The sequence below is a fragment of the Bordetella genomosp. 5 genome (assembly GCF_002261315.1).
In the GTDB taxonomy this organism is placed as follows: Bacteria; Pseudomonadota; Gammaproteobacteria; order Burkholderiales; family Burkholderiaceae_B; genus Bordetella.
This window is the reverse complement of record NZ_NEVP01000015.1, coordinates 1-115,343: the sequence shown is the minus strand read 5'-3', so window position 1 is coordinate 115,343 and position 115,343 is coordinate 1. Positions and strand designations below refer to the sequence as shown.

Genomic DNA, 115,343 nt, shown 5'->3' with positions numbered 1-115,343 from the left:
AACGAGCGTCGGCAGTTTCTGTCGGCGATGCTGGAAAATCCTTCGGCCATCGGCGCCATCGCGCCGTCGAGCGCGGCATTGGCCCGCGCGATCACCGATACGGTGCGCCCCGGCGCGGGCCTGGTGCTCGAGCTGGGTTGCGGCACGGGAGTGTTCACCCGCGAGATCGTGCGGCGCGGCGTGTGGCCGCGCGAGCTGGTGCTGGTCGAGCGTGATGCCGGCATGTGCGGCGCGTTGCGCGAACAATTTCCGCGGGCCACGGTGCTCGATACGCCGGCGCAGCAGCTGGCCGCCGAGCTGGCCGCGCTCGAGCCCATCGCCACGACCATCTGCGGTTTGCCGCTACTGAATTTCAGCGACGCGGATACCTTCCGCATCCTGACCACGGCGTTCGATGCGATGACCGAAGACGGTTCGCTGCATCTCTTCACGTATGGCTGGCGCTGCCCGGTTTCTCCGGTCGTGCTCGACGCCTGCGGGCTGCAGGCGCGGCGGCGTCATTTCGTGCCGCTCAATCTGCCGCCGGCCTCGGTGTATGTGCTCGAAAGAAAGTCGAGCGGGAGCGGCGGCGACGCCCGCTGAGGGCCGAACGCGGGGCGCCGCGTCGGGTTGAGCCCGGACGCCGGCCACCCGCGCGTGGGCACGGCCTCGCGCTGCGTTCAGCGCCGCTCGCGCCGGCGCACAGGTTCGCCCAGCGGTTTGACGACGGCAGCGCGGAACTGGCCTTCGTCGTCGTGCATCGCCACCAGGCTGCGCGCGCGTTGCCAGAGCGACATCTCACGCACCGGCACGCGTGCCACGGCGGCCACGTCCTGCACGCCCACCGGCCGAGCCTTCGCGGGCGTGTCGGCCTCGTCGTTTTCCTTGTTGCCGCGATGGCGCACCAGCCGCGCGGTGATCAGCATGACGGCCGCGAGCATGCAGACGCCGATGGCGCAGATCAGCAGGAAACGGCGGTCTTCGGGAGACTCGGCCGTGGTCATGAAGAAATCCCAATACACGAAGAACATGAAGCCGGCCCAGACGGCCACGAGCAGCAGCGGCCGCAGAATCGTGAGCCAGAGCCAGCGGCCCGCGCCCGCAGGCCCGGACACCCGCAGCCAGGTCGACAGCGAACGATCGGTGTTGTCGATGATGGGCTCTTTAGGCATCTCTCTCTCCTCTGTCCGGGCTGACCCAGACGGCGCGTTTGCCGCGGCTGCGCATCAGCACCGCGGGCACGGAGGTCACGGTCGTGACCATGTTGATGAACCAGAATCCAACCGGATACCAGAACGTCCAGAAGTAGTAGCGCAGCAGGCCGCGGTCGTACTTGCGATCGACCAGCATGCTGGTGAGGATCTGCAGCATGCAGGCGATCGCCAGCAGCAGGCCGTGCCACTGCGGCAGCAAGCCCACGCGCCACGCGCCGGGCAGGCCGAGCGCGGTGCCGATGAGGCCGCCTAGCAGGACCAGCGCCATCAGGTAGGCCCACAGCACGCTCAGACAGTACTCGGCGTAGATCGGCCACATGCGGCGCATGTGCCAGCGCGCGACCTGCGGCGTGTACTTGAACAGCGTCTGCACGCCGCCCATGGCCCAGCGCAGGCGCTGGCGCCACAGGCCGCGCAGCGTTTCGGGCGTGAGGATCCAGCTCAGCGCCTGCGGCTCGAAACCGATGCGCCAGCCCGCCAGCTGCAGTTTCCAGCTGATGTCGATGTCTTCGGTGAGCATCTCCACGCTCCAGAAGTTCACGTCGACCAGGGCTTGGCGGCGAAACATCACGATGACGCCCGACACGGTGAAGAGGCGGCCGTAGAGTTGCTGCGTGCGTTTGATGAGGCCGATGATCGACGAGAACTCGCCCACCTGCATGCGGCCCAGCAGCGTGGTGCGGCTGCGGATGCGCGGATTGCCGGTGATGGCGGCAACCTTGCCGTCGCGCAGGAAGTGCCGCAGCAGCCAGGGGATCGCATTGCTGTCGAGCAGCGAGTCACCGTCGATGCCGAGCACGTACTCGCCCTGCGCGAGCAGCGAGGCGGTGGTGAGCGCCACGGCCTTGCCCTGGTTATGGTTCTGATGCACGACGCGCAGGCGCGGATGCCGCAGGGCCAGCGCGCTCAGCCGGTCGCCCGTGCCGTCGGTGCTGCCGTCGTTGACCGCGATCACTTCGTAATCGGGGTAGTTCAGCGCCATCAGCGCTTCGATCACCTCATCGATGTTGTCCTCTTCGTTGAAGCATGGCACGAGGATGCTGACCATCGGGGTCGAGGGCAGCAGCGACAGCGGATCGATGTCGCCCTGTTCTTTGCGCTCGAACTGGTAGTAGTGCGCGATGCCACCCGTGATCCACAGCCACGCCATGCAGAACGGGTAGTAGAAGACGTAGGCGAGCACGAGGCTGGCGGCGAGGTTCCAGGTCATCATCATCGCGCACCCCGGCTCATGGACGGCGGCGTTGCGACGGCGGCGGGATCGGCGGCGCCGGTGGCGTTCACCGGGTCGCGGAAGAACTCGCGGCCCAGCGTCTGCTGGATCGACAGGTGCGGCTTCACGGCGTCGAGCGCCGGCTGGTCGTTGAGGAAGTCATCCGGGTAGTAGCCGAGATTGCGCACGCCGGCCTGGCGCAGCAGCGCCAGGTGGCGGTTCATCACGTTGTCCGGGATCGGCTTGCCGGTGCGCCAGTCGCGCGCCTGCAGTTCGAACAGCGTGCGCGGCGCGGCGCCGGGCACCGCGGCCACCATGCGCGCGAGCTTGCGCAGCCAGGCGTCGGGGTCGGGCGCGTTCTCCATATAGGGCATGGCTTCGAGCGCGGTGTAGTCGTAAGCCTGGACGAACTGTTCGAAGTTCTGGGCGAAGTAGGCTTCGCTTTCGGGCTCGAGCAGCGGCAGGGTGTACATGTTGCGCGCGGTGCTGAGCACCGGCTGCCACTGGCGCAGGATGCCGGTGAGTTCGTGCGTGAAGTGGATAAGCGCCTGCGTCTTCAGCTTCGTCCAGCGCTGTTTCAGCGGCGCGGACGCGCGAATGGCGGCCACGTCGGCCGGCAGGCCCCAGCTCGCGTAGGTCTGCAGCGCCGCCGGGCTGGCGTCTTCGAAGTCGTTGAACATCGCGTCGTCGTGATACAGCACGCCCGCGAACGAGGCATGCCGCCCCAGGTCTTCGTAGATATCGAAGATGGCCTGGCGAGCCTGCGGATCGAAGATCGACAGCCGCGAGTACGTGTCGGCCGCGCCGGCAGGCGCGCCCGGCATCTGCTGCACGCGGCGTTGCGCGGCGGGGTCGAAGGCCGGCAGTTGGAACGACGATACCGGCATCCACGCATAGACCCGCACGCGGGCGCGGGTGCTCAACTGCCACGACACGCGATTGAACAGGTCCGCGCGCATGGGCATGCGGCGGCTGGGAAAGTACAGGGCGTCCGCCACCCCATCGCCATCGGGATCCGCAAAGGCCTGCAGGAACACGCTGCTGGGCTGGATGCGGCGCACACGGTCGAGCAGGCGCGACAGATTGCGCTCCTGCTGCACCGGATCGGGGTCGTACACGTAGTCCAGATCCACATGCATGATGCGATTGACTTCGACGTGGCGCGCGTCGGCCGGCGCGGGCGAGCGCAACTCGCGCAGCAGCTCCGGCCCTTCATCCTCATACGTCATCAGTCCGCGCCGGATGCGGTCCAGCGACACGCTCGGCGTATTGGGTCCGTCGTCCAGCGTCATCGCGATCGGCAGGCCGACGTCGCGCGCGGCGCTGATCGCGGCTTCGTTGTACGAGCCGTATGGCCACACGATCGCGCGCACCTTGGCGCCGGTGTGCCGCTCGATCTCTTCCTTGTTGCGCTTGAGGTCGGCGGAGATCCGCGCGCGATACGCCGCCTCCGATTCGTACGTGCCGCTCGCGGCGTCGTAGCGGTGGGCGGTGGCCGCGGGCAGCAGGTTGCCCTGCGGATTGGCGGGAATGCCGCGATGCATGGCGTCGGTATGGCCGGCCAGCTCGACCAGGCCCGACTGCGCCATCTCGCGCGCTTGCGCCCACGTTAGAAAGCGCGCGTTGGGCAACGGCAGCGCGGCGTGCTCGCCGTAGGTGAGCGATCCGGCGGGCGCGTTCATCCAGCCGCTCACGAGCGCCATCACGGCGGGATAGTTGAAGCGCCGCAGCATCGGATAGACCACGGTGTAGGCGCTTTCGTAGCCATCGTCGAAGGTCAGGAGCACGGGCTTGGGCGGCAACGGTGCGCCGCCCTCGCGCGCCGCGATGATCTGCGACAGGCTGACCGGCTGGTAGCCGGCGCTGCGCAGCCAGGTGAAAGCCGCCAACAGCGTGCTCTCGTCGACCGCGGTGGCGTCGGGCGCGGTCTCGAAGCTGGCGCGTACGTTCTGCCGCACGTCGTGGAAGGTGAGGACGCGGAAGGTCTGGCCGTCGTCTGGATCGGGCGGAAACAGGGGCTGCGCCCACGCGTCGCCCTGCGGCCAGATCGCGGCCGCCGACATCAGGCACGCACACAACAGCAGCCCCAGCGGGCGCATCAATTTCATCATTGGACGCTCCGCTCAGAGAAAGGGGATGGCGAGATTGAGATAGCCGATGGTGCGCCGCTCGCGCTGCCCGTCGTAGGGATGCCAGGCGGTGCCGACGCCGTAGGTCACCGACCAGCCTGGCCGGAAGATCCATTCGTGCTCGTAGCGCAGGCCGTACATGGCTTCAGAGCCGAATCCCGACTGACGGTATGTGCCCGCATTGGCATAGACGCGTTGCACCAGGGTGCGGTGATCGCGCTTCCAGGTCAGCAGTTGATAGCGCGCCTCCAGCTCCACCGAGCCGTCGGAGTCCGGGCTGTAGTAGGGAACATCGCTGCGGCGATTGCGCGAGACATCCGTACGCAGCGTGGTCTGGAATTGCTGCGACGGACCGCTGTACCAGCGCTCGGTCCAGGCCAGCGAGCCGGCGTGGTTCTGGTTGCCGTCGGTATAGTCCATGCGCTGATAGCGCAGGTCGAAGCGGCGCGACTCGTCGACGATGTACGCGGCGGAGGCCTGCATCTGATTGGCCGCGATCCCTGCGTCGTAGGCGCGCCAGGGCACGTCGAGCGCGTTCGTGTCATACGCCAGCCCGAGCTCGACGTGGTCGCCCCAGCGATAGGTGCCTGCGGCGGCGAAACCGCCGCTGCGCGGGCCGCCGGTGTCGCGATGGGCTTCGCCCTCGAGGGTGAAGCCGTCGCGCTCCCAACGCAGGCCCAGACCGGTGCGGCCGCGATGGGCGCGGCCGTTCTCGGTGTTGCCGTAGGCCCAGGCCTGGCGCGTGAAAAGCCGCCATTGATCGTCCATGAGCCCCGATTGCAGCCGGGCGTCGATGACGAAGTCTTCATCCGACAGGGCGCTGTTGTTGTTGCCCTTGCCGTAGGTGGCATCGACCGTCAGCGTGGGCGCGCGTTGCGCCTTCGCCTCGCGCGCGGTGTTCTGCACCGGGCCGGACTCGGGGTAGTCGGCCTGCAGTTGTTCCACCGTTTCGCGCGCGGCACGGTGCTGTCCGGTGGCGGACAGGCCCTGTGCCACGCTCTCGCGCAGCGGCACGGAGTCCGGGTGATCGACGGCGCTCGTGCGCGCGAGCCTCAGCGCCGTGTGGGGATGCTCGCGCGCGGCTTCGGTGCGCGCCAGGCCGTCGGCGAACGCCGCGTTGAACGGGGCTTCGCGCGTGAGGGCCTGGTAGGTCTCTTCGGCGCGCGCGGGCTGGTCGGTGTAAAGGAAGTACCGGCCGCGCAGATCGCGCACCTCGGTGTAATCGGGATTAGGCGTGTCGGGCAGGGGCGCTAGCCGCACCGTCGGCGGCGTGCCGGCTTCCATTCGGCTCAGCAAGGCTTCCGCCTGACGAAAGCGCGCGGTGTCGATGTAGGCGTAGAAGAGGCCGATGTGGGTGTCGCTGGGCATCGGCAGACGCTCGCCGGCCTCGGCGACGGCGCGCTCGTAGAGCGGCACCGCCAGGTCGGATCGGCGCAGGCGCGCATAGGAATCCGCCGCCGGAGCCAAGCCGTAGTAGGGAACCAGCACGCCTTCGGCCACCAGCGTTTCGTAAAGATCGACGCAGGCCTGGGCCTCGCCGCGCGCGCTCAGCGCCACCAGGCGGTCGAATCGTGCGCGGTTGCGTACCGCCCGCAAGGCCGGGTCGTCGGGCGTGCCGATCTCATCCAGCAGTGTTGCCGAGCGCGCCAGCGCCGCATCGAGGGCGTCGAAGCGCCGCGCGCCGCCGACGATGTCACGCTGTTCGATGCCCCACACGATGTCCTGGCCGACGGCCTGTTGCCGAAGTCCGAAGATATCCACGGGCGTGAAGAGGGCGGGCTGGCCTGCCTGCCCGGCACCGGCGTTGGCGCGTCGCGCCTCGTCCAGTGCCGCGGCGGCCGCGCCCTGGCGTGCGATCAGATAGATGTCGGCGCGCCGCGCGCTGCGCGAGCCCGGCTCCAGTTCGAGCGCACGGGCATAGGCCTGCGACGCCTCGTGAAAGCGTTGGGCCTGCTCTTCGGCGGCGCCGACCAGTTCGGCGGCTGCGGCGCGCACGTCCGCGGGCGCCGTGCTGTCGGCCATCAGCTGGCGCGCCAGGGTGCGGGCGACGTCGGGCGTGCCTTGGTCGAACGCGTATTGCGCCGAGCGCAGGCGCGTGAGCGGCGCGGCGGCGTCGTGCCGACGCAGCGCGATCAGCAGCGCGCGTTCGTCATCGAGCGCCGCTTCGCGGCGCGCCGCCAGGAACAGAGGATCGAGGGCGTAGGCCGGCAGCGTGTGAAAGCCCGCGGCGCGCGCGGCGTTCAGCGCATCGCGATCATGACCCGCGCGGCTCTGCAGCGTGACGTAGTCGGCCAGCACGCGCGCGCGATCCGCGGCGGGCGGCGCATCGGCATCATTGCGATCCAGCCATTGCCGCAGGATGCGGGCGACGTCGTCCGGATGCTGCGTGGCGGTCTGGCGCACCAGAAAGTCGTGCAGCGAGCTCGAGTAGGCCTGCTGCGCGGCCGCGGGGGTCGCGCAGCCGAGGACAGCGAGAGCGATGAGACTGTTGAGGGAGAGGGAGGAGAGGCGACAGCTTATTAATTTGAGTTCCAGCATCTGCTACAGCACCGATCCATGCCAATCGCGGGCGCGCCTCCCTGTCGTCCGCCGTGTGGACCGGTCAGTCTCTGCCCGCGACGAATTCGCCGCACGACGTCATGCGTTATTGGTTATTGGCTCTTGATTTCCAGAAAAAGGTATCAGCGGGCAGGAAGGCATATCGCCAGCGAAGCCGACAAGGTGTGTAGGCCTGTTACGCCGGACGGGAGGCGCCGGCAGAGGTGTAACCGGGAAATAAGAGACGGATGTCTCACCCGGGCAGCGCTTCTAGCGACTCAGAAGTCGCTGATGCAAGGACTTGTTTCTTACATTTGGGCGGGCGGCACGTAAGGCGCGCAACGCACTCGCACTTGCCAGCGTCCGTCTGGCGGGCAGTCAGAGGGCGTGCGCGCCGTGCAGTTGCACCAGCGCGTCTTCCTTCAACGCGGCCAGGATGGCGTCGCCTCGGCTGCGCGGATGCGGCAGTCCGACGGCCAGGCGGGCGCAGACGCGACCGGGTTTGGCGCCCAGTACGAGGACCTCGTCGCCCAGATACAGGGCTTCGTCGATGTCGTGCGTGACGAGCAGGATCGAGATGCCGTAACGCGCGATCAGGCTGAGCACGAGCTCTTGCAGCTTCATGCGTGTGAACGCGTCGACGGCGCTGAAGGGCTCGTCGAGCAGCAGGATCTGCGGGCGCGAGTAGAGGCCGCGCGCGATCGCCGCGCGTTGCGCCATGCCGCCCGAGAGCTGCTTGGGCAAGGCCTTCTCGAAGCCCTTGAGGCCGACGGCGTCGATCAGGTCCTGCACCCAGGCGCGGTCGGGGCGCGCGCCGCTGTCCAGGAAACTGATGTTGTCCTCGAGCGTGAGCCACGGCATGAGGCGCGGCTCTTGAAACACATAAGAGATCGGCGCCTTGCGCTGGCGATCGATAGCGGGGCCCGGGCGCACGTGACCGCGATAGTCTTCATCGAGGCCCGCCGCGATGCGCAGCAGGGTGCTCTTGCCACAGCCGCTCGGGCCGAGCAGTGCCACCACCTGTTGCTCGACGAGTTCGAACTCGACCTGATCCAGCACCTTGTTGGCGCCGAACCATTTTTCGGCGACGTGGACGTTCAGCAGCGTGGACATGACGGTTCCGGATTATGGGATTCAGCCGGCGCGGCCGGCGTAGGCATCGCGCCAGCCAAGGCTCTTGACCTCGAAGAAGCGCAGGACCGAGTCGGTCAGCTTGCCCATCACGGCCAGCAGGATGATGGCGACGAGCACCAGGTCGGGCCGCGAGGTCTCGCGGCCGTCGGTCAGCAGATAGCCGATGCCTTTGGTCGCGGCCAGCAGCTCGGCCGCCACGACGCACAGCCAGGCCATCGAAAGCGCCTGCCGCAGGCCGGTGAAGAGATTCGGCAGCGCGGCGGGCACGAAGATGTAGCGCACCAGACGCAAGCTCGAGAAGCCGTACAGCGCGCCCACTTCGACCAGCTTGCGATCGACGTTGCGGATGCCGGCGACAAGATTGAGATAGACGGGGAAGAAGGCGCCGATGGCGATCAGCGTGATCTTGGAGGCCTCGTCGATACCCAGCCAGATCAGCAGCAGCGGCACCCACGCCAGGCCCGGCACGGCGCGCAGCGCCTGGAAACTGGGCTCGAGATAGGCTTCGGCGCGGCGGCTCAGACCCACCCAGGTGCCGATCAGCAGCGCCAGCGCGGCGCCGATGGCGAAGCCGCTGAACACGCGAAACGAGCTGATGCCGATGTGTTGCCACAGCGGGCCGTCGGCCAGGTCCACGATGGTGTCGAACACCTGGCTGGGCGCGGGCATCAGGTAATCGGGCATGGTGCCCGATCGCACCAGCGCTTCGAGACCCGCGAGGATCAAGGCCGGCAGGACCCAGCCGCGCAGCCATGCGGGCACGCGCCAGCCGGTGCGGGCGGCCGCGGAGCTGTCCGGCGCATGCGCCTGTGCGGGGGGCCGCTCCAGCGGATCGGGCAGGGTGGTGCTGGCGTCGGCCCCGGCGCGGCTCATGTCACTTCTCCTTGGACACCGCCGTGGCCGGCGCCGCGTCGATCAGGGTGGCGAGCGCCTGCTTGGCGTCGGCGTTCTTGCGCAGGATGCCGGACTCCTGCAACAGCGGCACCACCGGTTCGATCGAGGTGATCGTGTAGTCGCCGGGGATCCAGCGGGTGAAGTCGATGCGGCCGAGCTGCTTGGCCGCGACTTCCTTCGGCAACTTGGTCTCTTCCGCGACGAGGTCCACGATCTCCTGCGGGTGCGCGATGATCCATTGGCGTGCACGTTCGTACGTGCGCACCACCGTCTTGACGGCGTCGGGGTGTTCTTTCAGGAAGGCTTCGTTGGTGTTGAGCACCGCGCCGAGCGCGAACTGCGGATTCGAATACACGGTGCGCGAGCCGCCGACCTTGGCCGCGGCCAGGTGTGGATCGATCCCGACCCAGGCGTCGACGCGGCCCTGTTCCAAGGCGGTCTTGCCCTCGGGATGCTGCAGATGCACGATCTCCACGTCATTGAGCGTGAGCTTGTTCTCGCCCAGCGCGCGCAGCAGATAAAAGTACGGGTCCGTGCCCTTGGTCACGGCGACCTTCTTGCCCTTCAGGTCGGTGATCGACTTGATGGGCGAGTTGGGCAACACCTCCACCGTGCTGGGCTCCGCCCACGAGTAATTGAAGATCACTTTCACGGGCTGGCCGTTGGCGCGCGCCACGAACGACGACACGCTGGAGGTGAGCGCGAAATTCGACGCGCCGCTGTTGAGAAACTCGAGCGAGTTGTTGCTGCCTCGCGTGAATACCCATTTCACCTCGGTGCCGCCGGACTTGAAGGCCTCCTCGAGCCAACCCTTCTTCTTGATCAGGAGGCTGGGCGGCGAATAGTAGGCGTAGTCCAGCTTGATTTCTTTGAGCGGGGCCTGGGCGTGGGCCGGGGCGGCGAAGGCGGCGCCGGCCGCGAACAGGGAAAGGGCAAACTGACGAAAGCGCATGCGACACCTGACTGACGGGTAGGGCCGGTCCACGATGGCCGGAGGATGAATGTGGCAGTCTAGGGGGCGTGCGGAGCGAGCCCAAATACGATATTCAAGCTAGCTTATTTGCTGTCTGAAAGCGGGGCGCCTCGGAGCCGGGCTCGGCGCGGGGCATCCCGGCGCGGGGCATCCCGGGGCGGGGCGTCCCGCGCGGCGCCTCAGCGGACCTTGCGCACGTAGGCGCCGGGCCGGGCTTCGAAGCGCGGCACCACTTGCTCCTTCAGCGCCTTGCCCTGGGCATCCCAGACGAGCAGGCTGGTGGGGAAGTTTTCGGTGCGCGTGATCGCGTCGATCCGTGCGATCAATGCCTTGTCCGCGCCGGCCACGTCCGGGTTCCAGGCGAACACGCCCGGGTCGCCGTACCAGACCACGGGCGCTTGCGCGTCGAGACGGCCGTCCGGGCAGATGACGTGGGCGTTCTTGAGCAGCACGCGCAGCGCGCCGACCGGCGTGGCGGTGGCGAGGGGCGTCATGACTTCCTTGCGAAAGCCTGGGCAGACCACGCTGCTGTTCTCTACGGTGAGCTCGACCACTTCGCGGTCGGACAGCGCGTAGGCGGGCGCCGCGGCGGCGCAGGCGAGCAGGGCGGCGGTGAAAGCGGAAACACGAGACATGGGGGCGGGATCTCCGGATTGAGGCGCGTCGAGCTTAGCAATCGGAGGCCGCACAAACACGGCGAAATGTTTCGGGTGTGCAGGGTTGGTAAATGCGGGGCCTTTCCCGCAGGCGAGGTTGCGCGCGCAACCGGCGCGTGGGCCGGTGGCGCACGAGGGGCCTTGCATTACTCCATCTTCGCGCCCGACTGCTTGACGATCTCGGCGTAGCGATCGACCTCGGCCTGGATGAACGATCCGAATTGCGCGGGCGTTTGCGGCTGACCCAGCTGAACGCCGACGGCTTCGAGCTTCTGACGCAATGCGGGCGTCTGCAGCGCCGTGTTGATTTCCTGGTTCAGGCGTTGCACGACCTCGGGCGGGGCACCGGCCGGCAGCACCACGCCGTACCAGGCCGACGCGATCATGCCTTTCACGCCCAGCTCTTCGAAGGTCGGAACGTCGGGGAGCGCGGCCAGTCGTTGCGACGAGGCGACCGCGAGCGCCCGCAGCGCGCCGGCCTGCACCTGCGAGAGCGAACCCGTGTCCAACATCATGTTGGTTTGCCCGGCCAGCAGGTCCGATACCGCCGGGCCGCTGCCCTTGTACGGAATATGCAGGATGTCGACCTGGGTGAGATGCTTGAACATCGAGCCGGCCAGATGCTGCGACGAGCCCACGCCGCCCGACGCATAGGTGAGCTTGCCGGGCTCGGCGCGCGCCGTCCGCAGCAGCTCGTCCAGGTTTTTGTACGGCGCGTTCTTCGGCACCTCGAGGATGTTCGGGATGGCGCCGACGAAAGCCACCGGCGTGAAATCCTTGATCGGATCGAAGGGAAGCTTTGCATACAGATGGGGATTGGCGGCGTTGGTCGAACTGGTCGCCATCAGGAGCGCGTAGCCATCGGCCGCCTCACGCACGAACGAGGCCGTGCCGATGTTGCCGCCCGCGCCTGCCTTATTGTCGACGATGACGGTCTGTCCCATCTGCAGCGTGAGCTGCTGCGCGAGCATGCGTGCCAGCGCGTCGGTGGCGCCGCCCGGCGGCCAGGGCACGGTGAGCTTGATCGGGCGGTCGGGGTAGGCCGCGTGGGCCGGGATCGTTGCGCTGGCAACGGCCAGCAGCAGAGCACCGCAGACGCGGCGTGCGTATCCCATGGGCATGGGGTCTCCTTCGGTCGATGTTTTTGTTTTGCCTGCCGCGTCGGGGTCGCGGCAGGCGTCGACCCTACTCTACGAAGACTCGCGCGGCGCCGATAGCGAGAAATTCTCCACGAGCTTGATTCTCGGAAGGAATCATCGGGCCTGCGTCGTGTTGGAGAAGTCGCAGCAGCTCTGCGCCAGCGCGGCCACGCTCTCGCAGAACGCGACATCGGCCTCGCGCCGGAACATTGCGCAGTACAGCGATTGAGGCGGCGCGATGCTCGTGCGCGCCACCACCAACTGGCGTGCGCTGACCATGCCGGCGAAGTAATCACGCGGCAGGCAGCTCACGCCGAAGCCGGCGGCCGTGAGGCCCGCCATGGCGATGAGGCTGTTGATCGTGAACAGGTTGCTGGCGGGCCGGTGCGGATGCAGCCAGCCGTCGTAGATCATGTTCAGCCCTGATTCACGGCTCTGGCGCAGCAGCGGCAATGCCGCGATGTCGCCGGGGGTGTAGATCCGGCTGGGATCGATCATGTCGGGGCTGCCCATCCAGCCGAACTCGAGCCGCTGCAGCGGCACCACCTGCAATTGGGGTTCGGCGAACTCGCCGTGCAGAAAGGCCATGTCAAGCTGGCCGGCCTGCAGGCGCTTTTGCAGATCGGCGCCGAGGTCGATGTGCGGTTCGAGCGTGATGCGCGGATAGTGCGCGCGCAGCAGCCGGATCAGGGCCGGCAGCCACGTCATGGCCGTGATCTCCGTGATGCCGAAGCGGAACGTGCCGGTCAGTGTGTGCTGGCCCTTCAGCCTCACGAGCAGCCGATCGCGATGACCCAGCATCTCTTCGGCCATCGCATAGATTTCGTGCCCGCGCGCCGTGAGTTCGGCGCGATGGCCCGAGCGGTCGAACAGCGCGATGTCGAAGTCGGCCTCGAGCTCCTGGATGCGCTTCGTGATGGCCGATTGCGTCGTGTGCAGCTTCTGCGCGGCCGCCGAGAAAGTGCCCAGACGCACCGTCCAGTAGAGCGCTTCGATCTGTTTGAACGTCAGCATCCCCGCGCCTTCTTGATTCCCAATATTCTCATAAGTACTAACCCCTATATTCCGAAAATCGATATAGCGTCCGGAAATTTAATCCCTTTTTCCCCGGCCGGAAAGCTCGCAACATGTGCACCTGGCCGAGGGCTGCGTGCTCTCGTTTTGCGAATTCACTGTCCCTCGACACTCCCCGATCCATGGCCTCACCGCTGAACGGCTCCCGCATCCTGCCCCCTTCCCCCGTCGCCTCCGCCAGCGTCCTGGCGGCGCTCGCCGACATCGTCACGCCGCACTTGAGCGACAACCTCGCGCGCCGCGAAGGCATCGCGGGCCTGCATCGCTACAACCGCCAGGGCAAGCTGGTCGGCACCGCACTGACGGTCAAGACCCGGCCGGGCGACAACCTGCTGATCTACAAGGCCATGACCCAGCTGCAGCCGGGCCACGTGCTGGTGATCGATGCCGGCGGCGACCTGTCCAATGCCGTGCTCGGCGAGATCATGAAGCGCTACCTGCAGCAGCACGGCTGCGCGGGTGTGGTGGTCGACGGCGCCATCCGCGATGTGGGCGCGTTCGAGAGCGACAGCTTTCCGTGCTATGCCCGCGGCCACATTCATCGCGGCCCCTACAAGGACGGCCCCGGCGAGGTCAATGTGCCGGTGTCGATCGGCGGCCAGGTCATCAACCCGGGCGATCTGATCGTCGGCGACGAAGACGGGCTGGTCAGCTTTCCGGTGGAGCAAGCCGAGGCGTTGATCGAGGCGGCCCACGCGCATGCCGCCAAAGAGGCGCGCATCATGGCCGAAATCGCCACCGGCGTGCGCGAGCAGAGCTGGATGCAGGCGGCGTTCGCCGCGCGGGGGCTGGCATGAGCGCCACGCTGGCTCTTGCGGCACGGGCCCGCGCCATCAAGCCTTCGCCCAGCATGGCGGCCAAGACGCGCGTCGATCAGTTGCGCGCGCAAGGACGCGACATCGTCGACTTCACGGTGGGCGAGCCCGACATGCCGACACCCGCGCACATCGTGCAGGCCGGCGTGACGGCCCTGCGTGGCGATGGCATGCGGTACACCGCGTCCACCGGCACACGCGCGCTGTTGCAGGCCGTGCAGGCCAAGTTTTCTCGCGAGAATGGTCTCGACTACGGTCTGGATCAGCTCATCGTGGGCGTCGGCGCCAAGCAGTTGATCTATACGGCGCTGGCCGCGACGGTGGAGCAGGGCGACGAAGTCATCGTGCCCGCGCCTTACTGGGTGTCGTATCCCGACATGGTGCTGGTGAACGACGGCACGCCCGTGATCGTCACCTGCGGCGAAGAAACCGGCTTCAAGCTCACGCCCGCCGCGCTCGAGCGTGCGATCACGCCGCGGACCAAGTGGCTCTTGCTGAACACGCCTGGCAATCCGACCGGCGCGATGTACGACACGGACGAACTGCGCGCGCTCGCGGCGGTGCTGGAGCGCCACCCGCACGTATGGCTGCTGACCGACGAGATCTATGAGCATCTGGCCTACGGCGGCGCGCGCCATGTTTCGCCGGCCGCCGCGGTGCCGGCCCTGGCCGAGCGCACGCTGACCATCAACGGCGTGTCCAAGGCCTACGCCATGACGGGCTGGCGATTGGGCTATGCCGGCGGTCCGAAAGCGCTGATCAAGGCCATGGCCACGCTGATCTCGCAGAGCACCAGCTGCGTCAGCGCGGTGAGCCAGGCCGCCGCCGCGCACGCCCTGCAGGCCGATCAAACCTGCGTGAGCGAGTTTGCCGCGATTTTCGCCCAGCGCCGCGACCGTATCGTGGCCCTGCTCGACGCGATTCCGGGCATCCGTTGTCCGGCGCCGCAGGGCGCGTTCTATGTCTATCCGAGCGTGGCCGGCCTGATCGGCAAGCGCACCCCGGCCGGCGCGGTGTTGCAGAGCGATCTGGACGTGGTCATGTACCTGCTCGACGAAGCCGGCGTGGCCGTGCTCGACGGCGGCGCATATGGCCTGTCGCCTTATCTGCGACTGAGCTTCGCCACCGATCTCGACAGTATCGAAGAAGGTTGCCGCCGCATCGCGCAGGCCTGCGCCAACCTCGCCTGACAGCCGGGCCCGGCCCAACCGGGCGCGACTTGCACAACGCATTCAAGCAGCACCCGCAGCACTCACCGCAACACGTACAAAAACCACTGCAAGGGGAATACACATGAAGAAAATCGTCTGCATTCTGACGCTGGCGGGCGCTGCCCTGGGCGCGACCGCACACGCCGATACGCTGGCCGACATCAAGTCGCGCGGCAAGTTCATCTGCGGCACCATGGGCACGGCCGAGCCGTTCAGCTTCCAGGACCCCAAGACCCGCGCCATCGTCGGCTACGAGGTCGATGTGTGCCAGGCCATCGCCGACAGCCTGGGCGTGCCGCTCGAGCTCAAGCTGATCGCCGTGGAGGCGCGTATCCCCGAGCTGATCGCGGGCCGCGTCGACGTGGTGGCCGCCAATCTGGGCTGGAGCCCGCAGCGTGCGGAGCAGATCGACTACTCGCACCAGCATTTCGTGAGCCTGCAGAAGATCCTTGCGCGTGAGTCCGAAACCGCGCTGAAGTCGCCCGCGGACCTGGCCGGCAAGCGCGTGAGCGCGGTGCGGGGTTCGTCGTCGGAGCAGGGCGCGCGCAAACATATTCCCAATGTCGATCCGGTGCCGTTCAAGGATCCGAGCGGTGCCTTCCTGGCGCTGCAGCAGGGCAAGGTCAGCGGCTTCGTGGGATCGGAGCTGATGCTGGTCAAGCTGCGTCAGCAGGCCGCCAGCGGCGCCGTGCCGGTCAAGATTCTGGAGCCGGCGCTGTTCGTCGAGCCGTGGGGCGTGGGCGTGCGCAAGGGCGATACCGCCATGCTGAACCAGGTGAACAAGGTGCTCGACGGCATGGAGAGCTCGGGTCAGGCGCTCAAGGTGTTCGACAAGTGGTTCGGCCCGAGCACGCCGTACGGCATGAAGCGCGACTTCCGCATCGAGCCCATCAAGGGTTGAGGACGCGCGCCGGCGCGGTGTCACCATGCAATATGTCTTCAATTTCGGCGCCATCTTCCAGGGCGAGTACACGGACTGGCTGATCCGGGGGCTGGGCACGACCCTGGCCCTAGCGTTGTGCGCCTGGATCCTGGCCTTCGTGGTGGGCAGCCTGTTGGCCGTGGTCCGGCTGACCGGCTCGCCCATTGCTCACGGCGTGGTCTCGCTCTACGTGGCGTTCCACCGCAATGTGCCGATGTTGGTGCACATCATGTTCTGGTACTTCGGCGTGCCGGCGCTGCTGCCGCAGGGCATCACCGACTGGCTCAACAGCCACGGCAGCGAGTTCATCATGTCGTGCATCGCCATCGGCATGGTGATGTCGGCATACATCTGCGAAGACCTGCGCAGCGCGGTGCGGGGCATCCCGCCCGGACAGGTCGAAGCCGCGCGGGCACTGGGTCTGTCGTTTCTGCAGACCATGCGCAAGGTGGTGTTGCCGCAGGCGTTTCGCATCGCGATCCCGCCGCTGCTGAACCAGACGCTGTTGCTGGTGAAGAACACCAGCCTCGCGATGGCGGTGGGCGTGATCGAACTCACGGCGGTCGGCCGCGAGATCGACAACACGACATTCCGCACCTTCGAGGCCTACGCCGTCGTGACGGTGATCTACCTGCTGCTGTCGGGTCTGATCATGGCGGGAGGCGTCCTGCTGCAGCGCCGCTATCGTCCGCTGGGAGTGCGCTGACATGCTCGAGATTCTCCAGGACAACTGGCTGCTGCTGCTGGTCGGGCAGTATCCCCACGGGCCGATGGGCGGCCTCGTGGCGACGCTGGGCCTCGCTGCGATCAGCCTCGCGCTCGCGCTGCCCTGCGGTGTGCTGCTCGCGCTCGGCCGCGTCAGCCCGCTGCGCATTTTCTATATCCCGTCGACGGCGCTGGTGTACTTCGTGCGCGGCCTGCCGCTCCTGATGTTCATCTTCTGGGCGTATTTCTTCGTGCCGCTCGTGATCGGCCGGCCGGTCGCGGGCACCACCACGATGGTGGTCGCGCTGGTCTGCTACGAGAGCGCGTACCTGGCCGAGATCATCCGCGCCGGCATCCAGGCGCTGCCGCCGGGCCAGGAAGAAGCCGGCCGCGCGCTGGGGCTGTCGCGCATGCAGACCATGCGCCGCATCATCCTGCCGCAGGCGCTCTACAACATGCTGCCCAGCATGCTCAGCCAGTTCATCTCGACGGTCAAGGAAACCTCGCTCGCTTATGTGATCAGCGTGCAAGAGCTCACTTACGCCGCCAATCAGATCAACACTCTGCTGCTCACGCGGCCGTTCGAGGTGTTCGGTCTGCTGGCCCTCACGTACTTCTTCCTCAATCTCGGCCTGACGGGGCTGGTGCGGCTGGCCGAACGGCGCATCGGCCGGCGCCGCAGCGCCAGACCGGCTCCGCCCGTGGTGCAACCGCAATGATCAAGCTTTCCAATGTGAACAAATGGTATGGCGACTACCACGCGCTCGCCGACGTGAGCGCGCACGTGCGCCGGGGCGAGGTCGTGGTGGTCTGCGGCCCGTCCGGCTCGGGCAAGTCGACGCTGATCCGCACGCTCAATCGCCTGGAGCCGATCCAGAAGGGCACCATCGAGCTCGACGGCCGCGATATCTACGACCGCGGTCGCGGGGTCGACGAGCTGCGCAGCCATATCGGCTTCGTGTTCCAGCAGTTCAACCTCTTCCCGCACCTGGACGTGATGGGCAACCTCACGCTGGCGCCGCAGATGCTGGGCCGCGCCACGCGCGCCGAGGCGCAGCAGACGGCGATGCGCCTGCTCGACCGCGTGGGCCTGGCGCACAAGGCGGATGCCTATCCGGCGCAGCTCTCGGGTGGCCAGCAGCAGCGCGTGGCCATCGCGCGGGCGCTGGCGATGAATCCGCCCGTGATGTTGTTCGATGAGCCGACCAGCGCGCTCGATCCCGAGATGGTGGGCGAAGTGCTGCAGGTGATGAAGTCGCTCGCCGCGGAGGGCATGACCATGGTGTGCGTGACCCATGAAATGGGCTTTGCGCGCGAGGTGGCGGACACCGTGTGGTTCATGGATGCCGGTCGGATCGTCGAGACCGCAGCGCCGGAAGAATTCTTCTTGCGCCCGCAGACGGAACGCGCGCGGCGCTTCCTGACCGACATCCGGCACTGAGGCGCCGGCGGGGCCCCTCAGCAGGCAAGTACGATCCCAGATTGCATTTTAAGTGTTCAAAATGCAATACTCGCCGGATGGAGACCTCTGCCTACCCGCCCGCCGTCCTGGACCTGGACGGCGAGCCGCATCTCATCGTCGATCTGCCGGCCCTGTGCGGGGCCAGGCTGGCCCGCCTGCCGGTCGTGTTGCGGCTGCTGCTCGAAAACGTCGTGCGCAACACCGCGGGGGTCGAGCGCGACGTGGCGGTGCGCGGGCTTTTCGACTGGCTCGACACCGGCGACAGCGAAGCCGAAATCGCATTCCAGCCGGCCCGCGTGCTGATGCACGACACCACCAGCACGCCCGCGCTGGTCGATATCGCCGCCATGCGTGACGCGCTGGCTGAGGCAGGCGCCGATCCGGCGCTGCTCAACCCGGTGCTGCCGGTGGATGTGTCGGTCGATCATTCGCTGGCGGTGGAGGCCTACGCGCGCCCGGATGCCGCAGACGAAAACATGGCGATCGAGATCCGGCGCAACCAGGAGCGCTATCGCTTTCTGCGCTGGGCGTCGCGCGCGCTCACCGGGGTGCGGATTCATCCGCCGGGCACCGGCATCATGCACACCCTCAATCTGGAGCAGCTTGCGACCGTCGTGACCACCGCGACGGACGCGCAGGGCCGGCGCTGGGCGATGCCCGACATGATGATCGGGACCGACAGCCATACGCCGATGATCAACGGCATCGGCGTCCTTGGCTGGGGTGTGGGCGGACTCGAGGCGCAGACCGTGATGTTCGGCATGCCGACGATGCTGCGGATCCCGAATGTGGTCGGCGTGGCGCTGGCGGGGCGGCTGGCACCGGGTGTCATGGCGACGGACCTCGCGCTCGTGGTCACGCAGCGGCTGCGGGCCATCGGTGTCGCGGGCGAGTTCGTGGAGTTTTTTGGCGAGGGCGTGGCCACGCTGTCGGCCGGAGAGCGCGCAGTGGTGGCCAATATGGCGCCCGAGTATGGCGCCACGACCGGCTACTTTCCGATCGATGCGCGCACGCTCGATTATCTGCGCCAGACCGGGCGGGACGCGGCGGCGGTCGAGCGCGTGCAGGCCTATGCGCGGCGCACTGGCCTCTGGTTCGATCCGTCCGCGCGGCCGCGTTATACGCGGGTCGTCGAGATCGACCTCGCGGCGATCGGCACGCACGCCGCCGGCCCCCGCCGGCCGCAGGATCTGCTCGACATCGCCCGCATTCCGGCCACGCTGGCGGGGCTCGATACGTCGCCCCGCACGCCGGCTCGACTGCCTCGCCATCCGGTCGCGATCGCGCCATCACGAGTTGCACCAACACCTCCGACCCGGCCTTGCTGATCGCGGCGGCGCTGGTGGCGCGCAAGGCGCGCGCGCTCGGGCTGCGCGTGCCGGCGTGGGTGAAGACCTCGCTCGGACCGGGATCGCCCGTGGCCGCGGCCTATCTGGCCCGCGCGGGCCTGCTGGACGATCTGGGCGCGGTGGGCTTCGACATCGTGGGATATGGCTGTACGACCTGCATCGGCAACTCGGGCGCCTTGCCCGACGAGATCGTCGACGCCGCGCGCGCGGGCGAGGTGCGGCCCGTCGCGGTGCTGTCGGGCAACCGCAATTTTCCCGGCCGCATTCATCCCGATCTCGAACTGGGTTTTCTGATGTCGCCGCCGCTGGTGATCGCGTATGCGCTGGCGGGCGATGCGGCGCGCAATCTGCGCGACGAGCCGGTGGCCCACACGGCGGATGGCCGCGCCGTTTTGCTGGCGGACCTGTGGCCCACGCACGAAGAGATCTCGCGGGTGTTGGCGCAGGCACTGGATCCGCATGACTTCAAACAATGCTTCACGCTCGCCCAGGCCAACCCGCGCTGGCATGCGCTGACGACGAGTGACAGCCCACGTTTCCCGTGGGATTCCGCCTCCACCACGCTGCGCCGGCCACCCTTCGCCGCGCCGGACCACGGGTCGCAGCTGGGCCGCTACGAGGCCTATCCGCTGCTGGTGCTGGGTGATGACATCACCACGGACCACATCTCACCGGCGAGCGCGATCCCGCCAGACAGCCTGGTGGCCGACTTCCTGGTGGCACGCGGCGAGCAGCGCGACGACCTGAACGTGTTCGCATCGCGCCGGGGCAACTGGGAAGTGATGCTGCGAGGCGCGTTTCACAGCAAAACGCTCGTGAATCGGCTGGCGCCCGGCGCACCGGTGGCGCACACCGTGCATGCGCCGTCGGGCGAGGTGCTGCCGCTGTGGGAGGTGGCGCGACGGCATCGGGAGGCGGGCGAGCCGGTGGTGCTGGTGGCGGGCGAACGCTACGGCACCGGCTCGTCGCGCGATTGGGCGGCCAAGGGCCAGCGGCTGCTCGGTATCCGCGCCGTGCTGGCGTCGAGCTTCGAGCGCATTCATCGCTCCAATCTGATCGGTATGGGCGTATTGCCGCTGCGGCTGCCCGCGTCGTTCGGCCCGGACGCGCTGGATCTGCGGCCGGGTGACCGGATCCGGGTCGAGGCGCACGAGATCGCGCCGCGCGTGCGCGTGCCGGTGACCGTAATGCGTGCGAATGGCGAGGAACTGCGGTTCGAGGCCACGGCCGCCGTCGAAACCCAGCTCGAGGCGATGCTGCTGGGGTCGGGGGGCGTGATCCCCGCCATTTTGCGCCAGACGCTGGCACGCGCGGCGGGCGGGTAGGATTATGATTTCGCGAGGTCCGGCACACCGCCGCCGTTACGGGAGACCCCTCGCATGACCGCCCTGGATACCTTCGCCATTACCCGCAAGTGGCCCGCCAGCCACCCTGACCGCATTCAGCTCTACTCGCTGCCCACGCCCAATGGCGTCAAGGCATCGATCATGCTCGAAGAAACCGGCCTGCCGTACGAGGTGCACAAGGTCAGCTTCGACACGCAGGATCAGTTCTCCCCCGAGTTCCTGTCGCTCAGCCCCAACAACAAGATCCCGGCGATCCTCGACCCCAACGGGCCCGGCGGCAAACCCTTCGGTCTGTTCGAGTCGGGCGCCATCCTGGTGTATCTGGCGAGCAAGACCGGCGCCTTCATGCCGAAAGACGATGCCGGCCGCTTCGAGACGCTGCAATGGGTGATGTTCCAGATGGGCGGCATCGGCCCCATGTTCGGCCAGCTCGGCTTCTTTCATAAGTTCGCCGGCAAAGACTACGAAGACAAGCGCCCGCGCGACCGCTACGTGGCCGAGAGCAAGCGGCTGCTCGGCGTGCTCGACAAGCACCTCCACGACCGCGAATGGATGATGGGCGATCAGTACACCATCGCCGACATCGCGATCTTCCCGTGGGTGCGCAATCTGGTCGGTTTCTACGGCGCCGGTGAACTCGTCGCGTTCGATGAGTTCAGCCACGTGCAACGCGTGCTCGACGCCTTCGTCGCCCGTCCCGCCGTGGCGCGCGGCCTCACGATTCCGGGCTGACGCGGCCACGCAGGCGCGCGGGCCGCGCGATATCCCCGGCCGGCGTCGGCCGGGCCATCGTTTCTCAACCCGGACCGCGCCGCTTCGCTCGCGCCCTGAGCCCGGGCGCCGCGCTCAGGGCTGCTTCACGACCTTGCCATTGGCGAAGATGGTGTAGTTTTCACCGTCGCTTTTCTGCGAGGTGAGCTTGCCCTTCTGGAAGCTCGAGGTGTAAGTGAACTCGGGCTTGACCACGGGTTTGCCGGCGCCATCCACGAGGCCCCAGCGTTGGGGCTCCTGCATGAACCAGAACAGGCCTTCGCCCGCGGGGATCACGTCTTTGTCGAGCGCGAAAAGCAGCTTGCCCTGCGGATCGTAGACCTCGTTGCGGCCGTCGTTCTGCGCGATGAGATAGTTTTTGTCGAGGATGAGCACGCGCTCGTAACGGGCCGGGACGATCACCTTGCCCTGGCCGTCGAAGACGACCGTCTTGCCGTCCTTCTGCGCCGTGATGAAAGCCTCGCCCTGCTCGAAGCCGATCTGCGGGTATTCGATCGGCACGATGAGCGCGCCGGTCTTGTCGACGACGCCCAGGCCCACGTCTTCCCGGTTGACCACCGCGAAGCGTCCGCCGTCGAAGCTCGTGACGCGATACATGCCGGGTTCCGACGTCGCCCAGATGTCGCGCGATTTATCGTAGAAGCCTGGCAGAAAAATCTGCTCCGGGCGCTTCTGGCGCACCGCCGCCTGCTGCTTCATGAACTGCTGGAAGGCCTGCGCCGAGGCCTTGCCGGCGCGTTCGCCCTTGGCGTGGCCCGACAGGGACAGCGGCTCGACGGGCTCTTCGGGGCACTCGGGGGTGAGCGTCTTGTCGCCGCCGTTGGCGGCGAACGCCACGGCATAGCCGGCGCAGAAAGGATCGCTGTAGGTGGTGAGGCTGCCATCGGCCTCGGTGACGCCCACGGCGTCCACGGCGCCATCGTCCGTCTGCGCGTGGGCGCCGCCGGGCAGGCCCAGCCCCGCCGTCAGCGTCATGCCCACGCCGAGGGCGAGCGCCACGCCCGCGCGGCGCGCCGGGTGGCGCGAGGCATGGGCGGATGCCGGTTTCGCGCCATACGGCGCGATGAGACGGAGGAGGGAAGACAGGCGCACGGCGGGGTGGGGCATGACGGCTCGCTGGCGGAAAGGGGCTTTCATTCTGCCAAATTCGGCGGCGCCGCGCGCGCCACCCCGTGGGTCGGCCGCCGGAATCTTGCTAGGATGTGCGCCATGTCACAGCTCTGGTTGCGCTATCGCGTCTGGTTCAAACTCCTGCCCGTGCTGGTATCGGGCCTGGTGTTCCTGTTGCTGCAATCGGCGGAGGGTGCCGTCGGCGCCTTCGCGGTGCTGATCGGGCTGTCGGTCTTGGCCGACCGCATCGATCGCGCCTGTGGCGTCGTGCCCGATGGCGCACCGCATGGCGGCGCGCGTCTGCGGTCCGCGGCGCAATGGGCGCCCGTGGGGCCCCAGCCGCGGGGCGACACGGCGCTGAGCGAGCACGAGATCGGCATGGGTGGGCCCGTCGCCATCAGCTGGATGCTCAGCGATGGAGCGGTGGTGGACGGCACGGCCGCGGGCTATGCGGCGCCCGATGCCGCGGGGCTGAGGGTCGGTCTGGTGCTGGTCGAGCACGCCGCCGAGCGCGTGGCCATCTACAGCCCCGCGCAAAAGCGGATGGCGGTGCTCGAGGCGGACGCCGGTCCGGCCGACGTGCTGTACCGGCGTCTGCACGGCGATGCGGCCCAGACCCGTGCCTGCTTCGAGGCCGCCGGCCACGTCATCGCGTTCCAGCCTTTCCGCGGCCTGTGGCTGCCCGAAAACCACGCGGCGACGCGCCATCCGCCGTCGTCCATGCTGAGGCTCGAAACGCCGCGCGGCCATCGTCTCGCCGCGCATTTGCTGCTGCCCAATGATCTGCGCCTGACCCCGCATCCGCTGCGGCTGGCGGGCGCGCCGCCTTACGCGCTCACGCTGAATGGCGCCGAGAGCCAGCGTCATGTGCTTGCGCTCGACGAGGTGTTCGAAAGCCCCGGCGGCCAATGCGTGGTGGTGCGGGGCTATCGATTGAACGAGGCCATGGTGCCGGACGAAGGGCTCTGGCATGCGTGGCATGCGGGCCGCTGGTTTTCGCTGCGCGCCCACGTCGAGGCGGCCATCCGCCCGGCCGTGGGCGGCAGCATCACGCCGTATTTCACGCGGCCGCTGAGCGTCACCGATGACGGCCACATCCTGTTCGAGGCCCACCAGAGCACCTGGACCGCCGACGGCGAAACGCGCGAGCCCGTGCGATCGGGGCGCGTCGCGCTACCGGTCGATTGGCAGAATCCGCCGCTGATGCTGGCGGTCGCCAACGGTGTCCTGACCGTGGCGCTGCCGCGCCGCTGACACGCGCGTCCGGCGACAGGCATGAAAAAGGGGCCTCGCGGCCCCTTTCGTTCGAGCAAGCCACCGCGGCGATCAGAAATCGATCTGGGCCGACAGCAGGAACGTGCGCGGCGCGGCGACGGTCGCATACGAGCTGCTGCTCGACAGCCAGTAGCTCTTGTTAAAGAGGTTTTCGACGTTGGCGCGGAACACCACGGCGCGGCCGGCGATGTCGGTCGCGTAGCGCGCGCCGATGTCGTAGCGCGTCCAGGATGGCACCTTGGCGGTGTTCTCGGCGTTGTAGTACGTGGACGCGGTGTGGATGGCGCGGGCGTTCAGGCTCAGGCCCTGGACCCACGGCGTGTCCCAGTCCACGCCGAGACTGAAGGTGTAGTCCGGCACGCTGTTGGCCTTGTTGCCGTCGTTCAGGCCGCCGTTGGTGCGCTTGAGCTTGGCGTCGTAAAACGTGGTGCCCGCCATCACACGCAGGCCGCGCGTGACTTCGCCGATGGCCGAGAGCTCGACGCCACGATTGCGCTGCTCGCCATCGAGGCTGTAGGTGTTGGTGGCGAGGTTGGTGATGCCGCTCGGGCGATCGATCTGGAACACCGAGGCCGTGGTGATGATGCTGCCCCAGTCGACTTTGACGCCGGCTTCGTACTGCTTGGACTTGGACGGCGCGAAGGCCTGACCGGCGTTCGCCGTGCCGGCGGGCGCGGTGCCGCCATTGGACAGGCCGGCGGTGAAGTTGCCGTAGACGGACACGTTTTCCAGCGGCTTCACCACGAAGCCGGCCAGCGGCGAGATCGCGCTCTCGTCATACGACGAAGTGCGCTCGCCCGTGGCGATGCTGAAGTTGTCGGTGCGCACACGCTGCTGGCGCAGGCCGCCGGTGATGAGCACGCGATCGTTGGCGAACGACAGCGTGTCGACCAGCGTGAAGCTGGTGAGCTCGTTCTTCGAGGTCTTGGAGGGCGACTCGCGGTCGCCGCTCATGGGCGGCAGCGGCGCCGGGTCGTAGATGTTCGACGGGGCGCTCGTGAGCGAGGTGGCGTAGGCATAGCCGATCTGCTGCTCCAGGCGCGTGGCGCTCAGGCTGAGCTGATGCTTGACGCCGAACGTGTCGAAGCGGGCGCGCAGGCCGACGTCGGCGGTGCGCGAGTGCGAATAGGCATCGTAGTAAGCGTTCTGCACGCGAAAGTCGCCGTTCCGGTCGACTTGCGAGCCCCACACGGTGCCAGGGAAATCCTGGTCCGACGTGCCGTAGCGGTAGCCGCCCGCGATGTGGGCCGTGAGCTGATCGGTGATGTCGTATTCGAGGCGCGACATGACCGCCGTGTCGCGCAGCTGCAGATTGGTGCCCGGATAGAAGTTTTCGCGGGCCGAGGGCGCCGAGGGCAGGCTGGTCAGGTTCGGCAGAAAGGCCACCTGCGGACGGAACTCGTCGATGTGTTCGCGTTGATCGTAGGCGTCGAGCGACCAGCGCAGCCGCGAGCCGCGGTAGTCGAGGGCGAGGGCGCCCAGGCCCAGCTGCTGGTCGCTGCCGCGTATGCCGGTCTCGCCATTGCGGTAGGCGCCGTTCACGCGCACGCCCCATTCCTTGTTCTCGCCGAAGCGGCGGCCCATGTCGAGCTGGCCGCCGAACTGCGCCTTGCTTTCGTAGGTGGCGGTCACGCGGGTGAGCGGATCGTCGCCGGCGCGTTTGGTCACGACGTTGATGCTGCCGCCGATGCTGCCGTTGGGGCCGATGCCGTTCATCAGCGTACCGGGGCCCTTGAGCAACTCGACCCGTTCCATGATGGCGGCCGGCATACGGCTGCCCGACGCCATGCCGTACAGGCCGTTTACGCCGACGTCGCCGGCGTTCACGTTGTAGCCCCGGATCTGGAATTCTTCGCCGAAGCCCCCGCTGCCGGTCAGCATGCGCACCGACGAGTCGTTGACGACCACGTCGCCGAGCGAACGGGCCTGCTGGTTGTCGAGCGTCTGGGCGGTGAAGTTGACGGTGCTGAACGGCGTGTCCATCACGTCGCTCGTGCCCAGCACGCCGAGGCTGCCGCCGCGCGCGATCTGGCCGCCGGCATAGGCGGGCTGCAGGCCGTCCGCCACGCTGGCGGCCACGGTCACGGTGGGCAGCGTCGCGGCGTCTCCCGTCTGTATCCGATTGAGGACGTAGCTGCCGTTGGCCTGGCGGGTGGCGGCGATGCCGGTGCTGCCCAACAGGGCGTCGAGGCCGCCGCGCACGGTGTAGCTGCCCTTCAGGCCGGGGCTGCGCAAGCCGCTCGTGACCTCGGGGGTGAACGACAGCATGATGCCGGATTCGCGGCCGAAGCGGCCCAGCACGTCTTCGAGGGTGCCGCCCGGGATGTCGTAGGCGCGGGAAGGTGCCGCCTGCGCATGGGCCGCCAGCGGCACGGCCAGGCCGGCGGTGCCGGCGAGGGCGCCGAGCAGCAGCTGACCGGTGGCGCAGGCCAGCACGGTGCGCTGGAAGAGGCGGGGGGCGGCTCGCCGGGTGGCCGGGGTTTGCGTCATGTCAGTGCCTTCGGAAAGACGAAAAGGGAGGTGTCATCTGACATGACCCGCGAGATTCAAAAAGGGATCAGGGCCGGGCCGATTATTTTGTAACGGCGGCGCGGCGGCACCTCAGGCCGGCAGCAGGTGGCGTTCGTCGCGCCAGAAGCGTGCCCGCGTCTCGGTGCGGATGTGGAGCGTGGCGCTGACGGTGTCGAGCACCATGCCGACGTCGGCCACCGGGAACGAGCCCGACACGCGCAGGGCGGCCACGGCCGGGTCGCAGACGAGGGTCTGGTCGGTGTAGCGCGCCAGCTCCGCCACGAAGGCATCGAGGCGCATGCCGCGCGCCACGATGAAGCCATCTTTCCAGGCGACGCTGGTCTCGTCGGTGGGGCCGTCGTCGTTGATGGCGCGCGCGTTGTAGCAGGCCCGGTGGCCCGCATGCAGCACGCGCGTCTCATCGTTGTTGAGACGGGCCCGCACCTGCACGGCGCCGGCGAACACATTGACCTCGGTGCCTTCGTCGTGGCGACGCACGGCGTATTCGGTGCCGAGCGCGCGCGCGGTGCCGTGCTCGGTCTCCACCAGGAACGGCCGCGACGCGGCCTCGGTGTCGCGCGCGGTGACGATGAGGATTTCGCCCGCGATCAGGGCCACGCGGCGCGTCCGGGCGTCGAAGCGCACGTCGATCGCGCTGCCGGTATTGAGCGTGACCTGCGTGCCGTCGGCCAACACGACGCGCCGGCGTTCGCCCGCCACCGTGCGGAAGTCGGCGGCCCAGCGGCGCCACGGCACGCTCGGCTCCAGTTGCCATGCCGCGCCGCCGGCGATCGCCATGACGGCCAGCGCCTTGAGCGCGCGGCGGCGATCCGGCGCACGCGGCGCGCCGTTACGGGGGGCGGCGAGCGCCGCTTGCGCCAGGCCGGCGGGCCCCGGGCCGGAGAGCGGCTGCAGGCGGCGCTGTACGGATTCGATGCGCTGCCACGCGCGTTCGTGATCGGGATGCGCGGCGCGCCAGCTCTGCCAGCCTTGCAGCAGCGCCGGACAGGCCGGGGCGTCCTGCAGGTCGACGAGCCATTCGAGCGCGCGTTGCGCGACCTCGGGCGAGAGCTCGCCGACATCGGGCGTGGCGCGGTACCAGGGCGAAGCGGACATGGCGCGCTCAGCCCGTGAAGCTCAGGTCGGCGAAATAGCAGCGCTGCAGTGCGCGCGCGATGTAGCGTTTCACCGTGGGGATGGAGACCTCCAGCGCCTGCGCGATCTGCGCGTGCGTCTGGCCCTCGAGCTGCGACATCAGGAAGGCGCGGCGGCTCGGTTCGGGCAGGCCGTCGAGCAGGCGGTCGAGCTCGTGCAGCGTTTCGAGGATCAGCGCGCGCTCTTCGGGCGAGCGGGCGAGTTCCTGGGGCGCCTGAGCCAGCGCGTCGAGATAGCTGCGTTCGAGCTTTTCGCGGCGCCAGTGATTGGACAGCAGGCGTTGCGCCACGGTCGTGAGAAACGCGCGGGGCTCGTCGAGCCGCGGCGGCACCCGGTCGCTCGACAGCAGGCGGATGAAGGTGTCCTGCGCGAGGTCGGCGGCCTGCTCGGCATTGCCCAGCCGGCGCTGCAGCCAGGACCGCAGCCAGGAATGATGGCTGCAGTACAGCGATTCGACGGTCGGTGAGGCGAGGCTGTGGGGCGTAGTCAAGGTCGAACCTTCAGATCGAGCGACTACCTCCTCACGGATCGGCGCCGAACAACCGCAGAATACTGAAATGGAAATGGTTATTATTTTGAGTGCCGCTGCGTCTGTCAATGCGACAGGCCGCCGATGCACCGACGTGGTGCAAATTCCCCTGCAAGGTGTTGGTAAACCGCCGCGCCCGCCATTCGTGGCCGACACTTTGCCGCAACCGGGCCGCACCTGGCCGGCCCCACCTGGCCGGCCGCGCCTGGCCGGCCGCGCCTGGCCGGCCGCGCCTCACCGGCCGCGCCTCACCGGCCGCGCCTCACCAGTCCATCTCCTGCCGAACAGTTCGCCGCGTGCGCGGGTTGGCCCGCGGGGGCGAGGACGCTATGCTCGGTATCTGTCACCAAGCTGAACGTTTGTCCGGCCGCACCCCGGTGCCGGCCGCCATGGAGGCTATTTCCCATCGCCCGCTTGCGGACCGTCCGCAACGCATCCCCATCTTCCGGTCGCAGGACCGTCATCTTTCAGGAGTCAGGCCCATGTTGAGTTTCCGTAAAACCGTCGCTGCCGCGGTGTGCACGATCGCGCTGGGCGCCTGCGCCTCGGCGCAGACCCCGCCCGCCGGGGGCGCGGCCTACGAGCCCACCGTGGGGCAGTCGGGCAAGGACGTGATCTGGGTGCCGACCAATCAGCATCTGGTCGACAGCATGCTGGGGCTCGCGAAAATCAAGCCCGAGGACTATCTGGTGGATCTGGGCTCTGGCGATGGCCGTACCGTGATCACCGCGGCCAAGCGCGGCACGCGGGCGCACGGCATCGAGTTCAACGGCGATCTGGTCGAGGTGTCCAAGCGCGCCGCGCAGCGCGAGGGCGTGGCCGAGACGGCGACCTTCGAACAGGCCGACATCTTCAAGACCGATTTCACCAAGGCGTCGGTCGTGACGCTGTTCCTGCTGTCCGACCTCAACCTGCGCCTGCGGCCGACGCTGCTGGACATGAAGCCGGGCACGCGCGTGGTGTCCAACTCGTTCACGATGGACGACTGGGAGCCCGATGATTCGGCGCGCGTTTCCGAAGGCTGCAACAGCTTCTGCAATGCATTCCTGTGGATCGTGCCGGCCAAGGTCGAGGGCAACTGGACGCTGGGCGGCAAGCCGCTGGCGCTCGAGCAGAAGTTCCAGAAGTTCACGGGCAAGCTGGGCCAGGGCGACAACGCACTCGCGCTCAGCAACACGCGTCTCGATGGCGCCAATATCGAGTTCAGCGTCGGCAGCGAACGCTACACCGGCCAGGTCAACGGCAAGACGATGGCGGGCACCACGTCGAGCGGCGCCGCCTGGCAGGCCGCGCGTATGTAAAGCGTTGCGCGGGCGTGCGCACGCCCGCGCCGGCTACACCTCCGCCCACATGCGCAGCAGGTTGTGATAGCAGCCGGTCAGCTTCACGAGCGGTTCGTTCGGGGCCTGTTGCTGTGTCAGCTGCTGGATCGCCACATCAAGGTCGAGCAGCAGATTGCGCTGCGCATCGCCGCGCACGAGGCTCTGGATCCAGAAGAACGATGAGATCCGTTCGCCCCGTGTGACGGGCTCCACGCGGTGCACGCTCGAGCCTGGGTACAGCACCATGTGGCCGGCGGGCAGCTTCACGCGATGCTCGCCATAGGTATCCTGCACCACCAGCTCGCCGCCGTCGTAGGTGTCGGGCTCGGCCAGAAACAGCGTGGCCGAGAGGTCGGTGCGCACGCGTTCACGGCTGGCGCGCACGCCGCGCACCGCATTGTCCACATGCGCGCCGAAGGCCTCGCCGCCCGCGTAACGGTTGAACAGCGGCGGATAGATCCTGGCCGGCAGCGACGCCGCCATGAACACCGCGTTCTGCGCCAGGCGGTCGATGATGTGCTGGCCGATACGGGCCGCCAGCGGATCCTCGGCGGCCAGTTGACGGTTGTGTTTGACCCGGGCCGATTGCTGGCCGGCGGTCTGCCTGCCATCTACCCAGTCGGCGGCTAGCAGTTCGTCGCACAGCATGCGCGCTTCGGCCGGCGAGAACACGGCGGGGATGGTGACCATCATGATGGCGCCTAGAAGTGCAGGTCGGCCGAGAGCGTGACCGTGCGGCCCGCCCCGGGCACGCCGTAGAGCTGGAAGCCGTCGAGCGAGGCCCCCACGCGGCTGTAGTAGAACGTGTTGAACAGGTTATCCACGTTCAGGCCGAGCGTGAGCGTGTCGTCGACGCGATAGCGCGCGGCCACGGAGTGCAGCCAGTACGAGGGCGCCTTTTCGCCGTCCTTGATGTAGACGGGATGACGACCGAGCGCGCCGTTGACGGTGCTGCTGTTGTTGTTCAGGCCGCCCACGTACTTGTTGTCGCTGTAGCGGCGCTTGCCCATGTATTGCACGCCGTAGCTCAGCGCGAGCTTGTCGGTGGCGGCGTAGGTGGTCCAGAGGTTGAACGTGGCGTCGGGAACGTTCTTCGCTTCGGCGCCCTTGTTCTCGCCCTTGGTGATGCGGCTCTTCATCAGTGCCACGCCCGCGAAGGCGGACCAGCGCGGCGTGATCTGCCCGGCCAGGCCCAGCTCCAGGCCGTGCACGGCCTTGGCCGGCAGCGAACGCACCACCGTCGCGTCATCGCCGTAGTCCCACGAATCCGTCAGCTCGGTGCGAAACACCGCACCCGTGACCGACATGGATTCACCGAACAGGTCCCACTTGGTGCCGGCCTCCCAGGTGCGCGACACGGCGGGCTTGAAGCGCTCGCTGCTGGTGTTGCCGTAGATGATGTTGTTGGACGATGCGCCCACGGCGGAGGGCTGCGCGGCCTGGCTGTAGCTCACGTAGATACTGCCGTTGTCCATCGGCTTGTAGTTCAGGCCGACGCGGCCGCTCCACGCGCCATCCGTGCTGCGCTCGGTCGTGTGCGCGCCGGCGGTGCCGTTGACCTGCTTCACGTGATAGCGGTCGTAGCGCAGCGCGCCCATCAGCTTCCAGGCAGGGTTGAGCGTGGCGGTGTCGGCCAGATACAGGCCCGTGTTCTGGATCTCGGCGTAGTTGCCCGCCGCGCCCTTCACGCCGTCGACGCCGCCCAGGTCGGTGCCGTGCTGCTCGCGCAGATCGATCAACGGATTGATCGAGGGCACCCGCACGCCGCGCTTGAGATCGCCATAGCGTTCGCGGTAGAACTCCACGCCGGCCACGAGATCGTGGTGCACGCCCGCCGTGTCGGCGGTGAACGCGAGGTTGGTCTGGTTGGCGAGGATCGTGTAGCGCTTGGACAAGCCGAAATCGTTGCCGCGCAGCCGCGCCGTGGTCGAATCGCCGTTGGCGATGGCGGTATAGCCGCTGTACGAGGGCACGCCCGAGGCGTTCGTGAGCGGGCCCACGCCCGCATAGCCATACGAATTGCCGGCCGCATCGTTGAAGCGCGCGGGCGACAGCACGGTGAGGCGGTCGGTGCGCTCGTAGCGCGTGATGTTCGAGATGCGGATGTCGTCCGACAGATCGTGCTCGAGCTTGAGCGTGGCCACGTCGGTGCGCGTGTCGTCGCGGTAGAGGTCCGGGTCGCCGTACCAGGCATTGCGCGCCACGCCCGGCATGCGTTTGCCGTGGGTGCCGCGCAGGATGGGCACGCCGCCATCGGGCGTATTGCGGTCCTCCTGGTGCAGGTAGTCGACGGTGATGCGGGTGGGCGTGCCCAGCCCGAGCGCGAGCGAGCCGGCCAGGCCCCAGCGCTCGTTGTCGGTCACGGCGCGTTCCGACACGTTGTTGCCGTGGCGCATGAGGTTGACGCGCAGGGCGCTCGAATCGCCGAGTTGCTCGTTGATGTCGGCCGTCACGCGGCGGTACTCGTCGGTGCCCAGCGTGGCCGAGACATCGCGGAAACTGCCGAGGCGGGCCTCCTTGCTGACCAGATTCACGGCGCCGCCGACGGCCGAGACGCCGGACTCCAGGCTGCCCGTGCCTTTGAACACCTCGACGCGTTCCAGGTTGAAGGTATCGCTGCGGCTGGCCAGGCCCGCGTCGCGGATGCCATCGACCATGATGCTCTGCTCGGCGGAGAATCCGCGAATCGTGAACATGTCGCCCCAGCCGAGATTGCCTTCACCCGAGGTGAAGGTGATGCCCGGCACATTGCGCAGCACATCCTGCAGGCTCTGCGCGCGCTGTTCTTCGATGACTTCGCGCGGCACCACGGTGATGCTCTGCGGCGTGTCCAGCAACGGCTGCGTGAACTTGCCGGAGCTCAGGCGCTCGGCCTGATAGCCCGGCGCTTCGCCCTGCACCTGCACCGGCGCCAGCGTGGTGGCCCCGGCATCGGTGGATTGCGCCTGTGCCGTCGACGCGAACGCCAGACCCAGCGCCGCCTGCAGCGCGGTCGCGCGCATGTGTCGCGCGGTGCGCCGCGCCTGTGTCGATTCCGCCATCTTTCCCGTCCCTGTAATGAAAATGCGTCTTGTTGGCGGCGCAGTGTAGGGAGGGCTTTGTCAACGCTGCGTTAAGACGCGAGCGGCAGGGGCGGACAGGGGCCTGCACGGACGGGGAGGGGGCGGGAACCCGCAGAGGCGATCGTGCAGCCGCCGCCCGAGGCCCATGCGCCGAGCCGGGCGCACCGCCCGAGCGTGTCAGCGCGCGCGGGCGCCTTCGATGAACATGCTCTCGAGCACGTGGGCCAGGCCCGAGCGGGCGATGCGGCCGCGGCGCTCGGCGTCGATCAGGCCACAGTGCAGCGACACCCACATTTCGGTCAGCGCGGCCGCCGTGACGTCGACGCGGAAAACCCCCGCCTGCTGGCCGCGCAGAAAGAAGCGATCGAGGGCGGAAGACCAGCGCGACTCCGCCTGCAGCTGCATTTCCATCGGCGAGTCGGGCTTCCAGTAGTACATCAGGAAGGCGTTGATCTCGCGGTGCTCGAAGCTGATCTGGGCCAGACGGCGCAGCGCATCGGCGGGCGGCGAGTCGTCGAGGCCGGCTTCATCGATGGCCTGGCTGAAGATCTCGATGCCGTGCGCCATCAGGCGCTCGATCAGCTCCTCTCGCGTATGACAGAAGCGATACAGCGTGGCCTTGCTCACCCCCACGGCGCGCGCGAGCTCCTGCAGGCTGGCGCGCGGGCGCTCCACCAGGGCGATGGCCAGGGCGGCGAGGAACTTGGGGTCTTCCGTTTGAGTGGGATGGGCCATGGGCGGGCGGAGGCGCGTAGCGAGGGTGGCGGAACCGGGGCCGAATCGCCGCGGAATCGTCTCACCCAGGGGCGGGGTTGTCTCTTTGCTCACAGTATACCGGTTTGGTCAAGAATAACCCCAAATGAATCTAAGTGGATTCATTTTAAGCTTTTCTATAACATAAGCGACCTCTAAGGGTTAATCTGGATAAAAATCATGAAGGTGCATCGACTTGGATCGAAGCCGGCCGGCCGGCTGGTGCTGGCGGCCCTGGTGCTGGCGCTGGCGGCGTGCGGCCAGGAAGGCGGTCCGCCGCAGGAGGCCCAGGCGCCTCGCGTTCAGACCGTTACGGTCCAGCCGCAGTCGTTCACCCTGGCCAGCGAACTGCCCGGCCGCATCGAGCCGGTGCGGGTGGCGGAAGTCCGGGCCCGCGTCGCGGGCATCGTGCTCAAGCGCAATTTCGAAGAAGGCGCCGATGTGAAGGCGGGCCAGGTGCTGTTCCAGATCGACCCGGCTCCGTTCAAGGCCGCGCTGTCGCGCGCGCAGGGCGAGCTGGCCCAGGCCGAAGCTACGCTGTTCGACGCCCAGGCCGTCGTGCGCCGCAATGAGCCGCTCGTGAAGATCGAGGCCGTGAGCCGTCAGGAGTTCGATGCGGCGGTGGCGCGCTACAAGAGCGCGCAGGCCGCCCGCCAATCCGCGCGTGCCGGCGTCGAAACCGCGCAGCTCAACCTCGACTACGCCACGGTGACCGCGCCGATCTCGGGTCGCATCGGGCGCGCGCTCGTGACCGAAGGCGCGCTGGTCGGTCAGAACGAAGCCACGCCGATGGCGACGATTCAACAGCTCGACCCCGTCTACGCCGACTTCAAGCAACCCATCGCCGAGGTGTTGCGCATGCGCGAGGCGCTGGCCGAGGGCCGCCTGGCACAGGACAAGGACAAGGGCGCGCGGATTTCGATCACGATCGACGGCACCGACAAGACGCGCGACGGCCACCTGTTGTTCTCCGACATTACGGTCGACCGGGGCACGGGGCAGGTGTCGCTGCGCGGCCAGTTCGACAACGCCGACGGCATGCTGATGCCGGGCATGTACGTACGCGTGCACACCCAGCAGGGCACCGATCCCCAGGCGATCCTCGTGCCGCAGCGCGCCGTGCAACGCGCTCCCGATGGCAAGGCGCAGGTCATGGTGGTCGATGGCGAGGGCGCGGCGCAGGCCCGCGAAGTCGTCACCGGCACGATGCGCGGCGCCGACTGGCACATCGTGCAGGGCCTGAAGGCCGGTGAGCAGGTCATCGTGGGTGGCAACGCCCAGCCCGGCCAGAAGGTCGAAGTGGCCGCGCCCGCCGCCGGCGGCGACGCACCCAAGCAAGCCGCCACCGCCGCGCCGCGCGGCTGAACACGGCCCGCGCCGCTGCCCATCGAGGTTCAGACATGCCAAAGTTTTTTATCGATCGCCCCAATTTCGCGTGGGTGATCGCCATCTTCATCACGCTGGCCGGCCTGCTCGCCATGAAGGCGCTGCCGGTCTCGCAATTCCCGGTGGTCGCGCCGCCGCAGATCTCCATCATGGCCACGTACCCGGGCGCCTCGGCATCCACCGTGGTCGACTCCGTCACGAGCGTCATCGAGGAAGAGCTCAACGGCGCGAAAGACCTGCTGTACTACGAGTCGTCGAGCAGCTCTTCGGGCAGCGGCGAGATCACCGTCACGTTCAAGCCCGGCACCGATCCGGCGTTGGCGCAGGTCGACGTGCAGAACCGCATCAAGAAGGCGGAGGCACGCCTGCCCGCCGCGGTGACGCAGCAGGGCCTGCAGGTCGAGGAGGCCAACGCCGGCTTTCTGCTGATCTACACGCTCACCTACAAGGACGGCGCCGAAAACAAGGACGTGGTGCAGCTGGCCGACTATGCCGCGCGCAACATCAATAACGAGCTGCGCCGCGTCGAAGGCGTGGGCCGCCTGCAGTTCTTCGCGGCCGAGGCCGCGATGCGCGTGTGGGTGGATCCGCAGAAGCTGCTGGGTTACGGCCTGTCGATCGCCGATGTGAACGCGGCGATCGCCGCGCAGAACGTCCAGGTGCCGGCCGGCAGTTTCGGCAGCCGCCCCGGCTCTCCGGACCAGGAGCTGAGCGCCACCATCGCCGTCAAGGGCATGCTCGACACCCCCGAAGAATTCGGCCGGATCGTGCTGCGTGCCAATCCGGACGGCTCGTCGGTGCGACTGTCCGACGTGGCGCGCATGGAAATCGGCCGCCAGGACTACAACTTCGACATGCTGGCCGGGGGCGCCAAGGCCGTGGGCGGCGCGGTGCAGCTCGCGTCGGGCGCCAACGCGCTGCAGACCGCGGAGGCCGTCAAGGCGCGCCTGCAGGAATTGTCCGCCGGCTTCCCAGCCGATATCGAATACCAGGTGCCGTACGACACGTCGCGCTTCGTGCAGGTGGCCATCGAGAAGGTGGTGCACACGCTGATCGAAGCCGTGGTGCTGGTGTTCCTGGTGATGTTCCTGTTCCTGCAGAATTTCCGCTACACCCTGATTCCGACGATCGTGGTGCCGGTGTGCCTGGCGGGCACCCTGGGCGTGATGTACGGGCTCGGCTTCTCTGTGAACATGATGACCATGTTCGGCATGGTGCTGGCCATTGGCATTCTGGTCGACGATGCGATCGTGGTGGTGGAGAACGTCGAGCGCATCATGGCCGAAGAGGGCCTGAGTCCGCGCGACGCCACCATCAAGGCCATGCAGCAGGTGTCGGGCGCGATCGTGGGCATCACGCTGGTGCTCTCGGCGGTGTTCTTCCCGCTCGCTTTCATGAGCGGATCCGTGGGCGTGATTTATCGCCAGTTCTCGCTGTCGCTGGCGGTGTCGATCCTGTTCTCCGGGTTCCTGGCGCTGACGCTGACGCCGGCACTGTGCGCGACGCTGCTCAAGCCCATCCCCAAGGGTCATCACGACGAGAAGAAGGGCTTCTTCGGCTGGTTCAACCGCAAGTTCGGCGCCCTCACGGGCAAGTTCGAGTGGCTCAGCGCACGGCTCTCGCGCCGCGCCGGCCGCTACATGGTGATCTACGCGGTGATCGTCGCGATCCTGGGCTTCATGTACACGCGCCTGCCCGAAGCCTTCGTGCCCACCGAAGATCAGGGCTACTACATCGTCGACGTGCAACTGCCGCCGGGCGCGACGTACCAGCGCACCGAGAAGGTGGTGCGCGAGCTCGACGAGTATCTGCTCAAGCGCGATGCGACGCAGCAGACGGTGATGGTGCTGGGCTTCAGCTTCTCGGGCACGGGTCAGAACGCCGCGCTGGGTTTCCCGACGCTGCACGACTGGTCCGACCGCGAGGGCTCGGCCTCGGATGACGTGGCGGCCTTCAACGCCCACTTCGCCAGCCTGGAGGACGGCCGCGTGATGGCCGTGGATCCGCCGCCGATCGAAGGCCTGGGCAATGCCGGGGGTTTTGCGCTGCGCCTGCAGGACCGGGGTGGTCTCGGCCGCGAAGCCCTGGTGGCTGCCCGCAACGAGCTGCTGGCCAAGGCCAATGCGTCGCCGGTGCTGCTCTACGCCATGACGGAAGGGCTCGAAGACGCGCCGCAGCTGCGCCTGGACATCGACCGCGACAAGGCCGAGGCCTTCGGCATCAGCTTCGACATCATCAACACCGCGATCTCGAGCGCGTATGGCTCGGCCACCGTCAACGACTTCGCCAACGCCGGCCGTCTGCAACGCGTGGTGGTGCAGGCCGACGTGGCCGACCGCATGACGCCCGAACGCCTGCTCGAGCTCAACGTGCCCAACAGCCGGGGCGAGCAGGTGCCGCTGAGCGCGTTCACCAAGATCGACTGGGAAATCGGCCCGGTGCAGATCGCCCGCTATAACGGCTATCCGGCGTTCCGCATCGCAGGCGACGCCGCGCCGGGTTACAGCAGCGGCGAGGCCATGGCCGAAATCGAGCGCATCGTGGCCGAGTTGCCCGAGGGCATCGGCTACGAATGGACCGGCCTGTCGTTCCAGGAGCGTCTGGCGGGCTCGCAGGCGCCGATGCTGATCGGTCTGGCGTTCCTGGTGGTGTTCCTCGTGCTCGTGGCCCTGTACGAAAGCTGGGCCGTGCCGGCCGCGGTGATGCTGATCGTGCCGATCGGCGCCATCGGCGCGGTGCTGGCCGTGATGGCGTTCGGCATGCCGAACGACGTGTACTTCAAGGTCGGCCTCATCACCATCATCGGTCTGTCGGCCAAGAACGCGATCCTGATCGTGGAGTTCGCCAAGAACGAGGTGGAGCAGGGCAAGTCGGTATTCGACGCCGCCATCCATGCCGCGCGCCTGCGCTTCCGGCCCATCGTGATGACCTCGCTCGCCTTCATCCTGGGCGTGGTGCCGCTGGCCATCGCGTCGGGCGCGGGGGGCGCGAGTCAGCGCGCGATCGGCACCGGCGTGATCGGCGGCATGCTGACCGCGACCACGCTGGGTGTGCTGTTCGTGCCGATCTTCTTTGTCTGGGTGCTGTCGTTCGCGCGGCGCCGCAAGGAACGCGCCGCCACCGCCCCGCGCGCAATCGAGGAATGACCATCATGACGCAACACGCAATTCTCCGTACCGGCATGGTGCTCACGCTCGCCGCGGTGCTGGCCGGCTGCTCTCTGGCGCCGACCCATGAACGTCCGGCCGCGCCGATCGCGGCGCAGTGGCCGGGACAGGGCGCGGCCGACGCCGCGCCGGCGTCGGCCGCGGCCACCCTGAACTGGCAGGACTTCATCGTCGACGCCGATCTGCGCAAGCTGATCGACATGGCGCTGGCGAACAATCGCGACCTGCGCCAGACGCTCCTGAATGTGCAGGCCGCGCGCGCCCAATACCGCGTGCAGCGTGCCGACCGCCTGCCCGGCATCGAGGCGCAGGGCAGCGGCACGCGCCAGCGCGTGCCCGCCGACCTGAGCGCGACCCAGCAGTCGCAGGTGCACTCGCAATGGCAGGCAGGCGTGGGCCTGGCCGCGTTCGAGATCGATCTGTTCGGTCGCGTGCGCAACCTGTCCGAATCGGCGCTGCAGGAGTACCTCGCCACCGAAAGCGGCGCACGCAGCGCCGAGATCACGCTCGTGGCCGAAGTCGTGCAGGCCTACCTGACGCGCGACGGCGCACTGCGGCGGCGTCTCCTGACGGCGGACACGCTGCGCACCCGGGAGTCCTCGCTGGGGCTGATCCAGGAGCGCCGCAAGGCCGGAACGGCCACCGCGCTGGACTATCAGGAGGCGCTGGGCCTCACCGAGCAGGCGCGCGCCGAGCTCGAGCGCACGGACCGCGAATTCCGCCAGGCGAGCAATGCGCTGGTGCTGCTGGTCGGCGCGGCGGATCTCGGCCCCTTCCTGCCCCTGCAGCCGGCCACAGGCCCGCTGCTGGTGCAGGACCTGGCCGCCGGCACGCCGTCGGCCCTGCTGGTGCACCGTCCCGACATCCACGCGGCCGAAGCGCGACTGCGGGCACGCAACGCGGACATCGGCGCCGCGCGTGCCGCGTTCTTCCCGCGCATCTCGATCACGGGGTTCCTGGGCAGTTCGAGCGCCGACATCGGCAACCTGTTCGACGCCGGACAGCGCGCATGGAGCTTCGCGCCGCAGTTGTCGCTGCCGATCTTCAGCGGCGGCCGCAACGTGGCCAATCTCGATCTGGCGAGCGTGCGCAAGGATATCGCGGTGGCCGCGTACGAGCAGACCATTCAGACGGCCTTCCGCGAAGTGGCCGATGCCTTGGCCGCCACCGATACCCTGCGCCGCGAGGAGGCGGCGCGCGAGGCGCTGGTGCGCAGCAGCCGCGAGGCCCTGCGCCTGTCCGAGGCGCGCTACAAGGCCGGCGTCGACGACTATCTGCGCTATCTCGACGCGCAGCGCAGCGCCTACACCAACGAAAGCGCCTTCATCGAGACCAGCACGCAGCGGCAGATCGCGTTGTCCACGCTGTTCCGCGCGCTGGGCGGCGGCTGGAACGCGGCCGACGGCGAATCCGCCGCGGCGGATAGCGGGACGATCGAGGCGCCGGCCCGTCCGTCGTGATGGCGCGCTGCGCGCGCCGACAGGAACACGGCCGTCCGCAGCGCGGGCGGCCGTTTGCCCTGAGCGCGACACTTGGCTATGCTGAACCCATCAGCGTGCCGCCTGGCGGCCCGAGGAGGTGTTTATGAGCTTGAGTCCGATCGACCGTATCGGGTCCACGCCGTATCGCATCGACGATCTGCGCACCGACCCGCTGTATCGCAGCCGCGAAGCGGCGCGCCTCGCGCGCGCCGAAGCCACCGGGCGTTTCGATGCCCGCGTCGACACCGTGCAGCCCAAGCCGGTGACGATCCCCGCGCCCGACGTTCCGTCGGTGTCCGTGGATCTCCTGCGCGACACGCATGCCGATGAAACGCTGCATCGCGCCGTGCAAGCCTATCGCGACGAGCAGGCCCAGCTGCAGGCCCGCGCGGACAACGCCAATAACCTCAGCGACATCGACAGCCTGATGGAGCTGCAGCAGTATCGCGTGGCCATGGCCAACCCGCCGCTCAATCCGGCCCAGTTGGCCGCCGCTGCCGGCATGGCGCCGGCCGTGGTGGCGCCCGTCACGCCCGTGCTGGCGTTGCGCAGCACCACCGACGACGCGCTGGCCAACGATCCGGCGGCGCGCGCCCGCGCCAATCGTCCGCGCGGCATCGACGCCTGAGCGCGGCCGCTCAGCGGCTTTCCGCGCGGCCCGCCAGGGCGCACAGGATATCTTCCTTCAATCGCAGCAGCGCCGGCGCTAGGCCGGCCGCGATGCGTGTGCGTTGCGTCGCCGCGTCGTCGACCGGCAGGCTGAAGTTCAATGCCAGCGGGCCGCCGTCGGTCGCGAGCGGCGTGGCGAGCGCCACCACGTTGGGCTGCCAGGATGCCGCGCAGTAATCCGCTTGCGCCACCTCGACGGTGGCCTGGCGGATGTCGCGCGCGATGTCGCGCCACGCGGCGGGCCGATGCGCGGCGCGCAAGGCCCCCAGCAGCGCCTGGCGCGCCGCGGGCGGCAGCGCGGCCAGGTACGCGTGTCCCAGCGATGTGAGTTCGATGGGCACACGCTGGCCCGCCACCACCGTGCGCAACGACGCCTTGCGGTGATAGCGGATCGAATCGAGATAGATCATGTCCAGACGATCGGGGCTCGCGAGCCCGACGTTCACCTTCAGCCTGGCCGAGGCTTCGTGCATGAGCGGCATGGCCGTATGCAGCACCGGTGATGCGGCCCGCATGGCGTGGCCGAGGCTCAGCACGGGCGCGGCCAGACGATAGGCGCGCGCCGACCGGTCGTGCTCCAGGAATCCGCCCGTCACGAGAGTCTGCGTCAGCCGGCTGATGGTGGCCGGAGACAGGCCGGTGCGTTCGGCGAGCTCGCTGTTGCCGAGCAGATCGGTGCCGGGCCGGAAGGCGCGCAGGATCTCGATGCCGCGTTCCAGCGAGCGGTTCTGTCCGGGTCCGTCGAAGCGCGCTGCGCGCGCGGGGAGGGTGCTCATTGCAATTCCATTCTGTGGAAATAGCTGGGTGTGCGCTCCGACTTTAGCGCGTACTGTGGTCGGCATGCCAGCGCGGCCGGCGATGACCGGCACGCGCCTCACCACGGAGACCATCATGCCCACCTTCGACTTCATCGACCTGCGCACGCAGGACGGGGTCGCCACCCTCACGCTCAACCGTCCCGACAAGCGCAATGCCTTCACGGACGCGATGCGCGCCGAATTCGTCGCCGCCCTGCAATGGGTAGCCGGTGAACGCGCCGTGCGCGCGCTCGTGCTGACGGGCGCGGGCAAGGGATTCTGCGCGGGTGGCGACGTCGCCGGCATGCAGCAGCGCATGGAGGCCCCCGCGGGCGAAGTGGCCTTCAATGGCTGGTCGCGCCAACAGACCGTGCACCAGGCGGTGAGCCTGCTGTTTCACATGCCCAAGCCCACCATCGCCGCCGTGAATGGCGCGGCGGCGGGATTGGGCGCCGACACCGCGCTCGCGTGCGATTTCGTGCTGGCGTCCGAGGAGGCCTCGTTCGCGTGGAGCTACATCGCACGCGGCCTGATTCCCGATGGCGGCGGCATGTACTTCCTGCCGCGCCGCGTGGGCCTGGCGCGCGCGAAGGAGCTGATCTACAGCGGTCGCAAGGTCGACGCCGGCGAGGCGCTGGCCCTCGGGGTGGCCGACCGGCTCGCGCCGCCCGCCACCTTGCTGGCGGAGGCCCAGGCGTGGGCGGCATCGCTGTCGCAGGGCTCGGCCACCGCGCTGGCGCTGGGCAAGTCCATCCTGAATCAGAGCTTCGAGCTGTCCGCCGAACAGGTCTTTGCCATGGGCAGCCAGGCCCAGGGCATCTGCTACACCAGCAGCGAGCACCGCGAGTCGGTGACGGCGTTTCTCGCGCGCATGGCGCAGGCGCGGGAGGCACGGCAATGAGCCTCTGGCAACGACTCATGACACCGCGCAGCGTGGCGGTGATCGGCGCCTCGGCGGACCCGGCCAAGACGTCCGGGCGGCCCGTGCGGTATCTGCTGAAGCACGGCTACGGCGGCCGCATCTATCCGGTCAATCCGCGCGTGGCCGAGATCGAGGGCTTGCGCTGCTATCCCGATATCGCCGCTTTGCCGGAGGCACCCGACGTGGCGCTGGTGCTGCTGGGCGCGGAGCGCACGCAGCAGGCCGTGCGCGAACTGGCGGCGCGCGGCACCGGCGCCGCCATCGTGCTTGCCAGCGGCTATGCCGAAGCGGGCAAGCAGGGCGAGCGGCGTCAGCGCGAATTGCGCGAGGCGGCGGGCGCCATGCGCATCCTCGGGCCCAACACGATCGGGCTGGTCAACCTGACCGACCGCATCACGCTGTCGGCCAGTGGCGCGCTCGACGCGGGCGAACTGCTCGCCGGCAGCATCGGGTTGGTGTCGCAGAGCGGCGGCATCCTGGGTGCCCTGCTATCGCGTGCCACGGCGCGCGGGATCGGCTTTTCACGCCTGATTTCGACCAGCAATGAAGTGGATCTGGACCTGGCCGACTTCGTCGACATGCTGGCCGATGACCCGGCCACGCGCGTGATCGCGCTTTACGTGGAGAGCATCCGCGATCCGGCCGCGTTCCGGCGCGCCGCGCAGAAGGCGGCGCGGGCGGGCAAGCCCGTGGTGGCGTTCAAGATCGGCCGCTCCGAATCGGGAGCGCGCGCGGCGGCCTCGCATACCGGCGCGCTCGCGGGTGCCGACCGGGTCTACGACGCCCTGTTCGCGCAGGCCGGCATCCTGCGTGCACAGACCTTCTCCGACCTGCTCGACATGCCCGCGGCATTGGCGACGGGGCGTCCGCTGACGGGCTCGCGCGTGGCGGTACTGACCTCCACCGGCGGCGCCGGCACCCTGTTGGCCGACAGCCTGGGCCTGGCGGGTTTCGAGCTGCCCGCGCCGACGACCGACACGGCGGCCGCGTTGCGGGCGCTGCAGGACGGCGATCACGCCGTGCTGGACCGCAATCCGATCGACGTGACGCTCGCCGGCCTGCAGCCCGATCTGCTGCGTCGCGTGCTGCGCGTGCTGCTCGATAGCCCCGACTACGACGCGTTGGTCGTGATCGTGGGATCGTCCGGCGTGGCACGTCCGGAGCTCATGGCCGAGGCGCTGCGCGATTCGATCGGCGAGGGCGGCAAGCCGGTGCTCGCCTACGTCAGTCCGCATGCCCCGGCCGCTGCCGAGGTGCTGGGCCGCTTCGGTATCGCCGCGTTTCACGCGCCCGAGAGTCTGGGCGCGGCGATGGCCGCGCTGCGCCACGCGCACGAGATGGCCGCGCGGGCGCGCGACGAGGCTCCTGGCAGGCCGCCACGCGCGCTGCCCGCGGACCTGCCCTCGGGCACGCTCGATGAGGCGCGGTCCAAAGCGCTGTTCGCGCATTACGGGGTGCCGGGTGTGCGCGAGCGCATCGTGCACGATGCCGGCCAGGCGCGCGCGGCCGCCGCCGAGCTCGGACCCAGGGTCGCGCTCAAGCTGCTGTCGGCGCGGATCACGCACAAGACCGAGATGGGCGGCGTGCGGCTGGGCGAAACCGTGGACAGCGTGGGCGCGAGCCTGGACGAGATGCGCCAGGCGGTGCGCTCGCAAGCCGGTTTCGAGCCCGACGCCTTTCTCGTGCAGGAAATGGCGAGCGGGGTGGCCGAACTCATTCTCGGCGTACGCAGGGATGCGCTCGGCACCGCGCTCCTGATCGGCATGGGCGGCGTCGTGGCCGAACTGGTTCGCGACACGGCGCTGTTGCTGTTGCCCGAAGCGGGCGCGGCTTTGCGTGCCGAGCAGGTGCGCGAGGCGCTGCACGGCCTGAAAACCTGGCCGTTGCTGGACGGCTACCGGGGCCGCCCGCCGGCCGACGTGGATGCGCTGGTCGAGGCGGTGCTGGCATTTGCCGAGATGGCGCAGGCGCTGGGTCCGCGCCTGGTCGAGGCCGAAATCAATCCCCTGTTCGTCAGGGCGCGCGGGCAGGGCGTACTGGCCGCCGATGGCGTGGCCGTGCTCGCCGATTCCGACATCGCACCCTGATCCGCAACAACGACATCGATACCGGCCAGTGACCGCTCAGAACGGCACGGCTCAACCGGAGACAAACCATGAAGCAATCTCTTTTCCTGCGCCGCGCCCTCACGGTGGCGGCCCTGTGCGCCGCGCCGCTCCTGGGCGGTGCCACCGCGCAGGCTCAGTATCCCGAGCGGCCCCTGCGCATCGTGGTGCCGTTCACACCGGGCGGCGGGACCGACATCGTGGCCAGACAGCTCGCGAAGGAGCTCGGCACGGACCTGGGCCAGACCGTGGTGGTGGAAAACCGGCCCGGCGGCAGCACGATCATCGGTACCGACAATGTGGCCAAGAGCGCGCCGGACGGCTATACGCTGCTGATGGCGACCTTCGCCCATGCCGTGAACCCGGCGATCCAGGACAAGCTGCCGTACGACACCGATCGCGCCTTCGCGCCGGTGGCGTTGATCGGAAAGTCGCCGAACATCCTGGTGGTGGCGGCCAAGTCGCGCTATCGCAGCGTGGCGGATCTGTTGGCGGACGCGCGGGCCAATCCGGGCAAGCTGACGTTCGGTTCGTATGGCAACGGCACGTCTGCGCATCTGGCGGGGGAGCTGTTCAAGCGGCAGGGCAAGCTCGACATCCTGCATGTGCCGTACAAGGGCGCGGGCCCCGCCATCAACGATCTGATCGGCGGCCAGATCGACATGATCTTCTCCACCTCGGCCAGCGTGAGCGGGCAGATCAAGAATGGCCAGTTGCGCGCGCTTGCCGTGACGACGCGGGATCGATCGCCCCTGTATCCCGACGTGCCCACGGTTGCCGAGGCGGGCCTGCCGGATTACTACGTCGACAGCTGGTATGGCGTGTTCGCGCCGGCCGGCACCCCCGCCGCCATCGTTGAGCGCCTGAACCAGGGCATACGCGCGGCGGCGGCAAAGCCCGATTTCCGCGGTGCGCTCGAACTCGAAGGTCTGGTCCCGGAGGTGGGCGATGCGGCCCAGCTGGGCGCCTATGTGGAGGCCGAAGAGAAGCGGTGGGCCGAGATCGTGCGCGCCGGCAATCTCAAGGCGGCGCCCTGATCCGCGCGCGGGGTGCCGTGCCGCCAGGCACGGCACATGCTGTACAGACTCCGACCGTCTAGGCACAGGAGTCGATACGATGGAGAAGCGAGAGAAGCGCAAGATCGGAAAACGCTGGATGTTCGGCGCCCTGATCGTGATCGGGGTGGGCGTGGCGATGTCGGATCTCGCCTATAACCGGATGAAGGGTGACACGGCGCCCGCTGCGATTCCCTGCGCGGTCGCCAATCAATCGGGCCAGCCCGTGGAGTTCCGTTTCGGCGAAGCGCAACCGCTGCGTGCCGAGCCGGGCACCACGTCCACCGCGCGCGATACGGGGCAATGCAGCTACGCGGCGCGCAAGGGGAATGACCCGGTGGCGCTCGAATGGCGCGTTGCCGACGCGCAGGGCGCCGAAGGCAAGTGGCGCCAGACCACGCTCGCCGCGAAGCGCCCCGACGATCCCGCCATGCTGCTGCTGCGCTTCACCGAGGACAAGAAGGCGGAGGCACGCTTCGCCGATGCGTCCGAGGTGCCCAGCGCACCCGCCAACCTGGATCCCGCGCTGTGGACGCGCGGCGATTGGACCAAGGGCTGATCCCCGAGGGTCGACAGGACTGCCCTGAGTCTCCTGCCGGAGGCGCCGGCCGTCTGCTGAGCCGGTGAGGCGATACCAAAGTATCGGTTCACCGGCTTTCCGCACATTCCGACGATCCCAACGCGCCGTGGCCTCGCACCGGGGCCGGGTGTACTGTTCGCCGCGTCCCCTCGCGTTGCGGCAGCGCTCTCTTCGCCACCTTCGCGCGGGCCTTCAACCCGGATCGCGGAGGGTGCGTCATGGTCGATCTTGCTCGCGTTGCGTACAACGCCCGCGCCGCGGCGCTGCCGCGCGCACGCCTCTCGCCCTCCTGGGCCGACGCGCTGGCCTTCCTGCTGTTGGCCGCGCTGATGGCGCTGGCCGGCTATGGCCTGGCGCACATGCGGATGCCGCTCGCCGCGTTGCAGGCCGAGCCCGTGGTGCTCGATCCCGCCCGCCTGCCGTTCTATGCACTGCTCACGACGCTGCGGATGTTCGCGGCGCTGGCGGTCTCCCTGCTGTTCACCTTCGTGGTCGGCACGCTGGCGGCCCGCAGCCGGCGCGCGGCGAGGGTGATCGTCCCGGCGCTCGACGTGCTGCAGTCGGTGCCGGTGCTCGGTTTCCTGTCGTTCACGGTCACGTTCTTCATGGGCTGGTTTCCTGGCAACCAACTGGGCGTGGAGTGCGCGGCCGTGTTCGCCATCTTCACGAGCCAGGCCTGGAACATGACCTTCGGCTTCTATCAGTCCCTGCGCACCGTGCCCGCGGATCTCGCGGCCGTCGCGACGCAGTTCGGCTTTTCGCGCCGGCAGCGCTTCCTGCGCCTGGAGTTGCCGTTCGCCGTGCCCGGCCTGGTCTGGAACACGATGATGTCGATGTCGGGCGGCTGGTTCTTCGTCGTCGCCTCGGAGGCCATCACCGTGGGCGACACCACCGTCGCGCTGCCGGGGCTGGGCTCGTGGCTCGCCCAGGCCATCGCGCACGAGAACATGCTGGCCGTGGCGCAGGCGGTCGGCGCCATGGCGGTGGTGATCCTGCTGTACGACCAGCTCGTGTTCCGGCCCGTCGTCGTCTGGGCGGACAAGTTTCGCGTGGAGCTCACCGCATCATCGGCGCGTCCGCGCTCGTGGATGTACACCCTCATCCAGCGCACGCGCTGGCTGCGGTTGCCGTTCGCCATGCTGGCCCGGGCGGCGTGCTGGCTCGCGGAAACGCCGCTCCGCTGGCCGGTGCCGGTGCGGGGATCGCGGCGCGCGCCGGTCGAGCCCTGGCGCACCCTGATGCGTGTGGCCGCGGTCCGGGCCTCGTCGCCCGCCCCGGCGCGCGGCGCGTCCGCGGCGCGCGGTACGCGGGGTGGGGTTGCGATGGCCGCTGCCGCCGCGCTCGTCACGCTGTATCTGCTGTGGCGCACGCCGCTCGATGTGGCGCAGGTCGGGCACGTGCTCGGGCTGGGCGCGCTCACGCTGTTGCGCGTCACGGTGCTGCTGGTGCTGGCCAGCGTGATCTGGGTGCCCATCGGTGTGTGGATCGGCCTGCGGCCGGCGTGGGCGGGCCGCGTGCAGCCCCTCGCGCAATTCCTGGCCGCGTTTCCGGCCAATGTGCTGTTTCCGTTCGCCGTGATGGCCATCGTCGGCGGCGGGCTCGATCCCGAGATCTGGCTCTCGCCGCTCATGATTCTCGGCACGCAGTGGTACATCCTGTTCAACGTGATCGCGGGCGCCAGCGCCATCCCGGCGGATCTGAAGGATGCCGCGCGCATGCTCGGATTGCGCGGCTGGCAGCGGTGGCGGCGTCTGCTGCTGCCCGCCATCCTGCCGTTCTACGTGACCGGCGCGCTCACGGCCGCCGGCGGATCCTGGAATGCCAGCATCGTGGCCGAATCGATTCAATGGGGCGAGCGCCACCTGACGGCGACCGGGCTGGGCGCCTGGATCGCACACGCGACCGAAGCGGGCCAGCCCGCCGCCGTCGCATTGGGCGTCATCGTGATGAGCGTGTACGTGCTCGCGTTCACGCACTTGCTGTGGCGTCCTCTCTACCGGCTGGCGGAGCGCCGCTGCCGTCTCGATGGATGAAGGAGACCGACATGAGGAACGATCGCGATGTACTGCTGGCGGTGCGCGGCCTGCGCCACGCCTATGGCCGCGACGACGGCCCGCAACGCGTGGTGCTCGATGGTGTGGACATGGACGTGGCCGACGGCGAGATCGTCGGGTTGCTCGGACGCTCGGGTTCGGGCAAGTCCACGTTGTTGCGCGCCATCGCCGGCCTGATCTCGCCGGCCCGGGGCCTGATTTCGCACGCCGACGATCTGCGCCTGGCCATGGTGTTTCAGAGCTTCGCGCTCTTTCCGTGGCTGACGGTGCTGGAGAACGTCGAGACGGGGCTGCAGGCACGCCATATCCCGGCGCCCGCCCGCCGGCAGCGCGCGCTGCAAGCCATCGACCTGATCGGCCTGGACGGCTTCGAGAATGCCTATCCCAAGGAACTGTCGGGCGGCATGCGGCAACGCGTCGGCCTGGCGCGTGCGCTGGTGGTCGACCCGGGGATCCTGCTGCTCGACGAGCCGTTCTCGGCGCTGGACGTGCTGACCGCCGAAACGCTGCGCACCGACCTGCTCGCCCTGTGGCAGCGCGGCGAGATGGCGATCCGCGCCATGCTGATGGTGACGCACAACATCGAAGAGGCCGTGTTGATGTGCGATCGCGTGCTGCTGTTCTCGTCCAATCCGGGGCGCGTCGCCGCCGAGCTGCGCATCGATCTGCCGCGTCCGCGCGATCGTCAATCACCCGCGTTTCGTGCGCTGGTCGAGGACATCTACGTGCGCATGACGGCGCCCGACGATGCACCGCCGCAGGCGCCGGCCGGCGCCGCGGGCGGGCTCGTCACGCCGCTCAAGCCGGTATCGACCAACGCGCTGGCCGGTCTGATGGAGGCGCTGGCCGCGCCGCCCTATGGCGGCAAGGCCGATCTGCCACAGCTCGCAGCGGCCCTGCGCTACGATGCCGACACCTTGTTTCCGATCGCGGAAGCCATGCAGCAGTTGCGCTTCGCGCGGCTGGACCAGGGCGACCTGCGCCTGCTGGATGCGGCGCAGCGTTATGTGCGCGCCGACACCGACGCGCGCAAGCAGTTGTTCGCGCAACACCTTCTGGGATATGTGCCCATCGTGGCGCACATCCGGCGCGTGCTCGATGACCGCGCCACGCACGAAGCGCCGGCCAGCCGTTTCCGCGATGAGCTGGAAGACCACATGACCGAAGACTGCGCCGAGCGGACGCTGCAGGCGGCGATTCAATGGGGCCGCTACGCCGAACTCTATGCCTACGAAGACGAAACCGGCCGCTTCACGCTCGACAATCCCGCCTGAGCGCCGCGCCGCTACACTCTGCCTCATTCCGTCCGTGCGACGACCGGGCTTCGTGAGCGATTGATATGAACACCCCTCGGATGATCGATGGCACGCGCCGGCCCCGCCTGCTGCCCCGGGTCGCGCTGATCGGCGGCCTGATGGCCGGCGTGTTCATCGCCGACACGGTCACGCGCCTCGAGATCGCGGTCGCGGTGTTTTACGTGCTGGTGATCCTGCTCGCCGTATGGCTGTTGCCCCGGCGCGGCGTGGTACTGAGCGCGGCGACCAGCATCGTGCTGACGCTGCTCAGCATGGCGATCACCGCGTGGGGCGAGCGCATGCATGAATCGGGGTTCATCAACGGGGCGATCAGCATCGCCGCGATCGGCATCACCACCTTGCTCGCGCTGAAGCTGGTTGCCGCACAGGCGGCGGCGCACGAGGCCCGCGCCCAGCTGCTGCGCGTGGCACGCATCCGCAGCCTGGGCGAGCTCACCACGTCGATCGCCCACGAGGTCAATCAGCCGCTGGCCGCGATCTCGGCCAGTGCCAACGCCGCGCTGCGCTGGCTGCGCATGGAGCCGCCCAATCTGGAGCGCGCCGAGCGCACGGCCGAGCGCATCGTGCTGGATGCCGAGCGCGCCAGCGAGGTCATCACGCGCGTGCGCCGGCTCTCGCGCAACGAAGCCCCGCAACGACAGACGCTGGACATCAACGCGATCCTGCTCGAGTCAGTGTCGTTGGCACGCGGCGAGATCGACCGGCACGACATCGCGCTCTCGGTCGACCTGGAGGAGGGCCTGCCACCGGTGCTGGCCGATCCCGTGCAACTGCAGCAGGTGTTGGGTAATCTCATTCTGAACGCGATCGAGGCGATGGACGGGGCGCCGCGGCGGCATCTGGCCATCCGCTCGCAGCACGCGCCAGGCGGCGTTGCGTTTGCCGTGACCGACAGCGGGCCGGGCTTGGGGCCGGAGGTGCGGGCGCATCTGTTCGACGCGTTCTGGACCACCAAGGAAGGCGGTACCGGCCTGGGGCTGACACTGTGTCGCGCGATCGTCGAGGCGCAGGGCGGCACGATCGAGGTGGCGTCTCCGGAGGGCGCCGGCGCCTCGTTTCGCGTATCGTTGCCAGGCAACCCAGGAGCATCGTCATGAGCCTCTCCCTCCCCGGCCCCGGCCCCGATGCCGATACCCCGCTCGTGCATGTCATCGACGACGACGCCAGCGTGCGCGCGGCCCTCGAAGACCTGTTCAGTTCGGTGGGCATGCAGGCCGAGACGCATGCCTCGGTACAGGCGTTTTTAGCGGCGCCGCGGCCCGACCGCCCGGGATGTCTGGTGCTGGACGTGCGCATGCCCGGCCAGAGCGGTCTGGATTTTCATCGCGAGATGGATGCCTTGGGCATCGCACTGCCCGTCGTGTTCGTCACCGGCCATGGCGATGTGGCCATGTCGGTCGGCGCGATGAAGCGCGGCGCGGTCGACTTCCTGACCAAACCGTTTCGCGAGCAGGACCTGCTCGATGCGATCCATCAGGCGGTGCAGCGTGACCGGCAGCGTCGCGTCCGGCAGCATGCGCACGACACCCTGCGCGCACGCTGGTCGTCCTTGTCGGAGGGCGAGCGCGAGGTGATGGCGCTCGTCGTGGAAGGCCTGCTCAACAAACAGGCGGCCGATCGCCTCGGGCTGAGCGAGGTGACGGTCAAGGTGCGCCGTGGCAACGTGATGCGCAAGATGGAAGCGGATTCGCTCGCGGATCTGGTGCGCATGGCCGAGGCCCTGAAGCACGGCCCGGGTGCCGATCACGGCTGAGGCGCCCGCGCGTCGGCACGGACGACTCAGTGCGGCGCGAGCATGCCCGGTGCGCCGTTCAGGCCGAGTGCCTGCTCGCCCAGGCGCTCGAGCTTGGCCTCGAGCTCGAGATACTTGCGCATGATGCGGCGTCGGTTCATCGACTTGCTCCACGCGTAGAGCGGCAGCGCCTGCTTCGGCCCGTAGCCGTCCACCAGATACAGCCCCGACTTGCCTTCGGCATTGCGGCCGACCACGATGTTGCGCGCCCCGACATCGTTGAAAACGACGTGCGCGTCGATCAGCGCCTCGAAGAATGCCCGCACCTCGGCGCGCAGCGCCGGCGCGAAGCCCTGATCCTTGACGACCTGATGCAGGGTCGGGGCCATCGCGCCCTGATCGTCCACGATCTTTTCGACCGCGAGCCCGAGTCCGTGCGTGGTGTTGACCAGGCCCGCGATCCGGGCCAGCAAGACGTTGCCCTCCAGCCCGCCGTGCTGCACGGTGGTGGACACGTACTCGATCAGTTCCGTGAGAAAGACGCGGTGCGCCTGCTCGCGATGAAATTTCTTGTGCCAGCGCACGCGCCGGCCCGGCTCGCGGGCGCGCGAGCCATTCACGATCTTGATCAGCAGGTTCCGGTCATGCGGGTGCTCGTACACATCCCGTTCGCTGCCCGAGGCGACGAGCGGCGTCGTGCTCAGGTCGAGCACGCCAAACGCGTTCGGCACCGTCGAGATGGCGAACGCCTGCGCAAGCAGGTCTGCAGGGGGCGGTGTGAGGGGGCTCTGGACGATCGGCGTCGCGAGCGGCGGTGCGGAGGAGGGCATGGCGTTCTCGGCGCGGGCGGCGATGGCTGCCCGCGCGTTGACTGAAATGTGAAATTTTCGTGAAATTTGGTCTCACGTTACTGCCATCCGGGCCTCATTGCAAACGTGTGACAGCGGGCGCGCCCGCGCGTTGTACGGCGGCATCGATCAGCAGCATGACGACCAGCGACGCGCCCACCAGCGGAAACACACAGCCACCAATGATCATCAGCACCATCACCCCGCGCAGGGCGGCCCGCTGCTTGGGCAGGGGCGGGATGCCGAGGCCGCCGACGGGCCGGCGTTTCCACCACATGGCGACGCCGCCCACGCACATCAGCACCATCGCCAGGCAGGCGAGCGCGAGCACGATCTGATTGATCCGGCCGTACTCCTGGCCCATGTGCACATTGATACCCCATTCCAGGCCGCGACCGAGCGGCCCGTAATCGGCATAGCTCATGTCCAGCAGCGGCTTGCCGCTGTACTGGTCCAGGTGCACCACGCGCTGGCGGGCCAGGTCGTTGGGATAGACCGAACCCGTATAGACCGCCGTGGCGCTGGTGGGCAGGTTGACCACATAGCCCGGCGCCAGGCCGAGCCGGGTGAACGCGGCGACCGCGGCGTCCAGGCCGATGGGGGGTGGAGCGCCCGCGGGGCGCGCCTGTTCGGGCGGCGGCGCCTGGCCGTGATCGTGCGCGATCTCGGCGTCCGCCCGAGCCTGGCCATGGTCGTGCCCGGCGTCGTCGCCGTGCCCTTGCGCGTGGCCCGCGCCATGGTCGTGCCCGGCACCGGGCTGCGACATCGGCATGCGCGCCTGTTCCAGCGACCACGTCGTCTTGCCGGCGTCGGCCAGACGGGCATCCGACATGGGCACGTTGACGCGCACGCCGCTGGGATAGCCGAAGTTGTTGCCATTGGCCCATTGATTGACCTTGGCGCCCCACACGATGGACCAGGGCATGCCCGTGAGCGCCAGGAACAGGATGAAGAACGCCGCGAAGGCGCCCGCCACCGCGTGGAGGTCGCGCCAGAACACGCGCTGCCCCGGCGTGCCGCGCACCGTCACGACCCCCTGCCGGCGCCCGCGCGGCCACCACAGGTACAGGCCCGTCAGCACCAGCAGGATGGTCCAGCCGGCCGCGATCTCGATCGCGCCATTGGCGATCGGGCCGAAGAAAGACAGGCTGTGCAGTTGGCGCACGGTCCACATCAGCGTGCCGCGCTCCTCCTGCGCGCCCAGCACCTTGCCCGCGTAGGGGTCGACGAACACCGAGAGATTGGCGCTGTCCTGCGGCCGCAGCACCACGACGGCCGCGCGATCGGGCGCGGCCGGGGGCAGGTACTTCAGCACGCGGCCGGGGTGCGCGCTCTCGGCCCGGGCCACGATGGCCTCGGGCGCGAGCGTGGGCGCCTGCTGGACGGCCACGGTGCGCAGATCGCGGTACCACCAGTCTTCTATTTCGTTGTGGAACAGGTAGAGCGCGCCGGTCACGGCAAGCACGAGCAGAAAGGGCACCACCAGCATGCCGGCATAGAAGTGCCAGCGCCAGACGGCGCGGTAGACCTGCGAGGCCCGCACGGGTTCACGCTCCTGGGGGGCGACGTTGTCGGTCGTCATATCGATACCTCGTTGCGCGCCGCCGGCGGGGCCGGCGACGCTGATCAGGAAAAGGGCCGGCTCAGAAGCGGTAATGCGCGCTCAGCTCCACGCGCCGTCCCGTGCCCAGCAACCATTGATCCTGGTTGTAGTAGGCCGTTTCGGCATACTGGCGGTCGAACACGTTGTAGGCGCGCACGGCCAGCGTCAGATCCTGGCGCGCGTCCCACTGCAGGGCCAGGTTGGTGGTGGTGTAACCCGCCATCTCGAGCGTGTTGGCCGCGTTGGCGTAGCGGGCGCCCACGTAGCGCACGCCCGCGCTCGCGGTCCATTGCGGGGCGAACTTCCAGCTCAGCCAGAGGTTGGCCAGCCGCTCCGGCACGTCGGTCGGCACATTGCCGTCGCGCGAGACCGTGCGGCCGCCGGACGACTCCGAATACTCGTCGTACTGCGCTTGCAGAATCGTGGCGTTGGCATCCAGGCGCAGGGTCGGTGTCAGCGCCACGCCCAGCGATGCCTCGATGCCCCGGCTCGACTGCTGGCCGACCTGGATGCGCAACGCGGGATTGTCAGGATCGCGCGCGAGCAGGTTCTTCTTGCGGATGTGATAGGCCGCCAGCGTCCATTCGCCGCGCGCGTCCCAGAACGTCTGCTTGATGCCGACCTCGACCTGACGCCCGGTGGCGAGGTCGAAGCCCTGGTTCGCGGGCGACAGCAGCAGCAGGGCGCCGACCGGGTCGGCGGCCTCGGCGTACTGCGCATAGAGCGCGGTGGTGGGCGTGATGTCATAGACGGTGCCGACGCGCCAGCCCACGTTGTCGAAGCGCGTGCGGTAGGCCGTGTTGCCCGCGACGAGATTGCGCTGTTCCAGCTCGATATGGTCGTAGCGCAGGCCGCCCAGCACCGACCAGTTGGGCGTGAGCGCGAGCCGGTCTTCGGCGTACAGGGCCAGTTGCCGCGCCGTGTTGCGATAGCGCGGCGTGGTGCCCGCAAGATTCATGAACCGGCCGTGGTCCACATCGTAGGGATCGACCAGCGAGGCGCCGCCGTACGGCGAGTTGTTGGTGTGCTTGAGACTGGCGCGATTGAGTTCGAGCCCCACCGCGAACTGGTTGCGCAGGCCGAGCAACGAGCCCTTGAAGACCGCGTCGGTCACGGTTCCGACCTGCTCCTGGTCATGCAGGATGTTCGAGTAGCCGCTGCGCTCGATCAGGCCCGTGGCCGGCTGCCAGGCGTATTCCTCGGCGTTGCGCCAGTCGCGCCGGCTGCCCTGGTAGTAGACGCGGTTGCGCACCAGCACGCTGTCGTTGGGCGTCCATTCCGTGCGCAGTTCGCTGCGGTTGTCGCGGTAGATGATCGTGGCGTCCGCCACGTTGTAGTTCTGGTGCCGCAGACCATAGTCCATCGTGCCGTCGACGAGCGGCGTGCCGAAGTAACGTGTCGGCTCCTGCCAGCCCAGCACCTGCGTGAACGTGACGTTCAGATCCGGATTCACATCCAGGCGCAGCGCGGCCGACAGCGCGGCATTGCGCGCGCCGCCCAGGCTCATGTCGGCATGCGTGTGTTCGGCGCTCGCATCGATGCGATACGACCAGCGGTCGTCCAGCGCGCCCCCCGAGCCGATGCCCACACGCTGCGTGTCGTGCGTGCCGAAGGTCGTCTCGACTTCGTTTTCGATCGGGCCGCGGGTGGGTTTCTTGGGCACCACGTTCACCACGCCGCCGATCGCGCCTTCGCCGTAAATCACCGACGCCGGGCCGCGCAGCACCTCGATCCGTTCCACCGCCCAGGGCGAGGCGACCAGCGTCTGGCCCACGCCGCCGTATTGGCGCAGTCCGTCGTAGAGCTGGGCCACGGAGTTGGTGTCGCTGAAACCGCGCGACGACAGCGCGGCGCCGCCATTGCCGGGGTGGCGCATCGTGCTCAGGCCGGGCGCCTGGCTGATGGCGTCGCCGATGGTGCGCGGCGCGCGTTCGCGCAATTGCCGGGACGTGATGATGTCCACGCTGGCCGGCGTTTCGAACGGCGTGAGGTCGAGCAGCGAGCCGGTCGCGGTCGTGTCGAGCAGGGAAGGGCGATCCGCGTCAGCGGCCACGGTGATGCCGGGCAGGGTGGCGACGGAGGGTTCAGTGGATTGGGCGAAGCCGGCCGTGGGCGTCAGCGCGAGGGTAACGAGCGTGGGCGGCAGGCAGGCGTGCCATGCGCGCATGCGCCGCGGCAGGACGAGCGTCCTGGCGTGCAAGGAAGTCATGAGGATCTCTCGGTCTGGAAAAGGCGGTGCCGCCGCGAGGGCGGGCCAAGTCGGACTAGACGAGAGAGGAGGGCGGGGCGCGGGCCCCGAGCGGGGCGCCGGTGAAGGTGTAGTGCGTGCGCGCCGGCGGAGCGCGCGCGCTGAACGGGAAACTGTGGGCGCTGCTGACCGGTGTGAGTGCCGGCAGCGAGGGAGGCATCGGCACGGCGGCGACCGCGGCGCCGACCGGGCAGGCCGCGGCCTGCGCGGCGTGCCGTTCGTCGGCCTGCTGATGCGTGGACTCGGGCGCCTGCACGAAGATGCGGCCGGTGGCCGAGCACAGCTCGATCAGGTTGGCGCCCACATGCGTGCCGGGCATGTAGCCGGGCGGCACCAGGGCCTTGAGCGCGAACAGCACCAACGCCAGCCACAGCGTGGCGACGTAGCGGGCAGACCGGTGCGGGCGCGTCGAAGTCATGAGGCCGGATTGTAGGCGAGCGCTATGCGTGTGCCAAACCGGAACGCGACGCGCTCAGGCGGCGCGGGCGGGCTGGTAGCCGAGTTCGCGGCTCGCGGCGCGCGCCTCGGCGAGCAGGGCGATGGCGATCGGGCCTTGCGCGGCCGCGTCGAAACCGCCCGTCGTGCCCAGCGCCGTCAGCGCGCCGCAGACCTGGCCTGCATGATTGAAGATCGGTGCGCTGATCGCACTGATGCCCTTCAGGTTGGTGTCGATCACGATGGAGCAGCCGGCGGCGCGCACCTCGCGCTGCAAGGCGCCGAGCGGGTCGTGGGCATCGAGCGCGGCCCGCGACGCCGCGTCGGCGCCGTCGAGCTCTTCCAGGGCCAGGCGGCGCACCTGCGCGTCGTCCTGCAGACCCAGGAACACCCGGCCGGTGGCCGACCACAGCAGGGACATGACCGAGCCGACGCGCACGTTCACCGTCACCGGCAGCCCGGGTTCTTCGAAGCGCACGATCGTCGGGCCCTTGTTGCCCATGACCGCGATGAAGCACGTCACGCCCAGCTGCTCGCGCAGGCGGACCAGCGCGGGCTCGGCCACGCGGATCGGATCGGCCTGCCGCATCGCCGCCAGGCCGATGTAGAGCGCTTCGAGGCCGAGGCGGTAATGCCCGGAGCCGCTGTCCTGCACCACGATGCCCGCTTCGATCATGCTGACCAGATAGCGATGGACCTTGGAAGGCTGTTCGTCCACTTCGGTCGCCAGCGCCGTGAGGCTCGCCCGGCCGCCCAGCCGGGCGAGCGCCTTGAGCACGGCCATGCCGGTTTCGGCGGCCTGCACACGTTGGCGGCGTTCGCGCGGGCGCGCGGCGGAATCGGAGGGGGCTGCGGTCTGCGTCATGGCGGGGATTCTACGTGGTGGACCGGGGCCGATCCGCCGGTATTGTGCGATTACGCAATGCGTATATACTTTACGCAAAATCAAAAAGTCGTGCTTTTCGCCACGTCACCGGAGACAAACCGTGCGTTCCTATCGTTCGCAGTTCCCTCGCTTTGCCGGCCTTCTGGCCAGCGCCGTCCTGGCCTCGTTCTGTGTGGGCGGCGCCGCGCGCGCGGCCGACGCCAGCGCCCCGTATCCCAACAAGCCGATCCGCTGGGTCGTGCCGTACGCGGCGGGCGGCGGTTCGGATTTCCTCGCCCGCACCGTGGGCCAGGGCCTGTCCGCCCGCATCGGCCAGACCGTGGTGGTCGACAACAAGCCGGGCGGCAACACCGCCATCGGCGCCTCCGAGACGGCGCGCTCGCAGCCCGACGGCTACACCATGGTGTCCGCCGATAACGGCACGCTGGTCTTCAACCCCGCGCTGTACAAGACGCTGTCGTACGACCCGGTCAAGGATCTCGCGCCGGTCACGCTGATGGGCCGCTTCCCGATGATTCTGGTGGTCGGGCCGACCGTCGAGGCCAAGACCGTGGCCGAGTTCGTCGCGATGGCGAAGGCGCGCCCGTCGGGTCTGGACTACGGCTCGGCCGGCGCCGGCAGCCCCCATCACCTCGCGATGGAGCTCTTCAAGACCGAGACGGGGCTGAACCTCGTGCACGTGCCCTATCGCGGCGCGGCGCCTGCCCTGGCCGACGTGGCCGGCGGACAGATCCCGGCCATGATGGTCGACCTGGCCGCGGGTGCCGGCTTCATCAAGGCGGGCAAGGTGCGCGCGCTCGCCGTCGCGCACGGCCAGCGTCTGCCGCAGTTGCCCGACGTGCCGACCTTCGGCGAAGCGGGACTGCCCAAGGTCCAGGCCGCCGCCTTGGTCGGCGTGTCGGTGCCGGGCGCCACGCCGCCGGCCGTGATCGCCAAGCTCAATCAGCAACTGGTTGCCACCCTCAACGATCCCGCCATCCGCGGCAAGCTGGTCGACTTCGGCATCGAGCCGGTCGCCAATTCGCCGCAGGAATACGCCGCTCTGCTCACCGCCGAGCGCACGCGCTGGAACAAGCTGATCGCGGATCTCGGCATCAAGCTCGACTGATCGCGTCAGCGACGCCCTCGTATCTGGCGGACGTGGCGCTGTCCCGGCCCGTCCGCCCGCAGCAAAGGAGACCGCCATGAATTCCGTCCGCCCGCCCGCCGCCTCCGGCTGTCCGGTCGATCACCGGGCCCTGTCCGCGGCAGGCTGTCCGGTGAGCGCCCGCGCCGCCGCCTTCGATCCTTTCGAAGATGGCTACCAGCAGGATCCGCCCGATTACGTGCGCTGGTCGCGCGAGGAAGAACCGGTGTTCTTCAGCCCGCGGCTCGGTTATTGGGTGGTGACGCGTTACGACGACATCAAGGCGATCTTCCGCGACAACCTCACGTTCAGCCCCGCCATCGCGCTCGAGAAGATCACGCCCACGGGCCCCGAGGCCAACGCCGTGCTCGCCTCGTACGGCTATGCGATGAACCGCACGCTCGTCAACGAAGACGAGCCGGCCCATATGCCGCGCCGGCGCGCACTGATGGCGCCCTTCACGCCCGAGGAGCTCAAGCATCACGAGCCCATGGTGCGCAAGCTCACGCGCGAGTACGTCGATCGCTTCATCGACGATGGCCGCGCCGATCTGGTCGATCAGATGCTCTGGGAAGTGCCGCTCACGGTGGCGCTGCATTTCCTGGGGGTGCCTGAAGAAGACATGGACCTGCTGCGCAAGTACTCGATCGCGCATACGGTGAACACCTGGGGCCGGCCCAAGCCCGAAGAGCAGGTCGAAGTGGCGCATGCCGTGGGCAACTTCTGGCAGCTGGCCGGCCGCATCCTCGACAAGATGCGCGCCAACCCCGACCAGCCCGGTTGGATGCAGTACGGCATCCGCAAGCAGCGCGAGCTGCCCGATGTGGTCACCGACTCTTATCTGCACTCGATGATGATGGCCGGCATCGTGGCCGCGCACGAGACCACGGCCAATGCCAGCGCCAACGCCATCAAACTGTTGTTGCAGCATCCGCAAGCCTGGCGCGAGATCTGCGACGACCCCAGCCTCATCCCCAACGCCGTCGAGGAATGTCTGCGCCACAACGGATCGGTGGCCGCCTGGCGCCGCGTCGCCACGCGCGACACGGCGGTGGGGGGCGTGCCGATTCCCGAAGGCGCCAAGCTGCTGATCGTGACCTCGTCGGCCAACCACGACGAACGCCATTTCGCCGATGCCGATCTTTTCGACATCCGGCGCGAGAACGCGAGCGATCAACTCACCTTCGGCTACGGATCGCATCAGTGCATGGGCAAGAACCTCGCGCGCATGGAGATGCAGATCTTTCTCGAGGAGCTGACGCGGCGGCTGCCGCACATGACGCTGGCGCAGCAGGATTTCACCTATGTGGCCAACACCTCGTTCCGCGGCCCCGAGCATCTGTGGGTCGAGTGGGACCCCGCGCAAAACCCGGAACGCAGCGCGCCCGCGTTACTCGACACCCAGGTGCCGGTGCGCATCGGCGAGCCGTCCACGCGGCACATCAGCCGCACCCTGATCGTGCAGGCGGCGCGCCGCGTGAGCGACGACATACTCCATCTGCGTCTCGCCGCGCCCGATGGCGCGCCGCTGCCGCGGTGGACGCCGGGCGCGCATCTGGACGTCGCGTGCGGCGACACGGGGCTGTCGCGCCAGTATTCGTTGTGTGGCGATCCGGCCGAACGCGATATCTACGAGATCGCGGTATTGCGCGATCCCGAGAGCCGGGGCGGTTCGCACTGGATGCACGCGCATGCCGGGGTCGGCGCGCGGCTGCGGGTGCGTGGGCCTCGCAATCATTTCCGCTTCGACGAAGACGCCGAGCACGTGGTGCTCGTGGCGGGCGGGATCGGCATCACGCCGATCGCGGCCATGGCACGCCGCGCCCGCGAGCTGGGCATGTCGTACGAGCTGCACTACAGCGGATCGAGCCGTGCCCGCATGGCCCTGCTCGACACGCTGCAGGCGCTGCATGGCGATCGTCTGCATGTGTATGCGCGAGACGAAGGCGCGCGCCAGGACTTCGCCGCGCGTCATGCCCGGCCGCGACCGGGCGTGCGCATCTACGCCTGCGGCCCGCAACGCATGCTCGACGGCCTGGCACAGGCCACCGCGCACTGGCCCGAGGGCACGCTGAGCGTGGAGCATTTCCAGTCCACCCTGGGCGTGCTCGACCCGGCGCGCGAACACGCCTTCGAGGTCGAGCTCAAGGACTCGGGTCTCACGCTGACCGTGCCGGCCGACCAGACACTGCTGGCTGCGCTGCGCGGCGCCAACATCGACGTGCAGAGCGACTGCGAAGAAGGCCTGTGCGGCTCCTGCGAGGTGCGGGTGATCGCGGGCGAGGTGGATCATCGTGACGTGGTGCTCACCCCGGCCGAGCGGGCGGCGGGCGGCAAGATGATGACCTGCTGCTCACGGGCGAAGCAGGGCCGGCTCGTGCTGGAGCTTTGATTCGAGGGCTCTCCCGGGCTTGTCCGGGCGAACGCCGCTGACTATCCTCGGGATTCCGAGCTTCCGCCGGGCCGGCCCGCCCCTGGGTCATGGCCGCGTCACGGCGGGGGCGCACGCTTTGCATCCCGCCTCCATCAGCCTGTAGCCCACCTATGACTCAACCTGTACGCGGCCGCCGCGGCATCGCCGTCGCGCCCCATGCGCTCGCCTCCCAATCCGCCCTGGCCGTGCTGCGCGAAGGCGGCAACGCCGTCGAAGCGATGGTGGCGGCTGCCGCCACCATCGCCGTCGTCTATCCCCACATGAATGGCCTGGGCGGCGACAACTTCTGGCTCATCCATGAGCCGGGCGGCGCGCAGGAGGTCATCGGTATCGACGCCTGTGGCGCCGCGGCCGCCGGCGTGCGCCGCGAATCCTATGCCGGCAACGCGATTCCGTTTCGTGGCGGCAGTGCCGCGCTCACGGTCGCCGGCGCGGTGTCGGGGTGGGACGAAGCGCTCGCCGTGAGCCGCGAACGACTGGGTGGTCGGTTGCCGCTGTCGCGATTGCTCGCGGACGCGATCGACTACGCCCGTCATGGCGTGCCGGTCACGCGCAGTCAGGCGCGCAACACCGAAACCAAGCGCGCCGAGCTCGAAGCCTTGCCCGGCTTTGCGTCGGTGTTTCTGCCGCGCGGCGCGGCGCCCGCGCCCGGCAGCCTGTTTTTCCAGCCGCGCATGGCCGATACGCTCGATCATCTGGCCCGCGCCGGCCTCGATGATTTCTATCGCGGCGATCTGGGCCAGCGCATGGCCGAGGAGCTCGCGGCGAGCGGCTCGCCGCTGGTGCGCGCCGACCTGCAGGCCCATCGCGCGCTGCGCCGCGATCCGTTGATGCTGCAGCATCGTCATGGGCGCGTATACAACATGCCGCCGCCTACGCAGGGCCTGGTCTCGCTGATCATCCTGGGCCTGCTGGACCGGCTCGACATCGATCGCCACGACCCCCTGTCGGCCGATTATGTGCACGCCGCCGCCGAATCCGTGAAGCAGGCGTTCGCGGTGCGCGACCGTCACATTACCGATCCGGCCCATATGCGGGTGCAGGCCGAATCCTTCCTCGAACCGGCCGCGCTCGACGCCATGGCCGCGCGCATTTCGATGTCGCGCGCCGCCCCGTGGGGCGCGGGCAAGGGGCCGGCCGATACGGTCTGGCTCGGTGTCATCGATGGCCAGGGGCGCGCGGTCTCGCTCATCCAGAGCATCTATCACGAGTTCGGATCGGGAGTCGTGCTGCCGTCCAGCGGCATCGCGTGGCAGAACCGCGGCGCATCGTTCTCGCTCGACCCGACGCACATCAATGCGCTGGCACCGGGCAAGAAGCCGTTCCACACGCTCAATCCTGGCCTGGCGCTGCTGCACGACGGCCGCACCATGGTCTACGGCAATATGGGCGGCGACGGCCAGCCGCAAAGCCAGTCCGCCATTTTCACGCGCAGTGTGGTCTACGGAATGGATCCTCAGGCCGCGGTCGAAGCGCCGCGCTGGCTGCTGGGCCGCACGTGGGGGCAGACCTCCGATACCCTCAAGCTCGAAGGCCGCTTTCCGCCGGCCACCGTGCAGGCGCTGCGCGACCGTGGACACGACGTCGAGGTGTACGGCGATTTCGACGAAACCTTCGGCCATGCGGGCTGCCTGTTCCGCGCGGCGGGTGGCGCCATGGAAGGCGGCTTCGACCCGCGCTCCGATGGCGCGGTCGCGGCATTCTGAGTCGCGTCAGGCCGCGCGCACGCTGACCCAATACGGCGTGCGATAGCGCACTTCCACCGGAAGCAGGCCGGGCAGGGCGCGCAGGATCGCGTCGGTATCGGCCAGATCGAAATCGCCGGCGATGCGCAGCTCGGCGGCGTCGGCCGCGCATTGCACGACGCCCGGCCGATGGCGATCGAGATCGCTCAGGAAGTCGGCCAGGCGTGCGCCCCGCGCTTGCAGGCGGCCGTCGCGCCATGCGCTCGCGGCCGGATCGGCGGGCGCCGGCGCAGCCACCGTGGTCGCCGTAAAGCGCGTGTGCATGCCGGTGGCCAGCCCGCGCGCCACGGTGGCGTTGCGCACCGGCGTGACGATCAGGTCCGCGCTCAGGGCGGTCACGTCGCTCTGCCCATCGTGCTGCCGCACCATGAAATGCGAACCCTGCACGGTGCCGTGGTCCGTGATCACCATGAAAGGGCGCGCATCGCGCGTGGCCGTGCCGGCCCGCACCAGCACTTCTCCGGACAGCAGGTAGATTTCGCGCCGATGCGCGCCGTATTCGATATCGATGGCGGTATCGGTGTTGAGCAGCACGCTGCCGCCGTCGGGCAGGGCCACGCTGCGGCGCTGGCCCACGTCGGTGAGCGCATCCGCCGTCCAGGATTCCCAGGGTTCGGCATGCCAGGTGGCCGCCAGCAGCGGCGTGCCCACGAGCAGCGCGCCCAGGCCCTGCAGCATCTGCCTGCGTGTGGGCATGGCGCGCGCCCGGGTGAGGCGTTGCGCCGCGCCCGGCGCGATCAGCCCGGTCGCCACGCCGAGCTGTTCGGCCTCGCGCCATGCCTGCCGATGCGCGCGATCCGCGCCCAGCCAGCGCCGAAAAGCGTCGCGCTCGGCATCGGTGAGCGGTCCGCTTTGCAGCATCACGAGCCAGCGTGCGGCCTGTTCGCGGGGAGTGGGCGCCGGCGGGCGGCGGGCAGGATCTGCCATGAAACGACGCGGACCGCGCGGGCCCGCCTTGATGTGAAAACGAGTCTCATTGTAGCGGGACCACGCGCCGCGCTACTTGTACGCGGCGAGCAGCAGGTGGCTCTCCGAATTCGTCACGCCCTCGATCGCACGCACTTCGCGCAAGACGCGATCGAACGCCACCAGATCGGCGGCGTGGAACTGCACGACGAGATCCCAGCGGCCGTTGGTGGAATGCACGTGCACGGATTCGGGAATGCGCCGCAGGCCCGCGATCACGCCGTCGGTGGCGCCGCCATGCACCTCGATCAGCGTGACGGCATGCACGCCATCATCCTCGCCGTCATTGCGCAGCCTTACGGTGTAGCCGGAGATCACGCCGCTGCGCTCCAGCCGGTTCATGCGGTTCTGCACGGTGCCGCGCGACACATGCAGGCGCTGCGCGAGCGCGGCGGTGGGCAGGCGGGCGTCGCTGCGCAGCAGCGCGAGCAGCCGGCGATCGAGGGAATCGAGAGAATCTGACATAGTGCTCAAAGTGGCCGTGCAAAATGATCAATCAGCTACGCATTATTGCCAGCTTACTGTCTATCCGCTAGCGCCGCCTTTGCCTACCATGGCTGCATGGCGCGGCGTCGGGCGCCGCTGCGTCGGGCGCCGCTGCGTCGGGCGCCGCTGCGTCGGGCGCCGACTACCCGAGCTGCAGGGCTGCCGGGCACCGCGCAGCCCCCGCGCGATCCCAAAACCTTCCGGAGACAATGATGGACACGCAAATCCGAGCGCAGACGGACGACAGCCCGGGCGCAGACCCCGGTGCCGACCGTGCCGCGGTGCACCGCGATCACATCGAGGCGACGCTGGGCGCGCACAACTATCACCCGCTGGATGTGGTGCTGGCGCGCGGTGAAGGCGTGTGGCTCTACGACACCGAAGGCCGGCGCTATCTCGACTGCCTGTCCGCCTATTCGGCCGTCAACCAGGGGCATTGCCATCCGCGCATCCTGGCCGCCCTGACGCAACAGGCCCAACAGCTCACGCTGACCTCGCGCGCGTTTCGCCACGATCAGTTGGCCCCGCTCTACGAGGACCTGGCGCGCCTGACCGGTGCGCACAAAGTGCTGCCCATGAACAGCGGCGCCGAAGCGGTCGAGACGGCACTGAAGGCCGTGCGCAAATGGGGTTACGAGGTCAAGGGTGTGCCCGCGGGGCAGGCCGAGATCATCGTGTGCGCCGACAATTTTCATGGCCGCACGCTCGGCATCGTGAGCTTCTCCACCGACCCCGATGCGCGCGGCGGCTATGCGCCGTTCGCGCCGGGGTTTCGCGTGGTGCCCTTCGGCGACGCCGATGCGCTGGCCGCGGCCATCACGCCCGACACGGTGGCGTTTCTGGTCGAGCCGATCCAGGGCGAGGCGGGCGTGATCATTCCGCCGTCCGGCTATTTCCAGCGCGTGCGCGAGCTGTGCTCGGCGCACGACGTGGTCCTGATTCTCGACGAGATCCAGACCGGCCTGGGCCGCACGGGCGCCATGCTCGCCGAAGAGCACGAAGGCATCGAGGCCGACGTGACCTTGATCGGCAAGGCGCTCTCCGGCGGCTTCTATCCCGTGTCGGCGGTGCTGTCGAACGAAAGCGTGCTGGGCGTGTTCCAGCCCGGCCAGCACGGCAGCACCTTTGGCGGCAATCCGCTGGCCTGCGCCGTGGCGCGGGCGGCGCTCGCCGTGCTGCACGACGAGGGCATGATCGCCAACGCGCGCACGCAGGGTGCGTATTTCCTGGAACGCCTGGCGGCGCTGCGCGGACCCGTGCGGCAGGCCCGCGGTCGGGGCCTCATGCTCGCGCTCGAGCTCGAGCCGGATGCGCCGAGCGCGCGCCATTATTGCGAGCGCCTGGCGGCACGCGGCATGCTGGTCAAGGACACGCACGGCCAGACGCTGCGCCTGTCGCCACCCTTGATTGTCACGCGTGAGCAGATAGACTGGGCTTGCGACCAACTGCAAGCCGTGCTCGATGCGCACTGAGGTTCTTGTTAAGGAGGTATCCCGCCCATGAGTCTTCCCCCCAACGAAGTGAGCCTGATCGGCGCACCCACCGACATCGGCGCGGGTGCGCGCGGCGCGTCCATGGGGCCGGAGGCCTTGCGCGTGGCACGGCTGGCCGATCTGCTGGCCGGCCGCGGCCTGACCGTGCACGATTGCGGCAATCTGTCCGGCCCGGCCAACCCGTGGCAGCGTCCCGCCGATGGCTATCGCCATCTGGACGAAGTCACCGCCTGGAATCAGGCCGTGCATGATGCGGTGCACGCCCAGTTGCGCGCCGGTCGCCTGCCCATCCTGCTCGGCGGCGATCACTCCCTGGTGATCGGGTCGGTCAGCGCCGTGGCGCGTCATTGCCGCGAGGCCGGCCGCCCGCTGCGCGTGCTGTGGCTCGACGCGCATGCCGATTTCAATACCAACACGCTCACCCCTTCGGGCAACGTGCATGGCATGCCCGTCGCCTGCCTGTGCGGGCGCGGGCCCGCGCCGCTTACGCGCATGAGCGGGCACACGCCGGCGATCGAGCCGTCCTGGGTGCGCCAGATCGGCATCCGCAGCGTCGACGAAGGCGAGCGCCATCTGATCCACGAGGCCGGGCTCGAAGTCTTCGATATGCGTCACATCGACGAGGCCGGCATGCGGGCCACGATGGAGCAGGCGCTGTACGGTCTCTCGCCCGACACGCACCTGCATGTCAGCTTCGACGTGGATTTCCTGGATCCCGACGTGGCACCCGGCGTCGGCACCACCGTGCCTGGCGGTCCCACCTACCGCGAGGCGCAACTCTGCATGGAGATGATCGCCGACACGGGCCTGATGGCCTCGCTCGATATCGTGGAGCTCAATCCGGCGCTCGACGTGCGCAACAAGACCGCGACCATCGCGGTCGATCTGGTCGAGAGCCTGTTCGGCAAGTCCACGCTGATCCGGCCACGCGGCTGAAGCCGCCCGTGTGCGGGGCGCGCGGTGCCTCGGCGAGGCACCGCTGTCGCGGGACGACCGCGTCTAGCGGTCGTCCCAGCCCTGAAAGTCGTCGGCGACGTCGGCGGCAAACATATATCCCCAGCCGTGTACGGCCCGGATCGGCAGCGCCATCTGGTTATGAGCGGCCTTGCGCCGCAGCCGGCTGATCATCACGTCGACAAACCGGCTGCGCTGCGCGCCGCCGTCTCCGGTGTTGGACAGATCGTCGGTCAGCAGGGCATCGCGGCTGATCTTGCGTTCCGGCGCCGCCATCAGGCGCGACAGGAATTCACGCTCGCCAGTCGTCAGCCCCAGGGACCGGCCGGTCGGGCTCACGAGCGTCCAGCCCTGATTGGCAAGCCGCCACTTGCTCGAACCGAGCGGGCCTTCCGTCATGAACTCATCGCGTTCGGGCTGCGGCGCGGCGTCGAACTCCGTGCCGCGTTGATCGAGCCCCTCCGCCGCCCATTGGCCGCCCGCGGTGCTGGTGATGCGGCGCAGCAGCGACTGCAGCACCGCCGCGAGCTCGAGCCCGCTCACGTCCTCGTTGAGGCAGGCGTCCGCCCCACACAGCAGTGTGCGCACACGGCTCTCGCTGTCGGCAAACGGCGCCAGCGCGATGATGCCCACCGTGCGGTCCATGGCACGCAGACGCACCGCCGCGATGTGAATGTCGGCGAGCGGCGCGCTCAGGATCACGAGGGGACAGGGTTGCCTGGCAAAGTGATCGTACAGCTCGACGAGCTCGGTGCAGGCGAGCACCTTGAAGCCGAGATGCGAGAGGTTATCGAGCTGCTGCTTATGCGTGGCATCGTCTTTGACGAGAAAGATGACATCCAGCGTACTGTTCATTAATTCGTCCGAATCTGCTTAGGGTCGCGACTCGTCAGGGCAGCCACGCGCCGAGGCCGGTCATGCCTGCGGGGGCGCCATGGCGGACGCATCTTGGGCGTCCCGCTGCCTGGCTGCGCGCCGCACGTTGCCGAGCCTGCCCGGCGGCGTGATATCGGCCATGGCGGCTGGCCATGCCTCGCGCCCGCGCCGGCCACTCTTCGGTCAGGCGCGTGTTCCCCTTTGGCTGTCCAGATCGACGTCGGACTGGCGCCGGACCGGGCGGACAAGGTCCGCGCGGGGGGCGCTTTTTGCAGAAAAGGCCGCACACGAATGCTCGGTGCGTTGCTCAAATTCTGCAAAAGTCACGGTCGTGTTTCATTTAAACACGCTTGTGATTCTTTGTGAATATACGTTTCTTGTTTAACTGAACTGTTACTTTTGACCGGCCGCCCTATCTTGTTTTACTCCGGGCGGAAACGGGCCGGTACTTGAGTAAATACGATGGTCTTTCCGATACAGTATTTTCAATATTCGCCCGATTACAGCGCCGGCTTTGCGCGATTTGCTTACATGATGGTAGCGCTGTCGTATCCGAGCCTTGCGGCGCGCTTGTAATCACGATAGCGGTTCAATCCGGGGCAGTTGAATGAAAATGCTCGAGTCTTCAGCGGAGTACGGAAAGCCGGGTCCGTGTAACAAAAAATGTGGATTTAGCTTGGAAATCCACCTTAATCCCCGTATTTGGCCCGGCGGCACCGATGCTTTAATCCGTTCCACAAATTGGAAATCAGATTCGGGTCTATCGAGTGGATACTTTCGGCCATCGTCTGCGGAGTGCGCGCATGCTTCAGGGGTGGACACAAAAGGATCTCGCCACGGCCAGCAAACTCTCGCAGAGCGCGATCGGCAACTACGAAAGCGGCCTGAGGTTGCGTCCCACCGGCGAGGCCCTGATCAAACTCACGCGCGCCCTGCGGGTCGCTCCGCTGTGGCTGGCCGCGGGAGAGGGGCCCATGCTGGCCTTCGATCCCGACACCGTGGCGTCGATGCTGGGCCACGCGGCGCCCGGCCACGGGCGCGCAGCGTGCGCGCCGCGCGGGGATTGGCCGTTCGTCTCCGTGCCTTATGCGGCATACGACGCACTGAGCATCCACGAGAAACGCCAGCTCGAACGGGTGCTGGCTGCTTACATTAGTGCACGAGTGCGCTGATCGCGGGGGTCGCGGCACGGCAAATGCTCCGGTTACAGTAGAACCGTTTCATTTCTGGAGGCTGGTCATGTCCCGTTCCCGTTCCTCGTTGGTAAATCTCTGCACGGCAACGCTGCTTATTGCGGCGCTTGCAGGATGCGCGTCGCAGCAGACCGGACAGGCGCGTCCCGAGGGGGCTGCCGCGGTCAACGCCACCACCAGCGCGGATTCTTTTGCACAGACATCCTGGGAACTGACGCGCTGGACCCAGCCCGATCGCAGCCTGCGCGACATCCCGCATGGGGATAATGGCGAGCCCATCAAACTCACCTTCCTGGCTCAGGGCAAGAATTATCGGGTCGAGGGCTTCTCGGGCTGCAACCGTTATATGGGCAGCTACAAGCTCGAGTCGGGCCGCCTCACCATCACCGCGCCGGCGGCCACGCGCATGGCGTGCGCGGATCCGAGCCGCGCCGCGCTCGAAACCGATTATCTGAAAGCGCTGACCAATATCCGTTCATTCTCGCTGGACGCCGGCGGTGCACCGCGCCATCTGACATTTACGCTCGCGTCCGGTGCCGTGCTGGATTTCGAACGCCGTCAGGATCCGCCGACCCCCTGATAAGCCGCGCGCGGTTTATTTAAAATGGGCGCCGGAGCGCGGCATGGCCGCGCCCACCAGTCACTGCCGCGCGGCGCACGCCGCGGGCTTTTATTTTCCAGACGGAGCGCCCCGTGCCTGCCTTTTTCTTCCTGCGTCGCTTCGGCCTGTTGGCCCTGCTGCTGAGTCTGAGCGCCTGCGCCAGTGCACCGCGCGGCGGTGCCGCGTTCGATCCCACCCGGTCTTCCGACATATTGGCCCAGACCAGCTGGGAGCTGGCCCGCTGGACGCGGCCAGGCGGCGCGTTGCGGCCGGTGCCGCATGGCCATGATGGCGCCCGTCCGCTGACCCTGGAGTTCACGCATCAGCAAGGGCGTCCGGTCCTGTCGGGGTTTGCCGGCTGCAATCGCTACTCCGGGGAATACGTAGTGGCCAACGGGGCCCTGATCATTCCGCATCCGCCGGTGTCGACCCGGATGGCCTGCACGTCCGCCGACACGGCCCGCCTGGAGCAGGACTTTCTCGCCGGCCTGACCCGCATCACCGCCAGCAAGCTCAACGACGACACGCGCCCCGCGCGTCTCACCTTGATGCTGGCGTCGGGCGATGTGCTCGATTTCGCGCGTAAAGCCGATCCGCTTGCCGGCGGCCAGCCGGGACCGACCAAGCTCGTCTACGTGGCCTCGCAGCGCGTGCCGTGCAGCGCGGGGGCGGGGCGGGCCATGTGCTACCAGGTGCGCGATAATCCGTCCCAGCCTTGGCAGCTCTGGTATGGCGAGATCGTCGGCTTCGATTTTCAGCCCGGGGTCGAATACCGTCTGCGCGTCGTCGAAGTGCGCGACCCCAATCCCCCCGCCGACGCGTCCGCGCTGCGTTGGGTGCTCGACCTGGTGGTCGAGCAGCGCGTGATCACCCGCTAGCCTTTTCTCTTTTGCCCGCCGTGCGCGGGCGCTCCGAATCCAATGTCCGTCCTCAATATTGCCGCTTATAAGTTCGTCACCATCGACGATCCGGAGGCGCTGCGCGCGTCGTTGCGTGAACTGACCGCGGCCCTGTCGCTCAAGGGTACTATCCTGCTCGCGCAGGAAGGGATCAATCTGTTTCTGGCGGGAGCCGCGTCCGATATCGAGGCGTTTCTCGAAAGCCTGCGGCGCGATGCGCGGTTCGCCGATCTCGAAGTCAAGTTCAGCGAATCGGAGTCGGTGCCGTTCGGCAAGATGCTGGTGAAGGTCAAGCGCGAGATCATCCGCATGAACCATCCCGCGATCCGCCCCGAAGCCGGCCGCGCGCCGGCCGTCGAAGCGCACACGCTGGCGCGCTGGCTCGAGCGCGGCACCGACGATGAGGGGCGTCCGGTGGTGATGCTGGACACGCGCAATGCGTTCGAGGTCGATGTGGGCACCTTCGCGAACGCGATCGACTGGCGCATCGACCGGTTCACGCAGTTTCCGGCGGCCGTGCAGGCCCACCGCGCCGAACTCGAAGGCAAGACCATCGTGAGCTTTTGCACGGGCGGCATCCGCTGCGAGAAAGCGGCGATCTACATGAACGAGCTCGGCATCGAGCACGTCTATCAGCTCGAGGGCGGCATCCTCAAGTACTTCGAAGAGACCGGCGGGCCAGGCTTCGAGGGCAACTGCTTCGTGTTCGACGAGCGCGTGTCGCTCGACCCCGCGCTGGCGCCGGAGCAGGCGGCCAAGGCCTGAGTCACGCCGAGCGCCCAAACAAAAAGCCGTCCGGTTTAAGTGCCGGACGGCTTTTTGCTGCGCGCGACGCGCTCAGCGCACCCGCATGCCGGGCTGAGCGCCAGGGAAGGGCTCGAGCACGTAGATGCCGGCATCGGTCTTCTCGTCGGCGTGGCTGGCGGCCAGCACCATGCCTTCGGAGATGCCGAACTTCATCTTGCGCGGGGCAAGGTTGGCGACCATCACCGTGAGCTTGCCGATCAGCTGTTCGGGCTCGTAGGCTGACTTGATGCCCGAGAAGACGTTGCGATGGCGGCCTTCGCCGACATCCAGGGTGAGCCGCAGCAGCTTGGTCGAGCCTTCGACGTGCTCGCAATTGACGATCTTCGCGATACGGAGATCGACCTTGGCGAAATCATCGATCGTGATCGTGTCGGCCAGGGCTTCGCCACCCGGCAGCGGCGCGGCAACGGCCGCTGCCGCGGCCTCGACCGGCGCGGCCGGCGGCTCGAACAGGTCGTCGAGCATCTTGGGCTCGACGCGCTGCATCAGATGCTTGAACGGCGCGACCTGGGACGGCAGCTCGGCGGCGTCGGTCCAGGCGAAGTCGCGCGTGGCGCCAAACAGCTCGCGGGCGACGCGGTTCGACAGGGCCGGCAGCACCGGCGCCAGCATGACCGACAGCGCCTTGAACCCGGCCAGTGCGCGCGAGCAGATGTCCTGCAGCTGGTCACGTTGTTCTTGCGGCGCGTCGGCCAGGCCCTTGGCGAGCACCCACGGCTGGGCCGCGTCGAAGGCCTGGTTGATGCGGTCGGCGTGCGCCATGATTTCGCGGATGGCGCGGTTGTATTCGCGTGCCTCGAGGGCAGCACGGATGTCTTCGGCCGCACGCGCGTACTCGGCCGACAGGGCGGCGGTGTCGCCCAGGTAGCCCAGCTTGCCGTCGAAATGGCGGGTGATGAAATTGGCGGCGCGGCTGGCGATGTTGACGTATTTGCCGACCAGGTCGCTGTTGACGCGGGCGATGAAGTCTTCGGGGTTGAAGTCCATGTCTTCGACCCGGGCGTTCAGCTTGGCGGCGATGTAATAACGCAGCCACTCGGCGTCCATGCCCACTTCCAGATAGCGCAGCGGCGAGATGCCGGTGCCGCGGCTCTTGGACATCTTCTCGCCGCTCACGGTGATGAAGCCGTGCACGTTCAGTGCGTCGGGTGTCTTGCGGCCGGCGAACTTCAGCATCGCGGGCCAGAAGAGCGCGTGGAAGTAGATGATGTCCTTGCCGATGAAGTGCACCTGTTCGGTGCTGCCGGCGGGGTCGAGCAGGGCGTCGAAGTCGAGGCCCTTGACCGCGCAATACGACTTCAGCGAGGCCAGGTAGCCCACCGGCGCGTCGAGCCAGACATAGAAGTACTTGCCCGGCGCGTCGGGGATCTCGATACCGAAGTAGGGCGCGTCGCGGGAAATGTCCCAGTCGCCCAGCTTGGCTTCGCCGTCGTCGGTGCCGAGCCACTCGCGCGTCTTGGCATGCACTTCGCTCTGCAGGTGACGCACGCCGTGGCGGTTGGAGCCGGTGGTCCATTGCTGCAGAAACTCGACGCAGCGCGGGTCCGAGAGCTTGAAGAAAAAGTGGTCGGAGCTCTTGAGCACCGGCGTGGCGCCGGTGAGCGCCGAGTACGGGTTGATCAGCTCGGTGGGCGCGTAGACCGCGCCGCACACTTCGCACGAGTCGCCGTACTGATCCTTGGCGTGGCAACGCGGGCACTCGCCCTTGATGTAGCGATCGGCCAGGAACATGCCCTTGACCGGGTCATAGAACTGCTCGATCGAGCGCGTTTCGATCAGACCCTGGGCCTTGAGCGCGCCGTAGATCTCGTGCGAGAGCGCGACGTTCTCGGCCGAGTCGGTGCTGTGCCAATGATCGAAGCGGATATGGAAGCCGTCGAGGTAGCGCGGGCGCTCGCTGGCGTAGCGGGCGACGAGCTCCTTGGGCGTGATGCCCTCTTTCTCGGCCTTCAACATGATGGGCGCGCCATGCGCGTCGTCCGCGCCCACGAAGTGCACCGTGTGCCCCGCCATTCGCATCGAACGGACCCAGATGTCGGCCTGGATGTACTCCATGATGTGGCCGATGTGGAAAGAACCGTTGGCGTAGGGCAGTGCAGTGGTGACGAATAGCGTTCGTGACATGACGTATGGGACGGTTGAAGGGCGGGATGAGCCGGGTATTTTAGGGCCTTTCGGCCCGAGGGCGCGGGCCGTGGCCCGGGGCGGCGCGCGCCGGCGCGTTCAGCGCGGTGCGCGAGGGGGATAGCCGGTCGTGCGCGGCCGGCCCAAAGACACAGCCGGGGACAGGCGCGAGTCGCGCTTGTCCCCGGCCGGGAAACGAAAGGCCGCGGGGCGCACGGGGCGCCGCGCGAGGCGGCAATCTGGAGTGGGGCGGTCTTGCGGGACCGCCCGAAGAAATCAGCGGATTTCGCGCGCCTCGACGTCGATCACGTCGGGCTGATTGCGGAACGGGGCGCCGCCCGTGAACGGGTTGGGGCCTGCGGCGGGACCGGTACGGCCAGCCTGGCGTTGGCTCCAATAGGCACGCACGCCGAACGGCTTGCCACGCACTTTGGCCACCACGTACAGGATGCCCAGCGCGACCGCGGTCGATGCCATGAAGACCAGTGCCATCAGCATGCCTACGATACCCAGCAGGATGACGGGGATGGCGCGGAGGAAACGGATGAGAGCGTCGATCATGTATATAGGATGTAAATCACGGCTAAAGGTTCCCGCCGATCCGCTATCCTTGCGGTAACAGACTTAAGGGCATGCCTGTGCTGCCTATGGAATCATAGTGTCATGAGTATAACGATAGAGCAAATCCGCGCCGCGCTGCGCGGGCTGACCGATGTCGCGAGCGGCGTGGATATCGGTGCAAATGTAAAAGATCGTGACATTCAACTGCAGGGTGAGGTTGCGCGCGTGCGTCTGCCGCTGGGCTATCCCTCGCGCGCCGCCGCAGCCGACCTGGCCGCCCGTGCGCAGGCCGCCCTGGCGGCCGCCGGCGTGCGCGCCGAGGTCAGCGTCGATGGCCGCGCCGCGGTGCATGCCGTGCAACGCGGGCTCAAGCCGCTGCCGAATGTACGCAACATCATTACCGTCGCCTCGGGCAAGGGCGGTGTGGGCAAGAGCACGACCGCCGTGAATCTCGCGCTGGCGCTGGCCGCCGAGGGCGCGCAGGTCGGTCTGCTCGATGCCGATATCTATGGCCCCAGCGTGCCGACGCTGCTCGGCCTGCATGGCCGCCCCGAGAGTCACGACAACAAAACCATGGAGCCCCTCGAGGCGCACGGCCTGCAGGCCAACTCCATCGGTTTTCTGATCGACGCGGATTCGCCTGCAATCTGGCGCGGGCCGATGGTCACGCAGGCGCTCGAACAGCTGCTGCGCCAGACCAACTGGCGCGACCTCGACTATCTGATCGTCGACATGCCCCCCGGCACGGGCGACGTGGCGCTCACCCTGGCCCAGAAGGTGCCGGTGGTCGGCGCGGTGATCGTCTCCACCCCGCAGGAGCTCGCGCTGCTCGATGCGCGCAAGGGCCTGCGCATGTTCCAGAAGGTCGAGGTGCCCGTGCTCGGCATCATCGAAAACATGGCGATGCACGTGTGCTCGCAATGCGGTCACGCCGACCACATCTTCGGCGAGGGTGGTGGCCATCGGATGGCCGACCAATACGAGGTGCCCCTGCTGGGCAGCCTGCCGCTGCAGACATCCATCCGCGCGAGCGCCGACGCCGGCGTGCCGACCGTCGTGTCCGAGCCGGATGGCGAAGCAGCGCGGCGCTACCGCGAGATCGCCATCAAACTGGCCGCGGGCGTGGCTGCGCTGCCGCGCGACATGGCGGGGCGCATGCCTTCCGTCGTGGTTCAGCAGCGGCCCGGTTGAGGCATGCGGAGACTGATCGGCGGGGTCCTGCTCGCAAGCGTGTTGGTGGTTGAAACGGCCTACGCCAAATTGCCGGAGATCGTGATCGATCCGGGGGGCGTGCCGCCCGCCGCGCTGCAGGCCATCACGCAGGCCGTCGGCGCGATCGCGCGTCTGGCCGAAGACCAGGATGGCGGCGAAATCAACCGGCTGCGCCGGCGCGCGCGCGATGCCACGCTGGCCGCGCTCGCCACGCAGGGATACTTCACGCCCGAGGTCACGCTCACGCCCGGCACCGATGTGGCCGGCGAAACCTGGGACATCGTCATCAAGGCGGGTCCGCAGGCGCGCGTCGGCGATATCGACCTCGTCTTCACCGGGCGCATCGCCCGGCCCGAATACGCGGCGCGCATTCAGCAGCTGCGCGAAGAGTGGTCGCTCAAGAAGGGGCAGCCCTTCATCAATGCCGACTGGAATCGCGCCAAGTCCGCGCTGCTCGACAACGTCTCGGCGCGCGAATTCCTGCTCGCCCGCATGACCTCGTCGGGCGCGGAGGTCGATGCCGAGAGCGGTCAGGTCACGCTCAACGTCACCATCGACAGCGGCCCGCGGGTGCGTCTCGGAACCCTCGAGACCGGCGGTCTGAACCGTGTGCCCGAGTCGCTGATCCGCCGTTATGTGCGGTACTCGGAAGGCGCTACCTACAACCAGGACCAGCTCGATCAGTGGCAGCAGGAGCTGCAATCGACGGCCTTCTTCCGCGGCGCGTTCGTGACGCTGCGCCAGCCGGACGGCGAACGCGCCGAGGCACCGGCGCGCGCGGACGCACCGGATCGCGAGGCGCGCGCGCCGGGCTCGAGCGGCCTGGCCGCGGCGCAACCCGCCGGCGATCCCAAGGTGTCCGGCGGACCGGCCACGCGCCGTGCGCCGGTGTACGACCCGGATGGCGAGGTCACGCTGCCGGTCGACGTGCGGGTGGTCGAGGCGCCGCCCAAGCGCGCGTCGGTGTCGCTGGGCGTCGACGACGAGGCGGGTGTGCGCCTCGAGACCATCTACCGCCAGAACGTGGTGTTCGGCCAGCCGCTCTCGATGGAGACCGGCCTGGGTGTCGATCGCCTGCGTCAGCGCGCTTATGTCGACTTCACCCTGCCGCCCGATGCGCGCGGACGCCGCGACTCGATCGGTCTGCTCTACGACCACTCCGATATCCAGGGGCTGGACGTGCGGCGTTACGCGCTCGGTCTCACGCGCAGCCAGGAGCGCAAGGGCGCGGGCGACAGCCGCGTCGAATACGAAACGCGCTGGGGTCTGCTGCTGGCGCACGACCATATCAAGATCGACGGCGGAGATACCTACGATCTGCCGACCGCCACGGTCACGGCCGAATGGCTGCGCCGCGATGTGGACAACAAATACGATCCGCGCGAAGGCAACCTGATCGCCGTGGGCGGTGGTGTCGGCGTCGTCCTCGACAGCGGCGAGCCCTATACCCGCCTGCGTCTGCGCGGCCAGAAGTGGTGGCCCGTGGGCGAGCGCGACGTGCTGACGGTGCGCGGTGAAGTGGGCCGGGTCTGGTCCGACAGCCGCACCCGCGTGCCCGACGACTTCGGCTTCCGTACCGGTGGGGCACGCTCCATCCGCGGCTACAAGTTCCAGAGCATCGGCGTGGAGCGTAACGACGCGATCGTCGGCGCACCCACGCTCGCCGTCGCCAGCATCGAATACGACCATTACTTCAACGAGCGCTGGGGCATGGGCGTGTTCGTCGACGCGGGCGACGCCGCCAACTCGTTCGGCGACATGGACATCGCCCTCGGCTACGGCGTGGGCGCGCGGGTGCGCACGCCGGCCGGTCCGTTGTTCCTGGACGTGGCCTACGGTCAGCGCGAGCGCGATCTGCGCCTGCACTTCTCGCTGGGGATCGCGTTTTGAGGTTTTTGCGCGCACTCTTCCGGCAAATTCTGGTGTGGTGGCTGCCCGGTATCGCCATGCTCGCCGTGCTGGCGGCCGTCTTCGCCTTCTGGCTGCTCGGTTCGCAGACCGGCAGCCGGCTGCTCGTGGGCTCGGCCATTCAACAACTCGGCGGTCAGGTCGAGCGCATCGAAGGCAGCGTGCTGCTCGGGCTGCGCCTGGGCCGGGTCGACGTCGAGGTGGCGGGCACCGCCATCGAGGCAGACAATCTGTGGCTCGATGTGGACTGGAGCGATCTGTCTCGCCGCCGCCTGCATGTGCGCGAGTTGTCGGCCGACCGTCTGAAGGTCGGGCTGCCCGCCGACACGACCGAGCCCGAGCCGCAGGCCGACGACGGCGAGCCTCTCACGCAGCTCGATCTGCCGGTGGCGCTCGTGCTCGATCGCGTGGCGCTGGGCCAGTTCGAGCTGGTGCGGCGCGGCCCCGACGGCGAGACCGCGCTGTTGCCGCTGGCCCTCGGTGATTTCGCCGCGGCGCTGCAGGCCGGCACGACCGAGGTGCCGGGCGCGCGTCTGCGCATCGACGGGCTGCGCGCCGCGCAGGGCGACACCCAGCTGCATCTGCAGGGCGAGGCGAATGTCGGCAAGCTCGCGGCGCCGTGGCCCATGGTGGCGCGACTCGCCCTCAAGGGCTCGGCCCTGGACCGCGAGTCGCCCGTATGCCTGGGTACCAAGCTCCCTGGCGCGGCGTCCTCGCGCGCCGCGCGCACCGAGGCTGGCCGGATCGCCGGCGCACAGGCCGCACTGTTGGCGGGGGGCGCAGACGTGCAGCGCGCCGCGCTCGCGCCGTTGCAGGGCGATGCGGCGCTGCTGGCCCAGTCGCTGGACCGGCTCGGCGCTGGCGTGGCCGCCGGTCTTTGCCCGCTGACGCTGAACGTCGCGGCGCGCGGTTCGCTCGATGCGCTCGACGTCACGCTCGATGGCGCGGGCAGCGGGCTCTCGCTCGATGCCAAGGCGGCGCTGCTGCCGCTGGCCGCTTTTCCGGTGCAAACCGCCGACCTGAACATCAAACGCGAGGACGGCAGCAGCCTGTCCGCGCAACTCGGCCTCACGCCCGTGGCGCAGACGCCCGGACGCGATCAGCTGCAGGCGACCCTGCGGGCGCACAAGCTCGATCTCGGCAGCCTGCTCGGCGACCTGATTCCGCCCGCGTTGCTGAGCGCCGACGCCACCGTGCAGGCCGAAATCCAGGACCTGCGGGTGCTGCGTCAGGCGACGGTGGCGCTGAATATCGCCGAGGAAAGCCGCTGGAACCGTCAACCGCTGTCCGGCCGGGTATCGGCCGAATGGGTCACGACGACGCGCGCGGAAGGCGAGGCGGCCAGGTCGCCGGCCGCCGGATCGCCGGCCGCCGGGTCGCCGGCCGCCGGATCGCCGGCCGCCGGAACGCCAGCCGCCGGCGCCGCATCCTCCGCTGCCGCATCCGCCGCCATGCCCGGCCTGCCGGCGGGCGCGAGCATCCCCAAGTTCGAAGTGGATCTGCGCCTCGGCCCCAACCGCGTGCGTGGCGATGGTGCGCTGACCGACGCGGCCGGCCGCCTCAAGCTCGACGTGCTGGCACCGCGGCTCGACGCCTTCTGGCCCGATCTCCCGGGCGGCGCCGAAGCCCGCTTCGCCATCGACGGCACGATGGCTTCCCACAAGGGCACGCTCGACGCCAAATACACGCCGCCCAATACGCGCGCCAAGGTGCTCGGCAGCGCGCCCGCCGACGCCCGCCTGCAGTTCCAGGGCGGATGGGGCGAAGAAAACGGCAAACCAGGCACGGCGGGCTGGCGCGGCACGCTGGCGCGCATCCAGGCGGCGAGCGCCGGGTTTAGCGCCGAGATCGCGGGCCCGGTCGCGCTGGCTTACGTGCCGGGCGCGGTGGCTCCGGCGCCGCAATGGCGGGTGGGTGCGGCGACGCTCGGTGTGCGCTTTCCCGACGGCCAATCGATCGCGATTCGTCATGGCGCGTCGCAGGGCGGGCCCGGGCAGTGGCAGACCGCGGGCGGCGCCGACAATCTCGTGCTGCGCCCGAGCATGCTGCGGCAGGTCCTCATGGCGCTCGACCCCGAGGCGGTCGCGCGTGCCGAGCGCGACGCCGGCCGCGTGAATCCCACGGTCCCGGCGAATCAGCGCCGCATCGCCATCGATGCCGCGTGGGACCTGAAGTACGCGGGCAGCCTGGGCGGCAAGGTGCGGCTCGCGCGCCGCGACGGGGATCTGATGGTGCCGGGCGATCCGCCCATTCCGTTGGGCCTGCGCGCGCTGGTGCTCGAAGCCACCGCCACGCCGGGCGCGGGCGGGTTGAGCCGGCTGGTGGCCAACGTCAACCTCCAGACCGAAAAAATGGGCGGTCTCACGGCAACGGCCAACGCCAGCCTGCGCGGCCTGGCGCTCGACCCGCGTCAGCCCATCCGGGCCAATATCGACGCCGACATCGCGGACCTGGCGTGGCTGGGTCTGTTCGTGGGCGACGCGCTCGAGCTCGGGGGCACGCTCAAGGCCAATGTGCAGGCGCAGGGAACGCTCGACGGTAAATGGAGCGCCACAGGCACCATTCAGGGCGACAAGCTGCGCGTGGTGCGGATCGACGACGGGGTGCGTCTGCTCGACGGCACGCTGCGTGCCCGCCTGCAGGACGACCGCGTGATCCTCGATTCGCTGCGCTTTCCCGCGGTGCTGCGCGTCATGCCGGCCGAATGGCGCACCAAGGAATGGGTCAGCACGAACAAGGATGCGAAGGGTGGCTTCGTCGAAGCGCGCGGCCAATGGGAGCTCAGCGCCGCACGCGGGAATGTGCGCGTGCAACTGCATCGCTTCCCCGCGCTGCAGCGTTCGGATCGCTACGCCATGGTGTCCGGCAACATCGACATCAACGCGGCCCTGCCGCGCATCGACATCACGGGCGACCTCACCGCCGACGCGGGCTGGGTCAGCCTCGAGATTCTGCAGGGCGTGCCCTCGCTGGACGACGACGTGCGCGTGGTGCGCGCGGGCGACAAGAAAGCGGCCGGAGGCACCCCGATCCAGATGGGCATGAATCTGAAGTTCGACATGGGTCCGCGCTTCTACATCACCGGCATGGGTCTGGACGCGGGCCTGCTCGGCAGCATCCAGATTCAACTGCAGGACGGGCGACTCACCGGCATGGGCGCGCTGCGCACGCGCGGCGGCGGCATCGAGGCCTATGGCCAGAAGCTGCGACTGCGCCGCGGCACGTTGACCTTCCAGGGGCGCATCGACAACCCGCTGCTCGATATCGAAGCCTTGCGTACCGGCGAACAGGTCGAGGCCGGCGTGCGTGTCTCGGGCACGGCGCAGCGCCCGCGCATCGATCTCGTGTCCTATCCGGACGTGAGCGACGTCGAGAAGCTGTCGTGGCTGGTGCTGGGCCGCGGCCCCGACGCGGGCGGCGGCGATACGGCGCTGCTGCTCTCCATCGGCACGGCACTGCTGGGCGGCGGCGAGCCCTTGTACAAACAGTTCGGCCTCGACGACGTCAGCATCCGGACCGGCGCCATCGGCAGTTCGGGCAGCATCCTGCCCGATCGCACCGTGGCGAGCCAGGTCAACCGCGATTCCGATAGCGAGCTGGCGACGCAATTCCTGGTGGCCAGCAAGAACCTCTCGAACGGCATCACGCTGAGCATCGAGCAGGCCCTGGCCGGCAGCGAAACCGTGGGCCGGGCCAGCTACCGGCTGGCGCGCGGGCTGTCGCTCGACGTGAAGGGCGGTTCGGTCAATGGGATCGCCCTGGTGTATCGCTGGCTGATCGAAGACTGAGGCAACCCGGGGCAAATCCGGCCCCGGGCGCCGTCCGGCCCGGCTCGCGATAAAATACGCGGCATTGTTCTAAAGGCACCCCCATGAGTATCAAAAGCGACCGCTGGATCCGCCGCGCCGCCGAAACCGGCATGATCGAACCCTACGAAGCCGGCCAGGTTCGTTCCGTCAATGGCGAGCGCATCGTGAGCTATGGCACCAGCAGCTACGGTTACGACGTGCGCTGTGCCGACGAATTCAAGATTTTCACGAACATCAACTCGACCATCGTCGACCCCAAGAATTTCGACGAAAAGTCGTTCGTCGATTTCAAGGGCGATGTCTGCATCATTCCGCCCAATTCGTTCGCCCTGGCGCGCACGGTCGAGTACTTCCGCATTCCGCGCAGCGTCCTCACCATCTGCCTGGGCAAGAGCACCTACGCGCGCTGCGGCATCATCGTCAACGTGACCCCGCTCGAGCCCGAATGGGAAGGCCACGTGACGCTGGAGTTTTCCAACACCACGCCGCTGCCGGCCAAGATCTACGCGGGCGAAGGCTGCGCGCAGTTCCTGTTCCTCGAGAGCGACGAGGTCTGCGAAACCTCGTACCGCGACCGCGGCGGCAAGTATCAGGGCCAGCGCGGCGTCACGCTGCCGCGCACCTGAGTCCCCCGCCGGCCCGTCGACACGGGCCGCACGGCACAACGGCCCGTCTCGCGAGAGGCGGGCCGTTGGCGTTCGTGGGCGGCGCCGGTGGCATTTATGGGGCGGCGCCGTTGGCGCGGCGCCGTCGGCGTTCCGGGGCGGCGCCCCGTTACCCGGCGGCGGCGACCTGGTCGGCCACCGCCGCGTAACCCGCCGCGCTGAAGCGCAGCAGGCACAGCCCGTTGCCGAACGGATCCGCCAGATGGGCGATACGGCCCCACACCTGCGTCTCGGGCCCGTGTTCGAGGACGGCGCCCGCGGCCACCGCGCGGGCCACGGCGGCATCGACATCGGGCACCACGAAATCGGCATGTACCGGCGTCCAGTGACGGCCGTAATGGCGCGCCTCGGCGCCCGGCGCCGGCCGCGACCCGTCGGGTTTTTCGAGCAGATAGATCGGCGCGCCCGCGCCGGCGAGTTCGGCCACGCGGCCGCCCAGCGTGCGCATGAGCGTGAGGCCCAGCCCCTCGGTATAGAACCGGATCGCCGGCTCCAGCACCGGCACGTCGATGTTCAGCAGTATCTGCATTCGTGCACTCCTAATAGGGTGCCAGCGGCTTGCACATCAGGACTTCGGCGTAGCGCCTGCCGTCGATCATCAGGGCGTCGGGTTCGCGGCCGTAGGTCATGAAGCCGAGGCTGGCATACAGCTGCTGGGCCTGCGCGTTGCCGTCGGTGACGGTGAGCAGCAACTGACGCACGCCGTCCATCGTGCGCGCGTGCGCCACGACCGCTTCCATCAGCGCCCGCGCCAGGCCCTGGCCCCGTTGCTCGGGCGCAACGTAAACGGCGTAAATATTGGCTTTGTGGCGTTGTTTCAGTTTCTGTTCGCGTACGAGCGTGGCGATGCCTGCCAATTGGGGACCTATGTGCGCGCCATAGCTGGCTTTATCCGCCGTGCCGATCAGCCGTTCGCGCCATCCGGCCGGCGTGACGAGCCGCTCCTCTTCGTAACTGGACGCGAACGCGGTGGGCGAGTCCCGCAGCGCCTGCAGGCGCAACTCGGCATATTCTGCAGCATCTGCGCCGGACAATTGGCGTACGCTCGTTGGATTCACTTGGGCTCCCATGGGTGAGGGCGGGTTCGCGTGGTCCCCCGGCCCCAATATAATGAATTTGTCGTGACGCGCGGATGCCAGCGCAGGAGCCAGCGATGTTCGGTTTTTTCAAGAAGACCTCGACCCCGCAGGTGGACCAGGAAGTGCAAGACGAGTTCGTCGAGCGCGTGACGGCCGCCGCCGAAGACTTCCGTGGCGCCGCCCCGACCCCTGGCAGTCTCGATTTCTCGCCCGCCAGCGTGGCCGTCCTGGATCAGATCCTGGCCCGTGTGCGCGCCGGCGAAATCGAGCTCAGTCCCATGCAGCGCGTGGGCGCCGCGGCCTATCTGTACGAGACCCTGAGGCGCGCCCACGGCGGCCTGTACGAGGTCTGCGACAACGACGACCCCGTGGTGCTGGTGGCAGGCGAAGGCGAGGCCGAGGTCTGTCTGTGCGCGATCTCGCGGGTCGATCAGTATCTGGGCGGCAAGGCGGCCGAGCCCGTGGGCGCCGCATTCGGCCGCTTCGAGGCCGCGCTCGCCGCCGGTCGGGCCGAGACGATCCGTTGACCGGTCGCGGCCCACCCTCAGCCCCCTCGCGAGCGCCCCGGCGCTTCCCCATGCCGCCACCACCGCGCCTGTCATGCGGCGGTGCGCCAATCCGTCCTACAATCCCTGCGCCAGTCGCGGTCCGTCACGCGGGCCACAGTGTCACCAGACCGCCCGCGACTCGCTGTACACTCGCGTCCGTTTTGCCTTGCCCCCCAGGAGCGCCCGCATGAAATTCCGCTTCCCCATTTTCATCATCGACGAAGACTACCGCTCCGAGAATGCCTCGGGTCTGGGGATTCGTGCGTTGGCCCAAGCCATTGAGTCCGAGGGCGTCGAGGTGATCGGCGTGACCAGCTATGGCGACCTCAGTTCGTTCGCGCAGCAGCAGAGCCGGGCGAGCGCATTCATTCTGTCGATCGACGACGAAGAGTTCGACGTCGATTCGCCCGAAGACGTGGCCCTGGCCATCAAGAACCTGCGGTCGTTCATCGGCGAGCTGCGTTTCCGCAACGCCGATATTCCGATCTATCTGTATGGCGAGACGCGCACGTCGGAGCACATTCCGAACGACATCCTGCGCGAGCTGCACGGCTTCATTCATATGTTCGAAGACACGCCCGAGTTCGTGGCGCGTCACATCATCCGCGAAGCGCGCAGCTACGTCGACAGCCTGCCGCCGCCGTTCTTCCGCGAGCTGGTCAAGTACGCCCAGGATGGTTCGTATTCGTGGCACTGTCCCGGACACTCGGGTGGCGTGGCCTTCCTGAAGAGCCCCGTGGGCCAGATGTTCCACCAGTTCTTCGGTGAAAACATGCTGCGCGCCGACGTCTGCAACGCCGTGGACGAGCTGGGTCAGCTGCTGGACCACACCGGCCCGGTGGCCGAGTCGGAACTGAACGCCGCCCGCATCTTCCACGCCGACCATTGCTACTTCGTCACCAACGGCACCTCGACCTCGAACAAGGTCGTGTGGCATGCCAACGTCGCCGCGGGCGATGTGGTGGTGGTCGACCGCAATTGCCACAAGTCGATCCTGCACGCGATCACCATGACCGGCGCGATCCCGGTGTTCCTGCGCCCCACGCGCAACCACCTCGGCATCATCGGTCCGATTCCGCTCGAAGAGTTCGATCCCGAGAACATCCGCAAGAAGATCGAGGCCAATCCGTTCGCGCGCGAAGCCGCCAACAAGACGCCCCGCATCCTGACGCTGACCCAGAGCACCTACGACGGCGTGATCTACAACGTCGAAATGATCAAGGAGCGCCTGGGCAGCTACATCGACACGCTGCACTTCGACGAAGCGTGGCTGCCGCACGCCGCGTTCCACGAGTACTACCAGGACATGCACGCGATCGGCCCCAACCGTCCGCGCAGCAAGGACGCGATGGTGTTCGCGACCCACTCCACGCACAAGCTGCTGGCCGGCATCTCGCAGGCGTCGCAGATCATCGTGCAGGAGTCGGAGGACCGCAAGCTCGACCGCAACGTGTTCAACGAAGCCTATCTGATGCACACGTCGACCTCGCCGCAATACGCGATCATCGCGTCGTGCGACGTCGCCGCGGCCATGATGGAGCCCCCGGGCGGCACCGCGCTGGTCGAAGAAAGCATCCGTGAGGCGCTCGATTTCCGCCGTGCCATGCGCAAGGTGGAATCCGAGTACGGCAAGAACGACTGGTGGTTCAAGGTCTGGGGCCCGAACCGCCTGGTGCCCGAGGGCATCGGCAACCGCGACGAGTGGGTGCTGGAGTCCAACGACCACTGGCACGGTTTCGGCGATCTCGCGCCGGAATTCAACATGCTCGACCCGATCAAGGCCACCATCATCACCCCGGGCCTGGACATGTCGGGCAGCTTCGGCGAGACCGGCATTCCGGCCGCGCTGGTGTCCAAGTATCTGACCGAGCACGGCGTGGTGGTCGAAAAGACCGGCCTGTATTCGTTCTTCATCCTGTTCACCATCGGCATCACCAAGGGCCGCTGGAACACGCTGCTGACCGCCTTGCAGCAATTCAAGGACGACTACGACCGCAACCAGCCGCTGTGGCGCATCCTGCCGGACTTCTGCCGCGGTCATCGCCGTTACGAGCGCATGGGCCTGCGCGATCTCTGCCAGGAGATCCACGAAGCCTACCGCGCCCGCGACGTGGCCCGCCTGACCACCGAGATGTACCTGAGCGACATGGTGCCGGCGCTCAAGCCGTCCGACGCCTTCGCGCGCATGGCGCACCGCGAGGTCGAGCGTGTGTCGATCGACGAACTCGAAGGCCGCGTGACGGGTGTGCTGCTGACGCCGTATCCCCCGGGCATCCCGCTCTTGATTCCGGGCGAGCGCTTCAACCGCACCATCGTCCAGTACCTGCAGTTCGCGCGCGAGTTCAATGAGCGCTTCCCCGGTTTCGAGACCTATATTCACGGCCTGGCCGATGAAACCGGTCCGGACGGCGCCAAGCGCTACTACGTCGATTGCCTGAAAGAATCCGACGCGTAAGCGCGCCAGCACCACTGTGATGACCAGGATGGGCCGCAAGGCCCATCCGCTTTTTGGAATACCGCTCGATGTTCGATGTCGCCGTGATAGGCGCGGGTGCCGCAGGCATGATGTGCGCGGCTGTGGCAGGTCAGCGAGGCCTGTCGGTCGTGCTGCTCGATCACGCCACGCGCCTGGCCGAGAAGATCCGGATTTCGGGCGGCGGCCGCTGCAACTTCACCAATACCGGCACCACGCCCGCCAATTTTCTGTCGGCAAACCCGCACTTCTGCCGCTCGGCGCTGGCGGGCTACACGCCGCAGGACTTCCTGGGCCTGTTGCGCGAACACCGGGTGAGCTGGCACGAGAAGCACCGCGGGCAGCTGTTCTGCGACGACTCCAGCGAGTCCATCATCGATATGCTGCGTGCCGAATGCGAGCGCGGCCGCGTCAACTGGCGCATGCCGTGCGCCATCGAATCGGTGGCGCGCGACGAGGCGGGCTATACGCTCTCGACCAGCACCGGCACGATTCGCGCGCGCAAGGTCGTCGTGGCGACCGGCGGCATGGCGATCCCGCAGCTCGGCGCGACCGACTTCGGGCTCAAGCTCGCGCGCCAGTTCGGCCTCAAGGTGGTCGAACCACGTCCCGCGCTGGTGCCGCTCACGTTCGAGCCGCAGGCCTGGCGCCCGTTCGCCGATCTGGCCGGCGTGGCGCTCGAGGTCCGGCTCGCCACCGGCGCCGGCAAGGCGCGCGGCGAGTTTCTCGAAGACCTGCTGTTCACGCACCGCGGCCTGTCCGGCCCCGGCATCCTGCAGATCTCCAGCTATTGGCAGCCCGGCGAGCCGATCGAGATCGACCTCGCGCCGGGGCAGGACCTGGCCGACGCGCTGATCGGCGCCAAGTCGGGCGCGCGGCAGCAGATGCACACCGTGCTCGCCAGCCTCTGGCCGAAGCGGCTGGCCGACACCTGGCTGGCGCAGGAGCAGGGCGAGCTGGCCCAGGCGCGTCTGGCCGACGTGCCCGATCGCACCCTGCGCGCGCTGTCCGAGCGGATCCACCGCTGGCGCCTCGTCCCGACCGGCACGGTCGGCTACAAAAAAGCCGAAGTCATGCGCGGCGGCGTCGACACCCGCGGCCTGGACCAGAAGTCCATGCAGGCCCGCGAGGTGGCGGGGCTGTACTTCATCGGCGAGACCGTCGACGTCACCGGCTGGCTCGGCGGCTACAACTTCCAGTGGGCATGGGCCAGCGGCGTGGCCTGCGGCCGCGCGCTCTGACCCCCGGGAGCGGTGTGATGCCGCTCCGCCTCCCTCCTTTTTTTCTCGATCGCCGCCGGCGACCCTGGCGCGGCGCTTGCTGATGGCTGGCAGGCGGCCGCGGCATGCGGTCGGGTGCGCGTAACAGCCTACCGACCCGCCGGCTTGCTGTACGAATGAATAGTAATTACTATCATTCGTATTAGTGCCGCTCGTGTCGAGCGGCCGTCGATGACCGGAGGCGACATGATCGAGACCGCATCGCAGTTCCACCCCGCCGCGGCGGGCGAGGGCGCCTTGATGGCGCGTGCCATCGAACGCTGGCAGCGCGTCACATTGCGAGGCAATCGTGCCTACGAGCGCAGCGACCGCGCGGGCGCGCTGTCGCATTACCGTGCCGCCCTGAGCCTGGCCGATGGTCTTTACGGTCTGGGCAGCGCCGATCCCGATCAGGCCCTGGCCGCGCTGGTCATCTCGCATCACAACCTGGCCGATCTGTTCGAGGCCGACGGTACCCCCGATTCCGCGGCAGCGCATCTCTGTCTGGCCTACGAGGCCCTCGTCCACGCCATCGAGGATGAGGCGCTATCGCAGGCCTGGCGCGATGCGGCATGGCGTCATGCCCGCATCGCCCTGGAACAGTTGCAGCGCTTCCTGCAGCGTCACCCCGGCCATCCGCGCGCCACGCGCAGTGCCGCCTGGTCGCCCCTGGCCGTTCCCGCGCAGCCGCATTGAGCGGTTGCCTTTCGTTGTTCGCGCAACTTTCTCCGGAGACACCATGCCTTACACCCTGCCCCCTCTGGCCTATGCCTACGATGCTCTCGAACCGAACATCGACGCGCAGACCATGGAAATCCACTACACCAAGCATCACCAGACCTACATCAACAATCTGAACGCCGCGCTCGAAGGCGCCGGCCTGCCCACCGACACGCCGGTCGAGCAGCTCATCGGCCGCATGGACGCGCTGCCCGAGTCCATCCACGGCGCGGTGCGCAACAACGGGGGTGGCCATGCCAACCACTCGCTGTTCTGGACCGTGATGTCGCCCAAGGGCGGCGGCGCGCCCAGCGGCCGCGTGGCGCAGGCAATCGACAGCGACCTGGGCGGTTTCGAGGCTTTCAAGGAAGCCTTCACCAAGGCGGCGCTGTCGCGCTTCGGCAGCGGCTGGGCCTGGCTGTCGGTGACGCCGGCGGGCAAGCTGATCGTCGAGAGCAGCGCCAACCAGGACAGCCCGCTGATGCACGGCAACACGCCGGTGCTGGGCCTGGACGTGTGGGAGCACGCCTACTACCTCAAGTACCAGAACCGTCGTCCCGAGTACATCGCGGCTTTCTACAACGTCGTCGACTGGAACGAAGTGTCGCGCCGCTACGAGGCCGCCCTGGCCTGAGGTCGATCCGCCATGCCCGCCATGCATATCTTCAGCCGCCATCGCGTCCGCCCGGCCCTCACCAGCATCAGCATCTGGACCTTCCTGGTGCTGGCGTCGTGCCTCGCCCTGTATCAGCTCTGGGTGTATCTGGACGTGCATGCGCCGCATGTGGCGAATGCATTGGCGGGCGGCATGGTCGCGGCCGGCGCGACCGCGCTCGGCACCGTGCCGGTGATGTTCTCGCACAGCCTTTCCGAGCGCACGCAGGATTGTCTGTTCGGCTTCGGTGCCGGGGTCATGCTGGCCGCGGTGGCGTTTTCGCTGGTGTTGCCGGGCCTGAATGCGGCGGGCGAGCTGGGCCATGGCAAGTGGGGCGCCGGACTGGTCGTGGGCGGCGCCATCCTGCTGGGGGCGGCCGCGTTGCTGTTCCTCGACCGCGTCCTGCCCCACGAGCATTTCATCAAGGGGCGTGAAGGCAAGGAGGCGGCCAAGCTGCGCCGCACCTGGTTGTTCGTCTTCGCGATCGCCCTGCACAACCTGCCCGAAGGCCTGGCCATCGGCGTGGGCTATGTGGGCGGCGACGTGGTGCAGGGCAGTGCGCTCGCCACCGGCATCGCGATCCAGGACGTGCCCGAAGGCATGGTCGTGGCGCTGGCCTTGCTGGCCGCGGGCTACTCGCGCAGTTTCTCGGTGGCGCTCGGCATGTTGTCGGGCCTCGTCGAGCCGCTGGGCGCCGTGCTCGGGGCGGTGGTCGTGGGTTGGTCGACGGCGCTGCTGCCGTGGGGCCTGGGCTTCGCGGGCGGCGCCATGCTGTTCGTCATCAGCCACGAGATCATCCCCGAATCGCATCGCAAGGGACACGAGGTTCACGCCACCACGGGGCTGATGCTCGGCTTCGTCCTGATGATGCTGCTCGATACCGCGCTGGGCTGACGCCACGGCGTCGTGGCGAGGGATACGGGGACGGTACTGCCGTCCCCTTTCTTTTCGACCCGCCCTGGCTCGGGCCCCGTTTCGAAGGGCCCCGGAGCCGCCCGCGCCGCGGCCGCACCGGGTCTGTCCGAGTTTCGCCCGGACCCGCTTTCGCGGTATGCTTCGCGTCGCTGTCACGCATGTCGCGGGAGAGAGCGAGGTTGATCCTCGCCGCCGAAGGCGCAATTCGCCCGGAATCGCTCAGGTAACCCATACCGCGACTGCAACGACCGAGAGGCGCCCCTGGCGTACGGTCGTAACGGCACTCTGGAGAGACCTGGCATCGCCCACCCCATACACGCGGGGGCGGTACGACCAGGCGCCGAAGGTGCAAACCCGTGCAAGGCCTCGCTCGAGCGCCGCCGGGGCAACTCTCAGGCAAAAGGACAGAGGGGCGGAAAATCCAGCCGGTCGTCCGGGCGATTTCCGCTATCGGGTCCGGCTACGTCCGTCTTCTGACACCGCCGGAGCTCCTCGCATGTCCGCAACGCTCAAACGTACCCCCCTGGCCGACACCCACGTCGCCGCTGGCGCCCGCATGGTCGACTTCGGTGGCTGGGACATGCCGCTCGCCTACGGCTCGCAGCTCGAAGAGCACCACGCCGTGCGCCAGGATGCCGGCATGTTCGACGTGTCCCACATGCTCAATGTCGACGTCACCGGCGCCGGCGCCACCGATTTCCTGCGCCGCCTGGTGGCCAACGACGTCGCCCGGCTCACCACGCCCGGCCGCGCCCTCTACAGCTGCATGCTGAACCCGCAGGGCGGCATCATCGATGATCTGATCATCTATTTCTTCGCGGCCGATCGCTTCCGCGTGGTGGTCAATGCCGGCACCGCCGACAAAGACATCGCCTGGATGCAGCGCGTGGCGCGCGCCGAAGGTTTCGACGTGGAGATCGCGCCGCGCCGCGACCTCGCCATGATCGCCGTGCAGGGCCCCAATGCCCGCGCCAAGGTCTGGGCCGCGCGCCCCGACTGGCAGGCCGCCACCGAGGGCCTGGCCCCGTTCAACGGCGCCTTCGTCGGCGACGACACGCTCGTGGCGCGCACCGGCTACACCGGTGAAGACGGCTTCGAGATCGTCCTGCCCGCGGCCGACGTGGTCGCGCTGTGGCAAGACCTCACCGCGCAGGGCGTGCGTCCGGCGGGCCTGGGCGCGCGCGACACGCTGCGCCTCGAAGCCGGCATGAACCTCTACGGCCAGGATATGGACGAGCTCATCCACCCCAATCAGGCCGGCCTCACCTGGACCGTCTGGAGCAAGGACGCCGAGCGCCGCTTCATCGGCCGGGATGCCATCGAACAATTCGCCACGCCGGCCGCCTTCCTGGGCCTGAAGCTCAACGAGCGCGGCGTGATGCGCGCGCACATGACCGTGCGCGGCGCCCAGGGCGAAGGCGAGATCACCAGCGGCACCATGTCGCCCACGCTGGGCGTGTCGATCGCGTTCGCGCGTCTGCCGGCCGGTGCCAAGCCCGGCGACACCGTCGAGGTGGATATCCGTGGCAAGTGGGTGCCCGCCCAGGTCGTGAAACTGCCTTTCGTGCGTAACGGCAAAGCCGTCGAACACTCGTAAACTCGAAGCTTGCGCGCCGGCCCCGTCGGAAGGGCCCGCGCGCAGGCGCGCAGAACTTTTCTTCCCGTATTTCCTAAAGGATCTCTCATGAGCCTGCCTACCGATCGCAAGTACACCGCCTCGCACGAATGGGTCAAAGCCGAAGGCGACCTTTTCGTCGTCGGCATCACCGACAACGCCCAGGACCAGCTGGGTGATCTGGTTTTCGTGGGCGACGTGAATGTCGGCGCCCAGCTCAAGGCGGGCGAAACCGCCGGCGTGGTCGAGTCGGTCAAGGCCGCCTCCGACATCTACGCACCCGTCGATGGCGAGATCGTCGCCTTCAACGAAGAGCTCGAGAACACGCCCAACCTGATCAACGATTCGGCCTACACGGCCTGGATCTTCAAGATCAAGCCGGCCAACGCCGCCGACGCCGACAAGCTGCTCGACGCCGCCGGTTACGAAGCCGTCGCCAACGGCTGATATCCGCCGCGCGGGCCGCGCGAGCGGCCCGCCTTGCCGTCACTCCGAGAACACCATGTCGCGCGCCCTAGACACTCATTCCGAATTCATTCCCCGCCACATCGGGCCTTCCGAGGCCGACCAGCAGAAGATGCTTGCCGCCATCGGCGCGGCCAGCCTCGATGCGCTGATCGAAGAAGTGGTTCCCGCCCGCATCCTCAACCAGGCCCCGCTGGCCCTGCCGGCCTCGCGCAGCGAGACCGACGTGCTGGCCGAGCTCAAGCAGGTCGCGTCGCGCAACAAGGTGTTCCGCAACTACATCGGCCAGGGTTATTACGGCACGCTCACGCCCAATGTGGTGTTGCGCAACGTGCTCGAGAACCCCGCCTGGTACACGGCCTACACGCCGTACCAACCCGAGATTTCGCAGGGCCGCCTCGAGGCGCTGCTCAACTACCAGACCATGGTCGCCGACCTGACCGGTCTGGACATCTCGAACGCCTCGCTGCTCGATGAGGGCACGGCCGCCGCCGAAGCCATGACGCTCGCGCGCCGCGGCGCGAAGTCGCGCAGCAATGTGTTCTTCGTGTCGGCCGGCTGCCATCCGCAGACCCTCGAAGTGGTGCGTACCCGCGCCGAAGGCCTGGACATCGACATCGTGGTGGGCGACGAGTTCGCCGGCCTGCCTGAGTGCTTCGGCGTGCTGCTGCAATACCCGGCCAGCCTGGGTTCGGTGGGCGACTACCGCGCCGTGGCGGAGGCCGCGCATGCGCAGGGCGCCGTGGTGGCCTGCGCCACCGACCTGCTGGCCCTGGCGCTGCTGACGCCGCCGGGCGAATGGGGCGCCGACATCGCCGTGGGTTCGGCCCAGCGCTTCGGCGTGCCGTTCGGCTTCGGCGGCCCGCACGCCGGCTTCATGGCCTGCCGCGACGCATTCAAGCGCAACATGCCCGGCCGTCTGGTCGGCGTCTCGAAAGACGCCCAGGGCAACGCGGCGCTGCGCCTCGCCCTGCAGACGCGCGAACAGCATATCCGCCGCGAGAAGGCCACCTCCAACATCTGCACGGCGCAAGTGCTGCTGGCCGTGATGGCCGGTCTCTACGCCGTGTGGCACGGCCCGGCCGGCATCCGCCGCATCGCCGAACGCGTCAATGCCTACACCGGCGCGCTGCGCGACCAGCTCGGCAAGCTCGGCCTCAAGACCGTCAACGACACCTGGTTCGACACGCTGCATGTCGAGACGGGCGCCGCGACGCCGGCCATCCTGACCGCGTTCGAATGCGCGCACGTCAACGTGCGTCGCGTCGATGGCGCGCATGTGGCCGTCTCGCTCGACGAAACCGTCACGCTGGCCGACCTGCAAACCGTGGTGAATCTGTTCGCCGCCGGCCTCGAGCGCGATGACGTCGAACTCGACGCCGACACGCTCGCCACCCCCGAAGGCATTCCGGCCGCGGTGCGCCGCCAGTCGGCCATCCTGTCGCACCCGGTGTTTTCGAGCGTGCAGTCCGAGACCGACATGCTGCGTTATCTGCGCAAGCTGGCCGACAAGGACCTCGCACTCGATCGCACGATGATCCCGCTGGGCTCGTGCACGATGAAGCTCAACGCCACGGTCGAGATGATCCCGATCACCTGGCCCGAGTTCGCGCTGATCCACCCGTTCGCGCCGCAGTCGCAGACCGCCGGTTATCGCGAGATGATCGAGCGCCTGTCCGCCGCGCTGTGCGAGATCACCGGCTACGACAACATCAGCCTGCAGCCCAATTCGGGCGCGCAGGGCGAATACGCGGGCCTGCTCGCCATTCGCGGTTATCACCGCGCCCGCGGCGAGCATCAACGCAACGTCTGCCTGATTCCGTCGTCCGCGCACGGCACCAACCCCGCCTCCGCGCAGCTGGTGGGCATGGACGTGGTCGTGGTGGCCTCCGACAGCAACGGCAACGTCGACCTCGCCGATCTGCGTGCCAAGATCGAGCAGGTGGGCGACAAGCTCGCCGCGCTGATGATCACCTATCCGTCCACGCACGGCGTGTTCGAAGAAACCGTCACCGAGATCTGCGAGCGCGTGCACGCGGCGGGCGGTCAGGTCTACCTCGACGGCGCCAACATGAACGCCATGGTGGGCGTGGCCAAGCCGGGCAAGTTCGGCTCGGACGTATCCCACCTCAACCTGCACAAGACCTTCTGCATCCCCCACGGCGGCGGCGGTCCGGGCGTGGGTCCGGTGGCGGTGCGCGCGCATCTCGCGCCCTATCTGCCCGGCGTCGTCAACGAGCAGGGCCGTCTGAGCGCCGAGACGCCGGTCGGTCCGGTGTCGGCCGCGCCGTTCGGTTCGGCCGGCATCCTGCCGATTCCGTTCGTGTACATCGCGCTGATGGGCGCCGAGGGGCTGCGTCAGGCCACCGAAGTGGCCATCCTCAACGCGAACTACGTCGCCGCACGCCTGCGCGAGCACTATCCCGTGCTGTACGCGGGCCGCAATGGCCGCGTCGCGCACGAGTGCATTCTCGACACGCGTCCGCTCAAAGAAACCAGCGGCATCAGCGCCGAAGACATCGCCAAGCGCCTGATGGACTACGGCTTCCATGCCCCCACCATGAGCTTCCCGGTGCCGGGCACACTGATGGTCGAGCCCACCGAGTCCGAAGGCCTGGCCGAGCTCGATCGCTTCATCGACGCGATGATCGCCATTCGCGCCGAGATCGCCCAGGTCGAGAACGGCGAACGGGATCGCGAAGACAACGTCCTGAAGAACGCGCCGCACACGGCGCAGATGCTTCTGGCCGAAGAGTGGCACCACGACTATCCGCGTCAGCAGGCCGCCTATCCGCTGCCCGCCGTGCGCGAGAACAAGTATTGGCCGCCCGTCGCGCGTGTCGACAACGCCTACGGCGACCGCAATCTGGTCTGCGCGTGCCTGCCGACCGAAGCCTACGCGTGAGGTAGGGCGCCATCCTCGTGATGGCGCTTCTTCCCCCGCGCGGCGAGCGATCGCGCAAAGAGAGAGGCCCGCCTTCGATTGAAGGCGGGCCTCTTTATTTCAGCCTGCGTTGCGTTGCGGATCAGCGCGCGGGCGCGCCGTACACCGTATCGGAGAAGGCTTCGATCAGGTCCAGGAACGCGTCGAACTGATAGCGCGTGTTGGTCTTGCCGATGCCGCCTTCGGCGACCAGGTCCATCTGCAGCACGGCACGGCCGTCGTCGTCGAGATAGGCGCGGTTCCAGCGGTGGTCGCGGTTCCAGGCGTTGATGGCCTTGAGCGAGGGCGATTGCTTGCGCTCGAAGGTCGCGACCCAGGCCATTTCGAGGCAGCCTTCCTCGAACTCGCAGTTCAGGTCGATGCGCACCTCGGTGGCGGACAGGTCACCCTGCACCTTGAACACCGGGCCTTGCTCGCCCAGGTCTTCGGTGTAGGCATAGCCGGCCTGATCGATCACGCTACCGACGAACTCGGGGGTGAATTCGTTGATGGTGTCGCTGTCGGACAGCGGCGTGTCGAAATCATTGTCCATGCCGTCGTGGCCGTCCATGTCGTCGGGGTTCAGGCCGCCGAGCATTTCGTCGAACAGATCGTCGACCGGGACCTCCTGACCGTTGAGCATGCCCTTGCCGTCGGCGTAGGTGAACGTGCTGACGATGTTGTCGCCGTCGTTCTTGCCGAAATTCATCATCTCGGCCATGCCGGCGAGGGTGTCGATCTGCTCGTCGGCTTCGCGCTTGGCCGCCGCGGGCTCGACGCCCTGCGTCTGCAGCACCTTCGTGGCGATGTCGTTGACCATCGGCTTGTTCAGCGTCAGGCGCGCATCGACGCTCTTGATCAGCTGGCGCGCCAGTTCATTGCGCGGCAGATCGATGCTCGTGGGCTTGGCCAGCGTGACGGCCAGCGTGAAGCGGGACTCGCCCTTGTCGGTCTTCCACGAGAGCGGTTCGACCTTGATCGTGGGGTTGCCCGCCAGCAGCGTCGTGCCGGCGCCCATGACCATGGCCATGTCGCCGGTGTAGCCATCGAGGCCCCCTTCGGTGCTGGTGCCCGACATCACGCCGCGCAGCATCTTGGTGTAGACGTCGTTCAGGTTCTGCACGGCCTTGCCGTCCAGATTCTCGAGCTTGACGGCGAGTTCGCCGCCGCCGAAGTCGAGATTGCGCACGTTCACATTGCCGACGCGATAGGCGCCCGAACCTTGCACATGGGTGTCGGTTTCACCGATATCCACGTCATAGGCGAAGTCGGTGACGGCGAACTTGGTTTCCGAGTTGACGTCGTCGGCTTCGATACGCTTGATCTTCATGCCGCTCTTGCCGATCGAGATGCCGAACTTGCCCTGACGGCTTTCGGCGTCGACCGACAGCTCGGCCAGCTTGATGTTGACCGGGCTGCCGCCTTCCTTGATGTTGAGCAGCACTTGCTGGCTCTGCAGATGCACGGCGCCGGTGCGCGTCTTGCGATCGAAGTCGCCCGAGAACTGCGCGCCGCTGAAGTCGATCATGCCCTTGTCGTCGCTGTACTGGATCGCGGCGATGGCACCCTCGGTGCGGGCCTTGCCCTGGTACGACACGAGCGTGTCGGCCCACAGGGGCGTCGCGCCCTTCGTGAGTTCGAACACGGGCTTGAGCAGGTCGGTTTGTGCCAGCTCGGCGTGCACGAACGCGAGCTGCGGCATCAGCTTGCCACGCGAGATCGCGCCGGCAGGGAAGGGGCCGTGTTGAATGTGCGTCTTGAACCGCAGCTCTTGATTGCTGGGGCCTTCGCCCACCGATTTGGGCAGGTCGGAGCGCAGGGCATACTCGGCATCGGCCGAGAAGAAGCCACGCTCGTACTTGATCTGCTCGATGCGCAGACCCAGCGGCGGCGCGAGCACCTTGAGTTCTTCGTTGGCCCGCAACAGATCTTCCTGCATGCGCGACTCGATCTTCTTGCCGGTGTACCAAGTGGCGCCCAGCCAGGCGCCTGCCAGCACGATGACCACGCCGGACGTGATCGCGACACTCTTCTTCATTCTGTGCAGCCTCTTTCGTGAATGCGCGCCGCGCCTGCCTGGCGTCTTGCCGCGCCGGGCCCCGGCCCGGGGCTCATGCCCGCGGCGAGTATAGCCAGCAGGCTGTCCCCCGTTCCGCCACATCGTTACGGTAGATTGCAAAATGCATCCACGCAGGCCGTTCCGTGTGTCCGACGATCACCGATTCCGCATAAAAAAAAGCGCCTCGCACGAGGCGAGGCGCTTCAGGCTTGCGAAGCAGGCCGGTGCTTACTGAGCCATCAGGCCACCCAGCAGCGAGCTGGCGGGCATTTCACGACCGTTCAGGTTGACCTTGCCGTCGCCGTACGCGAACGTGCTGGTGAGGGTTTCGCCCTCGACCTTGCCGGCGTTCATCATCACGGCCATGCCGAACATCTGCTCGATTTGTTGCTTGGCTTGCGCGGCAGCCATTTCCGGGCTCATGCCTTGCAGTTCCATCACTTGCGTGCCCAGCTGGATCGCCATCGGGCGGTTCAGCGACAGGCTGGCGTCGAGCGACTTGATCGCTTGTTGAGCCAGCATCAGGGGCGGGACCTGGGTGCCGGCCGGACGGGCCAGCGTGAGCTTGGCGCTCAGGCTGGATTCACCCTTGTCGTTCTTGAGCTTCAACGGTTCGATCGCGATGCTGGGGTTGGCGTCGAGCATCGGCAGCGCGACTTCGGCGATCTGCTGAATCTGGGCCTGCGAGAGTTCCTCCGGCGGGACGCCGTCGCGCATCTGCTGGGCCACGATCTCGTTGTAGAGCTTGGTGACGTTGGCGAGGACCTTGCCGTCGACGCGGTCGACCTTGATGGTCAGATCCTGGCTGCCCATGTCCTTGCCGTTGGCCTTCAGCGCTTCCGTGCGGTACCAGATCGAGCCCTTGACGAACTTCTCGTCTTCGGTGGTCTCGGCGCCGTACGACGTGTTGGTCACCGTGAACTTGACCTCTTCGCTGTCCACCGCGATGTTCTTGATCTTGATCTCGGAGTTGCCGGTCTGCATGCCGAAGTTGCCCTGGCGCAGATCGACCGAGATGGCGAGATCGTCGGCCTGGACCGTGGTCATGCCGCCGGTGGGCGACTTGGCGTCGCGACCTTCGACCTTGACCGACGGGACGCTCAGCACGCCCTTGGTGCCCTTGTTCGAGTCGGTGTAGTCACCCTTGAACGTGGCGCCACCGAAAGACAGCTTGGTGTCGTCCTTGGCGAAGTTCAGCGGCAGGAACTCGGCGTGCATCTTGCCGTTGCGGCTGTAGCCCACGATCGTGTCGGCCCAGAACGGCGTCTTGTCGCCGGCGGCCTTGAACCAGGCTTCGACGTCGGGCGTCTTGACCAGCTCGCTGTGCACGAACGCGAGGCTGGGCGCGAAATGGCCGGATGCCAGCGCCTTGCCCGGGAAGGGGCCGTGCTGGAAATGCGTATCGAATTCGAAACGCAGGCCGTTCGGGAAGTCTTCCTTGAGCTCGGGCGGGGACGCGAGCGAGACGGCGTAGCGGGCGTCGCTGCCGAAGAAGCTGCGCGCGAAGCTCAGCTGTTCGATCTTGACGTTATAGCCAGGGAGCGCCTTCGCGAGCTCCTCATTGGCCTCGGTCAGGCGCTGGGGCGCTTCTGCCTCGATGCGCTGACCGGTGTACCAGGTGCCGCCCAGCCAAAGCCCCGCTCCCACAATGACCACGCCAGCGGTGATCGCTACGCCTTTCTTCATGTTGTTCTTACCTTTTTTGTGCAGTTCAGAAGGCGCTTTCCCGGCGCGCAGGCCGGGAAAGCAAGGGTAAACCCGAGGCGAGTATAGCGGCTAGTGGGGCCGCAGACGTTACAAACTACATCTGATCGAGAGGATATATGGGTCGGCGCACATGTTTGAAGTCGAGCTGGCCATAGTCGGAAGTGGTCACGCCGACCCCGGTGCACTCGATAATCTCGGAGGCCATGTCGGAAAACCCGGCACGCCAGTGCACGCGCGACTTCAGCACCACGTACCGCTTCTGCAGCGGGTCGATGCCCGCCGAAAGCAGGCAGTTGATGTCGAACGGCTCCTGGTGGCGCGACACCACCACGATCTCGACGCGGCCCGTGTCGAGCACCACCGTGAGGCCGGTGTCGTTGCGCACGCCGCGGTACATGGGCCCGCGGTTGAGGTACACGCCATCGAATACCAGTTTGACACGCGCCTGGAGCGTGAGCGGTTCGGACTGGACCTTGAGCGCCGGCATGGGCAGCTTGCCGCCGAGCTTGATCGTGATGGTCTTGCCCACGCCGGCCGCGGCTGCCTCTTCGGCGGCCTGCGGGTCGCAGATCGCGTAGAACGCGACGTTCTCGAGCTCCTGGCGCAGCACCTCCGCCAGCACGGTGGTGGTGTCCATGGTGCCGCCCGAGCCCGTGTTGTCGAAGTGGTCGAGCAGGATCACCGGGCCCTCGGTCAGGGTTTTGGCGCGGGCGATGGTGGGCGCGAGCGGCTCCGGGTGGAACACCCACTTCTCGCGGTGGCGCCACGCCGTGTCGAGCAGTTCGTCGCGGTATTGCTCGGCCTGCGCGCGGTTGGCATCCACGCACACCACCGCCGACAGCCCCGCCTCGCGGATATCCGCATGGGGGAATCCCACGAACACCGAGGCCGCGAGCGCCCCGTCGGCCTCCATCTGGCGGCAACGCTCCTGCAGCGATTTGTTCGGGTCGGCGTGCGTGCCCTGGCACATGACGTGGGGCAGCATGGGCTTGTTGCCCCAGACCATCACCGGCTTGATCTCGCCCTTGAGCATGCGCGCGATCGTGTCGGCCGCGCGCACGCCACTCTCGCGGATGTCGACGTGCGGGTAGGTATGAAAGCCGGTCACGACGTTGGCATTGCGGATGATGTCGTCGTAGATATTGGCGTGCATGTCGAGCGTGACGCCCACCGGCGTATGCGGATCGATCTCGCGCAGCCGGCGCAGCAACTCGCCTTCGGCGTCTTCCACGCCTTCGGCCACCATGGCGCCATGCAGGTCGAGCAGGATGGCGTCATAGCCGCCCTTCCTGACTTCGTCGAGGATGAGCGCGCACAGGGTCTCGTAGGTGCCGGTGTCGGTGGGCGAGCTGGGCCAGGCCTCGGCCGCCACCGGCACCACCATCTCGGCGCCTTCGCGCCGGGCCACTTCGATGTAGCCGCCCAGGCCGCTGTCGGTGTTTTCATAGGCGCGGATGGCGCGCTCGCCCGCCAGGATCTCGGGATTGCCGCGAAAGAACCGCGCGAGCGGCGTGGGCACGGGAGAGAACGTGTTCGTCTCGTGCTTGATCATTGCCAACAGCCAACGCATTTTGCTGCTCCTTGTCGAGGGGTGCGGCGCCGGGCGCCGCGTCGTATCGTTCGTGCGTCTCGCGGCCTCAGGCGGCGGCCTGCAGCGGACGGAAATTCTGGAAGTCCCAGTCGCGGCCGGGCGCGGCATCGATGAGCGCGCGGGTATAGGCGTGCGTCGGCCGCGTCAGGACGGCCTCGGCGCTACCGGTCTCGACGACCAGCCCGCGCTGCATCACCACGATCGTGTCGCAGATCTGGGCCGCCACGCGCAGGTCGTGCGTGATGAACAGCACGCCGACCCCGGTGCGTTCGCGCACCTGTTCGAGCAGCTCGAGCACCTGGGCCTGCACCGAGACGTCGAGCGCGGACACCGCCTCGTCGGCCACCAGCACCTCCGGTTCCATCACCAGGGCGCGGGCGATGCAGATGCGCTGACGCTGGCCCCCCGAGAACTGGTGCGGATAGCGCCGCATCACGTCCGGCGCGAGGCCGACCACGCTCAGCGTTTCGGCCGCCTTGGCTTCGGCCTGCGCGCGCGCCATGCCGAAGTTCAACAGGCCTTCGATGATGGATTCGCCCACGGTGCGGCGCGGGTTGAGCGACCGGTAGGGGTCCTGGAACACGATCTGGATGCGTTGCCGCAGCGGCCGCAGCGCGGCGCCCGACAGCTGGGCGATATCCTGCGAGCCCAGCCGCATCTGGCCCGCGGTGGGCTCGATCAGGCGCACGATGCAGCGCGCCACGGTGGATTTGCCCGAGCCCGATTCGCCCACGATGCCGAGGATCTCGCCCTTGTGCAGCGTGAGGTCGACGTTCTGGGCGGCCACGACCTGCCGCATGCCTCGCCGCAGCAGACCGCCGCCGCCCTCGTAGGTGCGGCAGAGGCCCTTGACGGTCAGCACGGGCGCGCCCTCGAGCGCGCTGCGCTGGCTCGGCACGAGGCTCGGCACCGAGGACACCAGCCGGCGCGTGTAGGTCTGCTGCGGGCGCGCCAGGATGTCGTCGCGCGTGCCGCTTTCGATCAGGTCGCCGCGGTTCATCACGACGATGCGGTCGGCGATCTCGGCCACCACGCCGAAATCGTGGGTGATGAACAGCACGGCGGTCTGGTGCTTCTGCTGCAACTCTTTGATGAGCGACAGGATCTGCTTCTGGGTCGTGACGTCGAGCGCGGTGGTCGGCTCGTCGGCGATCAGCAGCTTGGGCTCGAGGATGAGCGCCATCGCGATCACGATGCGCTGGCGCTGTCCGCCCGACAGCTGATGTGGATAGGAGTCGTAGATGCGCTCCACCTCGGGCAGGTGCACCGAACGGAACATCTCCAGCACCTTGTCGCGGCGCTCGGCCGCCGACAGGCGGCGATGCAGGCGCAGGACCTCGTCGACCTGCTTGCCCACCGTATGCACCGGATTGAGCGCGGTCATGGGCTCCTGGAACACCATCGCCATGCGGGTGGCGCGCCATTCGCGCAGCAGGCGGGGCGAGGCCGTGACCACGTCTTCGCCGAGCACGCGGGCCGAGCCGCCGGCCACGCGCAGCATGCCCTGCGGCAGCAGCCCCATCACGGCCAGCGACGTGACCGACTTGCCGGAGCCGGACTCGCCGACGACGCAGACGGTCTCGCCGGGGTTCACATCGAGGCTGAGGTTGCGCACCACGCGATTGCCGGCGCCCTCGACCTCGACGCTCAGATTGCGGATCGCCAGCACGGCATGACCGGTATCGCCGGCGGCGGGAGTGGGGGTGTAGGTCATGGTGTCAGCTCCTGCGGGCCATTTTGGGATCCAGGGCATCGCGCAGCGCGTCGCCGAGGATGTTGACCGACAGCACCGTCAACGACAGGAACAGGCCGGGAAACAGGATCAGGCCGGGCAGCATGCGGAAGTACATGCGGCCCTCGGACATGATGTTGCCCCACGAGGGGATCTCGGGCGGGATGCCGGCGCCCAGGAAGCTCAGGATGGCTTCGGTCAGCATGGCCGAGGCGAACACATAGGTGCCCTGCACGGTGAGCGGTGCGATCGTGCTGGGCACCATGTGGCGCCACAGCAGCAGGGGCAGCGGCGTGCCCAGCGCCAGCGCCGCCTCGACATACGGCTCGCCGCGCACGCTCAGGATCTGTCCGCGCACCAGCCGCACCACCCGCGGGATCTCCGGAATGGTGATGGCGATCAAGACGGTGGTGAGGCTGGCGCCGCTGACCGATACCAGCGCGATGGCGAGCAGGATGCCCGGGATGGCCATGATGGCGTCCATCGTGCGCATGATGAAGCCGTCGAGCACGCGGAACCAGCCGGCCAGCAGGCCGATCACGAGACCCAGGCCCACGCTCACGAGCGCGGCGCCCAGGCCCGCCACCAGCGAGACCTGCGCGCCGTAGACCACGCGCGACCAGACGTCGCGGCCGAACGCGTCGCTGCCGAACAGGAACTCGCCGAACGGCGGCTTGAGCCGGGCGCCGGGGTTGAGCGTGGTGGGGTCGGTGGTGCCGAGCCAGGGGGCGAACACCGCCCCGGCGCTCACCAGCAGCAGCACGATCAGCGCCAGCAGGACCGGCCAGCTCTTGAGCTCCTGGCGTACGCGGGTCCAGGCACTGGATTTAGGGCTGCCTTCGCCGGGCAGGGGGCCGTCGGCGAGGGCGTCGGTGGGAGTCTGCATTTGCGATGTCCTCAATACCGGATACGGGGGTCGAAGATCGTGTAGGCCCAGTCGACGACGAGGTTGATGAACACATAGACGAACGCGAAGAACAGCGTCAGCCCCTGTATCACCGGATAGTCGCGTGCGAGCACGGCTTCGACCACCAGGCGGCCCAGCCCGGGGATGTTGAACACGGATTCGGTGACGACCACGCCGCTGATGAGCAGCGCCACCCCCACCCCGACCACGGTCGCGATCGGCACCGCCGCATTGCGCAGCGCGTGGCCCAGCAGCACGCCGGTCTCGCCCAGCCCCTTGGCGCGCGCGGTGCGGATGAAGTCCTCGCCCATCACCTCGATCACGCTGGTGCGGGTGATGCGCGCGATCAGCGCCACATACACCGTGGAGAGCGCGAGCGCCGGCAGCACGAGCCGGTGCAGGTAGGGCCAGAAGCCTTTGGCCAGCGGCGTATACCCCTGCACGTTGAACCAGCCCAGCTTGATGGCGAACAGCCAGATCAGCACGTAGCCCGTCACGAACACCGGCACCGAGAAGCCCAGCACCGAGAAGCCCATGACGGCCCGGTCGAGCAATTTCCCGCGGCGCCACGCGGCCAGTACCCCGAGCGGGATGGCCACCAGCAGCGTGAAGACCAGCGTGATCACGGCCAGGCTCAACGAAGGCTCGAGGCGCTGGGCGATCAGCTTGGTGACGGGCACGCCCGACATCAGCGACTGGCCCATGTCGCCCTGGAGCAACTTGCCGCCCCAGATGAAGAACTGCTTCGCGAGCGGTTGATCCAGGCCCATGGCCTGGCGGATCTGCGTGATGCGTTCCGGCGTGGCGGCGTCGCCGGCCATGATGACGGCCGGGTCTCCGGGGCTGAACCGCAGGATGGCGAACACCACGACCGCGACCATGATGAGCACGGGAATGGTGGCGAGCAGACGACGCAAAAGAAACGACAGCATATGTTTTCCCCCTGCTGTGTTGCGGGCCCGGCGGGCGGGCCAGCCCGGCATGGTCCGGCGCGCGTGGCGCCGGCCTGCCGGGCGTCTAGAGGCCGGGCGTCAGGGACGCCCGGCTCGCGGCGCTCAGGGCGCCTTCTTGACGTTCCAGAAGGCGAACACAGGGGCGTGCACGAGACCGCTGAGCTTCGTGGAATACACCGTGGGTACGGACATCTGACCCAGCGGCACATACAGGCCCTCGTCGATGCCGATTTTCTGCGCTTCGTCGGCAATCTTCTTCTGCTCGGCCGGATCGGAGGTCAGTGCGAACTTGGTCCGCAGTGCTTCGATCTGGGGCATGTCGGGCCAGCCGAACCAGGCGCTGTCACCGTTGGCGGCCGCGGGCGCCGAGCGCACCGGATCCATGATGTCGGTGGCGTACCAGTTGGTGTTGTGGATGTTCCAGCCGCCCTCGGTCGGCGCGGCCTTGGAGGCACGGCGCGTGGCCACGCTCTGCCAGTCCATCGCGGCGAGGTTGACGTTGAAGCCCGCCTTGCGCAACGCCTGCGCCATCACCACGGGTTGGGCGCTGAGCGTGCCCACGTCGGTGGCGTGCATGACGAGAATGGGCGTGTTGTCGTAGCCCGCTTCCTTGAGCAGCTGCTTGGCCTTCTCGATGTTGCTCGGCACGGTCATGTCCTTGCCGATGTCGCTCGTGAAGGGCGTGCCGCAGCCCCACAGCGAGGCGCAGGTCTGCCAGTATTTGTCGTTGCCGACCAGCGCCTTCATCACGTCTTCCTGGCCGATGGCGTACATCGCGGCCTGACGGATCTTCTTGTTGTTGAAGGGCGGGTACTTGAAGTTGAAGCGGTACATCGTGAAGTAGCCGACCGGGCTGAGCGATTCTTCCTTCAGCTCGGGGTTGCCCTCGACCATGGGCAGCAGGTCGTAGGGGAACTGCTCCACGAAATCGATCTCGCCACCCAGCAGCGCGTTGGCGGTGGTGAGGCCGTCGGGCATGACGTCCCATTCGACGCGGTCGACGTTGACGACCTTGCCGCCGGCCAGACCGCTCACGGCCTCTTTGCGCGGCACGTAGTCGGCGTTCTTCACGTAGATGGTCTTCACGCCCGGCTTGAAGTCGGCAACCTTGAACGGACCCGAGCCCGTCATGTCGGTGATCGGTTTGCCGATCGGCACTTCGGCCACGCGTTTGGGCATCATGAAGGCCGCCGTACCGGTGGGCTTGGACAGCGCGCGCAGCGCGAGGTCGGTCGGCTCTTTCATGACGATGCGGAAGGTCTTGTCGTCGACCGTTTCGATCTTGTCGGTGAACTTGAGCAGGGTGCGGCCCATGCCGTCGCCGTTGGCCCAGCGCTTGATCGACGCCACGCAGTCATCGGCGGTCACGGGCTTGCCGTCGTGCCACTTGAGGCCGTCGCGCAGCGTCATCGTGTAGGTCTTGCCGTCGCCCGAAACATCCCATTTCTCGAGCATCTGCGGCTGGATCTTGTTGTCGGCATCGGTGGCCAGCAACGTGTCGTAGATCATGTAGCCGTGCCACGTCGTGATGTATGCAGTGGTGGCGTGCGGGTCGGTCAGGCGCAGCGGCGAATGCATGACCGCCTTGATGACGGTCTCGGCGGTGGCGGCGTTGGCGGCCAGGAGCGTGGCGCCGGCCAGCGCGGCCGTACGGACAAACTTGAGCATCGGTGTTCCCCTTTTTCTTGCAGCGTGCGGCGCACGGTTACCGCGCCGCCGTCGTTGTGGATGAGCCAGCGCCGCCGCGGGCGGCCTGGCCATAGGGTGAGTCTGCTGAGCATCCGGGCCGCGTCGGGCCCGGGGGTCTGTCATGCGGTCCGGCTTGCGAAGACCGGACCGCATGGCGCCATTCTGATGCCGTGGCGCAACCGTGTCCATGGTTGTTTAGCCGCATCCATGAGCATCGAGCCGGGCGCTTCGCACACCAGGATCACGTGCGCGATGTCGGTGAAATCCGCGCGGAAATGCGCCGTGCTCTTGACCACCAGAATGGCGGCGCGCGTGGGCTCCACGCCGGCGAAACGGAACATTTCCTGATCGGCCATCTGCACCTTCACCGAGGCGACGATCACGCGCACATCGTCGATGCGCAGGCAGGCCGAGGGGCCCAGATCCATATGGAATCCGCGGTAGAACGCGCCGTGCGTATCGAACTTGCCGTCGGAGAGCTTCTCGACGACGAAATCGGCCTGCAAGGGCTCGTCATCGGGAATACCCGAGTGTCCACCCAGCGAGAGACGCACCGTCTTGCCGACGCCCGCGCGATGCGCCGCCAGCGCCGCCTCGGGGTCGACGATGAGCCCGATGGCGGCGTGTCTGGCCTGATTGCGGATCAGGGCGCGCAGCACGCCGGTGGTGTCCGAGCTGCCGCCGGCGCCGGGGTTGTCCTGGACATCCGCGATCACCACGGGCTTGCTCGCCGTGCGTGCGATGGACATGGCCTCGCGCACGGCCTCGTCGGGGGTGTAGATCTTGCCGCCGAACTCGTGTTCGGCGTCGAGCACCGCGCGCGTCATTTCGTCGGCGGCGCGGTCGGCATCCTGTTGCGTCTCGCCATAGGCCCAAACGGTGGGCGCGCAGTCCGGGAAGTCGGCCGCCGGAAAGCCGGTGGCGAACGAGAGGCTGATGGCCGAGCGGGCCTCGATGTCGTCGACCAGGCGATAGAGGCCGCGTGCCGGCTCGATGTCGGTGGACTGCCAGCAGAGCGAGATCAGATAGGGCAGCTGGCGCAGACACACGCTGGGCCGCGGCATGCCGTCGAGGCGGCGCTGCAGGAACGCCGCTGCGCGGGCGCCGGTTTCGGCCATGTCCACATGCGGGTAGGTGCGATAACAGACCAGGCCGTCGGCATGGCGCACCATCGCGCGCGTGACGTTGGCATGCAGGTCCAGGCTGGCGACCAGCGGCACGTCCGGGCCGATGAGCTCGCGCACGCGGCGCAGCAGTTCGCCTTCGCCGTCATCGAGATGCTCGGTGACCATCGCGCCGTGCAGATCGAGGTACACGGCGTCCAGCGGCATCGCCTGGCGCAGGCCGTCGAGAATGAGTGTGGAGATGCGTTCGAACGCGTCGCGGGTCACCGGACCCGATGGGCTGGCCGCCGTCCAGGTGGTGGGCACCAGCGTGTGCTGGCGCATGGCATCGATGAATCCCGCCACCGGGATGTTGGCGCCGGCCACGGCGGCGAACATGCCCTGTCCGCTCACCAGTTTTGGCCAGCCTCCGCCCTTGTCGGCGAAGTCTTCCCAGGCCGCGCGCGAAGGCGCGAACGTATTGGTTTCGTGCTGAAAGCCGCCTATCCCGATGCGCATCGGAAAACCCCTCGTGAAAGTTGTTCTGGATAGCTTGCTGACTGCCGACGCGTTGGGCGCGTTCTGAGGTCTTGTTGCGGTACTGCGTCTCCGAGTGCGGTATTGCGACTGCAAAATGCAAAGCCCGCGCCGGGATCGCTCCCGGCGCGGGCCGTCGTGCTTACTTGGCCACCGGCATGGTGAATTCGGCGCCCTTGGCGATGCTGTCGGGCCAGCGTTGCATCACGCTCTTGTAGCGCGTGTAGAAACGGATGCCTTCTTCGCCGTAGGCGTGGTGGTCGCCGAACAGCGAACGCTTCCAGCCGCCGAACGAGTGCCAGGCCATCGGCACCGGGATCGGCACGTTGATGCCGACCATGCCCACCTTGATCTGGCGCGCGAAGGCGCGGGCGATGCCGCCGTCGGAGGTGTAGCAGGCCACGCCGTTGCCGAACTCGTGCGCGTTGATGAGCTCCACCGCCGAGGCGAAATCGGGCACGCGCACCACGCACAGCACCGGGCCGAAGATCTCTTCGCGGTAGATGTTCATCTTCGGGGTGACGTGATCGAAAAGCGTGCCGCCCAGGAAGAAGCCCTTTTCGTTGCCGGGCACCTTCAGGCCGCGGCCGTCGGCGACGAGCGTGGCGCCGGTGGCGATGCCGTCTTCGATGTAACCCAGCACCTTGCTGCGGTGCTGCGCCGTCACGAGCGGGCCCATTTCGGCGTCGGGCTGCATGCCGTCCTTCACGATCAGGGCTTCGACGCGCGGCTTCAGGCGTTCGACCACCTTGTCGGCGATGTCGCCCACCGCGACCGCCACCGAGATCGCCATGCAGCGCTCGCCGGCCGAACCGTACGCCGCGCCCATGAGGGCGTCGGTGACCTGATCCAAATCCGCGTCGGGCATGACCACGAGGTGATTTTTGGCGCCGCCCAGGGCCTGCACGCGCTTGCCGCGGCGCGTGCCTTCGGCGTAGATGTATTCGGCGATCGGGGTCGAGCCCACGAACGACAGGGCCTGCACGTCGGGATGCTGAATCAGCGCATCGACGGCGGTCTTGTCGCCCTGAACCACATTGAAGACGCCGTCGGGCAGGCCGGCTTCTTTCAGCAGTTCGGCCAGCCGGATCGATACCGAGGGATCGCGTTCGGAAGGCTTGAGCACGAAGGTGTTGCCGCAGGCCAGGGCCACCGGGAACATCCAGCACGGCACCATCATCGGGAAGTTGAACGGCGTGATGCCGGCCACCACGCCCAGCGATTGGCGCATGCTCCAGTTATCGATGCCGCCGCCGATCTGGTCGGTGTACTGGCCCTTGAGCAGATGCGGAATGCCGCAGGCGAACTCGACCACTTCGATACCGCGCGTGACTTCGCCCTTCGCGTCGGAGAACACCTTGCCGTGTTCGAGCGTGATCAGCTCGGCGAGCTCGTCCTGGTGCTTGTCGAGCAGGGCCTTGAAGTTGAACAGGATGCGCGCGCGCTTGAGCGCGGGCGTTTCGGACCAGGCCGGGAAGGCCGCCTGCGCGGCCGCGACGGCCAGGCCGACATCGTCCGCGGAAGCGAGCGAAATGGTGCTGGAGATGGCGCCCGTGGCGGGGTTGAACCCTTCGGTGTAACGGCCGCTGCGGCCTTCGTAGGCCTGGCCGTTGATGTAGTGCGTAATCTGTTTCATGGTTCGGTGCTGCTTCTAGGCTTGGAACATGAACGCCGCGCCTCGCGGCGCGGCGTCGTGGCCCGATAGGGCGTGGGTCAGGCGACTTCTTTCAGGATCTTGCCGATGCGGTCGAACATCTCGCCGATCTGCGCCTCGTCGATGATGAGCGGCGGCGACACGGCGAGCGTATCTCCAGTATAGCGCACCAGCAGGCCGCTGTCGAAGGCCTTGTGGAAAATTTCGGCGGCGCGCGCGCCCGGCGCGCCGTCGCGCGGCTTGAGTTCGATGCCCGCCACCAGCCCGATGTTGCGCACGTCGATGACGTGCGGCGCGCCGCGCAGCGCATGCGCGGCGGCTTCGAACGCGGGCGCCAGACTGGCGGCGCGCTCGAACAGTTGCTCGCGCTTGTAGATGTCGAGCGTGGCGATGACGGCGGCCGCGGCCAGCGGATGCGCCGAGTACGTGTAGCCGTGGAAGAACTCGATGCCGCCCTGCGCGCTGTTGACGATGGCGTCGTGCACCTCGCGGCGTACCGCGACGGCGCCGGCCGGCACCGCGGCGTTGCTCACGCCCTTGGCCATCGTGATGAGGTCGGGCGTCACGCCGAAGTATTCGGCGGCCGTGCCCTTGCCCAGGCGTCCGAAGGCGGTGATCACTTCGTCGAAAATCAGCAGGATGCCGTGACGCGAGGTGATTTCGCGCAGCCGCTCGAGGTAGCCGCGCGGCGGCACCAGCACGCCGGTCGAGCCGGCCATGGGCTCGACGATCACCGCCGCGATGGTCGATGCGTCGTGCAGGGTGATCAGACGCTCGAGTTCGTCGGCCAGGTGCGCGCCCCATTCGGGCTGACCGCGCGTGTAGGCGTTGTGTTCGAGGTTGTGCGTGTGCGGCAGGTGGTCGACCGAGGGGAGCAGCGCGCCCGAGAAGGTCTTGCGGTTGGCCATGATGCCGCCGACCGAAATGCCACCGAAGCCCACGCCGTGATAGCCGCGCTCGCGGCCGATCAGGCGGGTGCGCTGCGCGTCGCCGCGCATGCGGTGATAGGCCAGCGCGATCTTGAGCGCGGTGTCCACCGACTCGGAGCCCGAGTTGGTGAAGAAGATGCGGTCCAGTTCCTTGGGCATGAACGAGGCGACCGCGCTGGCCGCCTCGAAGGCGAGCGGGTGACCGAGCTGGAAGCCGGGCGCGTAATCCATCTCGCCCGCCTGGCGCGCGATCGCCTGCGTGATCTCCTCGCGGCAGTGCCCGGCGTTCACGCACCAGAGCCCCGCGGTGCCGTCCAGGATCTGGCGGCCGTCGCCCGAGGTGTAGTACATGCCCTTGGCGCTGGTCAGCAGGCGCGGCTGCGCCTTGAACTGTTTGTTGGCGGTGAAGGGCATCCAGAGATGCGACAGATCGGGCGTGCCGGGGGCGTTCATGGTGACTCCAGGGGGAAATCCTGGGCGGCCATCGGAGCCGCCAGGGAATGTCAGCGATTCTGGCCCCGCCGATTTGGAATGAAAATATACAATCCATGCAAAAGCCCCAAACTGTATTGCTTCAGAATGGATAACCGTACAGATTCATGATCGACTTCCAGCCCGTGCGCCGCCGCGACGGCGGTCCCACCCTCGTGGAGCAGGTCATCCAGGCGTTCGCGCGGGCGATCGAACAGCAGGAGCTGCGTGCGGGTATGTCCGTACCCTCGGTGCGGGAGTTCGCGCGCCAGCACGGGGTCAGCACCTTTACGGTTGCCAGCGCCTACAGCCGGCTGGTGGCGCAGGGCTGGCTGGCGGCCCGTCCGGGCGCCGGCTATCGCGTGATCTCGCCCGGCCGCCCGGCGCGTGTCCCCGGCCCGGCCGCGGCGTGGGCGCCGCCGCGGCTCACCTCGGCCTGGTTGCTGTCGGACATTTATGCCGACCACTCCATCCCGATCAAGGCGGGCTGCGGCTGGCTGCCGGGCGAGTGGCTCAACGAAGAAGGCCTGCACCAGGCCTTGCGCCACATGGGCCGCGTGCCGGCGCTGCGCATCTCGGGCTACGGGCATCCCTACGGCTACGCACCGCTGCGCGAGAGCGTGGCGGGCGCCCTCGGCGCGCATGGCCTGATGGCCGAGGCCGATCAGGTGGTGCTCACGCAGGGCGTGACGCACGGTCTGGACATGGTCATTCGCACGCTGCTGCGGCCCGGCGAGACCGTGATCGTCGAGCAGCCCTGTTATGCCAACCTGCTGCAGCTGTTGCGTCTGAACGGCCTGCGGGTGGTGGCGGTGCCGCGCACCGAGGCGGGCCTCGATATCGACGAGCTGCAGCGGCTCGTGCAGGCGCACGCGCCGCGCGCGCTGTTCGTCAACACCGTCTTGCAGAACCCCTCGGGCATGAGCCTCACCATGCCCAATGCCTTCCGCCTGCTGCAGCTGGCCGAGCAGCATGGATTCTGGATCATCGAAGACGATATCTCGCGCGACCTGCTGCCGTCGCACGGGCCGCTGCTCGCCGCGCTCGATGGCGGCCAGCGCGTGGTCTATCTCGGTGGCTATTCCAAGGTGATCAGTCCGTCGGTGCGGGTGGGCTATGTCGTCGCGCATCGCGATGTCATCCGCGATATTGCGCGCACCAAGATGGCGGTGGGGCTGACCTCGCCCGAGATCATGGAACGCGTGGTGCACCAGGTGATTCGCGAGGGCCGGCTGCGCGCGCACATCCAGCGCACCCGCGAGCGGCTCGCGCAGGCGCACGCGCAGGTGTGCCGGCACATGGATGATTCGGGTTTCGAGATCGCGGCGCGGCCGCAGGCCGGTCTGTTTCTGTGGGCCCGCCCGTCGGGCCGCTGGCGCGACCAGGGCGCGGCGGCGCTGGCGGAGCAGGCGCTGCGTGACGGGATCTGGCTGGCGCCGGGCAGCTACTTCGATGCGGCCGAAACCGATACGCCCTGGCTGCGCTTCAACGTGGCGTATTCAGGCAGCGGCGAGCTGTGGCGGTTCATGCGGCGCGTGTGCGCGCCTTGATGCGCGAGGCGCCGGACCACGTTCGGGCCGGCGCTCGCCTTCAGGCCTGGCGTTCGTAAACGACGATGTCGTAGCGCAGGCCGTTTTCTTCGGGTTGGGGCTGGCGCGAGACCTCGCGCCACGACGCCGGCAACGGCGGGAAGAAGGCGTCGCCTTCAATCTGGGCCTGGATTTCGGTGGCGATCACACGCTGCGCGAGCGGCAGCGCCTGCGCATAAATCTGCGCGCCTCCGATCACGAAGACATCGCCGCCGGGCTGGGCCGCGGCCACGGCCTCGGGAAGCGAGCCCACGACCTGCGCGCCTTCCGCGAGGTAATCCGGGTTGCGGCTCACCACGATATTCTGGCGGCCGGGCAGCGGGCGGCCCAGCGATTCCCAGGTATTGCGCCCCATCACGATGGGGCGGCCCAGCGTGGTGCGCTTGAAGTGGGCGAGGTCGCCTGGCAGTTTCCAGGGCAGGGCATTGTCGCGGCCGATGACGCGGTTGGCGGCGTAGGCGACGACGAGGCTCAGAACGGGCGTGGTCATGGTCGGGATGCGGCGGGGCGTGGCGTCAGACCGCCATCGGCGCGGTGAGCGGGGCGTGGTGCTGATAGCCTTCGAGCGCGAAGTCGCCCGGCTCCACCTGCTCGAGCCACTCGGGCTCATACCGCTGGGTCTGGTTGAAATCCGGAATGCGCGAAGACAGCGTGAGCCGCGGCGCCTCGAACGGCGTGCGGGTGAGCTGTTCGCGCAGCATCGGCAGATGGTTTTCGTAGATGTGCGCGTCGCCGATGAAGTACGTGAACCAGCGCGGCGTATAGCCCGTCAGGCGGCCCACCAGATGCAGCAGCGCGGCGCCTTCGGTGAGGTTGAACGGCGTGCCCAGGCCCACGTCGTTGGACCGGATGTACAGACACAGCGAGATTTCGCGCGTGGTGGCGTTGGGCAGGAATTGGTACAGCAGATGGCAGGGCGGCAGCGCCATCTCTTCGATCTGCGCCCAGTTCCAGCCATGGAACAGAATGCGGCGATCGCTGGGATTGTTGTGGATCGCGTCCAGGCACTGGCGCAGCTGATCCACCGCCTTGTAGAGCAGCACGTGCGGCACGCCGGCCTCGTCGAGCTCGGACACGATGCGATAGCCGCGGCCCTGCGCGTCCTCGATCTGCGCGCTGTTGGCGCGCGGCAGCAGCTTGTAGGCCGGCCATTTGCGCCACTGCACGCCGTACACCGGGCCCAGGTCATCGGGGCCGTCGCGATACGGGTTCGCCAGCCACTGCGCGTTTTCGTTGGCGTTCTGGTCCCAGACCTTGCAGCCCAGCGCACGGAAGTCGGCGGCGCTGTCGTTGGCGCGCAGGAAGCCGACCAGCTCGCCGATCGCCGACTTGAACGCCAGCTTCTTGGTCGTCACGGCCGGGAAGCCTTGCTGCAGGTCGAAGCGCAGCATCGCGCCGGGCAGCGACAGCGTGCGGATGCCGGTGCGGTTCGATTGCCAGGCGCCTTGGTCGAGAATGGACTGGACGAGGTCGAGATACTGTTTCATGAGAGCGGGCGCGTGCGGGCGCCGGGTGGTGCGTAGGATCCGGCCGCGGCGCGGCCGGCCTGGTGGGTCGACCGCGGGGTCGACCGGAAGACGATCAGGCGGGCTGGGCCGCGCCTTGCGTATCGGCGATTTCCACCGAGAAGGTCAGTTCGGCGGTCTTTTCGAGCATGGCCGAGGCCGAGCAATACTTTTCGTGCGACAGCTGCACGGCGCGCTCGACGGCGGCCTGCGGCAGATTGCGTCCGGTCACGGTGAACGCGAAGTGGATCTTGGTGAAGACCTTGGGGTCGGTATCGGCGCGTTCGGCCGAGAGTTTCACGCTGCAGCCGGTCACGTCGTGACGGCCGCGCTTGAGGATCAGCACCACGTCGTAGGCCGTGCAGCCGCCGGTTCCGGCGAGCAGCATCTCCATCGGGCGCGGGGCCAGGTTATGACCGCCGCCTTCGACGGCGCCGTCCATGTTGGTGACGTGGCCGCTGCCCGTGCTGGCGGTAAACAGCATGCCGGACGGACCGCCCCAATCAATTGTGCATTCCATGGTTCTGCATCCCTCGACGCTAGGTATTTGCTTGCGCACTGTCAAAGGGGAATCATAACCGGGGAAGAGGGCCCCCGAAGGCGGCACTACAATCTGATCCTGAGTCCCACGGTCCAGGGACGCCAGCCTCAAGGAGTCGCCCATGTCGTACGCCCGTTCCGCCCCAGGTTTCACCCCCCTGACCCGGCGCGCGGGGCCGCTCGATGGCCTCCTGGGCGAGATCGATTGCGCATTGCAGGTGCTGTCGCGCAGCGCGGTGGCCGGGCGGCCGTATCCGGCCCGGGCCGACGAGGCGCCTCAGTCGCTGTCCGAGGCCGACAAGCGTCACGCCGCCGGTCTCATGCGGGTCAACCACGTCGGCGAAGTCTGCGCGCAGGCGCTGTATCGCGGCCAGGCCTCCGTCTGCCGCGAGCCCGCCGCGCGCGAGCTCCTGCTCGAGGCCGCCGCCGAAGAGGTCGATCACCTGGCGTGGTGCGACACGCGGCTGCGCGAGCTCGGCAGCCGGCCCAGCCTGCTGAATCCTGTCTGGTATGCCGGCTCGTTTGCGCTGGGCGTGCTCGCCAGCGTGGCCGGCGTGCCGCGCAATCTCGGCTTCATGGCCGAGACCGAGCGCCAGGTCGAGGCGCACCTCGACGAGCATCTGCGCATCCTGCCGCCGGCCGACGCACGGTCGCGCGAGGTCGTGCAGCAGATGAAGGTCGACGAGATCGGGCATCGCACCAGTGCCGAGCGCGCCGGCGCCGTTCCCTTGCCTGGTCCGGTCAAGGCCGCCATGCGGGCCATGTCCAAGGTCATGACCACGGCGGCCTATCGGATCTGACGCCACCGGCCCGTTCAGGATCGCCCTGCGGGCGGTACCAGATTGGTGCAATGCGATAAAACGGGCGCCTGGCGCCCGTTTTTCATTCTCGGCCTCGTCTCAAGTGCTTGAATTTCCTAGGGTAAGTGCGCAAGGGTTTTCCCTTTGAGGCTTTACCCCCGCGTCCGCGAGACGCAGGCTGGCTGCGCTTCTGCGGCAGGTGAGCGGCCCAGCTGATGCGTCGACCCAACAGCAACAAGATGCAAGGGCGGTCGCTCAAAAAAATCTTGCATTGCACAAAACGCTGCGCTACTATTCATTCAACGGATGCCGAAACGCGAGTGCGGTCCGAGCGACAAAGCAAGATGCAGCGCTCCCCTCGCAAGGATGTCCGGGCTGCCCCCCAGGGGGGTCCAGAGCCTAGCTCCCAGCCCACATCCCGGTGTGCCACGGTTGTCTCCTCCACCCTCCTCCTTTGGTGGATTTAGCCCGAGATCTTACGATCTCGGGCTTTTTTTTAAGTCCGAGCAATGCGTCCCTGTTTTGTGGCGAGAAGCATGCGGGGATCTACGCGTTTTCCCCTAAATAGTCGGCTGTGCGTCCTGGGAAAGTTCTACAATCTGCGAAGGCAGGCCTCTGGCGGGCGGCGAATGGCGATGGCCGTCACCGGGATTCCAGGCTTGCGCTTGTCGGTTTTGTTTTCGCGGCCGTTCGCGAGACCTCATTCCGCGGTCGCGGATGCGTTACGTTCTGTGCCTGCGACTTGCACTTGTTCATTCGTCCCATATATGGTCGTTACACCTGCGCCAGATAATGGCGGACCTGTCTCGATAGACCAACCAAAGGTGATTCTGTGACCTGGCTGTACATATGCGTGGTCGCGTTCATGGTGGGGGGACTCATCGTGGCGTCAGAGCGCTGGCATGGCGCATTCACTGGCGACAGCGATCTCAACAAACCCCAGGCCTCGCATTCGCGCGCCACGCCGCGCGTCGGCGGGCTGGCCGTGCTCGCGGGTTCGCTCGCCGGTCTGCTGGTGCTCGGTCCCAGCAACATGACCCTGACCTGGCTATGGCCCGCGCTGTTCGTGTCGGCGCTGCCCGTGTTCGTGGCGGGCCTGCTCGAAGACATCACCAAGGATATCGGCGCGAGCAAGCGCCTGTTCGCCGCGTTCGCGTCGGCGGCCATCGCCTGGTGGCTGCTCGGCGGCGTGAGCCGCGTGGGCATGCCCTGGGTCGACATGATCCTCGCCTACTGGCCCGTCTCGCTGCTGTTCACGATGTTCGCCGTGGGCGGCTGTACGCATGCCCTGAACATCGTCGACGGCATGAACGGCCTCGCCGGCATGGTCGCCACCCTGATGGCGATTTCGATCAGCCTCGTGGCGCTGCAGGTCGGCGACATGCCCATCTTCATGGTGTCGGCCGCACTGGCGTCCGCCACGCTGGGATTCCTGGTCTGGAACTTCCCGTTCGGCCGCGTGTTTCTCGGTGACGGTGGCGCCTATTTCCTCGGCTTCATGCTGGCCGAGCTGGCCGTGCTGCTGGTGGTTCGCAACCCGTCGGTGTCGCCGTTCTACGCGCTCGCCGTGCTGTTCTATCCCGTCTTCGAAACCGGCTTTTCGATCTGGCGCCGCCGCTTCAAGCGCGGCGTCCCGGTCGATCAGCCCGACGCGTTGCATCTGCATCAACTGGTCTTCCGCCGGCTGGTGCGCGTGACGTTCTCGCGCGGCCGGCGTCATGCCGTCCCCGCGCTGTGCAACGCGCTGGCTTCGCCCTATATGTGGGTGCTGGCGCTCATCGGCCTGGTGCCGGCCACGATCTGGTGGGACAACGCCTGGGCGTTGTGCGCCAGTCTCCTCGTGTTCGCCGGCGTCTACACCTGGCTGTACATGCGCCTGGTTTCGTGGCGCCGTCCGGGGTGGCTGCTCTTGCCGTCCGTGCTGCGTACCCCCTGAACGCTTGGGGATTCAGGCTGGTGTTGCTTACCACCAGCCTGGCACGCGCACCCGACCTTATCTTGGAATTCCGTAACCGTTGCCGGTAACAGGGAGATTTATCTTGCGTATTGATGATGTGAAACTGGCCGTCGTCGGCCTGGGCTATGTGGGTCTGCCTCTGGCGGTCGAATTCGGCAAAAAGCGCGATGTCATCGGTTTCGACATCAATACCCGCCGTATCGACGCGCTCAAGGCCGGTCACGATCACACCCTCGAAGTCGACGATCAGGAACTTGCCTCGGCCACCAAGCTGAGCTACACGGCCGACCGCGCCGAGCTGAGCAAGGCCAATGTGTACATCGTCACCGTGCCCACGCCGATCGACGAATACAAGCAGCCCGACCTGACGCCGCTGGTCAAGGCGAGCGAGACCATCGGCGCCGTGCTCAAGCGCGGCGACATCGTGATCTACGAGTCCACCGTGTACCCGGGCGCCACCGAAGAAGACTGCGTGCCGGTGCTCGAGCGCGTGTCGGGCCTGAAGTTCAACGAAGACTTCTACGCCGGCTACAGCCCCGAGCGCATCAATCCGGGCGACAAGGCGCACCGCGTCAGCACCATCA

General features: G+C 68.0%; 91 protein-coding genes, 1 pseudogene and 2 riboswitches. Of the genes and pseudogenes, 49 read left to right on the top strand and 43 right to left on the bottom strand.

Features of this window, described 5'->3' with window-relative positions:
* Positions 1 to 27: 27 nt before the first annotated feature.
* Positions 28 to 582: a class I SAM-dependent methyltransferase gene (locus tag CAL25_RS22555; protein WP_094804234.1), complete on the top strand. Its 555-nt coding sequence runs from the start codon at positions 28 to 30 to the stop codon at positions 580 to 582.
* Positions 583 to 659: 77 nt separating this feature from the next.
* Here CAL25_RS22555 and CAL25_RS22550 read toward each other — a convergent pair whose 3' ends face one another.
* From CAL25_RS22550 to CAL25_RS22505, 10 genes are all read right to left on the bottom strand, one after another.
* A complete protein-coding gene (locus CAL25_RS22550; protein ID WP_094804232.1) occupies positions 660 to 1,151 on the bottom strand; it encodes a hypothetical protein in 492 nt (163 codons plus the stop codon).
* Entirely contained in the window at positions 1,144 to 2,403 is a 1,260-nt protein-coding gene (gene pgaC, locus CAL25_RS22545; RefSeq protein WP_094804295.1) for a poly-beta-1,6-N-acetyl-D-glucosamine synthase, read from the bottom strand. The genes CAL25_RS22550 and pgaC overlap by 8 nt, the downstream gene beginning before the upstream one ends.
* Positions 2,404 to 2,405: 2 nt before the next feature.
* A complete protein-coding gene (gene pgaB / locus CAL25_RS22540) occupies positions 2,406 to 4,517 on the bottom strand; it encodes a poly-beta-1,6-N-acetyl-D-glucosamine N-deacetylase PgaB (protein WP_094804230.1) in 2,112 nt (703 codons plus the stop codon).
* Between the two features lie 12 nt (positions 4,518 to 4,529).
* Entirely contained in the window at positions 4,530 to 7,073 is a 2,544-nt protein-coding gene (gene pgaA, locus CAL25_RS22535) for a poly-beta-1,6 N-acetyl-D-glucosamine export porin PgaA (protein WP_094804228.1), read from the bottom strand.
* A gap of 378 nt (positions 7,074 to 7,451) precedes the next feature.
* A complete protein-coding gene (locus CAL25_RS22530; RefSeq protein WP_094804227.1) occupies positions 7,452 to 8,186 on the bottom strand; it encodes an ABC transporter ATP-binding protein in 735 nt (244 codons plus the stop codon).
* Between the two features lie 21 nt (positions 8,187 to 8,207).
* Positions 8,208 to 9,080: an ABC transporter permease gene (locus tag CAL25_RS22525; RefSeq protein WP_094804225.1), complete on the bottom strand. Its 873-nt coding sequence runs from the start codon at positions 9,078 to 9,080 to the stop codon at positions 8,208 to 8,210.
* Between the two features lies 1 nt (position 9,081).
* Positions 9,082 to 10,053 carry an aliphatic sulfonate ABC transporter substrate-binding protein gene (locus CAL25_RS22520; RefSeq protein ID WP_094804223.1) on the bottom strand — a complete coding sequence of 324 codons (972 nt, stop codon included), beginning with the start codon at positions 10,051 to 10,053 and terminating at the stop codon, positions 9,082 to 9,084.
* 200 nt (positions 10,054 to 10,253) lie between these two features.
* Positions 10,254 to 10,709, bottom strand: coding sequence for a hypothetical protein (locus tag CAL25_RS22515; protein WP_094804221.1), 456 nt, complete (start codon positions 10,707 to 10,709; stop codon positions 10,254 to 10,256).
* A 167-nt stretch (positions 10,710 to 10,876) separates the two neighbouring features.
* The gene (locus tag CAL25_RS22510) at positions 10,877 to 11,851 is read right to left on the bottom strand and encodes a Bug family tripartite tricarboxylate transporter substrate binding protein (RefSeq protein ID WP_094804219.1); all 975 of its coding nucleotides are present in this window, start codon (positions 11,849 to 11,851) and stop codon (positions 10,877 to 10,879) included.
* 132 nt (positions 11,852 to 11,983) lie between these two features.
* The gene (locus CAL25_RS22505) at positions 11,984 to 12,883 is read right to left on the bottom strand and encodes a LysR family transcriptional regulator (RefSeq protein ID WP_094804217.1); all 900 of its coding nucleotides are present in this window, start codon (positions 12,881 to 12,883) and stop codon (positions 11,984 to 11,986) included.
* A 182-nt stretch (positions 12,884 to 13,065) separates the two neighbouring features.
* Between CAL25_RS22505 and CAL25_RS22500 the strand changes: the two genes are divergently transcribed.
* The 8 genes and pseudogenes from CAL25_RS22500 (at position 13,066) to CAL25_RS22465 (ending at position 21,485) form a co-directional block, all read left to right on the top strand.
* Positions 13,066 to 13,740, top strand: coding sequence for an RraA family protein (locus CAL25_RS22500; protein WP_094804215.1), 675 nt, complete (start codon positions 13,066 to 13,068; stop codon positions 13,738 to 13,740).
* Positions 13,737 to 14,948: an aminotransferase class I/II-fold pyridoxal phosphate-dependent enzyme gene (locus CAL25_RS22495; protein ID WP_094804213.1), complete on the top strand. Its 1,212-nt coding sequence runs from the start codon at positions 13,737 to 13,739 to the stop codon at positions 14,946 to 14,948. The genes CAL25_RS22500 and CAL25_RS22495 overlap by 4 nt, the downstream gene beginning before the upstream one ends.
* Positions 14,949 to 15,051: 103 nt before the next feature.
* Positions 15,052 to 15,870, top strand: a complete 819-nt coding sequence (locus CAL25_RS22490; RefSeq protein ID WP_094804211.1) for an ABC transporter substrate-binding protein — start codon at positions 15,052 to 15,054, stop codon at positions 15,868 to 15,870.
* Between the two features lie 25 nt (positions 15,871 to 15,895).
* Complete coding sequence (locus tag CAL25_RS22485; RefSeq protein ID WP_094804209.1) at positions 15,896 to 16,597, top strand: amino acid ABC transporter permease; 702 nt, start codon at positions 15,896 to 15,898, stop codon at positions 16,595 to 16,597.
* 1 nt (position 16,598) lies between these two features.
* Positions 16,599 to 17,315, top strand: a complete 717-nt coding sequence (locus tag CAL25_RS22480) for an amino acid ABC transporter permease (RefSeq protein ID WP_094804207.1) — start codon at positions 16,599 to 16,601, stop codon at positions 17,313 to 17,315.
* Positions 17,312 to 18,037 carry an amino acid ABC transporter ATP-binding protein gene (locus tag CAL25_RS22475; protein WP_094804205.1) on the top strand — a complete coding sequence of 242 codons (726 nt, stop codon included), beginning with the start codon at positions 17,312 to 17,314 and terminating at the stop codon, positions 18,035 to 18,037. The genes CAL25_RS22480 and CAL25_RS22475 overlap by 4 nt, the downstream gene beginning before the upstream one ends.
* A gap of 77 nt (positions 18,038 to 18,114) precedes the next feature.
* Positions 18,115 to 20,732, top strand: a pseudogene (gene acnA, locus CAL25_RS22470) (aconitate hydratase AcnA).
* A gap of 54 nt (positions 20,733 to 20,786) precedes the next feature.
* On the top strand, positions 20,787 to 21,485 hold the full coding sequence (locus CAL25_RS22465) for a glutathione S-transferase N-terminal domain-containing protein (RefSeq protein WP_094804204.1): 699 nt from the start codon (positions 20,787 to 20,789) through the stop codon (positions 21,483 to 21,485).
* 114 nt (positions 21,486 to 21,599) lie between these two features.
* Here the strand turns inward: CAL25_RS22465 and CAL25_RS22460 are convergent, their stop codons facing one another.
* Entirely contained in the window at positions 21,600 to 22,631 is a 1,032-nt protein-coding gene (locus CAL25_RS22460; RefSeq protein ID WP_141217981.1) for a WG repeat-containing protein, read from the bottom strand.
* A gap of 102 nt (positions 22,632 to 22,733) precedes the next feature.
* Between CAL25_RS22460 and CAL25_RS22455 the strand changes: the two genes are divergently transcribed.
* A complete protein-coding gene (locus tag CAL25_RS22455; protein WP_141217980.1) occupies positions 22,734 to 23,888 on the top strand; it encodes a hypothetical protein in 1,155 nt (384 codons plus the stop codon).
* A 72-nt stretch (positions 23,889 to 23,960) separates the two neighbouring features.
* On the opposite strand, the gene CAL25_RS22450 is transcribed toward CAL25_RS22455, so the two are convergent.
* The 3 genes from CAL25_RS22450 to CAL25_RS22440 form a co-directional block, all read right to left on the bottom strand.
* Positions 23,961 to 26,399: a TonB-dependent receptor gene (locus tag CAL25_RS22450; RefSeq protein ID WP_170948579.1), complete on the bottom strand. Its 2,439-nt coding sequence runs from the start codon at positions 26,397 to 26,399 to the stop codon at positions 23,961 to 23,963.
* Positions 26,400 to 26,510: 111 nt separating this feature from the next.
* Positions 26,511 to 27,536 carry a FecR domain-containing protein gene (locus tag CAL25_RS22445; RefSeq protein WP_094804198.1) on the bottom strand — a complete coding sequence of 342 codons (1,026 nt, stop codon included), beginning with the start codon at positions 27,534 to 27,536 and terminating at the stop codon, positions 26,511 to 26,513.
* A gap of 7 nt (positions 27,537 to 27,543) precedes the next feature.
* Complete coding sequence (locus CAL25_RS22440; RefSeq protein ID WP_094804196.1) at positions 27,544 to 28,065, bottom strand: sigma-70 family RNA polymerase sigma factor; 522 nt, start codon at positions 28,063 to 28,065, stop codon at positions 27,544 to 27,546.
* 521 nt (positions 28,066 to 28,586) lie between these two features.
* On the opposite strand from CAL25_RS22440, the gene CAL25_RS22435 reads away from it, so the two are divergent.
* On the top strand, positions 28,587 to 29,405 hold the full coding sequence (locus tag CAL25_RS22435; RefSeq protein ID WP_094804194.1) for an SAM-dependent methyltransferase: 819 nt from the start codon (positions 28,587 to 28,589) through the stop codon (positions 29,403 to 29,405).
* A gap of 33 nt (positions 29,406 to 29,438) precedes the next feature.
* On the opposite strand, the gene CAL25_RS22430 is transcribed toward CAL25_RS22435, so the two are convergent.
* From CAL25_RS22430 to CAL25_RS22420, 3 genes are all read right to left on the bottom strand, one after another.
* The gene (locus CAL25_RS22430) at positions 29,439 to 30,119 is read right to left on the bottom strand and encodes a Fe2+-dependent dioxygenase (RefSeq protein ID WP_094804192.1); all 681 of its coding nucleotides are present in this window, start codon (positions 30,117 to 30,119) and stop codon (positions 29,439 to 29,441) included.
* Between the two features lie 8 nt (positions 30,120 to 30,127).
* Positions 30,128 to 32,428: a TonB-dependent receptor gene (locus CAL25_RS22425; protein ID WP_094804190.1), complete on the bottom strand. Its 2,301-nt coding sequence runs from the start codon at positions 32,426 to 32,428 to the stop codon at positions 30,128 to 30,130.
* 237 nt (positions 32,429 to 32,665) lie between these two features.
* A complete protein-coding gene (locus CAL25_RS22420) occupies positions 32,666 to 33,223 on the bottom strand; it encodes a TetR/AcrR family transcriptional regulator (protein ID WP_094804188.1) in 558 nt (185 codons plus the stop codon).
* Between the two features lie 198 nt (positions 33,224 to 33,421).
* Between CAL25_RS22420 and CAL25_RS22415 the strand changes: the two genes are divergently transcribed.
* From CAL25_RS22415 to CAL25_RS22400, 4 genes are all read left to right on the top strand, one after another.
* Positions 33,422 to 34,606: an efflux RND transporter periplasmic adaptor subunit gene (locus tag CAL25_RS22415; RefSeq protein ID WP_094804186.1), complete on the top strand. Its 1,185-nt coding sequence runs from the start codon at positions 33,422 to 33,424 to the stop codon at positions 34,604 to 34,606.
* 35 nt (positions 34,607 to 34,641) lie between these two features.
* Positions 34,642 to 37,773, top strand: a complete 3,132-nt coding sequence (locus CAL25_RS22410; RefSeq protein ID WP_094804184.1) for an efflux RND transporter permease subunit — start codon at positions 34,642 to 34,644, stop codon at positions 37,771 to 37,773.
* A 5-nt stretch (positions 37,774 to 37,778) separates the two neighbouring features.
* The gene (locus CAL25_RS22405; protein ID WP_249279206.1) at positions 37,779 to 39,254 is read left to right on the top strand and encodes an efflux transporter outer membrane subunit; all 1,476 of its coding nucleotides are present in this window, start codon (positions 37,779 to 37,781) and stop codon (positions 39,252 to 39,254) included.
* A gap of 124 nt (positions 39,255 to 39,378) precedes the next feature.
* Complete coding sequence (locus tag CAL25_RS22400; protein WP_094804180.1) at positions 39,379 to 39,903, top strand: hypothetical protein; 525 nt, start codon at positions 39,379 to 39,381, stop codon at positions 39,901 to 39,903.
* Positions 39,904 to 39,913: 10 nt separating this feature from the next.
* Here CAL25_RS22400 and CAL25_RS22395 read toward each other — a convergent pair whose 3' ends face one another.
* Positions 39,914 to 40,720: an IclR family transcriptional regulator gene (locus CAL25_RS22395; RefSeq protein WP_094804179.1), complete on the bottom strand. Its 807-nt coding sequence runs from the start codon at positions 40,718 to 40,720 to the stop codon at positions 39,914 to 39,916.
* 115 nt (positions 40,721 to 40,835) lie between these two features.
* Here CAL25_RS22395 and CAL25_RS22390 point away from each other — a divergent pair, with 115 nt between their 5' ends.
* The 8 genes from CAL25_RS22390 (at position 40,836) to CAL25_RS22355 (ending at position 50,526) form a co-directional block, all read left to right on the top strand.
* Positions 40,836 to 41,642 carry an enoyl-CoA hydratase/isomerase family protein gene (locus CAL25_RS22390; protein WP_094804291.1) on the top strand — a complete coding sequence of 269 codons (807 nt, stop codon included), beginning with the start codon at positions 40,836 to 40,838 and terminating at the stop codon, positions 41,640 to 41,642.
* On the top strand, positions 41,639 to 43,750 hold the full coding sequence (locus CAL25_RS22385; RefSeq protein ID WP_094804177.1) for an acetate--CoA ligase family protein: 2,112 nt from the start codon (positions 41,639 to 41,641) through the stop codon (positions 43,748 to 43,750). Before CAL25_RS22390 ends, CAL25_RS22385 begins: the two co-directional genes overlap by 4 nt.
* 68 nt (positions 43,751 to 43,818) lie before the next feature.
* Complete coding sequence (locus CAL25_RS22380) at positions 43,819 to 44,805, top strand: tripartite tricarboxylate transporter substrate binding protein (protein WP_094804175.1); 987 nt, start codon at positions 43,819 to 43,821, stop codon at positions 44,803 to 44,805.
* 79 nt (positions 44,806 to 44,884) lie between these two features.
* Positions 44,885 to 45,382: a hypothetical protein gene (locus CAL25_RS22375; protein WP_094804173.1), complete on the top strand. Its 498-nt coding sequence runs from the start codon at positions 44,885 to 44,887 to the stop codon at positions 45,380 to 45,382.
* Between the two features lie 239 nt (positions 45,383 to 45,621).
* The gene (locus CAL25_RS22370; protein ID WP_094804171.1) at positions 45,622 to 47,436 is read left to right on the top strand and encodes an ABC transporter permease; all 1,815 of its coding nucleotides are present in this window, start codon (positions 45,622 to 45,624) and stop codon (positions 47,434 to 47,436) included.
* A gap of 11 nt (positions 47,437 to 47,447) precedes the next feature.
* On the top strand, positions 47,448 to 48,731 hold the full coding sequence (locus CAL25_RS22365; protein WP_249279205.1) for an ABC transporter ATP-binding protein: 1,284 nt from the start codon (positions 47,448 to 47,450) through the stop codon (positions 48,729 to 48,731).
* 65 nt (positions 48,732 to 48,796) lie between these two features.
* On the top strand, positions 48,797 to 49,870 hold the full coding sequence (locus CAL25_RS22360) for a sensor histidine kinase (RefSeq protein WP_249279204.1): 1,074 nt from the start codon (positions 48,797 to 48,799) through the stop codon (positions 49,868 to 49,870).
* Positions 49,867 to 50,526 carry a response regulator transcription factor gene (locus CAL25_RS22355; RefSeq protein WP_094804165.1) on the top strand — a complete coding sequence of 220 codons (660 nt, stop codon included), beginning with the start codon at positions 49,867 to 49,869 and terminating at the stop codon, positions 50,524 to 50,526. The genes CAL25_RS22360 and CAL25_RS22355 overlap by 4 nt, the downstream gene beginning before the upstream one ends.
* A gap of 26 nt (positions 50,527 to 50,552) precedes the next feature.
* Here CAL25_RS22355 and CAL25_RS22350 read toward each other — a convergent pair whose 3' ends face one another.
* The 5 genes from CAL25_RS22350 to CAL25_RS22330 form a co-directional block, all read right to left on the bottom strand.
* Complete coding sequence (locus tag CAL25_RS22350; RefSeq protein ID WP_094804163.1) at positions 50,553 to 51,335, bottom strand: YrbL family protein; 783 nt, start codon at positions 51,333 to 51,335, stop codon at positions 50,553 to 50,555.
* Between the two features lie 94 nt (positions 51,336 to 51,429).
* Positions 51,430 to 52,935 (bottom strand): PepSY-associated TM helix domain-containing protein, encoded by a 1,506-nt coding sequence (locus CAL25_RS22345; RefSeq protein ID WP_094804161.1) that lies wholly within the window; start codon positions 52,933 to 52,935, stop codon positions 51,430 to 51,432.
* A gap of 61 nt (positions 52,936 to 52,996) precedes the next feature.
* Positions 52,997 to 55,165, bottom strand: coding sequence for a TonB-dependent receptor (locus CAL25_RS22340; protein WP_094804159.1), 2,169 nt, complete (start codon positions 55,163 to 55,165; stop codon positions 52,997 to 52,999).
* Positions 55,166 to 55,220: 55 nt separating this feature from the next.
* Positions 55,221 to 55,622, bottom strand: coding sequence for a DUF2946 family protein (locus tag CAL25_RS22335; protein WP_094804157.1), 402 nt, complete (start codon positions 55,620 to 55,622; stop codon positions 55,221 to 55,223).
* 54 nt (positions 55,623 to 55,676) lie between these two features.
* Positions 55,677 to 56,504 (bottom strand): IclR family transcriptional regulator, encoded by an 828-nt coding sequence (locus CAL25_RS22330; RefSeq protein WP_249279203.1) that lies wholly within the window; start codon positions 56,502 to 56,504, stop codon positions 55,677 to 55,679.
* Positions 56,505 to 56,625: 121 nt separating this feature from the next.
* On the opposite strand from CAL25_RS22330, the gene CAL25_RS22325 reads away from it, so the two are divergent.
* The 3 genes from CAL25_RS22325 to CAL25_RS22315 all read left to right on the top strand — a co-directional run bounded on the left by CAL25_RS22325 (position 56,626) and on the right by CAL25_RS22315 (position 61,791).
* Positions 56,626 to 57,633 carry a Bug family tripartite tricarboxylate transporter substrate binding protein gene (locus CAL25_RS22325; protein WP_432759265.1) on the top strand — a complete coding sequence of 336 codons (1,008 nt, stop codon included), beginning with the start codon at positions 56,626 to 56,628 and terminating at the stop codon, positions 57,631 to 57,633.
* A 76-nt stretch (positions 57,634 to 57,709) separates the two neighbouring features.
* The gene (locus tag CAL25_RS22320) at positions 57,710 to 60,043 is read left to right on the top strand and encodes a cytochrome P450/oxidoreductase (RefSeq protein WP_094804153.1); all 2,334 of its coding nucleotides are present in this window, start codon (positions 57,710 to 57,712) and stop codon (positions 60,041 to 60,043) included.
* Positions 60,044 to 60,195: 152 nt separating this feature from the next.
* On the top strand, positions 60,196 to 61,791 hold the full coding sequence (locus CAL25_RS22315; protein ID WP_094804151.1) for a gamma-glutamyltransferase family protein: 1,596 nt from the start codon (positions 60,196 to 60,198) through the stop codon (positions 61,789 to 61,791).
* A gap of 6 nt (positions 61,792 to 61,797) precedes the next feature.
* On the opposite strand, the gene CAL25_RS22310 is transcribed toward CAL25_RS22315, so the two are convergent.
* Both CAL25_RS22310 and CAL25_RS22305 read right to left on the bottom strand, forming a co-directional pair.
* Positions 61,798 to 62,757 (bottom strand): DUF4880 domain-containing protein, encoded by a 960-nt coding sequence (locus CAL25_RS22310; RefSeq protein ID WP_094804150.1) that lies wholly within the window; start codon positions 62,755 to 62,757, stop codon positions 61,798 to 61,800.
* 72 nt (positions 62,758 to 62,829) lie between these two features.
* Positions 62,830 to 63,261 (bottom strand): Lrp/AsnC family transcriptional regulator, encoded by a 432-nt coding sequence (locus tag CAL25_RS22305; RefSeq protein WP_094804148.1) that lies wholly within the window; start codon positions 63,259 to 63,261, stop codon positions 62,830 to 62,832.
* A 233-nt stretch (positions 63,262 to 63,494) separates the two neighbouring features.
* On the opposite strand from CAL25_RS22305, the gene rocD reads away from it, so the two are divergent.
* Positions 63,495 to 64,754: an ornithine--oxo-acid transaminase gene (rocD, locus tag CAL25_RS22300; protein ID WP_094804147.1), complete on the top strand. Its 1,260-nt coding sequence runs from the start codon at positions 63,495 to 63,497 to the stop codon at positions 64,752 to 64,754.
* Between the two features lie 27 nt (positions 64,755 to 64,781).
* Positions 64,782 to 65,711: an arginase gene (gene rocF / locus CAL25_RS22295; RefSeq protein WP_094804145.1), complete on the top strand. Its 930-nt coding sequence runs from the start codon at positions 64,782 to 64,784 to the stop codon at positions 65,709 to 65,711.
* 63 nt (positions 65,712 to 65,774) lie between these two features.
* Here the strand turns inward: rocF and CAL25_RS22290 are convergent, their stop codons facing one another.
* A complete protein-coding gene (locus tag CAL25_RS22290; RefSeq protein WP_094804144.1) occupies positions 65,775 to 66,584 on the bottom strand; it encodes a response regulator transcription factor in 810 nt (269 codons plus the stop codon).
* An 824-nt stretch (positions 66,585 to 67,408) separates the two neighbouring features.
* On the opposite strand from CAL25_RS22290, the gene CAL25_RS22285 reads away from it, so the two are divergent.
* The 4 genes from CAL25_RS22285 to CAL25_RS22270 all read left to right on the top strand — a co-directional run bounded on the left by CAL25_RS22285 (position 67,409) and on the right by CAL25_RS22270 (position 70,063).
* Positions 67,409 to 67,777 (top strand): transcriptional regulator, encoded by a 369-nt coding sequence (locus tag CAL25_RS22285; RefSeq protein ID WP_094804142.1) that lies wholly within the window; start codon positions 67,409 to 67,411, stop codon positions 67,775 to 67,777.
* A 67-nt stretch (positions 67,778 to 67,844) separates the two neighbouring features.
* Positions 67,845 to 68,378 (top strand): META domain-containing protein, encoded by a 534-nt coding sequence (locus CAL25_RS22280; RefSeq protein WP_094804140.1) that lies wholly within the window; start codon positions 67,845 to 67,847, stop codon positions 68,376 to 68,378.
* 113 nt (positions 68,379 to 68,491) lie between these two features.
* A complete protein-coding gene (locus tag CAL25_RS22275) occupies positions 68,492 to 69,277 on the top strand; it encodes an META and DUF4377 domain-containing protein (protein ID WP_094804138.1) in 786 nt (261 codons plus the stop codon).
* Between the two features lie 42 nt (positions 69,278 to 69,319).
* On the top strand, positions 69,320 to 70,063 hold the full coding sequence (locus CAL25_RS22270; RefSeq protein ID WP_094804136.1) for a sulfurtransferase: 744 nt from the start codon (positions 69,320 to 69,322) through the stop codon (positions 70,061 to 70,063).
* 72 nt (positions 70,064 to 70,135) lie between these two features.
* On the opposite strand, the gene metG is transcribed toward CAL25_RS22270, so the two are convergent.
* Together metG and CAL25_RS22260 are read right to left on the bottom strand one after the other, a co-directional pair.
* Positions 70,136 to 72,229 carry a methionine--tRNA ligase gene (gene metG / locus CAL25_RS22265; RefSeq protein ID WP_094804134.1) on the bottom strand — a complete coding sequence of 698 codons (2,094 nt, stop codon included), beginning with the start codon at positions 72,227 to 72,229 and terminating at the stop codon, positions 70,136 to 70,138.
* Positions 72,230 to 72,505: 276 nt separating this feature from the next.
* On the bottom strand, positions 72,506 to 72,790 hold the full coding sequence (locus CAL25_RS22260) for a hypothetical protein (protein WP_094804132.1): 285 nt from the start codon (positions 72,788 to 72,790) through the stop codon (positions 72,506 to 72,508).
* Between the two features lie 102 nt (positions 72,791 to 72,892).
* On the opposite strand from CAL25_RS22260, the gene apbC reads away from it, so the two are divergent.
* From apbC to dcd, 4 genes are all read left to right on the top strand, one after another.
* Positions 72,893 to 73,981 (top strand): iron-sulfur cluster carrier protein ApbC, encoded by a 1,089-nt coding sequence (gene apbC / locus CAL25_RS22255; RefSeq protein ID WP_094804131.1) that lies wholly within the window; start codon positions 72,893 to 72,895, stop codon positions 73,979 to 73,981.
* A gap of 3 nt (positions 73,982 to 73,984) precedes the next feature.
* The gene (locus CAL25_RS22250) at positions 73,985 to 75,892 is read left to right on the top strand and encodes an autotransporter assembly complex protein TamA (RefSeq protein ID WP_094804129.1); all 1,908 of its coding nucleotides are present in this window, start codon (positions 73,985 to 73,987) and stop codon (positions 75,890 to 75,892) included.
* A gap of 32 nt (positions 75,893 to 75,924) precedes the next feature.
* Positions 75,925 to 79,698, top strand: a complete 3,774-nt coding sequence (locus CAL25_RS22245; RefSeq protein ID WP_432759264.1) for a translocation/assembly module TamB domain-containing protein — start codon at positions 75,925 to 75,927, stop codon at positions 79,696 to 79,698.
* 83 nt (positions 79,699 to 79,781) lie between these two features.
* Positions 79,782 to 80,345: a dCTP deaminase gene (gene dcd / locus CAL25_RS22240; protein ID WP_094804127.1), complete on the top strand. Its 564-nt coding sequence runs from the start codon at positions 79,782 to 79,784 to the stop codon at positions 80,343 to 80,345.
* A gap of 148 nt (positions 80,346 to 80,493) precedes the next feature.
* On the opposite strand, the gene CAL25_RS22235 is transcribed toward dcd, so the two are convergent.
* Both CAL25_RS22235 and CAL25_RS22230 read right to left on the bottom strand, forming a co-directional pair.
* Entirely contained in the window at positions 80,494 to 80,913 is a 420-nt protein-coding gene (locus tag CAL25_RS22235) for a VOC family protein (protein WP_094804125.1), read from the bottom strand.
* A 10-nt stretch (positions 80,914 to 80,923) separates the two neighbouring features.
* The gene (locus CAL25_RS22230) at positions 80,924 to 81,442 is read right to left on the bottom strand and encodes a GNAT family N-acetyltransferase (protein ID WP_094804123.1); all 519 of its coding nucleotides are present in this window, start codon (positions 81,440 to 81,442) and stop codon (positions 80,924 to 80,926) included.
* Positions 81,443 to 81,537: 95 nt separating this feature from the next.
* Here CAL25_RS22230 and CAL25_RS22225 point away from each other — a divergent pair, with 95 nt between their 5' ends.
* From CAL25_RS22225 to gcvP, 9 genes are all read left to right on the top strand, one after another.
* Positions 81,538 to 81,990 (top strand): hypothetical protein, encoded by a 453-nt coding sequence (locus CAL25_RS22225; protein ID WP_094804121.1) that lies wholly within the window; start codon positions 81,538 to 81,540, stop codon positions 81,988 to 81,990.
* Between the two features lie 208 nt (positions 81,991 to 82,198).
* Entirely contained in the window at positions 82,199 to 84,466 is a 2,268-nt protein-coding gene (locus tag CAL25_RS22220; protein ID WP_094804119.1) for an arginine/lysine/ornithine decarboxylase, read from the top strand.
* A 68-nt stretch (positions 84,467 to 84,534) separates the two neighbouring features.
* Complete coding sequence (locus tag CAL25_RS22215; protein WP_094804117.1) at positions 84,535 to 85,725, top strand: NAD(P)/FAD-dependent oxidoreductase; 1,191 nt, start codon at positions 84,535 to 84,537, stop codon at positions 85,723 to 85,725.
* A gap of 225 nt (positions 85,726 to 85,950) precedes the next feature.
* Positions 85,951 to 86,439, top strand: a complete 489-nt coding sequence (locus CAL25_RS22210; RefSeq protein ID WP_170948578.1) for a DUF2753 family protein — start codon at positions 85,951 to 85,953, stop codon at positions 86,437 to 86,439.
* A gap of 43 nt (positions 86,440 to 86,482) precedes the next feature.
* Positions 86,483 to 87,097, top strand: coding sequence for a superoxide dismutase (locus CAL25_RS22205; RefSeq protein ID WP_094804113.1), 615 nt, complete (start codon positions 86,483 to 86,485; stop codon positions 87,095 to 87,097).
* 21 nt (positions 87,098 to 87,118) lie between these two features.
* Positions 87,119 to 88,012, top strand: a complete 894-nt coding sequence (locus tag CAL25_RS22200; RefSeq protein ID WP_094804285.1) for a ZIP family metal transporter — start codon at positions 87,119 to 87,121, stop codon at positions 88,010 to 88,012.
* Positions 88,013 to 88,187: 175 nt separating this feature from the next.
* Positions 88,188 to 88,279: riboswitch (glycine riboswitch) on the top strand.
* A gap of 29 nt (positions 88,280 to 88,308) precedes the next feature.
* A riboswitch (glycine riboswitch) is annotated at positions 88,309 to 88,451 on the top strand.
* A 78-nt stretch (positions 88,452 to 88,529) separates the two neighbouring features.
* The gene (gcvT, locus tag CAL25_RS22195) at positions 88,530 to 89,630 is read left to right on the top strand and encodes a glycine cleavage system aminomethyltransferase GcvT (protein ID WP_094804111.1); all 1,101 of its coding nucleotides are present in this window, start codon (positions 88,530 to 88,532) and stop codon (positions 89,628 to 89,630) included.
* A gap of 87 nt (positions 89,631 to 89,717) precedes the next feature.
* Positions 89,718 to 90,095: a glycine cleavage system protein GcvH gene (gene gcvH, locus CAL25_RS22190; protein ID WP_094804109.1), complete on the top strand. Its 378-nt coding sequence runs from the start codon at positions 89,718 to 89,720 to the stop codon at positions 90,093 to 90,095.
* Between the two features lie 55 nt (positions 90,096 to 90,150).
* On the top strand, positions 90,151 to 93,018 hold the full coding sequence (gene gcvP / locus CAL25_RS22185) for an aminomethyl-transferring glycine dehydrogenase (RefSeq protein WP_094804107.1): 2,868 nt from the start codon (positions 90,151 to 90,153) through the stop codon (positions 93,016 to 93,018).
* A gap of 121 nt (positions 93,019 to 93,139) precedes the next feature.
* Here the strand turns inward: gcvP and CAL25_RS22180 are convergent, their stop codons facing one another.
* From CAL25_RS22180 to CAL25_RS22135, 10 genes are all read right to left on the bottom strand, one after another.
* The gene (locus CAL25_RS22180) at positions 93,140 to 95,074 is read right to left on the bottom strand and encodes a DUF945 family protein (protein ID WP_170948577.1); all 1,935 of its coding nucleotides are present in this window, start codon (positions 95,072 to 95,074) and stop codon (positions 93,140 to 93,142) included.
* A gap of 249 nt (positions 95,075 to 95,323) precedes the next feature.
* Positions 95,324 to 96,781 carry a YdgA family protein gene (locus CAL25_RS22175; RefSeq protein ID WP_094804103.1) on the bottom strand — a complete coding sequence of 486 codons (1,458 nt, stop codon included), beginning with the start codon at positions 96,779 to 96,781 and terminating at the stop codon, positions 95,324 to 95,326.
* Positions 96,782 to 96,896: 115 nt separating this feature from the next.
* Positions 96,897 to 98,372: a M81 family metallopeptidase gene (locus CAL25_RS22170; protein WP_094804101.1), complete on the bottom strand. Its 1,476-nt coding sequence runs from the start codon at positions 98,370 to 98,372 to the stop codon at positions 96,897 to 96,899.
* A 67-nt stretch (positions 98,373 to 98,439) separates the two neighbouring features.
* Complete coding sequence (locus CAL25_RS22165) at positions 98,440 to 100,107, bottom strand: dipeptide ABC transporter ATP-binding protein (protein WP_094804099.1); 1,668 nt, start codon at positions 100,105 to 100,107, stop codon at positions 98,440 to 98,442.
* 4 nt (positions 100,108 to 100,111) lie between these two features.
* Positions 100,112 to 101,011, bottom strand: a complete 900-nt coding sequence (locus tag CAL25_RS22160) for an ABC transporter permease (RefSeq protein ID WP_094804097.1) — start codon at positions 101,009 to 101,011, stop codon at positions 100,112 to 100,114.
* Positions 101,012 to 101,022: 11 nt separating this feature from the next.
* Complete coding sequence (locus CAL25_RS22155; RefSeq protein WP_094804095.1) at positions 101,023 to 101,964, bottom strand: ABC transporter permease; 942 nt, start codon at positions 101,962 to 101,964, stop codon at positions 101,023 to 101,025.
* Between the two features lie 123 nt (positions 101,965 to 102,087).
* On the bottom strand, positions 102,088 to 103,653 hold the full coding sequence (locus CAL25_RS22150) for an ABC transporter substrate-binding protein (RefSeq protein WP_094804093.1): 1,566 nt from the start codon (positions 103,651 to 103,653) through the stop codon (positions 102,088 to 102,090).
* A 140-nt stretch (positions 103,654 to 103,793) separates the two neighbouring features.
* Positions 103,794 to 105,296, bottom strand: coding sequence for a M81 family metallopeptidase (locus CAL25_RS22145; protein WP_094804091.1), 1,503 nt, complete (start codon positions 105,294 to 105,296; stop codon positions 103,794 to 103,796).
* Positions 105,297 to 105,456: 160 nt separating this feature from the next.
* On the bottom strand, positions 105,457 to 106,950 hold the full coding sequence (locus CAL25_RS22140) for a CoA-acylating methylmalonate-semialdehyde dehydrogenase (RefSeq protein ID WP_094804089.1): 1,494 nt from the start codon (positions 106,948 to 106,950) through the stop codon (positions 105,457 to 105,459).
* 77 nt (positions 106,951 to 107,027) lie between these two features.
* Positions 107,028 to 108,350 (bottom strand): aspartate aminotransferase family protein, encoded by a 1,323-nt coding sequence (locus CAL25_RS22135; protein ID WP_170948576.1) that lies wholly within the window; start codon positions 108,348 to 108,350, stop codon positions 107,028 to 107,030.
* Between the two features lie 146 nt (positions 108,351 to 108,496).
* Between CAL25_RS22135 and CAL25_RS22130 the strand changes: the two genes are divergently transcribed.
* Positions 108,497 to 109,918 (top strand): PLP-dependent aminotransferase family protein, encoded by a 1,422-nt coding sequence (locus CAL25_RS22130; RefSeq protein ID WP_094804087.1) that lies wholly within the window; start codon positions 108,497 to 108,499, stop codon positions 109,916 to 109,918.
* A 40-nt stretch (positions 109,919 to 109,958) separates the two neighbouring features.
* Here the strand turns inward: CAL25_RS22130 and CAL25_RS22125 are convergent, their stop codons facing one another.
* The 3 genes from CAL25_RS22125 to CAL25_RS22115 form a co-directional block, all read right to left on the bottom strand.
* Positions 109,959 to 110,447 carry a dihydrofolate reductase gene (locus CAL25_RS22125; protein WP_170948575.1) on the bottom strand — a complete coding sequence of 163 codons (489 nt, stop codon included), beginning with the start codon at positions 110,445 to 110,447 and terminating at the stop codon, positions 109,959 to 109,961.
* 25 nt (positions 110,448 to 110,472) lie between these two features.
* Entirely contained in the window at positions 110,473 to 111,444 is a 972-nt protein-coding gene (locus tag CAL25_RS22120) for a thymidylate synthase (RefSeq protein WP_094804085.1), read from the bottom strand.
* A gap of 94 nt (positions 111,445 to 111,538) precedes the next feature.
* Positions 111,539 to 111,982 carry an OsmC family protein gene (locus CAL25_RS22115; protein WP_094804083.1) on the bottom strand — a complete coding sequence of 148 codons (444 nt, stop codon included), beginning with the start codon at positions 111,980 to 111,982 and terminating at the stop codon, positions 111,539 to 111,541.
* Positions 111,983 to 112,124: 142 nt separating this feature from the next.
* Between CAL25_RS22115 and coq7 the strand changes: the two genes are divergently transcribed.
* From coq7 to CAL25_RS22100, 3 genes are all read left to right on the top strand, one after another.
* Entirely contained in the window at positions 112,125 to 112,802 is a 678-nt protein-coding gene (coq7, locus tag CAL25_RS22110) for a 2-polyprenyl-3-methyl-6-methoxy-1,4-benzoquinone monooxygenase (protein ID WP_094804081.1), read from the top strand.
* 832 nt (positions 112,803 to 113,634) lie between these two features.
* Positions 113,635 to 114,738, top strand: coding sequence for an MraY family glycosyltransferase (locus CAL25_RS22105; RefSeq protein WP_094804079.1), 1,104 nt, complete (start codon positions 113,635 to 113,637; stop codon positions 114,736 to 114,738).
* A gap of 103 nt (positions 114,739 to 114,841) precedes the next feature.
* On the top strand, positions 114,842 to 115,343 hold a 502-nt coding region (locus CAL25_RS22100; RefSeq protein ID WP_432759263.1), incomplete at its 3' end, for a nucleotide sugar dehydrogenase.

Excerpts from the sequence above, each read along its gene's own strand:
- CAL25_RS22555 (WP_094804234.1), top strand. The coding sequence starts at position 28 with ATGCTGGAAAATCCTTCGGCCATCGGCGCCATCGCGCCGTCGAGCGCG.
- CAL25_RS22550 (WP_094804232.1), bottom strand. The coding sequence starts at position 1,151 with ATGCCTAAAGAGCCCATCATCGACAACACCGATCGTTCGCTGTCGACC.
- pgaC (WP_094804295.1), bottom strand. The coding sequence starts at position 2,403 with ATGACCTGGAACCTCGCCGCCAGCCTCGTGCTCGCCTACGTCTTCTAC.
- pgaB (WP_094804230.1), bottom strand. The coding sequence starts at position 4,517 with ATGATGAAATTGATGCGCCCGCTGGGGCTGCTGTTGTGTGCGTGCCTG.
- pgaA (WP_094804228.1), bottom strand. The coding sequence starts at position 7,073 with ATGCTGGAACTCAAATTAATAAGCTGTCGCCTCTCCTCCCTCTCCCTC.
- CAL25_RS22530 (WP_094804227.1), bottom strand. The coding sequence starts at position 8,186 with ATGTCCACGCTGCTGAACGTCCACGTCGCCGAAAAATGGTTCGGCGCC.
- CAL25_RS22525 (WP_094804225.1), bottom strand. The coding sequence starts at position 9,080 with ATGAGCCGCGCCGGGGCCGACGCCAGCACCACCCTGCCCGATCCGCTG.
- CAL25_RS22520 (WP_094804223.1), bottom strand. The coding sequence starts at position 10,053 with ATGCGCTTTCGTCAGTTTGCCCTTTCCCTGTTCGCGGCCGGCGCCGCC.
- CAL25_RS22515 (WP_094804221.1), bottom strand. The coding sequence starts at position 10,709 with ATGTCTCGTGTTTCCGCTTTCACCGCCGCCCTGCTCGCCTGCGCCGCC.
- CAL25_RS22510 (WP_094804219.1), bottom strand. The coding sequence starts at position 11,851 with ATGCCCATGGGATACGCACGCCGCGTCTGCGGTGCTCTGCTGCTGGCC.
- CAL25_RS22505 (WP_094804217.1), bottom strand. The coding sequence starts at position 12,883 with ATGCTGACGTTCAAACAGATCGAAGCGCTCTACTGGACGGTGCGTCTG.
- CAL25_RS22500 (WP_094804215.1), top strand. The coding sequence starts at position 13,066 with ATGGCCTCACCGCTGAACGGCTCCCGCATCCTGCCCCCTTCCCCCGTC.
- CAL25_RS22495 (WP_094804213.1), top strand. The coding sequence starts at position 13,737 with ATGAGCGCCACGCTGGCTCTTGCGGCACGGGCCCGCGCCATCAAGCCT.
- CAL25_RS22490 (WP_094804211.1), top strand. The coding sequence starts at position 15,052 with ATGAAGAAAATCGTCTGCATTCTGACGCTGGCGGGCGCTGCCCTGGGC.
- CAL25_RS22485 (WP_094804209.1), top strand. The coding sequence starts at position 15,896 with ATGCAATATGTCTTCAATTTCGGCGCCATCTTCCAGGGCGAGTACACG.
- CAL25_RS22480 (WP_094804207.1), top strand. The coding sequence starts at position 16,599 with ATGCTCGAGATTCTCCAGGACAACTGGCTGCTGCTGCTGGTCGGGCAG.
- CAL25_RS22475 (WP_094804205.1), top strand. The coding sequence starts at position 17,312 with ATGATCAAGCTTTCCAATGTGAACAAATGGTATGGCGACTACCACGCG.
- CAL25_RS22465 (WP_094804204.1), top strand. The coding sequence starts at position 20,787 with ATGACCGCCCTGGATACCTTCGCCATTACCCGCAAGTGGCCCGCCAGC.
- CAL25_RS22460 (WP_141217981.1), bottom strand. The coding sequence starts at position 22,631 with ATGCCCCACCCCGCCGTGCGCCTGTCTTCCCTCCTCCGTCTCATCGCG.
- CAL25_RS22455 (WP_141217980.1), top strand. The coding sequence starts at position 22,734 with ATGTCACAGCTCTGGTTGCGCTATCGCGTCTGGTTCAAACTCCTGCCC.
- CAL25_RS22450 (WP_170948579.1), bottom strand. The coding sequence starts at position 26,399 with ATGACGCAAACCCCGGCCACCCGGCGAGCCGCCCCCCGCCTCTTCCAG.
- CAL25_RS22445 (WP_094804198.1), bottom strand. The coding sequence starts at position 27,536 with ATGTCCGCTTCGCCCTGGTACCGCGCCACGCCCGATGTCGGCGAGCTC.
- CAL25_RS22435 (WP_094804194.1), top strand. The coding sequence starts at position 28,587 with ATGTTGAGTTTCCGTAAAACCGTCGCTGCCGCGGTGTGCACGATCGCG.
- CAL25_RS22430 (WP_094804192.1), bottom strand. The coding sequence starts at position 30,119 with ATGATGGTCACCATCCCCGCCGTGTTCTCGCCGGCCGAAGCGCGCATG.
- CAL25_RS22425 (WP_094804190.1), bottom strand. The coding sequence starts at position 32,428 with ATGCGCGCGACCGCGCTGCAGGCGGCGCTGGGTCTGGCGTTCGCGTCG.
- CAL25_RS22420 (WP_094804188.1), bottom strand. The coding sequence starts at position 33,223 with ATGGCCCATCCCACTCAAACGGAAGACCCCAAGTTCCTCGCCGCCCTG.
- CAL25_RS22415 (WP_094804186.1), top strand. The coding sequence starts at position 33,422 with ATGAAGGTGCATCGACTTGGATCGAAGCCGGCCGGCCGGCTGGTGCTG.
- CAL25_RS22410 (WP_094804184.1), top strand. The coding sequence starts at position 34,642 with ATGCCAAAGTTTTTTATCGATCGCCCCAATTTCGCGTGGGTGATCGCC.
- CAL25_RS22405 (WP_249279206.1), top strand. The coding sequence starts at position 37,779 with ATGACGCAACACGCAATTCTCCGTACCGGCATGGTGCTCACGCTCGCC.
- CAL25_RS22400 (WP_094804180.1), top strand. The coding sequence starts at position 39,379 with ATGAGCTTGAGTCCGATCGACCGTATCGGGTCCACGCCGTATCGCATC.
- CAL25_RS22395 (WP_094804179.1), bottom strand. The coding sequence starts at position 40,720 with ATGAGCACCCTCCCCGCGCGCGCAGCGCGCTTCGACGGACCCGGACAG.
- CAL25_RS22390 (WP_094804291.1), top strand. The coding sequence starts at position 40,836 with ATGCCCACCTTCGACTTCATCGACCTGCGCACGCAGGACGGGGTCGCC.
- CAL25_RS22385 (WP_094804177.1), top strand. The coding sequence starts at position 41,639 with ATGAGCCTCTGGCAACGACTCATGACACCGCGCAGCGTGGCGGTGATC.
- CAL25_RS22380 (WP_094804175.1), top strand. The coding sequence starts at position 43,819 with ATGAAGCAATCTCTTTTCCTGCGCCGCGCCCTCACGGTGGCGGCCCTG.
- CAL25_RS22375 (WP_094804173.1), top strand. The coding sequence starts at position 44,885 with ATGGAGAAGCGAGAGAAGCGCAAGATCGGAAAACGCTGGATGTTCGGC.
- CAL25_RS22370 (WP_094804171.1), top strand. The coding sequence starts at position 45,622 with ATGGTCGATCTTGCTCGCGTTGCGTACAACGCCCGCGCCGCGGCGCTG.
- CAL25_RS22365 (WP_249279205.1), top strand. The coding sequence starts at position 47,448 with ATGAGGAACGATCGCGATGTACTGCTGGCGGTGCGCGGCCTGCGCCAC.
- CAL25_RS22360 (WP_249279204.1), top strand. The coding sequence starts at position 48,797 with ATGAACACCCCTCGGATGATCGATGGCACGCGCCGGCCCCGCCTGCTG.
- CAL25_RS22355 (WP_094804165.1), top strand. The coding sequence starts at position 49,867 with ATGAGCCTCTCCCTCCCCGGCCCCGGCCCCGATGCCGATACCCCGCTC.
- CAL25_RS22350 (WP_094804163.1), bottom strand. The coding sequence starts at position 51,335 with ATGCCCTCCTCCGCACCGCCGCTCGCGACGCCGATCGTCCAGAGCCCC.
- CAL25_RS22345 (WP_094804161.1), bottom strand. The coding sequence starts at position 52,935 with ATGACGACCGACAACGTCGCCCCCCAGGAGCGTGAACCCGTGCGGGCC.
- CAL25_RS22340 (WP_094804159.1), bottom strand. The coding sequence starts at position 55,165 with ATGACTTCCTTGCACGCCAGGACGCTCGTCCTGCCGCGGCGCATGCGC.
- CAL25_RS22335 (WP_094804157.1), bottom strand. The coding sequence starts at position 55,622 with ATGACTTCGACGCGCCCGCACCGGTCTGCCCGCTACGTCGCCACGCTG.
- CAL25_RS22330 (WP_249279203.1), bottom strand. The coding sequence starts at position 56,504 with ATGACGCAGACCGCAGCCCCCTCCGATTCCGCCGCGCGCCCGCGCGAA.
- CAL25_RS22320 (WP_094804153.1), top strand. The coding sequence starts at position 57,710 with ATGAATTCCGTCCGCCCGCCCGCCGCCTCCGGCTGTCCGGTCGATCAC.
- CAL25_RS22315 (WP_094804151.1), top strand. The coding sequence starts at position 60,196 with ATGACTCAACCTGTACGCGGCCGCCGCGGCATCGCCGTCGCGCCCCAT.
- CAL25_RS22310 (WP_094804150.1), bottom strand. The coding sequence starts at position 62,757 with ATGGCAGATCCTGCCCGCCGCCCGCCGGCGCCCACTCCCCGCGAACAG.
- CAL25_RS22305 (WP_094804148.1), bottom strand. The coding sequence starts at position 63,261 with ATGTCAGATTCTCTCGATTCCCTCGATCGCCGGCTGCTCGCGCTGCTG.
- rocD (WP_094804147.1), top strand. The coding sequence starts at position 63,495 with ATGGACACGCAAATCCGAGCGCAGACGGACGACAGCCCGGGCGCAGAC.
- rocF (WP_094804145.1), top strand. The coding sequence starts at position 64,782 with ATGAGTCTTCCCCCCAACGAAGTGAGCCTGATCGGCGCACCCACCGAC.
- CAL25_RS22290 (WP_094804144.1), bottom strand. The coding sequence starts at position 66,584 with ATGAACAGTACGCTGGATGTCATCTTTCTCGTCAAAGACGATGCCACG.
- CAL25_RS22285 (WP_094804142.1), top strand. The coding sequence starts at position 67,409 with ATGCTTCAGGGGTGGACACAAAAGGATCTCGCCACGGCCAGCAAACTC.
- CAL25_RS22280 (WP_094804140.1), top strand. The coding sequence starts at position 67,845 with ATGTCCCGTTCCCGTTCCTCGTTGGTAAATCTCTGCACGGCAACGCTG.
- CAL25_RS22270 (WP_094804136.1), top strand. The coding sequence starts at position 69,320 with ATGTCCGTCCTCAATATTGCCGCTTATAAGTTCGTCACCATCGACGAT.
- metG (WP_094804134.1), bottom strand. The coding sequence starts at position 72,229 with ATGTCACGAACGCTATTCGTCACCACTGCACTGCCCTACGCCAACGGT.
- CAL25_RS22260 (WP_094804132.1), bottom strand. The coding sequence starts at position 72,790 with ATGATCGACGCTCTCATCCGTTTCCTCCGCGCCATCCCCGTCATCCTG.
- apbC (WP_094804131.1), top strand. The coding sequence starts at position 72,893 with ATGAGTATAACGATAGAGCAAATCCGCGCCGCGCTGCGCGGGCTGACC.
- CAL25_RS22250 (WP_094804129.1), top strand. The coding sequence starts at position 73,985 with ATGCGGAGACTGATCGGCGGGGTCCTGCTCGCAAGCGTGTTGGTGGTT.
- dcd (WP_094804127.1), top strand. The coding sequence starts at position 79,782 with ATGAGTATCAAAAGCGACCGCTGGATCCGCCGCGCCGCCGAAACCGGC.
- CAL25_RS22235 (WP_094804125.1), bottom strand. The coding sequence starts at position 80,913 with ATGCAGATACTGCTGAACATCGACGTGCCGGTGCTGGAGCCGGCGATC.
- CAL25_RS22225 (WP_094804121.1), top strand. The coding sequence starts at position 81,538 with ATGTTCGGTTTTTTCAAGAAGACCTCGACCCCGCAGGTGGACCAGGAA.
- CAL25_RS22220 (WP_094804119.1), top strand. The coding sequence starts at position 82,199 with ATGAAATTCCGCTTCCCCATTTTCATCATCGACGAAGACTACCGCTCC.
- CAL25_RS22215 (WP_094804117.1), top strand. The coding sequence starts at position 84,535 with ATGTTCGATGTCGCCGTGATAGGCGCGGGTGCCGCAGGCATGATGTGC.
- CAL25_RS22210 (WP_170948578.1), top strand. The coding sequence starts at position 85,951 with ATGATCGAGACCGCATCGCAGTTCCACCCCGCCGCGGCGGGCGAGGGC.
- CAL25_RS22205 (WP_094804113.1), top strand. The coding sequence starts at position 86,483 with ATGCCTTACACCCTGCCCCCTCTGGCCTATGCCTACGATGCTCTCGAA.
- CAL25_RS22200 (WP_094804285.1), top strand. The coding sequence starts at position 87,119 with ATGCATATCTTCAGCCGCCATCGCGTCCGCCCGGCCCTCACCAGCATC.
- gcvT (WP_094804111.1), top strand. The coding sequence starts at position 88,530 with ATGTCCGCAACGCTCAAACGTACCCCCCTGGCCGACACCCACGTCGCC.
- gcvH (WP_094804109.1), top strand. The coding sequence starts at position 89,718 with ATGAGCCTGCCTACCGATCGCAAGTACACCGCCTCGCACGAATGGGTC.
- gcvP (WP_094804107.1), top strand. The coding sequence starts at position 90,151 with ATGTCGCGCGCCCTAGACACTCATTCCGAATTCATTCCCCGCCACATC.
- CAL25_RS22180 (WP_170948577.1), bottom strand. The coding sequence starts at position 95,074 with ATGAAGAAGAGTGTCGCGATCACGTCCGGCGTGGTCATCGTGCTGGCA.
- CAL25_RS22175 (WP_094804103.1), bottom strand. The coding sequence starts at position 96,781 with ATGAAGAAAGGCGTAGCGATCACCGCTGGCGTGGTCATTGTGGGAGCG.
- CAL25_RS22170 (WP_094804101.1), bottom strand. The coding sequence starts at position 98,372 with ATGCGTTGGCTGTTGGCAATGATCAAGCACGAGACGAACACGTTCTCT.
- CAL25_RS22165 (WP_094804099.1), bottom strand. The coding sequence starts at position 100,107 with ATGACCTACACCCCCACTCCCGCCGCCGGCGATACCGGTCATGCCGTG.
- CAL25_RS22160 (WP_094804097.1), bottom strand. The coding sequence starts at position 101,011 with ATGCAGACTCCCACCGACGCCCTCGCCGACGGCCCCCTGCCCGGCGAA.
- CAL25_RS22155 (WP_094804095.1), bottom strand. The coding sequence starts at position 101,964 with ATGCTGTCGTTTCTTTTGCGTCGTCTGCTCGCCACCATTCCCGTGCTC.
- CAL25_RS22150 (WP_094804093.1), bottom strand. The coding sequence starts at position 103,653 with ATGCTCAAGTTTGTCCGTACGGCCGCGCTGGCCGGCGCCACGCTCCTG.
- CAL25_RS22145 (WP_094804091.1), bottom strand. The coding sequence starts at position 105,296 with ATGCGCATCGGGATAGGCGGCTTTCAGCACGAAACCAATACGTTCGCG.
- CAL25_RS22140 (WP_094804089.1), bottom strand. The coding sequence starts at position 106,950 with ATGAAACAGATTACGCACTACATCAACGGCCAGGCCTACGAAGGCCGC.
- CAL25_RS22135 (WP_170948576.1), bottom strand. The coding sequence starts at position 108,350 with ATGAACGCCCCCGGCACGCCCGATCTGTCGCATCTCTGGATGCCCTTC.
- CAL25_RS22130 (WP_094804087.1), top strand. The coding sequence starts at position 108,497 with ATGATCGACTTCCAGCCCGTGCGCCGCCGCGACGGCGGTCCCACCCTC.
- CAL25_RS22125 (WP_170948575.1), bottom strand. The coding sequence starts at position 110,447 with ATGACCACGCCCGTTCTGAGCCTCGTCGTCGCCTACGCCGCCAACCGC.
- CAL25_RS22120 (WP_094804085.1), bottom strand. The coding sequence starts at position 111,444 with ATGAAACAGTATCTCGACCTCGTCCAGTCCATTCTCGACCAAGGCGCC.
- CAL25_RS22115 (WP_094804083.1), bottom strand. The coding sequence starts at position 111,982 with ATGGAATGCACAATTGATTGGGGCGGTCCGTCCGGCATGCTGTTTACC.
- coq7 (WP_094804081.1), top strand. The coding sequence starts at position 112,125 with ATGTCGTACGCCCGTTCCGCCCCAGGTTTCACCCCCCTGACCCGGCGC.